Genomic DNA, 110,497 nt, shown 5'->3' on the forward strand with positions numbered 1-110,497 from the left:
AGCGGGTAAACACCGCATCGCCGCCCGTTCCCGATTGCAACTGCACACAGTGACGTCCGCCACACACCGGAGTCCAAGGGAGTTATGATGGACGGAACAATCCTGCCGCAAACCCGGCGCGAACTGCTGCGGATGATCGGCACGACCGGCGGCACCATGGCGATGTATCAGGCGATGACCGTGCTGGGCCATGCCGCCGAAACGCAGTTCACCGGCCCGCCGATGCTTTCAGGGGCGCGCAAGGGGGCGAGCGTGCTGGTGCTGGGCGCAGGCCTTGCCGGAATGCTGGCGGCCCATGAACTGACCAGGGCCGGGTACAAGGTGACCGTGCTGGAATATCAGGACCGGCTGGGCGGCCGCAACATCGCGATCCGGGGTGGAGACAAGGTGGTCGAAGCCGGCGGATCGGTGCAGGACTGCACGTTTGCGCCGGGCAATTACCTCAACCCCGGCCCATGGCGCATCCCGCACCATCACCGTACGCTTTTGCACTACTGCAAGCAGTTCGGGGTGGAACTTGAGCCGTTCATCCAGTTGAATCACAACGCCTTTGTCCATCGCACCAAGGCATTCGGCGGGAAGCCCCAGCGCTATCGCGAGCTTGCGGTGGACTTCAAGGGCCACGTTTCGGAATTGCTGGCCAAGGCGTTGAACGTCGGGTCGCTGGACGATAAACTGACCAGGGAAGACAAGGACAAGCTGCTTGTCGCCATGCGCGAATGGGGCGTGCTCGACAAGGATCTGGCCTATACCAGCAGCCTCAACGCTTCGGGCCAGCGCGGGTTCGACAAGGCTCCGGGCGGTGGCGTGGATGGCGCGCCGATGCCGTCGAAGATCAACGGCCTGTCCGATGTGCTGGATTCGCACGTCTGGGGCCAGATGGGCTTCTTCTTTGCCAATGTGATGCAGACAACGATGTTCCAGCCCAAAGGCGGCATGGACATGATCGGCAAGGCCTTTGCCCGGCAGGTCGGCAAGCTGGTGCGGCTGAACACGCGCGTCACCGCACTGGCGCAGGATGAAAAGGGCGTGACGGCAACGTGGGAGGATGCGCTGACGGGGCAGAAAGGATCGACCAGCGCCGATTATTGCGTCTGCACGATTCCCGCCTCGATCCTAAATCAGATCGACATGCAGGTCGGCGCGCCGATGAAGGCCGCGCTCAAGGCCCTGCCCTATTCCAGCGGGGTCAAGATCGGGCTGGAGATGCGCCGCCGGTTCTGGGAAGAGGACTATTCAATCTATGGCGGGCACAGCTTCACCGATCAGGCGATCGGGCTGATTTCCTATCCCAACGACAGGTTCTTCAAGGACGGTCCGGCAGTGCTGCTCGGCTCTTTCGCCAGCGGGTTGGGCGGATACCAGTTGGCCGGGATGACTCCGGCCCAGCGGATCGAAGCCGCACTGGCGCAGGGATCGGTGTTTCATCCCGCAGAATACCGCAAGGAATTCGTCTCTGGCGTGTCCTATGCGTGGAGCCGCGCACCGTGGATTCTGGGGTGCTGCGCCATGTGGACCGACGAAAGCCGCGCGGCCCATTACCAGAACCTGTGCGCGATCGACGGGCGCATCGTGATGGCGGGCGAACATGCATCCTATTACGGCTGCTGGATGGAAGGCGCGCTGCTGTCATCCCTCGACGCCGTAACCCGCCTGCACAGGCGCGCCTTGGCGGCCTGAGCCACGAAAAAGGGGCGGCGGCCCGGAAGCCCCGCCCCTTTTCCATGCGATTTCGGTTGGATCAGGCCGGAACGACCGTTGCCTTGCTGATCACGCCCGGCTTTGCCGGCGGTTCGCCCTTGGGCAGCGCATCGACATGTTCCATGCCGCTGATGACCTGGCCCCAGACCGTGTACTGCTTGTCGAGGAAGCGGGCATCGTCGAAGCAGATGAAGAACTGGCTGTTGGCCGAGTGCGGCGCGCTGGTGCGGGCCATCGAGCACACGCCGCGCACATGCGGTTCGGCGTTGAATTCAGCCTTGAGGTCGGGCTTGCTGGAACCGCCCATGCCGGTGCCTTGTGGACAGCCGCCCTGCGCCATGAAGCCGGGGATCACGCGGTGAAACTTCACGCCATCGTAAAAGCCTTCACCGACCAGTTCCTTGATCCGTTCCACGTGACCGGGGGCGAGATCGGGACGCAGCTTGATAACCACATCCCCGGAGTCGAGCGAAAGCACGAGATTTTCGTCAGCCATTTGTCGCAATTCCTTCCTGTTTGACGCCGATATAGGGTGTTGAAAAAGAAAGTCACGCCTACCTCTGCCAAGGCGGTTTGCTTTTACCGGTCAGGAGGGTAACCCCGCCGCAATGCAGCGCGACGAAGACCTGATTGAAACCCTGGCTTCCGACGAGGACGATGCAGTCCCGGCGGCCGAACCTTCGCGCCATGCCGAAAGCCTGGATGAGGAAGACAACACCCTGCGTCCCGGCTTCGTGCGCAAGGTCGTCGAAGCGCTGGAAAGCGACGATCACGAGCGCGTCTACAACCTTGTAGAGCCGCTTCACCCCGCCGACATCGCCGACCTGTTCGAACTGATCGACCGCGAAGACCGCGTTCTTCTGGCGCGCGCGATCAACGATCTGATGGGCGGCGAGGTCTTCGCGGAACTGAACGATCACGTCCGCGAATTTCTGGTCGAAGAGCTGGACTACGATGAGGTCGCCGAGCTTGCAGAACAGATGGAGACGGACGACGCCGTCGCCCTGATCGAGGACCTTGACGAGGAAGACCAGCAGGCCGTGCTGGCCGAGATGGAGCCGGAAGACCGCGCGGCCATCGAATCGGCGCTGTCATACCCTGAAGAAACCGCCGGCCGCCTGATGAGCCGCGACGTGATCGCGGTGCCGGAAGCGATGACCGTGGGCGATCTGATCGATTTCCTGCGCCGCAACGACGATCTTCCCACCGAATTCTGGGAAGTGTTCATCGTCGATCCCAAGCATCACCCGCTGGGCACCTGCCAGCTATCGTGGATATTGCGCGCACCGCGCAGCGTACTGCTGGCCGACGTTATGAAGCGCGACCAGACGCTGATTCCGGTGACGATGGATCAGGAAGAAGTCGCGCTGCGTTTCCAGAAATATGCGCTGATTTCCGCCGCCGTGGTCGATGAAAGCGGGCGGCTGGTCGGGCAGATCACCGTCGATGATATCGTCCACATCATTCAGGAAGAAGCGAGCGAGGACATCCTGCGCCTTTCGGGCGCGGGCGACGGCGACATCAATGAGCCGATCCTGCTGACGGTGCGGACGCGCCTTACCTGGCTGGTGGTGAACCTTGGCACCGCGCTGGTGGCCGCATCGGTGGTCGGCCTGTTCCAGGGCGCGATTGCGCGGTTCGCGCTGCTGGCGGTGCTGATGCCGATCGTTTCGGGCATGGGCGGCAATGCGGGCACACAGACGCTGGCCGTGGTCGTGCGCGCCATCGCCACGAATCAGCTGACCAGTTCCAACACCGTGCGGATGATCCTGCGCGAACTGCGCATCGCCACCGCCAATGGGCTGACGCTGGGGTTGCTGATCGGCAGCGGCACTGCGCTGCTTTTCGGCAACCCGTTGCTGGGCACGGTGATCGGCGCGGCCATGGTCATCAACAATCTGGTGGCTGGCCTTGCCGGGATCATGGTGCCGGTAACGCTGGATCGCCTGAAAATCGACCCGGCTGTCTCATCTGCCGTATTCGTGACGATGGCCACCGATGTCATGGGCTTCTTCTCGTTCCTCGGCCTTGCCGTGCTGAGCGGGCTTGCAAGCTGAACTGACGCCATTGATTAAAGCCACTCGTCATTGCGAGCGAAGCGAAGCAATCCAGAGCGTTTCGCGCCGTGCTCTGGATGGCTTCGCTTCGCTCGCAATGACGCAACCCACTCAAGTTAGCGTAATTTAGACCCATGCCGCTTCACATGACCAAAGTTGCCTATGGCGCGCAGTCGCTGACTGAAATCCATGAGTGGTTTTCAGCAGATGGCCGCCGGGGCGATGCCCGCGAGGCACGGTTGACGACCAAGAACCGCCCCAAGCGCGCGGCGGAAATGATCGGCAGTTCGCTGTACTGGATTCACAAGCACCAGTTGGTGGCGCGTTCGGAAATCCTTGGGTTCGAGGAGGCCGAGGGCGGGCGCACGAATATCGTCATTTCGACCAAGCTGATCGACGTCCACCCCCACCCCAAACGCGCCCACCAAGGCTGGCGCTATCTGGAAGACGCCGACGCCCCCCGCGATCTGGCCGATGGCGAAGCGGGGGAAGTGCTGCCCGCGCAGATTGCTGCGGACTTGGCGAAGTTGGGGTTGGTTTAACCCATCAATGCGGCACCACGCCGCATCAATGCGGCACCACGCCCAACTCAACCCCTGTCTTGTCATGCAAGGCGAAGCGGTCGATGATGTCGGCGCTGGCTTCGTTGTAGCCGATCACCGCAACACTACGCCCGGCACGGCGCAACTTGTCGACGATCTTGTCGAGCGCGCCGACTGCCGAAATATCCCAGAAGTGCGCGCGGGATACGTCGATGGTGACGCTTTGCGCGCTGTCTTCTCCATCGAACGCGCGGGTGAAGCGATCGACCGAGGCGAAGAAGATTTCGCCGCGCACGTTGTAAGTGGCGGCGGTGCCATCGGCAGAGGCGTTGCGTTCCACCGCGAACATGCGCTGGACTTTGCCCGCGAAGAAGATGCCCGATAGCAGCACGCCTGCCAGAACGCCGAGCGCCAGATCACGCGTGGCGACGACGACGACCACGGTGGTCAGCATCACCGCCGACGAGGTGGGCGGATGGCGGCGCAAGTTGGGAATCGAGTTCCAGCTGAATGCGCCGATGGAAACCATGATCATCACCGCGACCAGTGCGGCCATCGGCACCCCGCCAACCCATTCGCCCGCCGCCACGAGCAGGAACAGCAGGAACGTGCCTGAAACGAACGTGGACAGCCGCCCGCGCCCGCCCGACGCGATGTTCATCACCGATTGTCCGATCACGGCACAACCGCCCATTCCGCCGAACAGTGCGGCCACGATGTTGGCCACGCCCTGCCCTTTGCATTCGCGCTGCTTCACGCTTTCGGTGTGAGTCATGTCGTCGATGATCTGAGCCGTCATCAGCGATTCCAGCAGACCGACGGCGGCCATCGTGAGCGAATAGGGTGCGATGATGCGCAGTGTTTCGAACGTGAGCGGCACATTTGGCAGGGCAAAAACAGGCAATCCATCGGGCAACTTGCCGGAATCGCCCACCGTGTTGACCGGCAAATCCAGCCAGATGGTGATGGCGGTAAGCACGAGGATGGCGACCAGCGGCGATGGCACGGCGCGGGTGATGCGCGGCAGCAGGTAGATCAGCACCAGCCCGGCGGCGACCAGCGCGTAAGTTTCCCAGCCGACGTTGGTGAGTTGCGGCAACTGGGCCATGAAAACGAGGATGGCCAGCGCGTTGACGAAGCCGGTGATGACCGAGCGTGAAACGAACTGCATCAGCAGATCGAGCCGGAGGAACCCGGCGATGGCCTGAAACACACCCATCAGGATGGTGGCGGCAAACAGGTATTCCACGCCATGATCGCGCACCAGCGGCGTGACCAGCACGGCCACGGCGGCGGTCGCGGCAGAGATCATGCCGGGTCGGCCACCGATAAAGGCGATGACCATGGCAATAGTGACCGAGGCATAAAGGCCGACACGCGGATCGACGCCCGCGATGATCGAAAAACCGATGGCTTCGGGAATCAATGCGAGTGAGACGACGATCCCGGCAAGGACATCACGGCGAACGGATTCAGGCCCGGCGAACCATTCGCGGACGTAACTGGCGATTTTTGCAGGCATTGGGGTTCCACATCAGGGCGCGTGGCGCGGCTTGGCCGGGCTGGAATGCAATTTCACGCGTGATGTTGTCCGGCGGATCGGCGGCCGGAAGAGCCACCCGGAATTTCACCGGGTCCTTGCGAATGGATGGTCCTTAGGCAATGGCGCGCACCTTTGGCAAGCCCGGTACAAGTTACCGCGCCAGCCACCATTTGAGCAAATGGTGCGCCACGGCAAACGGCGGAGGCGCGATGAATGCGCCGTCCTCCGCCCCGGTCATGGCATAGCGCACTTCTTCGCGGGTGAACCAGCGCGCGTCGTCGAGTTCGGTTTCATCGATGACGATAGTCTTGTCGTCGGCATAAGCGTGGCAGCCGATCATCAGGGATGACGGGAACGGCCATGGCTGGCTGGCGACATATTCGACCGAGCGGGCCTTTACCCCTGCTTCTTCCAGGACTTCGCGCATGACCGCACCTTCGAGGCTTTCGCCGGGTTCGACAAAGCCAGCCAGCGCGGAAAAGCGACGGGGGGGAAAACGGGGCTGGCGGCCCAGCAGGAGTTCACCTTCGCATTCTACGGTCATGATGGTGACCGGATCGACGCGGGGGAAGTGTTCGGCCTTGCAATTTTCGCTGGTGCACCCGCGCTGCCAGCCCCCCTTGGCCAGCACGGTAACGCTGCCACAACGGGCGCAGAAGCGGTGGCGGGCATGCCAATCGACAAGGCTGCGCGCGCCGCCGTAGATCGCAAGATCGGCGGGTGAGAGCATGCCCATCGCGGTCCACAGGCGCGGGTTCGGCGGGGCAACGCTGCCCATCATCGCGGGCGTGACTTGCGCGAAACAAGCGCGCCCATCTTCCATCAGGCCCAGGAAAACGAGTTCGGCGGCGGGATCGGCATCGGCCAGCGTACCCCAATCGAGGCTGCCATCGGGCGCTATCACCGGATCGATCCCATCGAGTTTGAGCAAGCGCGCGCGCCAGTCCATCAGGCTGCCGAGCTTTTCGGCATCGGCGCGGATGTGGTCGGCGCGGTCGAGGCCAGTGCTTGCAAATGCGATCGTGGATTCCATCAGGCTGCGGCCTTCTTTGCTGTGACATCGGCCAGCACGGCCTGTGCGAATTCGCGGTGAACCGGATAGGCTTCGGACGGCATATACTGCGTGTACAGCCCTGCCCTGATCCCGGCGCGATAATTGACAAAAGCGACAGTTCCGGCAGCCCCGCCCCAGCCATAGGTTCCGGCATCATCCCCCAGACCGACCGAACCACCTGCGCCGAAGCCGTTTCCTTTGATCAACGATTGCGAAACGTCTGCGGTTTCGGGCAGGAGATTGCTGGTGCCAAGCCGCACGGCGGCCTCGCTCATCACCTGCCGCCCATCGATACGGCCGAAGCCGAGCAACATGCGCAGGAAGCGGTCGTAATCGCGCGGGGACGAAACCAGCCCGGCGCCGCCGAACGGGCAGGGCGCCGGATCGAGATAGATCGAGGACTTGCCCGGATCAATCGGCAGCAACATTCCGGCAGCGACGGCATAATTGGTTGTAAGCCGCGCGACTTGCGCTTCGGGCACACGGAACCACGTTGAATCCATGCCAGCCGGTGCAAACAGGCGTTCGTGCAGGAAGTGATCGAACGGCCGGCCCGATACGATTTCGATCAGACGCCCCATCAGGTCCAGACCGACCGCATAGCTCCATATGGTGCCCGGTTCATAAACCAGCGGCATCGTGGCCAGTACATCGGCAAATTGTGCCAGGCTGGACACCGGCGTGAAGCCTTCAAGCCCCGCCAAGGGCAAGCGGCTGGCCCGTCCCGGAACAAGACCTGCCTTGATGTAAGCGTCCTTTATCGGCCCGCTCTGGATGATCGAATAGCCAAGGCCCGACGTATGCGTAAGCAGGTGACGCACGGTTATCTGGGTTTTTGCGGGGCGCAGATCGGTGATCGAGCCATCGGGCGTGACCTGCACCTGCATCTTGCCGAACGCCGGGATGAAATCGGCAATCGGCTGATCAAGCCGCAGCTTGCCTTCATCGATCAGCATCATCGCGGCCATGCCGGTGACGGGCTTGGTCATCGAATAGATACGGAACAGGCTGTCCATATCGACAGGGATCTGGCTGATTTTGGCAAGTGTGCCGCGCGCGATGTTTACCGGAGCGGCGCTGCTGCCCTGCCCCAATGCAGCGATCATGCCCGGAAGCCTGCCCGAACCGACATAGCCTTCGACCATCTGCGTGACGGCGGGAAAGCGCGCTTCGGCGGCAGCACTGGCCCAAGCCGCGTTTGGCAAAAGTGCGGTCCCGGCCCATGCACCAAGCGAGCCGATCAGGCCGCGACGCGATAGCGTGATGGCGTTCATGCGTTCAGGTCTTCCTTTCAGCAACTGCCAGCCGCGCCGCTTTGGCGAACACGGTGGGCAGTCCGGCAGCTTCGATTCCATCGACCGGCCACCATTCTCCCGGCGGCAGACTATCCAGTTCGGGCGAGGTGCAAAGCATCAATTGCAATTCCAGATCGAAATGGGTGAAGCTGTGGCGGACGACACCGCCCGGTAGCCATTGGCCGCCAAGCGCCTTCGCCCCATCACCGCGCGCCGACCAGCCATCATCGGGCAAGGCGCGCATCCCGCCAAGCATCCCCCGCCCCGGCCGCTGGACGAGCAGGACTTTGCCGTCGCGTTCGATCCAGTAGGCACGGCCCTGGCGGGTGGGTTTGGGCTTTTTGGCGGCCTTGACCGGCAAGCGTTCGGGTGATCCTTCGGCTTGAGCGCGGCAGCCTTCACGCAGCGGGCACAGCATGCAGCGCGGCGCGCGCGAAGTGCAGATCGTGGCGCCAAGATCCATCATCGCCTGCGCAAAATCGCCCGCGCGCGCATCTGGCGTGATCATTGCGGCGGCAGTGCGGATTGCAGGCCGCCCGGCAGGCAATGGTTCATCGATGGCGAACAGGCGCGCGACGACGCGTTCGACATTGGCATCGACCACCACGGCGCGGCGGCCAAAGGCAATCGCGGCGACAGCGGCGGCGGTATATTCGCCAAGACCGGGCAGCGCGCGCAGGGCCGCTTCCGTATCCGGGAAGGTGCCGCCCATGGCCGCAACCGCACGGGCGCAGGCCAGCAGATTGCGGGCGCGGGCATAATAGCCAAGGCCAGCCCACGCTGCCATGACATCGGCATCATCGGCGGCGGCAAGATCGCTGACCGTGGGCCAGCGCGCCGTAAATTTCTCAAAATACGGGCCTACCGCCGCAACGGTGGTCTGCTGAAGCATGACTTCGGACAACCAGACCTTGTAGGGATCAGCACCGCTTTTGCCCGGAGCGATGCGCCATGGCAGGCGGCGGGCGTTCACATCGTACCACGCCAGCAATTTTCCCGCGGTTTTCGAGGTTTGCGAATTAAGGGGGAGTTGCGCTCTGGCCTGCATCGCGCCGCTATGGCATGGCGGCAGGCAAGATGGAAAGCACCCCTTCGGACGCCGCGAAACGCAAAGCCCGCGCTCCTGCCAAGGCGGTTGCCAAACCTGCTGCCGGAAAGCCGTATGCCGGAAAACCTTATGAGCGCCCGCGTGGCGGTGAGGCGCGGCAGATTGCCGATCTGATGCCCGCCATCGGGCGCACCGCGTTCCGCCGCTTCGGCTTTGTGCAATCGAGCGTGGTTACGCGCTGGCCAGAGATTGTGGGCGAGCGCCATGCCCGGCACTGCATGCCCGAATCGATCCGTTTCCCGCCCGGAGAGAAGGCAGACGGCATCCTGCAACTGGTGGTGACGCCAGCCCACGCCACCATCATCCAGCATGTGATCCCGGAGATCATCGAGCGGGTAAATCGCTTCTTCGGCTATCGCGCTGTGGCCAGGGTCAAGATCCGGCAAGGCGTGGTTCAGGCGCCCAAGGCGAAGGAAGCCCCGCGCACCGCGCCGCCATCGCTCAGACCCATACCGATCGAACTGGGGGATTCGCTGCGCGACATCGGCGATCCCGAATTGCGCACCGTGCTGGAAAGCCTGGCGCGCAGTCTGGACGAAGCAAGCAGGGGCAGAAGCTGACGTGAAGAAAGCAATCGCAACCGCAGCACTCGCACTGGGTGCCATTGCAACCCTGACCGGCGCGGGCAAGCCTGCCAAGCCGCTCTCCCGCGCCAACTGGGTGGCGGCGGGATCGCTGACGCCCGATGGGCATCACCTGCTCGGCAATCCCGCGGCTCCGCTGCGACTGGTCGAGTACGTCAGCTACACCTGTTCGCACTGCGCCACTTTCGAGGTGCAATCCGAGGCGCAACTCAAGATCGGCATGGTGGCGCCGGGCAAGGGCGCCATCGAAGTGCGCAATTTCGTGCGCGATCCTATCGACATGACTGTAGCACTGCTGACCAACTGCGTGCCCGCCAACCGCTTTTTCCCGCTTCACAGCGCCTTCATGCGTAACCAGTCGACATGGATGGTGCCCGCGACAAATTCGACCGAGGCGCAACGCCAGCGCTGGACAACCGGGCCATTCGCGGCCCGTACCCGCGCCATCGCCAGCGATTTCAAATTCTATGAATTCATGGCGGCGCGCGGGATGGACCGCACTGCGGTCGACCGCTGCCTGGCCGACGAATCTCTGGCAAAGAAGCTCGCTGCGCAAACCGATGAGGCCGTAGACAAGTACTTCGTCACCGGCACACCAAGCTTCATGGTGGATGGCGTGCTTCTGGCCGGGACGCATGACTGGGCTTTGCTGAAGGCGCAACTGGAAGCGCGCCTGAAATAACCCACCTCTTCAAACACGGTCGACAATGGTCTAGCGTCACGCAAAATCCAGCCTTGGGAATATCCAGACAATGACATTCGCCCGCGCCCTGCTCGTTGCCGCCCTTCCGCTGACGCTCGGCCTTGCCGCCTGCGACAAGAAGACCGACGCCGCCACTGGTGAGGTTTCCAGTTCCGAACCGATCGCAAAGATCGCCGCTCCTGCTGGCAATGCGTGGACCGAGACGTTTTCGGTATCGCCCGAAGGCGGCTACGTGATGGGCAATCCCGATGCGCCGATCAAGGTCATCGAATATGGCGCGCTTTCCTGCTCGCACTGTGCCGAATTCTCCGAAAAAGGGTTCCCCAAGCTGCGTGACGATTACGTGGCATCGGGCCGGGTAAGCTATGAATTGCGCCTGTTCCTGCTCAACGCCCTCGATATGCCGGCGGTGCTGCTGGCGACGTGCGGCGCGCCCGAAGCGACGATCCCGCTTTCGGAACAATTCTGGGGTTGGCAACGCAACATGTTTGCCAACCTGCAAAAGGACGAGGCGGCGTTCCAGCAGGTTTCGAACCTGCCCGTGGAACAGCGCTTTGCCGGAATCGCACAGCTTTCGGGCATGAGCGAATTCTTCGCATCGCGCGGGATCGCTGCGGCGCAAGGGGCTTCGTGCCTTGCCGATACCGCTCGCGCGACCAAGCTGGCCACCGTCAATGATCAGTGGAGCAAGGAATACGATATCACCGGTACGCCCACGTTCTTCCTGAACGGAAGCAAGACCGGTGTCGGCACATGGGCAGAACTTGAGCCACTGCTGCAGAAGGCTGGCGCTCGCTAAAGGCGGCAGCGCGGCCGGGGGGCGCACATGCAGATCAGGCGATTGAAGCTTTCCGGCTTCAAAAGCTTTGTCGAACCTGCCGAACTGCGCATCGAACCGGGACTGACGGGGGTTGTCGGTCCCAACGGCTGCGGCAAGTCCAACCTGCTGGAAGCGATTCGCTGGGTCATGGGCGAAAGCTCGGCCAAATCCATGCGCGGCGGCGGCATGGAAGACGTGATCTTTGCGGGGACGGCCACGCGCCCCTCGCGCGGATTTGCGGAAGTTTTGCTGACGGCTGAAACCGATCCGTCCGGGCCATATGGCGGCGAACTGGAAGTCGTGCGCCGGATCGAACGTGGGGCGGGCAGCGCCTATCGCGTGAACGGGCGCGATGTGCGCGCCAAGGACGTGGCGCTGGTCTTTGCCGATGCCGCCACGGGTGCGCACAGCCCCGCGCTGGTCAGCCAGGGGCGGATCGCGGCGGTGATTGCGGCCAAGCCTGCCGAACGCCGGATGATGCTGGAAGAAGCGGCGGGAATCGCCGGACTGCACGTGCGCCGCCGCGATGCCGAACAGAAGTTGCGCGCGACCGAGGTCAACCTTGCCCGGCTGGAGGACCTGCTTTCGGGCCTTGAAAGCCAGATCGCCACGCTGCGAAGGCAGGCGCGCGCGGCAGAGCGTTACAAATCGGTCAGCGAGAAGATCAAGGTGGCCGAAGCGCGGCTGGTATTCGCGCGGTGGCGCGATGCGGCAGCGGCGGCAGATGCTGCGCGCAAGGAAGCGCACGCCGCGGACGAGCGGGTGACAGCGGCGCAAGCTCTCGCCAAGGCGGCGCAGGAGGCGCAGCACAAGGCAGCCACGGCCGTTGCGGAGGCGCGTGACGACCTGTTCGACCGGAGGCAGGATTCCGCGGCTCACGGCCAGCGCATGGCATCGCTGACCGCGCAGCTTGAGGCCGCAGAGCAGCGCGTGACGGACATCGACCGACAGCTTGCGCGGATCGACGAGGATCGGCGCAGCGCCGACCGCCTTACCGAGGATGCCGCAGCAGCGATGACGCGGCTGGAAAGCGAACTGGCCATCGCGGAGGCGGCGCTTGCAGCAGACGAAGCACGACGTCCCTCGACAAGCGCCGCGGCCGACGATGCGGATCGTGCCGCCCGCAGCGCCGAACTCGCGCTGGCCCAGCGCGTGGCAGAGCAGGCCGGCATCGACGCCGAATGGCGCGTGGCCGAAGCCGCAGTTGCGGCGGCGAAAGCGCGCATGGCCCGGCTGGATAGCGAAGCGGCGCGGCTTTCCGCGCAGGCCGCGGATCTAGCGCGCGAATCCGATCCGACCGCGCAGATCGTCCAAGCCGAAGCGCGCAAACGCCAAGCAGCTGCAACACTTGCCGAGGCCGAGGCCGAGCGGGCGCAATTGAGCACCCAGCGCGAGGCTCTTGGCGCGCAGCGCGATACAGCCAGCAACGGCCTGGCGCAGCTACGCGCGGAATTGTCCGGCGTCGAACGTGAAGCCGAGGCCCTTGCACGCGACAAGGCTGCGCGGGCCAGGGCTGCGGCGGCCAAGGGGCGTGGCCCGTCAGCTATTTCGGGCACGACTGTCGCGCCGGGCTATGAGCGTGCGCTTGCCGCCGTGCTGGGGCGCGATGCGTCGGCTCCGGTTGGCCCTGCGCCCACAGAGGCTGAAGGCAGGTTCTGGACCGGGGCGCAAGCGCCAACTCCCCTGCCCGATGCGCTGGTCCATCGCGTATCGCAATGTCCGCCGGAACTCGCAGCGCGGCTGGCGCTGGTCCGCGTGGTCGAGAACGACGAGGGCGAGGCGCTCGCTCCGGGCGAGTGGCTGGTCACCCGCGCAGGACGCTTGCGGCGGTGGGACGGGTTTGTGGCGCGCGGTGAAGGGGCTGCCGAAGCCGCCGCGCTTGAGGCCGACAACCGGCTTGCGGAACTGGAAGCCCTGCTGCCTGCCCGGCGGGAAGCCATCGTTTCGGCAGAGGTTGCATTTTCTGCGGCCCGCGACGCGCTTGTCGAGGTACAGGGTCGGCTCGGTTTGATTGACAAGACCATCTCCGCTGCGGCCGATGCGGAACGCGCCGCTCTGCGTGCGCTGGACGCCGCCGAGGCCGCCCGCGCGCGACTGGATCAGCGCAAGGCGGAAATTGCGCGATCGCAGGCTGGGCTGGCCGAACAACGCCAATCCGCCGAAGCCGAACTGCATGCCGCGCTCGACAATCTTGCGAGCCTTCCCGATGCCGCCGCAGGGCGCGCGGCTCTCGACGCGGCGCGAGCGCGCAACGATGCGGCGCGGGCGGGCCTTCAGACAACGGCAGCTGCCATGGCCACGCTCGAACAGTCCATCGCTGTCGGGCGCGAACGGCTGGCCGGGCTGAAGGGCGATGCGCGGGCCTGGACTGCGCGCGCGGGCGATGCGGCCAAGCGGCTTGCGGAAATGACCGGGCGGCGCGAGGAACTGGAGGCCGAACGCGCGATCTCCGCGGCGAAGCCCGCCGGATTGATTGCCGAAATCGAACAGGGCGAAACGATCCGCAATCGCCTGATGGCCGACCTTGCCACGGCAGAGACCGCCCTGTTCGCCGCCGATGCCGCCGCCAAGGCGGCCGACCTGGCGCTGGGCGAAGCCAACGAAACACTGGCCACCGCGCGCGAAGGCCGCGCCGGTGCCACGGCGCGCGCCGAAAACGAAGACGCGCGGCGGCAGGAGATGGCCGGGATTTCTGGCGAGCGGTTCCAGTGCCCGCCGCCGTTGCTGCCAAAGCATTTCGAATTCGATTCGGCCGGAGTCGCGTCCGCCAGCGATGAGTCTGCCGCGATGGATCGGCTGGTGGCCGAGCGCGAGCGGATCGGCCCGGTCAATCTGGTGGCCGCTGATGAACTGGCCGAGGCCGAATCACGCCATGGCACCAGCGTTGCCGAACAGGCCGAACTGACCGAAGCGGTGCACCGGCTGCGCGGGTCCATCGGCAACCTTAACCGCGAAGGGCGCGAGCGGTTGCGGGCGGCTTTCGCGGCGGTGGACGGCCATTTCCGCCGCCTGTTCAGCCGCCTGTTCGGTGGCGGCGAGGCGCATCTGGCGTTGATCGACAGCGAAGATCCGCTTGAGGCTGGCCTAGAAATCTTCGCACAACCGCCCGGCAAGCGGCTGCAATCGTTGACGCTTCTATCGGGCGGCGAACAGGCGCTGACCGCCGTCGCGCTGATCTTCGCACTGTTCCTGACCAACCCGGCGCCGATCTGCGTACTCGACGAAGTGGACGCCCCGCTGGATGACGCCAACATCGAACGCTTCTGCGACCTGCTCGACGCGATGGTGGCGGAAACCAGCACCCGTTACCTCATCGTCACCCACAACGCCGTAACCATGAGCCGCATGCACCGCCTGTTCGGTGTAACGATGGTGGAAAAAGGCGTTTCGCGGCTGGTCAGCGTGGATCTGGGCGGGGCGGTTGAGTTGCTGGAAGCGGCGGGTTGACAGATTATGTTTTTGTAGTTACATAAACATACGTCGAGATTGCCCAGCTCGGCAAATTTGAACGGGCATAAGATAGGACAGTCATCATGTAACTTTGAGGATGGGAGGCTGGCTTGAGCGGAATCGAAATTGAATACGATGAAGCTAAACGGCTGAAAATTCTTGAAGAAAGAGGCATTGACCTTGCTCACGCTAGTCTCGTTTTTGAAGCCGAATACTCAGAACTCCTCGATGATCGGCAGTCTTACGGTGAGACCCGATTTAGAGTTTGGGGGTATCTTAACGGACGACGTGTGAATTTGGTTTGGACGCCCCGTGGTGAACGTCGTCGTATCATTACGATGAGATACGCCCATGAGTATGAACACAAAGCCCGATACCGCACCATGGATTGACCCAGACGACGACGATGTCGAATGGACGGAAGATCATTTTCGACGTGCGGCAGTTTACGTCGGTGGCAAACTTGTCCGGCCTGCCGATGGCACGTGGACACGTCCCGGCCGCCCTACCCTCGAAAACCCCAAGAAGCAGGTTACCCTGCGCCTTGATCCCGATGTGATCGAGAAATTTCGGGCGACCGGCAAGGGCTGGCAATCGCGGATCAATGCCGAACTGCGCAAAGTGCTTGGAATTTAGATGCTGCCCACCACATAACAGGCCGCTGCCATAAGCAGTCCGGCGAAACGGTTGGAGCGGAACTTGGTGAGCGGATCGAGACCGTCTTCTTTTAGCGTCAGGACTTGCCAGCCAAGGTGAGCCGCCACCGGCGCGAGCGCCAGCAGTGCCAGCGGATCGGGCCGCAACAGCCAGACCGCGCCCGCCCAACATGCCACTGACAGCGTGTAGAGCGCAGCAACGCCAGCATTCACATGCCGACCAAAAGATAGTGCGGACGAACCGATACCGACGAGCGCGTCGTCCTCGCGGTCCTGCAGGGCATAAATCGTGTCATAGCCCATGCACCAGGCCCAGCAGCCCGCGTAAAGCAGGCCGAGCGGGCCGAGGCGGTCAAGCCCGGTAGCCTCGATCCAGCCGACCGGCGCGCCCCATGTAAACACCAGTCCGAGCCATGCCTGCGGCCAGCCGGTAATGCGCTTCATGAACGGATAGGCTGCGACGAGGCCAAGACTGCCCAGCGCGACGACTTGCGCCTCCCAGTGCAGTTGCAGCAGCACGACGAGACCGATGGCGCAAAGGCCAAACAGCCAGATCCACGCCGCGCCCCTTGAAACAGCACCGCTTGCCACCGGGCGCGCGGCGGTGCGCGCCACGCGGGCATCGAGATCGGCATCGACAATATCATTATAGACGCAGCCTGCGCCGCGCATGGCGATTGCGCCGAGCAGCAACCACGCCAGAATGCCCCAACGTGTGGTGCCGCCGGCCAGAAACAGGCCCCATGCGCAGGGCCAGAACAGCAGCCACCAGCCAATCGGGCGATCGAACCGGGCGAGCAGCGCATAATTGCGCAAGGGCTGCGGCATGCGGGCGACGAGGCCTCGATGTTCACTATCGGGGACGATCTGTGCGGAATGGGCCGGGTCCATGGCACGAAGCCTTACCGTCTGCAGCGAAATCCGCTAGGCGCTTGTTGATGTCCGCTACCCCCGCCTGGCCACCGAAGAGCGCACCGCGCCTGTTTGTCGAAACCCGGCTGGAGGCCGGGTTGCACTTGCCCGTTGAGGGGCAGCAGGCGCATTATCTGGGCAAGGTCATGCGGATTGCGCCCGGCGATGCGGTGATGCTGTGCGACGACCTGACTGGCGAATGGGTGGCGCGTGTGGCCGAGGTGGGCAAACGCGCGGTCATACTGGAGGTTGAGCGCCGGACCCGCCCGCGCGAGGACGTGCCCGATTTCTGGCTGTGCGCTGCGCTGCTCAAGAAGCCGAACTTCGATCTGGTTCTGGAAAAGGCGACCGAACTGGGCACGGGTCGTGTGGTGCCGGTGGTGACGCGGCGCTGCGTGGCGGACAAACTGAACCCGGAACGCGCGCGAACGATCATGATCGAGGCGGCAGAACAATGCGCGCGCACCGCCCTGCCCGGCCTTGGCGAAGCAACCAGGCTGGATCACCTGCTGCGCAACTGGCCCAGGGAGCGGGTGCTGTTTTTTGCCGACGAGAATGGCGGCATGCCGGTGGCCGAGGCATTTGCCGCACACAAGGGCGCCGCAGCCGTGCTGGTGGGACCGGAGGGGGGTTTCGACGAAGCGGAACGCGCCGCAATCCGCGCGCATCCCGCCGCCGTGGCGATTGCGCTGGGACCGCGCATCCTGCGTGGTGAAACCGCGGCGATTGCAGGCATTGCGCTGTGGATGGGGCTGAATGGCGACTGGAAGCCATGATCTGCGCGCGCTGTCATTTACCTCGCGATTGCAACAAAGGTTCTCACGAATAGCACTAGTATAAAGCTGTCTGGCACATTAACTCGGCGCGCATGAGCACGCGGCAAGTTTCAGATCGCAACGATCCTATCATCGAAAGCCGCGACATGCTCGTGGCCCCCATGCAAAAGGGTGAAAAGCCCAAGGCCGCATGGCGCATCGGCACCGAACACGAGAAATTCGTCTATCGCACCGAAGATCGCCGCGCACCTTCCTATGCAGAGCCGGGCGGGATTCGCGATCTGCTGATGGAACTGACCCAGTTTGGCTGGGAGCCGATTCTTGAAGGCGGCAATGTCATCGCCATGAGCGGGCCGGACGGCGCGGTCAGCCTTGAACCTGCGGGCCAGCTTGAGCTTTCGGGCGCGCCGCTGGAGAACCTGCACGAGACCTGCGCGGAAACCGGGCGGCATCTGGCGCAGGTCAAGACCATTGGCGACAAGTTGGGCCTTGCCTATCTCGGCATGGGCCTGTGGCCCGACAAGACCCGCGACGAATTGCCGATCATGCCCAAGGGCCGCTATGACATCATGCTGCGGCACATGCCGCGCGTCGGGTCGATGGGTCTCGACATGATGTTGCGGACCTGCACCATTCAGGTCAACCTCGACTATTCCAGCGAGGCGGACATGGTGAAAAAGTTCAGGACCAGCCTTGCGTTGCAACCGCTGGCAACCGCGCTGTTCGCCAATTCCCCGTTCCTTGAAGGCAGGCCCAACGGTTTCCAGTCCTATCGCAGCCACATCTGGACCGATACCGATCCGGCGCGCACGGGCATGCTGTCGTTCGTGTTCGAAGAAGGCTTCGGCTATGAGCGTTACGTTGACTACATGCTCGACGTGCCGATGTATTTCGTCTTCCGCGATGGCAAGTACATCGACGCTTCCGGCCTGTCGTTTCGCGATTTTCTCGACGGCAAACTGTCCGTCCTGCCCGGCGAGAAACCGACGCAATCGGACTGGGTCGATCACCTTTCCACCGCCTTTCCCGAAGTGCGGTTGAAGTCTTTCCTTGAAATGCGGGGTGCCGACGGTGGCCCGTGGAACCGGATTTGCGCTCTACCGGCATTGTGGGTGGGTCTGCTCTACGATCAGACTGCGCTTGATGCGGCGTGGGATCTGGTCAAGGACTGGGACATGGACGGGCGCGAAAAACTGCGCGCCGAAGTGCCCAAGCTGGGCCTTCATGCGTCGCTGCCGGGCGGTGGCACCTTGCGCGACATTGCCGCCGAAGTGCTGGCCATTTCGCGCAGCGGTCTTTCGGCACGGGCGCGTCTGAACGAAGCGGGCGACAACGAAACCGGCTACCTCCAGCCGCTGGACGAAATCGTGGCGACTGGAAAATCGCCGGCCGAGCGCCTGCTCGACCTCTATCATGGTGGATGGAATGGCGACCTTTCGCACATTTATGGCGAAAAGAGCTTCTGATGATCGTGGTGATGGGAAGCTTCCGGCTTCCGATCGAAAATTTCGCCTCGGCGCAGCCCATGATGGCAAAGGTTATCGCAGCAACGCGCGCTGAAGACGGTTGCCTGCTCTATGCCTATGCACACGATATCGTCGATCCGGGGCTGGTGCGCGTTTTGGAAAAGTGGCGCAATCGGGCAGCGCTCGATGCGCATTTTCAGGCACCGCATATGAAAGTCTGGGCACAGGAACGCGCCAGTCTCGGACTGTTCGAGCGGGACATCAAGGTGTTCGAAAGCGACGAGGGTGTCGCGGTCTGACCGCTATTCGGCGGGCTGAACCGCCATGGGCCGCCTGGGGGTGATCGCGGACGTCAGGCGGCGCAAGCTGCGCGTAATCGGGCCATGCTGCGCCATCCACGCGTGATATTCGCGATACTTTGCGTCTTCGGCGAGCAAGTGCCGCTCCTCGGTTCGCGCGCGCCAGTAATATACCGCGCTGACCAGCGCGAGGATCACCGTATTGCGGATCGCATCGACCATTGAACCGCTGGTGACGAGGAACGGTAGCGATGCCAGCCACCAGTAGGCATTCTTCGACAGATAGGCCGGGTGCCGCGTGAAGGCATAAGGCCCGTTGGTCAGGACACCGCGATAGGTGAGGTTCGAGAAACGCAGACCGAACGCGACGGTCGCCCAGGCATAGACCGCCGTCAGGAAGATCAGCGCGCCCGCCCACAGCCACAGCAATTCGGTGTGCCCCTGAAGCCAATAAGCCCACTCTGCACCGTTCTGGCGATAATCGAGGACATCGCCATCGCCCATCAGGATGAACGGCGGGTAGCACATCAGCGCGGCCACCCATGCGCCAAGGTGCGGGTTGGCGGTGCGGATCTGCGCGTCCAGCGGCTTCATCGTGACGAGATAGCCGACCATGGCGATCTGCACGTCGATCATGAACATCGTTTCGATCAGCAGCGTGGCCAGTTCCACCGGATCGTGGAACGCGTGCGACCAATCGAAGCGCACAACCGCGCCAAAGCCGCCGGGCACGATCGAGATCATGAAGGCGCAGAAAAAGCCTTTGACGATCCACGCCAGCCAGTGCCGCCTGACTTCCTCAGGCTCCCACGGTTCGCGCCCGATCAGCATCGCGCCAAAATGCCATGCCCCATCACGCGGGTTTACCAGAACCCGGTCGAGCCACAGCACATAAGGGATCGCGCCCAAGAACAGGAACGGGACCGCCGTTTCAAGCACCTCCATCGCGAACACATACTGCCCGCGCCAATACCAGCGCGCGATGCAATAGGCGAAGCCGATCAGCGCCCATGTCGCCCACAGCCCGGCGATCTTGGTGATCGAGATATCGAGGATATCGCGCAAAGGGCGCGGGGTCGACCAGTCGATTCCGGTGGAAGCGCGGCGGTGAACCTTGTCCACGATCAGCGACCAGCCGACCATACCAGCGCCGGAGAACAGCAGCGCGCAAAGCGCCGCCATCGGCCCGTCCATAACTGCATGAGGGCCGGGAAATGCGAATGCATCGGCAATCGCAGGCCAGAAGCGGCAGACCAGCACCCAGAAGGCAAGGCCTGCAAGACCGGCAAGGCCAACGCCTGCAGAGACGTCTGACGGCGGAAGGGATGGGCGCGTAGTCATTGCGCCCAAGTCCTTAAGCCGTAACGGTTAGCAATCCGTTGTGATTACCGGAAAGCGGTGATCTTGCCGCCATCGTCCAGAATGTAGAGCGTCTGGTTGGCGACGATCGGCGCGAGGCTGACCGCAGAACCGACTTCGGTGAACTTGCTGGCCGTGCCATCGGTAACCGATACGCTCATCACCTCGCCGCGCGAATTGGCAACCCACAGACGATTGCCTGCAAGCACCGGGCCGGTCCAGAAGATCGGATTCTTCTTTTTCTTTTCATTCCTGAAGCGCCGCAGCTCGGTCATCCACCGGACCTTCCCGTTGGCCTTGGCGATGCACAGCAGCTTCGATTCGTCGGTGAGCGTGAAAATCCAGTCGCCCGCAATGGCAGGAGTGGAAATGCCTGCCAGATTGAGTTCCCAGATGCGCTGGCCGGTGACGAGTTCATAAGCGGCCATGCGTCCGCCCTGCCCCAGAGCATAGACGCGGCCGCGTTCGATGATCGGATCGGCGTCGATGTCGGTCAGCGTGGAAACGCTGGTGGCGATGCTGGTGCGCGCCAGCGCGTCGGCCCAGAGCTGGCGGCCGTTTTCGTAACGATAGGCGACCAGTTCACCGGACGAATAGCCCGCAACGATGGTGCCCTGCCCGGCAGCCGGAGCCGCCACGCCAAACACGTTGGTCTGGCCGACCGAGGCGTTTTCGTTCCAGAGAACCGCGCCATCTTCGGCATTGAGTGCAAGGATCTGATTGTCCTGCGTCATCACCATGACCTGCCCGAACGCGACTGTGGGCGAACCGCGCATTGGACCGGCTGGCTTTACCCGCCACTTGATTGCACCATCTGCGGCATTGAGCGCGGCCACTTCGCCCACGCCATTGGTGACATAGACCACGCCTTCATCGAAGGCTGCGCCGCCGCCGAAAGTGGAGCTGGAATTCTGCTTTTCGGCTTCGACCTTGGTGGCCCATGCGCGCGCGCCGGTCGCAGCATCGAAAGCGTGAACCATACCTTCGGTGTCCATGACGAACAGCTTGCCGCCACCGACGACCGGCGAGGCCGCGAGACGTCGTGAAGAGGAGGACCCCTTGATTCCGACGCTCCACGCCTTGCGCGGCGAATCGCCGAGCGCGACATGACCGTAGGACTTGGCAGCATTGCCGCCGCCCTGCGCGAAATCGGCGTTCACTTCCGGTGCGGGGAGGACAACCTGCGTCAGCGCAATCGATTCATCGATCTTGGTGCCCGCTTCGATCTTTGAAAGGATCGGGGTACGCTGGCCCACGGTCGGCGTGGTCTTGGCCTTGTCCTTGCCGCCAATGATGCCGCAGCCGCCCAGCCCCAGCGCGAGAACCAGCACACTGGCAACAGCAGCGCGGCGAAGGGTGGGGGCAGACTTCATGGTCAGGCGTCCTTGCGTGTTCATTGTGCCGCTGGCGCTGCCAGCGTGGTTTCGCTCACATCCTCGACAGCGTCGACGCCAAGCAGCCCGGCCATCTGGCGGGCGCGGCGGCGCAGCGAATCCGGGGCGGTCTTTTCCTTGGCGATCTGGCCGAACAGCGCGCCGGCAAGATCGTTCTTGCCCTGCTTGAGGTAGGCCGTGCCCACCACCTCGCCCGCGCTGGCGAACCAGGCATTGCCCGGCACGGCCAGCGGCTTGAGCCGTTCGATCACCTTTTCAGGGCCAATCTTGTCAAAGGTGAGCGCCACTTCGCGGATCGTTGCCAGATCGCGAAAAACTTGCGGCGCATCGGGATCGGCGGCTACCGCTGCAAATGCCTTGGCGGCTTCGTCGGTCTTGCCCTGCTCTGCCAGAATGCCCGCGTCGAGCAGCTTGGCAGTGGCGCGGTAGCCATCGCCGCTATCCTTGGCGAGCGGCGCCAGTTCGCCCGACGCGCCCTTGAGATTGCGCGCTTCCAACTGGTCGAGCGCCTTGGTCAGCACTTCGCCCTGTTCGCCCGCCACGGTATTGCTGTGGTTCTGATACCAGAGCCAGCCAGCAAGACCGAGCAGGCCAGCGACGATCAAGGCCCCCACCGGCTTGCCATAGCGCTGCAGCGCAGTGAACACCTGATCTTCGCGCAGCGCGTCGTCCACCTCGCGCAGGAAGGCATCGCCCTGTGGCGAGCCTTGCCCATCGCCGCGAGCGGCAAGCTGATCGGAACGGGTCTGCGGACGGTCGGGACGGAGAGCCAAGTCAGCGCTTTCAGGATTTATGGTTGACGGTTGCTAGCGTTTGTCTGGCGCGGTGTTTAGCGGATGGGACCACCTTTTCAACGGAATTGATTCTCTAGGAATCGCGCGTGAACGCTGGCTGAAGCACCGTCAGAGAAACGATGCCCGCCCAAGCGCCGCAGCATAGATGCTGGCATAGCGGGTCGCCATCACGCTTTCATCATATTCGGCCCGCGCACGGATGCGGTTGGCATCGCCGATCCGACGGCGCAGGACATCGTCTGCCGCAAGGGCCAGAACGGCTTCGGCGAGAGCGGCATCGTCTCCCGGCGGGGTGATGAACGCGCGGTTGGCGTCACTCACCATCTCGGCAATGTCACCCACGGCAGGGCTGGCGACGGCAAGGCCGGCAGCCATTGCTTCGATCACCGAAAGCGGGGCCTGTTCGCTATCGGAAGACAGCGCGAACAGATCGAACAGGCCCACCGCCGCTGCCGGATCGGCAACATGGCCCGGCAGATGGACGCGGTGACCGATTTCAAGGCGGGTGGCTTCAGCGGCGATCGCATCGCGCTCAGGCCCTTCGCCCAGGATCACCAGATGCCATTCGGGCGGCAGACCCGGCACCGCGCGAACAAGGCGCGGCAGGTTCTTGACCGCCCGCAGCCCCGCCAGTGTACCGATCCACCGCTCACCCGCGCGCTTGACCACGCGGGGAAGCACGTCGGGCTTGGGCTTGCGGCCATAGGCTGCGGTATCGATAGCGTTGGGAATGCGCTGCACCCGCCCGCGCGGCTGCCGCCACACCGTCAGCGCGATGTCTTCCAACTGGCACGAAGGCACCACCAGCGCCGAGGCGCGTGACAGCGCGACCATGCGATACCAGTTGCGACTACGCTTCAGGCCGCCCGATTCATCGGCGTTGAAACCGTCTTCGTGATGAACCAGCGGTGCCAGCCCCATCATCGGGCCGAACACGGCATGGGCCAGCACCGCGTCCATCGCACCCCAGTTATAGGTCAGGATAAGGTCGAAGCTCTGCATGGCGCGGGCGAGTTTCTGTATCCGGGCGATACGCAATTTGCCCGCGAGCGCCGGGAAGCCGAACGGAAAGAATGCCGCAACGCGTTTGTCGATCAGCCCCTTGGCACCCATCGCGCCGGGCTGAGCCGACACGATGTGATGTTCCACCCCATTGCGGAAGCGGTTCATCAGCGCGACCGCGCGACGTTCCTTGCCGCCTGCGTCGAATGTGGAATGGAGGTGCAGCACCTTGAGCGGTGCGGCCTTTCCAGAAGTCTTCATGCCGCGCGCTGGAGCAGCCGTTCGATGGCCGCGATCGATTCCGGCTCGTCCAGAGTCGGCGCATGGCCAATGCGCGGGAGGGTGACGAGGTCCACGCCGCTTCGCGTCGCCATCTTCGCGGCGACGTCGGCCGCCAGAATATCCGAGGTTTCACCCCGCAGAACCAGCAAGGGCCTCGTGGCCAGCGCATCGAACATCGGCCACATATCGACTTGCGGCGCGGCCCCTGCCGGCGTCTCGAACGGTTCGGCGATCTTCATGTCGTAATCGAAGGCAATGCGTCCGCCGGTGCCAAGGGCCATGAGGCGCTTGGCATAACGCAACCAGTCTGTGATTTCCCAATCGGGGTAGATATCGCCGTTGCTTTCCTGAAGCGCGCGGGCCGCATGCATCCACGTTTCGAAATTGCGCCCCTGCCCGACATAGCCGCGAATGCGTTCGAGACCGGCCGCGGAAAGTTCGGGGCCGATATCGTTCAGAACCGCTGCCGCGATCCGCGCCGGATTGCTGACCGCCAGCAACATCGTCAGCAATCCGCCGAGCGACGTGCCGATGGATACGAAGCGATCGATCCCTTCCTGCGCTAGCAATAGCTCCACGTCCTGGAGATATTGCAGTGGATTGTAGGTCATCGGGTCCTTGGCATAATCGCTATCGCCGCGCCCGCGCATTTCAGGGCACAGCACCCGCCATTTGCCTGCAAGCAGGGCAGCAAGGCCTTCGAAATCGCGCGCATTGCGTGTCAGGCCAGGCAGGCAGATCACCGGGGGACGGCCGGTATCGCCATCATAATTGCGGAAATGCAGACGCAACCCGTCGGCGCTGGTCCAGTGACGATCTTCAAAATCGGCCATGATCGTGGTGAAACCGCCCTTTGCCTGCCCCGGTTCGGAGCCTAAATCAGACGCGCCTGCTTGCAGGTGAGCCGCGCCGTGCCCACTATTGCCGGATGCAGCCGCTCCCGCAAGACGCGATCTATCGCGCATCGCCCCGTATCCTTGCCCTGGCGGACTGGATCGGCGATCCGGTGCGGGCTGCTGATTTCCCGGAAACCCGTCTGCGCTGGCGCAACGACCGCGCGGCAGCCGACGTCGGCCTTGCCTCGCTGACCGACGACGAATGGGTGCGCCACTTCGGACGGTTTGCCGCCCTGCCGGGGAACATGCCGCAGCCGCTGGCGCTGCGCTATCACGGGCACCAGTTCCGCGTTTACAATCCTGAACTGGGCGACGGCCGCGGGTTTACATTCGCACAGATGCTGGATGGCGATGGGTGCCTGATGGACCTTGGCACAAAGGGATCGGGCGAGACGCCGTGGAGCCGGCAAGGCGACGGACGCCTGACACTGAAAGGCGCCGTGCGAGAGATTCTCGCTACGGAAATGCTCGGCGCGCTCGGCGTAAACACCAGCCGCACGTTCAGCGTGATCGAAACGGGCGAATCGCTCTATCGCGGTGACGAACCTTCGCCGACGCGTTCCGCGGTGATGGTCCGCCTGTCCCACGGGCACATCCGCATCGGTACGTTCCAACGGCTGGGCGCGCTCCAGCTTGAAGACGAGATGGCGCAACTGGTGGCCTATTGCCTCGAAAACTTCCCCGGCGCGGCCTTTCCCGATGCGCAGCATCCGGCGGTGCGATTCTTCAACCAGGTGATCGAACGCATGGCCGACCTGGCAGCCAGCTACATGGTGGCGGGCTTCGTCCACGGCGTACTCAATTCCGACAACATGAACGTGACCGGCGAAAGCTTTGATTACGGTCCATGGCGCTGGCTGCCCAAATGGGATGCCAGCTTCACCGCCGCCTATTTCGATCATCAGGGCCTGTACGCCTATGGCCGTCAGCCTGAAGCGATTCACTGGAATTGCGGGCAACTGGCGGTGGCGCTGCGTTCGCTGGTCGAGGCGGCGCCACTGATCGAGGCGCTAAACCGCTTTCCTGAACTGTATCAGCGGGCAATGGCGCGGCGCTGGTGCTGGCGGCTGGGCGTGGAACAGCGCGGGCTGGACGAGGATACCGCCCTGATCGGTGCCTGCGAGCAGGCAATGGGGAACAGCGGCGCGGGACCGGACGCGTTCTTCTTTGCCCATCGTGGCGGGCGCGGGCCATTTCCCGATACGGCAGAAGCGGGCGCGCTCAAGGCTGCGCTGGAACCCTATGTCGCGACGCAGCGGGATCACCCCTACTGGACGGACAGTACGCCCCAATCCATGCTGATCGACGAGGTCGAGGCGATCTGGCGCCCCATCGCCGAGGATGACGACTGGTCGGCTCTTCATGCCAAGGTGGCTGCGATCCGGCGCATGGGTGCAGCCATGAGCGCACCGCCGGAACCGGCGGGCCATGTGCCTGCCTGAAATCGCATGCTGCCTGAAATAGCGCGGGGGCACTGGTCGGGCAGATGAATATTGTTTAATCGGTAACCGGAGCGGCGCTATTACTCCGCTTGGCGACCGGTCCACCGTTCGTAAGAACACGAGATATAGACAGGCTGATCCGTGGCAGTTGCCGAAATCGTATCCTATGAACCCGCGACCGGCGCAGAACTGTGGCGCGGCAAGGTTGGAGATGTGGACGAAGTGGTGTCGCGGGCGCGGCGGGCATGGCCTGCCTGGGCTGCGCAACCACTGGCCACGCGCATCGAACTGGTCCGCCGCTTCGCCAATGAAGTGCGCAAGGAATCCGACAAGCTGGCCACGCTGATCGCGCGCGAAACGGGCAAGCCGCTGTGGGAAGCGCGCACCGAAGTTGAAAGCGTGATCAACAAGGTCGAAATTTCGGTCCGCGCCTATGCCGACCGCACATCGCAGCGCAAACTCGATTCCGCGCTTCAGGGCACGGCCGCGCTGCGCCACAAGCCGCATGGTGTTCTGGCGGTTCTGGGACCGTACAATTTCCCTGCGCATCTGCCCAACGGCCACATCGTGCCCGCGCTGATCGCGGGCAACGTGGTGGTGTTCAAGCCTTCGGAAAAAACGCCCGCGACGGGCGAACTGCTGGCGCTGTGCTTCAACCGCGCGGGCATTTCCGCCGCTGTGGTGCAGGTCCTGATCGGCGGACCGGAAACAGGACAGGCGCTGGTAGCACACGATGGCATCGACGGTGTGCTGTTCACAGGGTCTGCCCATGCCGGCATTGCGATCAACCGCAAACTTGCATCGAATCCGGGCAAGATGGTTGCGCTCGAAATGGGCGGCAATAATCCCATCGTGATGTGGGACACGCCCAAGATGCAGGACGCGGCATCGCTGATCGTGCAATCGGCGTTCACCAGCGCCGGACAGCGCTGCACGGCTGCGCGGCGTCTGATCGTCAGGGCATCGCTGTTCGATGAAGTGGTGGACGGGGTGAAGCGCCTGGCCGATCGCATCATCGTCGGTGCACCGTTCGATGATCCGCCGCCGTTCATGGGTCCGGTGATCGACAACCGCACTGCCGATGGCCTGACAGAAAGCTTCGTCTACCTGCTGTCATCCGGCGGGCGTCCGATCAAGCACATGGTGCGGCTGCGCGATGACCTGCCGTTCCTTTCACCTGCCATCATCGATGTGACCGGCGTGGCCGAACGGCCCGACGTGGAACTGTTCGGGCCGCTGCTGCAAGTCATCAAGGTCGATGATTTCGACGAGGCGATTGCCGAGGCGAACAACACCCGCTTCGGCCTTTCCGCATCGCTGATCGGCGGCACACCGCAGGACTACAACCGCTTCTGGGCCAATATTCGCGCAGGCGTGGTCAACTGGAACCGCCCGACCAACGGGGCAAGCTCTGCCGCACCGTTCGGCGGCGTCGGCCTTTCGGGCAATCACCGGCCCAGCGCCTATTACGCAGCGGACTATTGTGCCTATCCGGTTGCCTCGACCGAGATGGACCAGCCGCGCGCCAGCATCGGCGTGGGCCTGCGCAGCGATTGAGGGGCCTCAGTCAGCCCGATCAGGCAACGGCGGATCGGGCAAAGGCAGAGCAGGATCGATCGGCCCGCCGGGAATGATCGCCAGATTGCGCAAGTTCTGTTGCGACAGGTCGGGATCGACCATCAACTGGCCTTCCAGCGCTTCGGCCATGACCGGATCGAGTGGCTCACCATCCTGTTCGAGCGCAGCAGGCCCGCAGGCGGCGAGCGCAAACGTCAGCGTCGGCAACAGGAAACGCGGGAAGTGCATCCGGCGGCATTACGCCAGGTGTGGTTAACAAAAAGGGAGCGCCCCACCGCAGTGAAGCGCTCCCCTGCCGACCTTTCGATGCGACCCGAAGGACGGTCAGTAACCTTTTGTATTTAGCGGCAGCGTGATCCGCCGTTGTCAATTTCACGACCCAGCAGCGCGCCACCGGCGGCACCCAGGATGGCGCCAAGCGTCCGGTCACCGTAATCGCCAGCAACCTCGCGGCCCAGCAGCGCACCCGCTGCGCCACCGATCAGCAGGCCGGTAGTGCCGTTCGACCGGCGGCAGTACGTGCGGCCATCGTTGCCGCGCCAGACGCGGGTGTTGCGATAGACCGGATCGCCATAGTAACGGCGGTCGTTTCCGCGATAATTGTTGCGGTCGTAACCCCGACCATAGTCGCGGTCACCGCGCCACTCTCGACGATCGCGATTGTGCTCCCAACGCTCGCCATTCCAGCCCTGGTTCCATTCCGTGGCAACCACGGCGGAAGGACCGTGAACCGGCGTTGCAGCCATGGCCGGGACTGCGGTCGCCACGGTCGAGGCCGCAACGAGCGCGAGGGCTGCGTTCTTGAGATTGATCATGGGCCTTCTCCTTAATTCAAAGGACGGTCCGGGCATTCCGGGATCGTCCTGAAGTCTGCGTTGGTTCATGTTTACGCATCCAAACCTGAACGGATCGCAACCGCAGTGTCAGAATTGAAAAATGCGACAAAGCGATGGCAAGTGCCGATGAATTGCAGCCCGGCAGGGGCTTGGCGAGACGCCGCGATGCTGCCAAGGCGCTTGGCATGAACCATTCGCCCGCGATGCGGCGCGGCATTACCGCTGCGGTTGCCGCTTATGCCATCTGGGGCCTGCTCCCGCTGTATTTCCGTGCGCTGCATGCCGTGCCACCACTGGAACTGGTCGGCTGGCGGGTGGTGTTCACCTTGCCGGTCTGCCTGTTGTTCATTGCCGTTCGCCAAAGGCAAGTTGCGGAACTGCGCGCCGCCTTCCAAAATCGGCGCGTCCTTGGCCTGCTTTGCCTGAGCGCCGCGCTGATCGGTGCGAACTGGCTGATCTTCGTGACGGCGATCAACAACGGCCACGTTCTTGCCACCAGCCTGGGATACTACATCAACCCGCTGATCAATGTCCTGCTTGGCACGATGTTTCTGGGCGAACGGTTGAGCCGTGTACAGTGGAGCGCGGTGGCCCTGGCGGGCGCGGGAATCGCGATCCTGCTGGCGGGTGCGGTCGATACGCTCGCGGTGGCTCTATCGCTGGCATTCACATTTGCGTTCTATGGCTTCGTCCGCAAGCAGACGCCGGTGGGTTCGGTGCCGGGCCTGACGGTGGAAACGATCCTGCTGATCCTGCCGGCTCTGGCCATCGTGGCAGTGCCTGCGGTCAGTGGGCAGGGTTCCAGCCTTTCAATCGGCGGCACTATCACGCCATTGCTGGTCGCATCCGGTGTTGCAACGGCCATTCCGCTGACCTTGTTTGCCGTGGCCACACGCGCACTGCCGTTGACGACGCTGGGCTTCGTGCAATTCATCGCACCCACGCTCAGCTTCGTATTGGGCCTGACGGTTTTCGGAGAAACGCTCGACCCCACGCGACTGGCGTGTTTTGCCGTGATCTGGGTGGCTATCGCACTTTACACCTGGGACATGCTGCGGCGTTCACGCCAAAGCGTCGGCAATACGCCAGCCTAGCGTCTCGCCCGCATGGAACGGCACGATGGTTGTGCCGTTGGCATCAACCATGTCGGGCACGGTTACCTGCCCCTTTTCCAGCGTGATCGTGCCGCTGTTTACCGGCAGGCCATAGAACGCCGGGCCATTGAGCGATGCGAATGCCTCGAACCTTTCAAGCGCGCCTTCGTCGTCAAACACGGTGACATAGCTTTCCAGCGCAAAGGGTGCGTTGAAGATCCCTGCGCAACCGCAGGCCGCTTCCTTCAGGTGCTTGGCATGGGGCGCCGTGTCGGTGCCAAGGAACACGCGCGAGCAGCCCGATGTTGCCAGCTTGCGCAGTGCCAGCCGGTGTTTCTCGCGCTTGGCCACCGGAAGACAGAAGGCATGCGGGCGAATGCCGCCGACGAGCATCGCGTTGCGATTGATATGAAGGTGCTGCGGCGTGATCGTGGCGGCAATGGTCTCCCCTGCACTTTCAACGAACTGGGCTGCCTCCTCGGTCGTGATATGTTCGAACACGATCTTGAGCGCGGGCATGTCTGCCACAAGGGCCAGCAAGGTGCGTTCGATGAACACGGCTTCGCGGTCGAAAATGTCGACGTGCGAATCGGTGACCTCGCCATGGATCAGCAGCGGCATGCCGATGGCCTGCATCTTTTCCAGCACGGGGTAGATGTTGCGGATGTCGGTCACGCCATGCGCGGACCCCGTGGTGGCGTGCGCTGGGTAAAGCTTGGCCGCCACGAACGTACCAGATGCAAAGCCGCGCTCGACTTCGGCAGGATCGGTGCCGTCGGTCAGATACAGCGTCATCAGCGGCACGAAATCGCTGCCGCCGGGCAGGGCATCGAGAATGCGATCGCGGTAGGCAGCAACGCCTGCCACATCGGTCATTGGCGGATTGAGGTTGGGCATGACGATCGCACGGGCGAACTGGCGGGCGGTGTAAGGAACCACGCCCTTGAGCACGTCGGCATCGCGCAAGTGCACATGCCAGTCATCGGGGCGGCGGATCGTCAATTTGTCGGTCATCGCTTCCCCTTAGCCCCGGCGCTTCCTATGTTCCAGCCATGACACGTCTTTTCGACCGCGCGCTGATCCGCCTATCGCCACAAGCTCCCGATGAGGACGTGCCCTCGTTCCTTCAGGGGCTTGTCACCAACGACGTGAAGGGCGTGTTGCCGGTGTGGACGGCGTTGCTCTCGCCTCAGGGCAAAGTGCTGTTCGATTTCCTTGTCTGGCCTGATTCGGATGGGCTGTTGCTCGATTGCGAGGCCAGCGCGGTCGATGCACTGGTCAAGCGGCTCACCCTTTATCGGTTGCGCCGCAAGATCGGCATCGCGCGGGCAGATGACCTTGCTGTCCATTGGGAAAATCACCCCGGCGATGGCGGCGCGCGCGACCCTCGCCTTGCCGCACTGGGCCAGCGCTGGATTGCCCCTGCCAGCGATTCGGATGTGCCAGCCGACGATGCGTGGCGCGCGCACAGGCTCCGGCTTGGCGTAACCGAAGGTCAGGCCGAACTGGGCGACCTGCTGTGGCTGGAATGCAATGCGGCAGACCTCAACGGCGTCAGCTTCACCAAGGGCTGCTATGTCGGGCAGGAAAATACGGCGCGGATGAACTGGCGACATAAAGTGAATCGGCGCCTGCTGGTGGTGCCGCTGGACCAGTCGGTCGAGGCGCGGCGACGTGTGGCTTATCCCGAACTGGGGCTGGCCGTCGATCATCGCCGGGTCGAGGACATTCCCGCCGACCTCGCCCCTGCGTGGATGGACCTTAGCCCTCCTGTGTGACCGGCGCAGCCTGAAGTCCTTCGACCAGCATCTTTTCGGCGCGGTCGCGCGCGGAATCGCGCGGCAATTCCAGCGCTATGGCCAGCGGCCCGCCCATCAACGCATCGCCCAGCGCCATGAGGATGAGTGCGAGCGTATTGTTGCGCTGCATGCCCGAACCATGCTCGTCCAGATCCACCACCAGATCGTGGATCGTATCGACAATCGGGTCGAGCGCGTCCTCATTGCCTGACAGCAGCATCCACGATGCCAGCGCGCCAGCGCCCTCCTTGCCAAAGGCATCAAAGGTAAGATCCACCACATCGCGGGGAGAACCGATGCCTGATCGACTGGCGATCACTGCATCGCGGATCGTGGCGCAGATGGTTTCGGCAAGATGCTTCGCCAGCGCTTTTTGCAGGCCCGATGCCGAGCCAAAGTGATGCAGCAGGTTTGCATGCGTCCGACCGATTCGGCCTGCAACAGCTTTCAGCGTAACAGCTTGCGGCCCTGTTTCCACCAACAGGCCACGCGCTGCTTCGAGTGCTGCCATCCGGCTTTCCTCCGGCGACAGGCGTTTCCTTATTGACATCGATGTAAGTACGCCTAAATTCCGGCCCATGAACGCCATGCCCCTTCCCTCTGCCCTAGAACGCACGACGACTGCCGACAAGCAGGTGCCTACACCCCCGGACCTGACGATCACTATCCGCGATCAACGCTTCGGACGCAATGCACCGCCAGGCCGCTGGTGGCTGAACAACGATCCGGTGGCAACCGCATGGCACAACGCGCTTTCTGCCACGTTTCCCCGCGGCGAAGCCTTCTTCATCGAATCGATCAAGGCTCACCGCGAAGGCGCCCCGCCCAAGCTTGAGGCCGAAATCCGCGTTTTCATAAAGCAGGAGATCAATCACACGCGCGAACACGTCGCGTTCAACCGCGCGGCCGAGGCCGCAGGCTATGACATCGCCAAAATCGACAGGCGTGTGGAAGAAATGCTCGCGTTGACGAAGGACCGTCCGGTGATCGTCAATCTGGCAGCCACTATGGCGCTGGAACACTACACCGCGATGATGGCGCACGAATTCCTTGCCAACCCGGCGCACTTTGCCGGGGCCGAAACGGAACCCGCCGATATGTGGCGCTGGCATGCAATCGAGGAAATCGAGCACAAGGGCGTGGCCTACGATACATGGCTGCATGCGACGAAGGGATGGAGCCGGTGGAAACGCTGGAAGGTCAAATCGCTGATGATGCTGATCGTGACCAAGAACTTTTTCACTCACCGGGTGGAAGACACTCTGGACCTGCTGGCGCAGGACGGATTGACCGGCGCGAAGTGGAAGTGGCGGCTGGCCGCTTACCTGCTGTGGAAGCCCGGTGTGATCCGCCGCGTATTTCCGGCATGGCTCAGCTATTTCATGCCGGGCTTCCATCCGTGGCAACACGATAACCGCGCGCTGATTGCCAGGGCCGACAGTGCATTTGCGGACGCCGTGCTGGCGCGCTGAATCAGGCCGCGCGCAAGGTTCGCATCGGATTGAAGCCACCATCTTCCGGGCCATCGCACCCGGCAGGTTCGCGCAGCTCTATCGTGTGCATGATTGTTGGCGCAGCGACGCGGCGCGCGGCGCTACGCGCAAGGCGCATTTCTCCGGTTGGCCGGAACCCGGTCTTTGCCAGAACCCGCGCCGAAGCGGCGTTGTCGGCAAAGTGCCATGCCACGATACGGCGATGGCCCAGCGTTGCCGCAAGCGCCAGCAAGGCGCGCACAGCCTCGGTGGCATAGCCCTTGTTCCAGTGCTGGCGGGCGATCCAGTATCCGATCGCAGTTTCGCCGTCGTCGTCGACAAGTCCTGCGCTGCCGACCAGACGAGCGCCGGTGGCACCCGGAATGGTCACAAAGAAATGCGGGTGACGCGTACCCTGCGCACTTGCGGCAAAGCTGCGCGCCTCATCGGGACCATAAGGCCAAGGTACACGGGTCAGGTTGCAGACGATGGCTTCATCGTCGATCAGGGCGTGAAGCTCGGCCCAATCCTCCGGCCAGCCGGGCCGCAGGAACAGCCGTTCGCTGCGAATGAACATCTCAGTCTCCTAAACTCGGCCCTTGCCCCAACGCGCAGTTAAGCGCGCGAAGTGACAGCCATGTTGCGCCTTGCGCCCGGACGATTGCTTATCGCGACGGACGGAATCTGCGCGGTGGACGGCTGAGGGAGACATGAAAAGAGGGAGACGGGCGTGGCCCTCTCCCTCTATCGGCCAGCCTGCATAGACTGGCGGGGCCACCCCATCGGGATGGCCCTTTGAACGACCATCCGGTTATTCTGCTGCTTCGGCCATCACGTCGACCGACACGTACTTGCGGCCGAGCTTGCCACCATGGAAGCGTACGCGACCTTCACCCAGTGCGAACAGGGTGTGGTCCTTGCCCATGCCGACATTGACGCCGGGATATACGCGGGTTCCGCGCTGGCGGATGATGATGTTGCCGCCGATCACTTCCTGACCGCCGAACTTCTTAACGCCAAGGCGGCGGCCTGCCGAGTCGCGACCGTTGCGCGAAGAGCCGCCTGCTTTCTTATGTGCCATATCGAATTACTCCGAACTGTTCGCTTAGGCGACGGACAGGATGCGCAGCAGGGTCATCTGCTGGCGATGACCGTTCTTGCGACGGTAGTTGTGGCGGCGACGTTTCTTGAAAACGATCACCTTTTCCGACTTCGCCTGCGCGATGATCTCGGCCGAAACCGTGACCGCAGCAGCGTCAGCGAGCGAATCGCCTTCACCGGCGAGAAGAATATCACCGAGCGTGATCGTATCGCCGGCTTCACCCGCCAGCTTTTCGACCGCGATCTTGTCTCCGGCGGCAACCCGATACTGCTTGCCGCCCGTGCGCACGATTGCGAACATGGTTTCTGCTATCCGTTCCAAATGCCCAGGTTACCCAAGGCGATCCACTTGAGGCGCCCTACGCCTGCGAATCGCTGACAACGGGCAACGCACCGTTTCCCCACACGAATGAGGGGTCCCGGAAAGAAGGGGGCGGATAATCCAAGCCCCGCCTTGTGTCAATGCCGCCTGACGCCAGAAACCCGCTGAAATTGCAGTGTCCGCGCGCAATTCACGCATGGGGCCATGCATCCGGCGCTGGCGGGACGGGCCAGCCATGCTATGGCGCGGCCATGGCAATGTGCAATCCCCGCCGCGCGCTTCTTCCTCTGACCGGCGCCGCTCTCCTGATGGGTGGCTGCGCGCCACGGTCTGATTTCCCCTCTCTAGCCCGGCGTCCTGCCGAGGATGTCTATGCCTCTGCCCGCGCCGCACAAAGTACGCCAGCGCCGCAGCCCCCGGTTTCCGCAGCGCTCGTCAGCCGACTGGCGGGACTGCGCGGTGCGGCGCGCGAAGCGCATGACCGTTTCACCGCGCGTCAGCCAGCGGCCATCCGCGCGGTCAGCGCCGCTGCACGATCGCCCAAGGGCACCGAGGCATGGTCGGTGGCATCGGTGGCCGTGGCCCAGCTCGAATCGGCACGGTCGATTCTAGGCCTGCCGCTGGCCGATCTGGACAGGCTGGAGGTTGAAGCCAGCAATCGGGTGGCAGACGGGGCCGATGCGGATTTCAAGGCCGTGCTGGAAGCACGTGCCGAAGTGGAAGCGCTGGCTGCCAGTGAAACCGCCGTGATCGATTCGCTGCTGGCGCGTTTGGCGGGCTGATCCCGCCACCATTGGAAATCTAACGCCAGCGGGCGAGATCGTCGTGATCCTGCGCGCGCGGTTCGATCCAGCGCCAGCCATCGGCGGTCTTCTCGCGCTTCCAGAACCAGCTTTCGCTCTTGAGATGGTCCATCGCGAAATCGGCGGCAGCAAAGGCATCGCGACGGTGGCGCGCGGCGGCGGCGACCAGCACGATCGGATCACCGGGATGCATCACCCCGCTGCGATGAACGATCAGCAGGCCTTCAAGCGGCCAGCGCGATTCGGTAACGCGGGCCAGTTCCGTCATGCCCGGCAGCGTCATCGGCCCATAATGCTTGAGTTCGAGCGCTTCGACGCCACCGCCTTCACGCACCTGGCCAAGAAACGTGACAATACCGCCCGATGTTGCATGCCGCGCGTTGAACGCGGCGATCTCTGCCACCGGGTCGAGCGCCATTTCGGCCAACCTGACGTCAGCCATGCTCAGCCACCGCTTACAGGCGGCAGGAATGCCAATTCGTCGCCCTCACCCAGCGAAATCCCGCCCATATCCGTAATCAGGCGACCATTGAGCGCCATGCGCACCTTCTCGCCAAGCAACTGGACCGCCAGCGCCGGATCAAGCGCGGCGAGAATCCGTTCGAGCGGTCCTGCCGACACCACAAGTTCGCCCGTGCCCGCAATGTCTTCGAGCCTTCCCATGAATACCAGCCGTGGCATATCAGCCGCCAGTGGTAGACATATGGCGCGAAACGGCAGGTGCGCCGCCCGGACGGTCGATCACGAAAGAGTGACGCTCCTGCTTCTCGCCCATCGCGCGGGCAAATGCGGTTGCCAGCTGCTCGTCCGGGTTGTCCGAACGCAGTGCCGCGCGCAGATCGACCCGGCCCTCGCCGCCAAGGCACATATAGAGCTGCCCGGTGGCGGTCACCCGCACACGGTTGCAGCCTTCGCAGAAATTGCCGGTCAGGGGCGTGATGAAGCCCAGCCGCCCGCCGGTTTCGGCAATATCGACGTAGCGCGCAGGCCCGCCGGAGCGGGCATCGCTGGGGGTAAGCGTCCAGCGCCGTTCGAGATCACGGCGTACGGCATCGAGCGGGAGGTAATGATCGAAGCGGTCGCCTTCGACTTCGCCCAGAGGCATGACCTCGATCAGGGTAACGTCATGGCCCCGTCCGTGCGCCCATGCGATCAGATCGGGCAGGCTTGCTTCGTTGATGTCTTTCAGCGCGACCGCGTTGATCTTGACCTTGAGACCCGCCGCCTTGGCCGCAGCGATGCCTTCGAGCACTTGCGGCAGCATGTCGCGACGCGCGAGTTTGGCGAACGCGGCGCGGTCGAGCGTGTCGAGCGAGACATTGACGCGCTTCACGCCAGCCGCCGCGAGACCATCGGCAAATTCCGCCAGCCGCGTCCCGTTGGTCGTCAGGGTCAGTTCGTCAAGACCGTCACCCAACTTGCGGCCAAGAGCCTGGACCAGCTGGATCATGTCACGCCGGACAAGCGGTTCGCCCCCCGTAAGGCGAATCTTGCGCACCCCGCGTTCGATGAAGGCGAGGGCAAGGCGGTGCATTTCTTCAAGCGTCAGCACTTCGGCGCGGGGCAAAAACTCCATCCGTTCCGGCATGCAATACGCGCAACGCAAGTCGCAGCGATCGGTGACCGACAAGCGCAAATACGTGATTCGCCGCGCAAAACGGTCAATCAGGGGCACATTGGCGTTGGGGGAAGCGCTGTTCACTTCTCCATGTATACGAAGTCGCGGGGGTAAGATTCAAGGTTTGCGCCCGCATCAACGAAAATAGTCTGGCCGGTGACCGATCCGGCGGTGCTGAGGTAATGCACCGCATCGGCAATTTCGTCCGCACCGGGCAGGCGTTTCAGCGGCATGATCTCTTCGAGACGCTGCCACTGTGCAGCATCGTAGTCCGACGTCGGCAGGATCAGGCCCGGTGCAACGCCGTTGATCCGCACACGCGGCGCCATGGCGCGCGCCAGCGTCCGCACAGAGGCATGCAGGGCCTGCTTCGACAGGGTGTAGCTCATCTGGTCGGGCACCGGGTTCATCACGCGCTGGTCAAGGATATTGACCACGCTGCCCGGACGCCCGCCGAGTGCTTCGGCAAAGGCGCGCGTCAGCAGCAGCGGTGCGAACAGGTTGACGCGGAAGTGCTGCTCCAGTTCCGCACTGGTGATCGTATCGGCGCGATCATCGTGAAACAGCGATGCACAATTGACCAGCAGGTCCGGCGAACGCCCCGCGGCCTTGGCAACCGCCGCCATCAGCATGGGCGGAAACGCCGGGTCTTCAAGATCGCCTGCCACAGGGTGGACCGCCGCCCCCAGCCATTCCAGCTGTGCCTTGAACTCGGCGTCGAAAGTCCGGGCGTGATGAGCATGCAGCGCAAGGTCCCACCCCTCCGCCGCCAGCTTCCGTGCGATGGCGCCGCCAATTCGCCGCCATCCGCCGGTAATCAGCGCCAACGGGCGCGTATCGGCCATCAGGCGCGCCGCTGCCGGTGCAGCGTGATGCCGATTTCTTCTCCGTTTTCGCTGATTGCCAGCTTCACGATCTTCACCTCAGCCCACATTATCCGATTATCCTGAAAGAACAGCGTTTCGCAGATGTGGTCTGCCACGGCTTCGATCAGCTTGAAATGCACCCCCTGGGGCAAGCCCTGACTGGCCGCGAATTTAAGGTCCATGTAGTTCTTGCTGGCAGTCAGCGGACAATCGGGGGTGTAGCGATCCTTCACTTCCAGGCCGACCCGCAATGAAATGCGCAAGGGCTGCGGCCGCCCGGTCTCTTCCGAGTAAATCCCGGTGAGGACATCGGTTTCAAAATTGGCGACTTCGAGGATCAGGGAGTCGGTCACGGCGTCAGCCTTCGCATTGCGGCGCACGCAAGTCCATCGCACACCACCTGAGGTTTCGTTTATCGGGGCGTTTCAGTTTTTCCAGCGCGCAAAGATCGCGGTGGGCAGCAGTCGGCCATCGCAGCCTTCCTCGCGGATCGACAAGTCGCCGTGTTCGATCGTGCCGGGCAGGCCTTTCAGCGCCTCTGCCAGCAGTCCGGCAATGGCCAGCGACGACATTCGCACGGCATAGACCGTCAGGAACAGGAAGCGGCTTTCGGCATCGAGCAGTTGCGCGCAATCAGCGATCAGATTGGGCAAGTGCTCCTCAAGCCGCCAAACTTCGCCATCGGGGCCACGCCCGAATTTTGGCGGATCGAGGATAATGCCGTCATAGCGCCTGGTGCGGCGCACTTCGCGCGCGGCAAACTTGGCGGCGTCATCCACGATCCAGCGCACCGGGCGGGCCGTCATCCCCGAAAGTTCGGCATTGACGCGGGCCTGCGCGACCGACTTCTTGGAAGCATCGACGTGTGTCACCGGACCGTAGTCGCTGAGCGAGAGCGTTCCGACGCCGGTATAGCCGAACAGGTTGAGGGTCTGCGCGTCGGCTTTCCCTTCGAGCCGCGCAGCCATCCAGTCCCACACCGGCGCCATGTCGGGGAAGAAGCCAAGATGACGGAACGGTGTGCACGAAGCCTGAAACCGAACATCGCCGCGGCCAAGCTCCCAGCCATCGCGCGGAACCGGACCATTGTATTGCCAGCGTCCGCCGCCGTCCTCGTCCGATCCGGGCACGAATTCGGCATCGGCCTGCCAATCAGGCAACATCGGACTCCACATCGCCTGCGGTTCGGGCCGGATGAAACGATATTTCCCGTAACGCTCCAGCTTCCGGCCATTGCCCGAATCGAGCAGGGCGAAGTCTGCCCAGCCCTCGCCGACCATAAGCTTTGGCTGGATGTCCAGTTCAGCCATTGCGCATGGTCGCACGGTCGGCAACGTAGGCCGCGATTTCATCGTAGCTGCCCGACAGGTGGTCGCAGCGCTCTTCACGCTCGAACAGGTCGCCCACGCGCGCGGGCAGGCCGGGGCGCAGGCCGGTGGCGCGCTCTACCGCATCGACGAACTTGGCCGGGTGTGCGGTTGCCAGAGTGACGATGGGCACGCCCGCCGGAATACCGTCGGCCACGCGCGCGGCATGGAGCGCGATGGCAGTGTGCGGATCGAGCACTTCGCCGCAAGCCTCGTAAGCCCAGCGCATGGCGTTGGCCATGTCACCTGCGTCGGCGCGCTCGGAGGTAACCAGGGCGGCTGCCGATTCGCGCTGCGCGTTGGTCAGCTGGATCGCCCTGGTCGCTTCAAACGTCCGCATCTGCCCGGCCAGCGCCGCACCATCGCGGCCGCAGCAATCGAACAGCAGGCGCTCGAAGTTGGATGACACCTGAATGTCCATCGAAGGCGCAGCGGTCGGCGTCACCGTGCTCGCCGAATAGTCGCCCGTCGAAAGCGCGCGGTGGAGGATGTCGTTGACGTTGGTGGCCACGATCAGGCGTTCGATGGGCAGTCCCATCTTCGCCGCGACATATCCTGCGAACACATCGCCAAAGTTGCCCGTCGGCACCGAGAACGCGACCTTGCGGTCCGGCGCGCCGAGTTGCAGCGCGGCATAGAAGTAATAGACCACTTGCGCCATCAGCCGCGCCCAGTTGATCGAATTCACCGCAGCAATGCCGAAGCGCCCGGTCATCGCGGGATCGTTGAACATGCGCTTCACGGTCGCTTGCGCATCGTCAAAACTGCCGTCGATGGCGATATTGTGGACGTTGGGCGCGATCACCGTGGTCATCTGGCGGCGCTGCACATCGGACACGCGGCCATGCGGGTGGAGCATGAAGATATCGACCTTGGCCCGGCCCGCCACGGCATCGATTGCAGCCGAGCCGGTATCGCCCGATGTGGCGCCAACGATGGTCAGGTGGTCCTCGCCCTTGGCGAGGAACTCCTCGAACAGCAGGCCGAGCAATTGCAGCGCCACGTCCTTGAACGCCAGCGTGGGACCGTGGAAAAGTTCGAGCACCCATTGCGTCTCGTCGAGCTGCTTGAGCGGGACGACTGCGGCATGCGCGAAGCGGCCATAAGCCTGTTCGCACAATTCCAGCAGGCGCTCCGGCGTCAGGCAGTCGCCAACGAACGGCTGCATGATCGTCTGCGCCAGTTGCGCATAGGGCAACCCGGCCATTGCGGCGATTTCGTCTGCGCTGAACTGCGGCCAGGTTTCGGGCACGTAAAGCCCGCCATCGGAGGCAAGACCTGCGAGCGTGACGCCCTGGAAATCGAGCGAGGGTGCCTGCCCTCTGGTGCTGACGTACTTCATGGGATTGGCCGGTTAGCGGGCACGGGGCTGCGTGGCAAGGATTCTGGCATTGCCTGCGCCGCCCCATGACAGGGCGGTGACAGGGCGGTGCCTGTCAGCGCTCCTGCCAACGCTTCCGCAAAGCGATCGCATAGATCACCAATGCCACGCCCGCGAAGAAGAACCACTGCACCGCATAAGCCAGATGATTGTTCGGAATGTCCTTGGGATCAGGTCGCGCGCTGGCGGCAAGGCCCGCAAGCGGCGGATCGGCGATCAGCTTCGGACCGGGCGCGATCCAGCCACTGACGCGGCCACCACTCCACGGTACGATGGCGGGAGACTGTGCCAGACCGAGCACGACCTCGACACTGGCACCACCGGCGGTGCGGCAAGTCACGATCTGGGCAATCCCCGCATCGCCGTTCGCATTGCGGCCCGAACGCGAAGTGGGATTCGCGCTCGACAGGCAATCGACTGTCGAGCGACGAAAGAGCGCGGCATCGACATCGTCTGGCGCAGCAGGAAAAGGCATTTCCGCCGATGACGCCTGTGCCGCGTTATAGCGCGCCAGCATCGCCTCCTTCTCGTGCAGGCGATCAAGCTGCCACAAGCCAAGGCGAATCATCACGCCCACCGCGATAAGCACGACGATCGTGGGCAGGATCGGCAGGCGGCGCATTACAACAATCCCTCATTTTCGAGTCGTGCGCGTAACACTACCGCCTTGGCGAAGCGCAGCGCACCAATCACGGCAAGCGGTACAACCAAGGCCCACAGCGGGACCAGAACCCACACCGGCAGCTTCACCGCCTCGTCAAGCTTGAGCGCAGCGAGGACGAGCAGAATCGTGACGGGCAGGACGACGAGGTAGAGGCCCCTGCCCCCAGGTTCAAAGCGCGAAAGATCAAGTCCGCAGGCGTCGCACCTCGCCGCCAGATTCGCCGGGCTGTCCCACAGGCCCTTGGAACCGCAGCGCGGGCACAAACCGAAAAGGGCAGCCTGGGTAATCCCCGGCTGCCCCTTCGTGTTCTGGCCGTTGCCAGACGACATCAGTGAGTCGGATAGCCCCAGCTGCCCCACACATAGATGGCGACAAACAGGAACAGCCAGACCACGTCAACGAAGTGCCAGTACCACGCCGCCGCTTCGAAGCCGAAGTGCTGGCGCGGAGTGAAGTGGCCCTTGTAGGCGCGGATCAGGCAGACGATCAGGAAGATCGTGCCGACGATCACGTGGAAACCATGGAACCCGGTTGCCATGTAGAACGACGAGCCGAAGGTGTTGGTGCCGAACGCGAACGGTGCGGCCGAATATTCATAGGCCTGGATAGCCGAGAAGATCAGGCCGAGGATGATCGTTGCCCACAGCCCTTTCTTGAGGCCATCGCGATCACCATGGATCAGCGCGTGGTGCGCCCAGGTGAGCGTAGTGCCAGAGCACAGCAGGATCAGCGTATTGAGCAGCGGCAGATCGAACGGGTCCATGACCGCTTCGATCGCCTTTGGCGGCCATTGACCGGCAACGGCTTCGGCCATTTCCGAAGGGAACAGCGAGAAATCGAAGAAAGCCCAGAACCAGCCGACGAAGAACATCACTTCCGAAGCGATGAACAGGATCATGCCGTAGCGCTGGTGAAGCTGCACGACTGGCGTGTGATCGCCGGCATGCGCTTCCTTGATGACCTTGCCCCACCACGAGAAGAACGTGACGATGACGCCCAGCAGGCCGAGCATGAAGGTGGCGGTGCCGCCAGCCATCTCGTGCATCCAGAAGACGCCGCCAGTGGCCATGATCAGCGCCGACATCGCACCGATGAACGGCCAGATGTCAGGCGGCAGAATGTGATAATCGTGGTTCTTAGCGCCGGCCATGATCGTCGAAATCCCCCAGTCAAATCTGGTCATATACGCGTGGTCCGGGCGTGGCGCCCGAAACGCAATTCAAAATGGCCTTTATCGCCGCGTTTGCGCGCGGTCCAGAGGCTTTTCCATCGGTTGTGCAATGGGCTTCTGCGTGGCCGCAGCAGCGCTCTCGGCAGTTTCGGTGAAGGTGTAGCTCAGCGTGATCTCTTCGATGTTGCGCGCGGCAGGATCATCGAGAATCGCCGGGTCCACATAATAGATCACCGGCATGCGCACATCCTGCCCCGCCTTGAGCGTCTGTTCGGTAAAGCAGAAGCACTGGATCTTGTTGAAATACTTGCCAGCCTGTTCAGGCGAGACGTTGAACATGGCCGTCCCGGTGATCGGGCGGCCGGAAAGATTGCGCGCGCGATAGGTCGCGATCTTGCGCTCCCCCAACCTCAGGTCCTGCTTGATCTGTTCAGGCTTGAATTCCCATGGCAGCATCTTTGCAACATTGGCATCGAAACGCACGGTGATGATCTTGCCCGCAACCTTCACGCCTGCGGCGGTGGCTGAATCTGCGCGCTGGGTCGTGCCACCATACCCCGTCACCTGGCAAAACAGGCGATAAAGCGGCACCGAGGCATAACCCAGACCCAGCATGGCCACCGCGCCCGCTGCCGCCAGCAGGCCGACTCTGCGATTTTTGCGAGGATCAGCGATGACGCGTGAGGCCATGTCAGTTGGCTCCGCCTGCTTGCCCGGCGATCTTCACGATCGAGATGGCAAAGAACAGCACAGCAAGCGACAACAGCACGATGCCCAGCACCTTGTTGCGGCTACGCTGGCGCTTGCGATAGAGTTCGGTCTGCTCGCGGTCCATGGGCACCAACTTTTGCGGTTCGGTCATCACAGCCAGCCTTGCACCATGGCAAGCCGATCAGCGACCAGCATGCCGAAGAGAACGAAGAGATAAAGTATCGAGTAACCGAACAGCCGCTTTTCCGGCAGCATTCCGTCACCCGGCACCGAGCGCCGTACCCCGACCTTGATCGAGAGCGCGACGAACACCAGCCCCAATACCAGCGCCGACCAACCGTAGATCGCGCCTGCCCCGCCGATCCACCACGGCACCAGCGTCAGCGGCAACAGCAGCAGCGCATAGGCCATGATCTGGCGACGTGTCGAACGCTCTCCAGCGACCACCGGCATCATCGGAATGCCGACTTTGGCGTAATCGGTCTGGACGAACAGCGCGAGTGCCCAGAAGTGCGGCGGCGTCCACATGAAGATGATCGCGAACAGCAACACAGGCATCAGCGTAATGTCGCCGGTTACCGCAACCCAGCCGATCAGCGGCGGAAATGCGCCTGCCCCGCCACCGATCACGATGTTCTGCGGGGTGCGTGGCTTGAGCCAGACGGTATATATCCACGCATAATAAAAGATCGAGATCGCGAGGATGGTCGCAGCCAGCCAGCCGACGCCGAGACCCATCGTGAACACCGAGCCGCCAGCAAGCGCAAAACCGAAGTCGCGCGCCGATGTGCGGTCCATGCGGCCCGCAGGCAGCGGACGCCCGGCCGTGCGCTTCATACCGGCGTCGATATCGGCTTCCCACCACTGGTTGAGCGCAGCAGCGCCACCAGCGCCCACGGCGATGCACAGGATCGCGGTGAAAGCGATGACCGGATGGATCGTTCCCGGCGCGGCAAGCAGCCCGCACAGCCCGGTGAAGATCACCAGCGACATGACGCGCGGCTTGGTCAGCGCGAAGAAATCGCGCCAGTCGGCAGGGAGCGGAAGGGTTTGGCCTGAGTCCATGATTGGCCGGGCCTATACGCGCGCTTGATGCACTAGGGAAGCGAAACGGGACGAGTGGTGGGCACTGACGAGAAACCTGTGCCTGCGGACGGGGTTCTGCGCTGCTGACCAATGAAAAAGGCCTCCGGGTTTCCCCGGAGGCCTTTTTCTGTCCGTCGGTCAGGCTCAGTGTGCGTGAGCGGTGTCGTCGATGACGGGAAGCGTTTCGAACTGGTGGAACGGCGGCGGCGAGGACAGCGTCCACTCCAGCGTCGTCGCGCCTTCGCCCCAGTAATTGCCGGGCACCTTCTTGCCGGCAAGGAATGCGTAGGCGATGTTCACGAAGAAGATGCCGACCGATGCAGCCATGATGACATAGCCGAACGAAGCGATCTCGTTCCAGTAGGCATAGGCCTGAGCATAGTCGGGATAGCGACGCGGCATGCCCTGAACGCCGAGGAAGTGCATCGGGAAGAAGATCAGGTTCACGCCGACGAAGAACACCCAGAACTGCAGGTGGCTGAGGAACTCGCTGTGCATGCGGCCGCTCATCTTCGGGAACCAGTAGAAGAATCCGGCGAAGAGCGAGGTGACCGCACCCAGCGACAGCACATAATGGAAGTGGGCAACCACGTAGTAGGTGTCATGCAAGTTGTCGTCCACGCCGCCATTGGCGAGCACGACGCCGGTCACCCCACCGACCGTGAACAGGAAGATGAAGCCCATCGCCCAGACCATCGGTGATTTGAATTCGAGGCTCCCGCCCCACATCGTCGCGATCCACGAGAAGATCTTGATGCCGGTCGGCACCGCGATCACCATGGTTGCAGCGGTGAAGTACATCTTCGTGTTAACATCGAGACCGGTGGTGTACATGTGGTGTGCCCACACGATGAACCCGACCACGCCGATGGCAACCATCGCGTAGGCCATGCCGAGGTAGCCGAACACCGGCTTCTTCGAGAAGGTCGAGATGATCTGGCTGATGATGCCGAAGCCCGGCAGGATCATGATGTACACTTCGGGGTGGCCGAAGAACCAGAACAGGTGCTGGTACAGGACGGGATCGCCGCCACCGGCGGGATCGAAGAAGGTCGTGCCGAAGTTGCGATCGGTCAGCAGCATGGTGATGGCAGCGGCCAGAACCGGCAGTGCCAGCAGCAGCAGGAACGCGGTGACCAGCACCGACCACACGAACAGCGGCATCTTGTGCAGGGTCATCCCCGGCGCGCGCATGTTGAGGATCGTGGTGATAAAGTTGACCGCGCCCAGGATCGACCCAGCGCCCGAAAGGTGCAGCGAGAAGATCGCGAAATCGACCGCAGGACCGACCGAGCCCGAAGTGGAGAGCGGTGCATATACGGTCCAGCCCGTGCCAGCGCCCTGCCCGGTGCCGCCCGGCATGAAGGCCGAGAACATCAGCGAACAGAAGCCGACAAAGGTCAGCCAGAACGAGACGTTGTTCATGCGCGGGAAGGCCATGTCCGGCGCGCCGATCATGATCGGAACGAACCAGTTGCCAAAGCCGCCGATGATCGCGGGCATGACCATGAAGAACACCATGATCAGGCCGTGCGCGGTGATCAGCACGTTCCAGAGGTGGAGTTGCTGGTCGAAACTGGGATTGGCCGTGCCGAGCAGTTCGGCGAAGTAGCCGAGAAACTGGATACCGGGCTGCGCCAGTTCTGCGCGCATCATGCCGGATACCGCACCACCGATGACCCCTGCGAAAATCGCAAAGATCAGGTACAGTGTGCCGATGTCCTTGTGGTTGGTGGACATGAACCAGCGGGCAAAGAAACCCGGCTTGTGATCATGATCGTGGTCGTGCGCGTGATCGTGCGCATCGAAACCTTCGTTTGCGGGGATACTGGCCATGTCGGTCAAACCTTGTCCATGAACTTCGCGTCAGGCGGCCGGCGCCGAAGCGCTGGCAGCAGGGGCCTCTGCCGCAGCAGGAACCACGGCGGGGGCGGCAGCCGGAGCAGGCTCTGCCGCCGGACCGACGGTGCCGCCGGGCTGGGTCTTCACCCAGGCTTCAAACTTGTCGCGCGGCAGGGCTTCGACCGCGATCGGCATATAGCCGTGGCGAACGCCGCACAGTTCCGAGCACTGTCCGTAGTAGAGACCCGGTTCCTTGACCATCAGCACCTTTTCATTGATGCGACCGGGCACGGCGTCGAGCTTGAACCACAGCGACGGAACAGCAAACGAGTGAATCACGTCTGCGCCGATGGTCTGGATGCGAACAGGCTCACCAGCCGGAATGACCATGCGATTGTCGACAGCCAACTGTGCAGGTTCGCCGATCTTGATCGCTTCTTCATCGGGAAGCATGTTCGATACGACTTCGAAGCCGCCGTTGTCGGGATAGGTATAACCCCAGTACCACTGATAGCCGGTCACCTTGACGGTCACCGCACCCTTGGGCGCCGGATCATACTGATGCGCGAGCAGGCGGATCGATGGCACAGCGATGACCACGAGGATCAGTACCGGAACCAGCGTCCAGACCACTTCGATCAGGGTGTTGTGGCTGGTCTTCGAAGCAACCGGGTTGGCGCGCTTGTTGAACTTGGCCATCACGACCAGCAGGAGCAGCAGGACGAGGACCGAGATCGCGACGATCACCGGCATGAGCAGGTAGTCATGCATCCACAGGGCTTCTTCGCCGGTTGCGGAATACTGGTCCTGGAAAGTCCAGCCCTTGTCTACCGGCTGGCCTTTGCCAGGTGTCGGCTTCATGGGAACGTAGGACCCTGCATCGGCCGGTGCGACAGCCGCAGCAACGGCAGGTGCCGCCGAGTCGGATGCAGCAGCCACAGGCGCAGCAGCGTCTGGCGCGACGGGTGCAGCGGCCAAGGCCTGCGTTCCGAACGTCAGTGCGGCGGCAACGCCAAGGGTCCTGATTGCTTTGCCCATGGTGCGGGCGGTATCGGCAAGACTCATCGTCTAAGTTTCCGCTTTTCCCTGTTTGCGAGCGCGATTGCGCTGCATCAAGGAGGCGCTCGCGCACCTCCTCTAAGTCCCTCGATTGGACCGGCCTATACGCGCGGTTCTGCCAAGCCTCAAGCGGCTGGTCGCATATTTTTCGCAGGCGCGGCACACCCATTCGGGCAGTGCCGGAGACGTCGGCCTTCATATCGTTCGAAAACAGTTGCCGCGCGGGCGCGCAAGCGCCATTTGCGCAAGTCCCATCCGACCGTCAGGTGACCGATGCTCGAAGACGAGATCCTTTCCGAATTCCGCGCCAGCCAGGCTCTTCTCGAAGGCCATTTCCTGCTTTCATCCGGGCGGCACAGCGCGCACTACCTTCAGTGCGCGCGCGTTCTGATGGACCCGATGCGCGCCTCGCGCCTTGCCGTGGCCATCGCCCAGAAGCTCCCGCGCGACATCCGCTCGCAGATCCAGAAGGTTGTCGCCCCGGCCATGGGCGGAGTGATCATCGGCCATGAAGTCGGCCGCGCACTCGGCGTAGAAGCGATGTTCGTCGAACGCCCCACCGGCACTTTCGAACTGCGCCGCGGCTTCGCCCTCAACCCCGGCGACAAGGTGCTGATGGTCGAGGACGTGGTGACGACCGGCCTTTCCAGCCGCGAGGCGATCAAGGCCATCGAGGAAGCGGGGGGCGAAGTGATCGCTGCGGCTTCGCTGATCGATCGATCGGCGGGCAGCGTGGATATTGGTGTGCCCTTCTTCCCGCTGGTCGCGCTGAACTTCCCGACATACGCGGCGGACGAATTGCCGCCCGAACTGGCCGCAACCCCTGCGGTGAAACCGGGCAGCCGGGCGACCGCCTGATGGCCATGCTGCTGCCTGCGCGCCTGCGGCCCAACAGTCTCAGGCTGGGCGTCAACATCGATCACGTCGCCACCATCCGCAACGCGCGCGGCGGCGATCATCCCGATCCGGTGCGCGCCGCTGAAATCGTCGCCAGCGTGGGCGGCGATGGCATCACCGCGCACTTGCGCGAAGACCGCCGCCATATCCGCGACGAGGACCTGGCGCGCATTCAGGCGGCGACCAACCTGCCGCTCAACCTGGAAATGGCCGCGACCGACGAAATGGTCGAAATCGCGCTTCGCCACCGCCCCCACGCCGCCTGCATCGTGCCCGAACGGCGTGAGGAGCGCACGACCGAGGGCGGTCTGGACGCGGCGGGTCAGCACAACCGCCTTGCCCCCATCGTCTCGCGCCTGACCGATGCGGGCATCCGCGTCAGCCTGTTCATCGCGCCCGAAGCCCGCCAGATCGAGGCAGCGATGAAGCTGGGCGCGCCGGTGGTGGAACTGCACACCGGCGAATATGCCCATGCCGAAGGCGAGGCTGTTGCGGTCGAACTGAAGCGCATTGCCGATATGGCGGCGCTGGCTGCCGTTAATGGCATCGAGCCACATGCAGGCCACGGCCTGACGTATGAGAACGTCCAGCCGATTGCCGCCATCCCGCAACTCGCAGAACTCAACATCGGGCACTACCTGATCGGTGAAGCGATCTTCGTCGGGCTTGAGACAGCCGTGCGGCGTATGCGCGATCTGATGGACGAGGCGCGGTGAGAGCCTATGCTCCCTATCCTCCCCGGCACGGGGAGGGGGACCGCGCGCAGCGTGGTGGAGGGGGCTATCCAGATGGCACGGCACCTGCCGAGAGTCCCCTCCACCACGCCGCCTGCGGCGACGCGGTCCCCCTCCCCGTGCCGGGGAGGATTGCATGATCATCGCCATCGGTTCGGACCTCTGCAACATCGAGCGCATCCGGTCTTCGCTCGACCGCTTTGGCGAACGGTTCCTCAACCGCGTGTTCACCGATGTTGAGAAGGCCAAGGCCGAGCGCCGCCCGTTCACCAAGGCAGGCACACTGGCCAAGCGTTTCGCCGCGAAGGAGGCTTTCTCCAAGGCGGTCGGAACCGGGTTCAAGGCCGGTGTGTTCATGAAGGACATCGGCGTGGTCAACGCAAGGTCGGGCGCGCCGACGCTGGCGCTCACCGGCGGCGCGGCGGCGCGGCTGGCCGCGATCACGCCCGATGGCCACGAAGCATTCGTTCACCTTACGCTGACTGACGATCATCCATGGGCGCAGGCCTTTGTGGTGATCGAGGCCCGCCCTCTAGCCGGAAACCCCGTCGCTTGACCCAACCCGATCCACAGGACGAAAATCTGTCCCCTCCCCCGCCACCGCCCGGAACCGGGGTCGACTGGTGGGGCGAGATTCGCGGCCTTGCGGCGATGCTGCTGGCGGTCGTGCTGTTCCACAGCTTCATAGCCAAGCCGTTCTATATCCCGTCGATCTCGATGATGCCCAACTTGCTGGTGGGCGATCGGCTGGTGGTGTCCAAGTACCCCTACGGATGGTCGTGGGTGTCGGCGTCGTTCCACGTCCTGCCACGCGGCGACGGGCGGGTGCTGCCTGCCACTCCGAACTATGGCGATATCGTGATCGCCGTTCCACCAGACCGCGATGAGGATTACATCAAGCGCGTGATCGCCCTGCCGGGAGACCGGATCGCCGTCATCCATGGGCAGGTCATCCTAAACGGGAAACTGGTGCCACAGCAGGTGGAACCACCGGTGCAGATCCCGGTTGATCCCGAACTCTCGTGCGACGGCGCGCCGTGCTATGACATGTTCGAGCGCTACCGGACGCGACTGTCCGATGGGCGCGAGGTCTATGAACTGCCCGCCTTCCGCGAGACCCTGCCGAATGGGGCAAGCTATGTGATCATCGATCATACCGACCAGATGCTTGACAACTATCCCGAAACACTGGTGCCCGCAGGCCATGTCTTCCTGATGGGCGACAATCGCGATCACTCCGCCGACAGCCGCGCATCCATAGAAGAAAAGGGTCTGGGCGGTCCGGTGCCGCTGGCCAACGTGGGCGGGCGCGCGGAATTCATCACGTTCTCGCTGGATGGCAGCGAATCGTTCAATCCGCTCACATGGTGGACAGCCTTGCGCGATGGGCGCGCGTGGAGCAAATTGCGGCCTGAAATCCGCCGTCAGACGGAAATCGGCACAGCCCGGACGGAGCGCTGACCTGCATGGATGATTCGGTTCCAACACGGGCCGCCGGGCCGACCGACATCTCGGACGGTCTGGTAAAGCGCGAGGCGAAGAAGGCCGCGGTGTGGCTGGGCGTGGCGGGGTTGTTCGCGCTGGCGGTCATTCTGGCGCAGCCGATCATGGTGATCATCGGCGGCATCGTGTTCGCCGCGATGATCGACGGCGGGCAGCGCCTGATCGCCCGCGTGGCGCCGTTCCTGCCGCGCGGCCTGCGGATCACGCTTGTCCTCCTTGGGGCGGTGAGCTTTCTTGTCTGGCTTGTCACTTTTGCCGGTGGCCAGATTGCAGCGCAGGCCGCTGAATTTCCGGCGGTCGTGCAAGCCCAGCTCGCACGGCTGACGCTGTGGGCGCAAAGCCATGGCATCACGATGCGCGATCTCAACCTGCAACAGATCGCCAGCCAGGTGCTCGGCAGCGTGGGGCAGGTCACGCGGGCACTTGGCGGCATTTTCGGCGGCTTCACTACCGCGTTTCTGATCTTCATCCTGGCGATCTACTTCGTGATCGAACCGGATATCTACCGGCGCGGCTTTGCATGGATGATGCCCGCCGAAAGTCGTGATCATTTCGAAGGCACGGCGCTGCGCATGGGCAAGGCGCTGCGAATGCTGCTGTTCGGGCGTCTGATCGGCATGACCGTGGAAGGCGTGGCCACGTGGGCGCTGCTGGCGTGGTGGGGCGTACCGATGGCGGCGCTGCTGGGCCTGCTGACCGGCCTTCTGGCCTTCCTGCCCAATATCGGTGCGCCCATTTCCGGGCTGCTGATGGTACTGGTCGGATTTTCCGGTGGCACGGAAATGGGCCTGTTCTGCATTGCGGTCTATGTCGTGGTCCAGACCGTCGATGGCAACATCATCGTCCCGATGGTGGCCAAGCGAACCGCCGATCTTGCCCCTGCGCTTGTGCTCGGCGCGCAGTTGGTGTTCGGCCTGCTATTCGGCATACTGGGGCTGATGCTGGCTGATCCCATTGTGGCCATGATCAAGATCGCACTCGAACGGCAGGCCGCCCGCAACGACGCCAATCGCACGACGGATTAGCCAAGGGACCTTAACTGTGGCGCGCAAGTTCCTCTATTTTATCGCCGTTCTGGTCGTGCTGGTGATCGCGGCATTGATCGTTCTGCGAATCTGGTCGACCGAATTGACCCGCTATGCCTTTGTGCCGAAAGTCGCGTTCGAACAGGTCCGCCCTCTTCCGGCCGGGGCCTATGCCAATCGCGCGATGTGGATTTCCCGGCCCGACATCGGCGCCGATGATCCCGCACAGTGGGCGCCCGATGGCATTGCCCGGCAGCAGGGAAAGGCCGCGGTGTTCTTCATCCACCCCACATCCTACCTTGCGCGCAAGCACTGGAATGCGCCTGTCGACGAACAGGACAGCGCGCGCCGCGCCATCTATTTCGTCCGCGCCATGGCCTCTGCATTCAATGGACAGGCGCAAGTATGGGCGCCACGGTACAGGCAGGCCGCGTTCGGTGCATTTCTTACAAATCAGCCCCAGGCCAGACAGGCGCTCGACGCCGCCTACATGGACGTGCGCCAGGCGTTCGACACCTTCGTGGCGGCAACGCCCAGGGAAACGCCGATCGTGCTTGCAGGGCATAGCCAGGGCGCGTTTCACCTGATGCGGCTGCTCAAGGATCGCGTCGCAGGAACGCCTCTCGCCGCCCGCGTCGTCGCGGCCTACCCGATCGGCTGGCCGATCTCGATCGCGCATGATCTGCCCGCAATGGGCCTGTCTCCTTGCGCAACGCCCGACCAGACCCGCTGCGTGATGACGTGGAGCAGCTTTGCCGAACCAGCCGATCCGGCGCTTGTGCTCGAAGCCTATCGCGCGCGGCCCGCGCTGGATGGCAAGGCCAAGGGCACCGAAGCCACGCTCTGCACCAATCCGCTGACGGGGCGGGTTGGCGGCAGCGCCCCGGCATCGGCCAACCTTGGCACGCTCCGCATTTCCGAGGAACTGTCTGACGGAGAATTGATAAAAGAGGCCATCCCCGCCCGCTGCGATCCGGCAACCGGGATGCTCCTGATCGGTGAATCGCCGGAAATCGGGCCGTTCGTCCTGCCCGGCAACAATTACCACGTCTATGACATTCCGCTGTTCTGGTCGAACCTGCGCGCCGATGTGGCGCGGCGAACCGACGCATGGGAAGCGGCGCGGGAGACCGACGCACGGGAAGCGGCGCGTCGCCCGTGATCTGCGAATCCATCATCGATATGCGCGCGGCGCTGCCCGAAGGCGGTGTGTTGCTGGGCCTCGATACCGGCACCAAGACCATCGGCCTTGCCCTGTGCGATCCGCAATGGCGCTTTGCCACGGCGGGCAAGACCATTCGTCGTACCAAATTCATGGCCGACAAGGCGCAATTGCAGGCGCTGATCATCCAGCGTGATGTCAGGGGACTGGTCATCGGACTGCCTTTGAACATGGATGGGACCGGCAGCCCACGATCGCAGGGCGCGCGGGCGATGGCACGCAATCTGGAAGACATCGGCCTGCCCATCCTGATGTGGGATGAACGCTGGAGCACGCAGGCAGCAAACCGCGCGATGATCGAACAGGACTTCAGCCGCGCCAAGCGCGCTGAACGTATCGATTCGCATGCGGCCGCACTGATCCTGCAAGGCGCGATAGATGCGCTTGCCGGAAGCGCCTTCTAACCGCGCAATTAAATCTGCTTGAAATTGCGCCTGTCGAACGGCACTGCAAGGAAATGAACGATACGCCCGACAACAACGGCCCTGATCCCGCAATGGAAAACGGTTTCAAAAACAATAGCGCGGCCTTCGATCCGGCGGAATTTGGCACGTTCATGGCGAACTACGGCCACGCGGGGTTCGTCGGCATGCGATATGTCGGGCATGGTGAAAACTGGGTGGAAGTTGCCTTTCCATGGCACGAGGATCTGGTGGGCGATCCCGATACCGGTGTGCTGGCATCGGGTCCGATCATCAGCCTTCTCGATAATGCCACATCTATGGCCGTCTGGACGAAGCGCGGCACTTTCAGTCCGCAAGTGACACTGGACCTGCGGATCGATTATGTCCGCGCGGCAACACCGGGAAAGACTGTCGTGGCGTGGGCTGAATGCTATCGCCTGAAAAAGTCCATGGCGTTCGTGCGCGGCATCGCTCACGACGGCGATATTGCCGATCCGGTCGCCCACGCGGTTGGCATCTTCATCCAGATTGAAGCCGAAGACCGGCCGAACACTGCGGAGATTTCGGCATGAGCGACGAAACGATCGAACGCCTTGCCGCGCAGATGCCGCCATTTGCGCGTTCCATGGGTATTCAGGTGGACCATATCGCCCAAGGTGTGCCGGTACTGACGATGAATTTTTCAGAGCGCGTACTGGGCCGTCCCGGATTTCTCCATGGCGGCGCGATTGCCGGACTGCTGGAAATTGCCGCGATCACCGCCCTGCGCTGCGATCTCGATCACGAAGGCGAAAGCCTGCGGTTCAAACCGGTCAACATCTCGGTCGAATTTCTGCGCGGCGGCACGATGATCCAGACGTTCGCGCAGGGGCAGGTCATTCGCGCCGGGCGCCGCATCGCCAATGTTCGTGCGGACGCATGGCAGGCCTCTCGCGACAAGCCGCTGGCCAGTTGCTGGATGAACTTCCTGCTCAAGCCGAAGCAGGTCTAATCCTCGACCACTTTCATCAGCCGCCGTTCCAGCGGTGACAGGACGCCGGCGAGATCGTGTCCGCGCTTCAGCACTTGCCCGGCTTCGCCGAACAGTGCCCACATGCCCTGCTTGCCTCGCAAGGAAGGGCGCTTTTCAATGCGCGCGGTGGGGCGTTCGGCAGTGCGCCTGAATGCGGCGAAGCTCGCTGCGTCCTTGCCGAAATCCATGGCGTAATCGCGCCAGAATCCCGCAGCGACCATGCGACCGTAAAGATCGAGGATACGCAACAGTTCGGGGCGGTCGAACGCCACCTGCAAAGGCGGCTGCGCATGGGGAAAGGGCAGTATCGTGCCCGGACTGCCCGGTTCGGACCCGCTTGCGCTCAGTTGCGCGTCCTCCGCGATGCCGAGCTTGGCGGTGGTGCCGGGGTCAACCCACCATCGCCGGTCTGCGCCGCGATCAGCGCCGCAACCTGCGTCTTGAGCATGGCGACTTCAGCCTCCAGATCATCGACGCGGCTGCCGCCATTGGGTTCGCACGGTTCCTTGCACGGGGTGCCGTAAGGGATGAATTCCTTGAGCCAGGTTTCCGCCGGAACCAGCGTGGACCGCGCCTTGAGGCCGACCATCGTCGCACCTTCGGGCACGTCATCGGTCACCACCGCATTTGCGCCAACGCGCGCGCGCGGCCCGACGGTGATCGGCCCAAGAATCTGCGCGCCAGAACCGATGATCGCATTGTCGCACAGTGTCGGGTGACGCTTGCCCGGAACGCCGTTGGCGGGATTGGTGCCGCCAAGGGTTACGCACTGGTAGATCGTCACATTGTCGCCGATCTCGCACGTTTCGCCGATCACGGTGAAACCATGGTCGATAAACAGGTGCTTGCCGATCTTCGCGCCGGGATGAATGTCGATCGCGGTCAGGAAACGCGAGAAGTGGTTCACCGCGCGCGCAAGGAAAAACAGATCGGCTTCGAACAACCAATGCGCCAGCCGATGGAAACCGACCGCCCACAAACCGGGATAAAGCAGGATTTCCCAACGCGAGCGCGGCGCGGGATCGCGCGAGCGGATCGAGTCCAGATAATCGATCAGGCCGTTCAACATGCCCCAATTCTCTCTCTTTCAACCGGCTAAAGCAAGCGCGGCTGGAATTCCCCTGATCGCTCGGCAAGCGCATCGCGAACAAGGGATATGGTGACGGGTGCTTTACGCTCAAGGGACAGGCGGTCAAGAGTTTCAATCAGCAACTCTATTTCAGCATGGCTGCGTTCGATTCGCGGCAGAAGATACGCCAGCACGGCATCGCCCAGGACAAGGCCGCGGCGCCCGGCATGTTCGCCGATCAGGCCTGCCAGCAATTCATCATCGGGCGGGCCGATCTCGATCAGCAGGGCCGATCCCAGGCGCGAGGCAAGATCGGGCAAGGCGATTGACCACGATCCGGGCGCGCGATTGCTGACCAGCAGCAACGGACGGCCATCGGCCTGCGCGCGGTTCCAGAGATGAAACAGGTCGTTTTCGGGCAGGGTGTCGGCATCGTCGATCACTTCGCCACCGCCGCTTTCGGCAAACCAGCGCGCCAGCAGGCTCTTTCCCGAACGTGGTGGCCCCGCCAGAATTGCGGTGCGGAACGGCCAGCGTTCCGCCGCCTGAAGCGCTTCGATCACCGGCGTCAGCGAGGCGCCGAGCACGATGGTCTCTGCGCCGCGCGCGGTCAGAAGCGGTAGAGCGATCTGCGACATGGTGGCAGTTATACGTTGAAAACCGGCAAAGGGTTACTTGCGGATCGAAAGCGCGCCCGCGCCCGCCGTTACCCGCCAGCCCTGTGCCCGCAACGCGGCCGCCAGCGCATCGATCTCGCCCGCATACGTCACACGCATGACCGACGTTCCGCCAATGGCGATCGATGTCGAAACCGCGCTGCGCACACCGGGAATACCCCGCAACGCAGCCATACCTGCATCGACTGCCGCAGCATCGGCGGTTGCAAACTGGACGGTGACGTTCGACGTGACCGCCGCCGCCGCTGACGCGGTCGATGTCGGCTGCGCCTGCGGATCCCCATTGGTGCCGGGTGCTGTACGCGCCGGACCTTCCGCCGCAAGAATCCGGTCGATCAGTTCTGGATCGATTTCCGGCGCGATGTTCAGTGTAGGATCGGGGCGCAGCAGTCCGCTTGCCAGAGAATCGCTGAAGATGCGGTCAAGCCGGCCGATGGCATCCTCAAGCATCCGGGGCAATTCCGCCTCATTGCGCGCCGTCAGCGTGAAACTGCCGAGGAAACGGTTGTCCGGGCCATAGCGCGCAGTGAAGGTGCCATGCACGGGCCCGCCGGGATATTCGCGCGTCAGCCGTGCAATCGGCATGATCACGTCCGCCGCGCCGAACTCGTCGAGAATCACACGCCACCAGTTGCGGCTGCGGCGTTCAAGCTGGCCTGCGGTAAGCAGCAGCGAATCGGAGCCGGCGCCGGCCGGACGCACATAATCGATAGCGCTGTTGCCGGTGCGGTATTCGGCCCATGCCTTCTGCCACGGGCTGCGCGTTTCGAACACGGTCGCCACGCCGCCCTGATAAAGCACCGGGATCACCAGCATCGGCGCCGAGCGCGCCCGTGCTCCGGTCATCCCCAATCGTTCGCTGGTGCGCGTACGGTCGAAGATCACGCCCAGCCGTGCAATATAGCGGCGCGGGCCGATCTGTTCGTGTTCGACCACGATGGCCGAAATCATCGATTCGATGGTCGAATCGTCCAGTCCGGGCGCCGCCCCACCGCTGCCGTTGGAGGCCCACAGCTTTTCCCAGCCCTTGCGCGCGGCTTCGCGCCAGCCATTGCTGCGCGCATCTTCGGCATTGTCTCCGCTGACGTTGACCGCGATTCCGCGCACCTCGAAATCGCCGTTGCTGGCAATCGGCGGAATCCCGCGATCCCCTTCGATCTGGGCGAGCAGCGCAGCCCCGCCCAGCCCGGCAAGCAGGGCCAGCCCGATGATCAGGGCTTTGCGGTTCCGGGCACTTTCGAAAGGCAGGCGCAGCGCGACCAAGGGAACTCCAGAACCATTTTGGCCGCGATCTTGGGGACAAGGCGGCTTGCCGGAGCGCTTTTGCCCAAAGGCAAGTGGAAATCCAAGCAGGAAAGCGCTAGGCGCGCGTTCCATGAGCGATCACGATCAAAAGCCGCAGAGCTACAGCTACGCCCAGGCCGGCGTGAACATTGCCGCAGGCAACGCGCTGGTGAAGGCCATCGGCCCCTTGGCCAAGTCCACGGCCCGCCCCGGCGCGGATGCGGAACTTGGCGGTTTCGGCGGGTTTTTCGATCTCAAGGCAGCAGGCTACAAGGACCCCTTGCTCGTCGCGGGCAACGATGGTGTCGGCACCAAGGTAAAGCTGGCGATCGACCACGACCGCCACGACCAGATCGGGATCGATCTCGTCGCCATGTGCGTCAACGACCTGATCGTTCAGGGCGCAGAACCTTTGTTCTTCCTTGATTATTTCGCCACCGGGCGCCTCGACAATGGCGTGGCCGAGCGCGTGGTTGCGGGCATCGCCGAAGGCTGCCGGATGGCCGGGTGCGCGCTGATCGGCGGCGAAACCGCCGAAATGCCGGGCATGTATGCCGATGGCGATTATGACCTTGCGGGCTTTTGCGTGGGCGCTGTGGAACGCGGCGAACAGTTGACCGGGGACCGCGTGGCCGCAGGCGACGTGCTGCTTGGCCTGGCTTCGTCGGGCGTTCATTCCAACGGCTATTCGCTGGTTCGCCGCCTCGCTGCCGACAGGGGCTGGAAGCTGGATCGCCCTGCCCTGTTCGACAATGAGCGCCTGCTGATCGACTATCTGATCGAGCCGACTCGCATCTATGTGAAGACGCTGCTGCCGTTCATCCGTTCGGGAAGGATCAACGCGCTGGCGCACATCACCGGCGGCGGCTTGCTGGAAAACGTGCCGCGCGTACTGCCCAAGGGACTTCATGCGCGGATCGATGCCGATAGCTGGGAACAGAGCCGGTTGATGGCGTTCCTGCAGGCGCAGGGCAACATCGAACCTGCCGAAATGGCGCGCACGTTCAACTGCGGCGTAGGCATGGTTCTTGCCGTAGCACCGGGCGAAGCCGAAGCGCTCGGCGCCGACCTTGCCGCCGCCGGGGAAGAGGTATTCCGCATCGGCAAGATCGTCGCAGGCGAAAAGGGCTGCACCGTGACCGGCAGTGCCGAAGCATGGTCGGCGCGCAAAGCATGGGAAGCCGTGCATGTCGGCTAGAGCCGCATTCCTCCCCCGTACAGGGAGGGGGACCACCGGGACGGCGGTGGAGGGGAATCGCCTTTGGGCACCTCCCTTCATGGTTAGCGCGGCCCGGACAGCCCCCTCCACCATCCTGCGAACGGTCCCCCTCCCCGTACCGGGGAGGATGTGATGCCTCGTGCGCGCGTCGCCGTTTTCATATCGGGCAGCGGCACGAACATGGCCGCGCTGCTTTATGCAAGCCGTGCGGCGGATTGCCCTTACGAGATCGTGCTCGTTCTCTCCAACAACCCCGACGCCTCTGGCCTGAAGCTGGCCGAGGCCGAAGGCGTGGCCACGTTCTGCCTGCCGCACAAGGGCATCGCCCGCGCAGACCATGACGCGATGATGGAAGCGCAAGTGCTGAAATCAGGAGCGCGGTACATCGCGCTGGCGGGCTACATGCGGATTCTCACGCCCGAATTCGTCGGGCGCTGGAAAAACCGGATGCTCAACATCCACCCCTCGCTTCTGCCCAAATACAAGGGGCTGCACACGCACGACCGCGCGATCGAAGCAGGCGATTCGCATGGCGGCTGCACGGTGCACCTCGTCACCGCCGAACTCGACGATGGCCCGGTTCTGGGCCAGACGCCGGTTGCGATCATCCCCGGCGATACAGGCGACACCCTGGCCGCGCGTGTGCTGTTTGCCGAACACCAGCTCTATTCACGTACACTGGCCGCCTATGTTGCGCGGGAATTTGACGCCGGATGGCTGCTCGAAAAGGTCCGCGCGCTGGCCGATGCCCTGCCGCAGGTGGAGGAACGCGAAAGCCATGGCGCGCCGGGCTGGCGGGTGGGTGGCAAGTATTTCGCCTATTTCAACGATCAGCACCATGGGACCCCGCAAATCGCGCTTCTGGTAAAGACCAGCGGGCAGGACGAATTGGCCGCGCTGATCGAACAGGACCCCGATGTGTGGTTCCGCCCGGCCTATTACGGCGCGAGCGGCTGGGCTGGGCTGACCCTGAACAGACCCGACGTGGATTGGGATCACGCCGCAGACTGGTTGCGCCGCAGCTGGGCCGCGGTGGCACCCCGCCGCCTTGCCGCAATGCTGGAATTCTGAAAGCCGGCCTTCAGATCTGGTCCGCGCTCACCTGCGGGCGGCTTTCGCGCGTTCCGCGATAGCGCACTGACGGATCGCTGGCATCGGCCGCGATGATGACGAAATCATCATGCACTTCCAGCAGTTCGCCCGCGAAGGGCATATCTTCGAACATCGGACTGCCCGTCACCCGGTAGCTTACCGTGTCACCGACCTTGAACGTCTTTTCGTCGAAGTTGAAAGCAAAGGGACAATCGTCCCCACCCATACCTTGCATCGCACTCTCCTCGTGACACTCTTTTAGCGCAAACCCTGCGCAAGAAAAAAGGGCCAAGTTTCCCTGGCCCCCGTTTCTGGTCGATCTGACTTCGCGCCGATCAGCCGACGATTTCTTCGGGCTTGAAGAAGTAGGCGATTTCGATCGCCGCGTTCTCGTCCGAATCCGAACCGTGTACCGTGTTGGCTTCGATCGATTCGGCCAGTTCCTTGCGGATCGTGCCGGGTTCGGCGTTGGCGGGGTTGGTGGCGCCCATGATGTCGCGGTTGCGCTGCATGGCGTTCTCGCCTTCGAGAACCTGCACGACGACCGGGCCGGAGATCATGAATTCGACCAGTTCTCCGAAAAACGGACGCTCGCGGTGAACGGCGTAGAAGCCCTCGGCCTGTTCGCGGCTCATATGGATGCGCTTGGAAGCGACGACGCGCAGGCCGGCTTCTTCAAGCATCTTGGTGACCGCACCAGTCAGGTTGCGACGCGTGGCATCGGGCTTGATGATCGAGAAAGTGCGGGTAACCGCCATGGGACTTGTCCTTGCAGGTATGGGAAATCAGTTGGGCGCGCCCCTAGCGGGGATTGGGCCAGGGTGCAAGGCGGGTGGGAGAGGTAGAAGCCTCAGCCCGGATCAAGTCCGGGCCGACGGGTAAAACGCCGGGGAGCAGATCAAGTCGGGGCGACGAACGAACCGTTGTCGCATCAGTTCCCGTCGCCCCGGACTTGATCCGGGGTGAGGCTTGCTGTTCCGTCGCAGGATGAATCAGGAACAACGCGGTGGCTGGGTTTACATCATGGCCGACCACTATCGTGGCTCAATGTATGTCGGTGTCACGGCACATCTGGCACGGCGCATTCACCAGCACCGCGAAGGCAGCGGCTCGGATTATTGCGCTAAGCACAAATTGGTTCGGCTGGTTTGGGCTGAACGCGGCGACACCATCGATGACTGCATTACCCACGAAAAACGCCTGAAGCGCTGGCGGCGTGAATGGAAGTTCGAACTGATCGAGCGGGGCAATCCAGAGTGGGCGGATCTGTTTGAGCTTCTGTTGTGAAAGAAATAAGCCTCAGCACGGATCAAGTCCGGGCCGACGTTAGGTTGAGCAGTGTAGTATCCTGATTTCTTCGCCCCGGACTTGATCCGGGGTGAGTCTGAACCTCCTCAAGGCCCCTCTTTCCACTTGCCCTGTTCCTGCCGCCAATATCGCCGCTCTAAGCCTTCGCGCGTACCCAGCATGCGCCAGCAGCCGCGCGCGTCGTCGATGCGGGCGGGCGGGAACAGCAGGAATACCCGCTCGAAACTCCCCTCGCGCCACACGCCATCAGCCAGCGCCATGAACTTCGCCCCGTTGAGCGGGTCCGGTTCCGCCGAAAGCAGGATCGGCTGGCGGTCGGCGTGAGGATCGGTGGCGAGGCCGTTGGCGAGGAAGGTTTCGGGGAGGCGCGCCCACAGCGCTTCGCTGGCGCGCTTCAACTGCGCGGAATCGTCCGACACGACCAGCAGCCTTTCGCCCGCCGCCAGCGTGTTGCGCGCAATCAGCGGCAGCACCTGTTCGGCAGGATCATTGGTCAACTGATAGAAATCGACGCGCATTACCCGGCTTTCCCCTTGCCGCTGCGACAGCGATCGGAACAGAACTTCACGTTGTCCCAGTCGCGCTCCCACTTCTTGCGCCATGTGAACGGCAGGCCGCAAGCGGCGCAAGTCTTGGTCGGCAGATCAGACTTGCGCCGCATTTTAGGCATGGGAGGTCAGGCCTCCAGCACGTCACGGACGTAGCGGTCGAGCAGGCGCACACCATAGCCGGTTGCGCCCTTGTCCCAGGTCGCGCCGGGCTTGTCCGCCCAGACCATGCCGGCGATGTCGAGGTGCGCCCAGACCACGCCCTTGTCGATATAGCGGTGGAGGAACTGCGCGGCGGTGATCGACCCGCCATAGCGTGGCCCCACGTTCTTCATGTCGGCAATCGGGCTGTCGATCAGCTTGTCATAGGCCGCGCCGATGGGGAAACGCCACAGCTTGTCGCCACTGCCCTTGCCCGCCGCATCGAGGCTGGCGGCCAGCGCATCGTCATTGCTGAACATGCCGCCGTATTCATGGCCGAGCGAAATGATGATCGCGCCGGTCAGCGTGGCCAGGTCGATCACGGTCTTCGGCGCATATTCCTTCTGCACCCAGGTCAGCGCATCGCACAGCACCAGACGGCCCTCGGCGTCGGTATTGATGACTTCGACCGTCTGGCCGGACATCGACGTGACCACGTCACCGGGACGCTGCGCATTGCCATCGGGCATGTTCTCGACAAGGCCGCACACGCCGATCACGTCGGCCTTCGCCTTGCGTCGGGCGAGCGTGAGCATCGTGCCCGCGACGGCTGCTGCACCGCCCATGTCCCACTTCATGTCTTCCATGCCCGCAGCGGGCTTGATCGAGATGCCGCCAGTATCGAATGTCACGCCCTTGCCGACGAAGGCGGTCGGCTGATCGGCTTCCGCGCCCTTCCAGCGCATTGCCAGCAACTGCGGTTCACGCACCGAACCTTGCGATACGCCGAGCAGTGCGCCCATGCCCAAGGCGGTCATTTCGGAAAGGCCGAGCACGACGATTTCAACGCCAGTGCCCTCAAGCCGGGCCTTCGCGCGCTCCACGAAGCTGGCAGGGTAGATTACGTTGGCCGGTTCCGCCACGAGTTCGCGGGTGAACTCCACGCCTTCGGCCACGGCGCTTTCCACATCCCATGCCGCAGACGTGCCTTCGGGCGCGCCCACCGCCACGACTTCGGCCAGCGAGCGCCTCTGCTCCTCGGCAAGCTTGGTGCGATAGACATCGTGCCGCCAGCCGCGCAGGCGCGCGCCCAGCAAAACCGCAGCGGCCTCAACCCCTGTCAGGCCCGATCCGGCAAAATCGATCGCCAGCGAGGTTTCGCCAGATGTCAGGTACCTGGCAGTCAAAGCCGCGCCAGCCTTTTCCAGCGCGGCAAGCCTGTCAGCGCCTTCTGCCTTGCCGATTCCGGCCAGCGCCAGCCGCTTCACGCCAGCTTCACCCGCCACGAAGGCTTCGAAGACCTGTCCGGTCTTCCCGCTGAACCGCGCCGCGCCCGCGCCATCGCGCACCACCGCGTCCAGATCGGCGGGAAGCGCATCCTGCGCCACCAGTCGCGCCACAAGGCGGGGAAGCGGGGCATCGCTGGTGCGGAAAACGACGTTCATTCGGCACTCCTGTCGGAAAAGAGATCACGCTTCGGCGCAAGGATTGCGCCAGCGGAAAATGTGGAATTGCAGTTAGGGTGCACTGGTGCGATAGGCAAGCGCATGCAACCCGCCCGGCGGCCGCAGCCGCAAGCCCTTGATCGACGCTTGCGCCTTGCGCGCGCGGCCCTTTCCGCCTCATCCTTCGCGCTTGCCGCTTTCGCGGGCCTCCCGGCTTTCGCGCAGGATGCCCCTGCCCCGCAAGCAACGCCCGCCGAATCGGCGCCGGACGATGTCGTGCGCTTTGAAGCGGACAAGGTCCGTTATGACAGCAACGCCGAACTCGTCACCGCAGACGGCAGCGTCGTGCTCCGGCATGAGGATCAGACGGTGCGCGCCGACAATGTGGTGTGGAACCGCAACACCGGGCAGATCATGGCCAGCGGGAACATCCGCTTCGTCGATGTCGATGGCAACGTGGTCTATACGGACAAGGTCGAACTGACCGACGAATTCAAGGCGGGCGCGATCGAGGACCTGCTGATCGTCCTGCGCACCGGAGGGCGGCTGGCCGCCGAACGCGGCGCGCGTGACGAAAACGGCAACATGATGCTGGAACAGGCGGCCTATTCGGGCTGCTCGGTCGAGGACGATAAAGGCTGCGCCAAAAAGCCAAGCTGGGAAGTGACCGCCGCGCGGGTCTATTTCGACGCGAAGGAAAAGCGCGTCAAATATTATGGCGCCACCCTGCGCATGTTCGGCATCCCGATCCTGCCGCTGCCGGGCCTTGGCCATACATCGGATTTCCGTGCCGAAACCGGATTGCTGATCCCCGATTTCCGCCTGAGCGCGTCGAACGGCGCTGAAATCAGCGATACGTGGTACTGGCGCATTGCCGACAACCGCGATCTTGCGCTGACCGGCACGTTCTACACCGGCTCCTTGCCGATGCTCACCGCCAAGTACCGGCACCTGACCAACCTCGGTGCATTCCAGATCACCGGATATGCCACGCGCAGTTCGCGCATCGCAGTGGGCGGGGCCACATCCACCGGCGGGACTGCGGCCGAACAGCAGCAGTCGTGGCGCGGCTACATCGAGGCGAACGGCAAGTTGCAGTTCTCGCCGGAATGGAGCCTGACCGGCAACGGCCGCCTCGCATCGGACCGCACGTTCCTGCGCCGTTATGACATCAGCCGCGATGACCGGCTGCGCTCCTCGCTCAACATCGAGCGCGTCGATGATGACAGCTACCTCAGCATCGCCGGGTGGATGACGCAGACAGTACGGGTGGACGATCCGCAGGGCATGGTCCCGCTGGCCCTGCCCGCGATCGACTATCGCCGCCGCATGGTCTTCGACGGCATTCCGGGCCGGTTCGAATTGCAGGCCAACAGCCTCGCCATCCTGCGCACCGCCGGGCAGGACAGCCAGCGCGCCTTTGCCCGCGCACAGTGGGACCTGCGCACGATCACCGGCCTTGGGCAGGAAGTGACGCTGACCGGCCTGGTCCGGGGCGATGTCTATCATAGCGCCGAAAACGAACTGACCGAGACCGCGATCTATCGCGGGCTTCCCGGCTGGCAGACGCGTGGAATTGCCACCGCTGCGCTGGATATGAAGTGGCCGTTCCTGGGAAGCCTGCTGGGTGGTGCGCAAGTGCTGACCCCCCGTGTGCAGGTGGTGGCAACGCCGGGTGTGCGCAATTTCGAGATTCCCAACGAGGATTCGCGTTCGGTCGATCTGGAAGACACCAACCTGTTCGCGCTCAATCGCTTTCCCGGCCATGACCGGATCGAGGACGGTGTGCGCTTCACCTATGGCTTTGACTGGAACTACCAGCGCCCCGGCCTGCGCGTTACCACCACGATCGGGCAAAGCTACCGCCTGTCGAGCCAGAAATCGATCCTGCCCGATGGCACCGGGCTTACCACCCGCGCCTCGGACTATGTCGGCCGCACCACCGTCCGGTTTGGCGATATCGTCAAGTTCACGCACCGCTTCCGCATCGACAAAGACAGCTTCGCGTTGCGCCGCAACGAATTCGACGCGACGCTGGGCGATCACCGCCGCTACATCGAAGCCGGCTACCTCAAGCTCAATCGCAACATCACCAGCTCGTTCGAGGATCTTCAGGACCGCGAGGAACTGCGCTTTGCCGCGCGCACCCCGATTACGCGGGCGTTCTCGGTCTTCGGATCGGCCATCGTCAACCTGACAGACCGTGACGAAGACCCCACGCTGACATCGGATGGCTATCAGATGCTCCGCCACCGGCTCGGCGTTGCCTATACCGACGATTGTCTGGACCTGTCCTTCACCTGGCGGCGCGATTACGTGACAACGGGCGACGCCGCGCGCGGCAACTCGTTCCAGATATCGCTCTCGCTCAAGAACCTTGGGGTGAAATAGCGCGGCATCTTGCCCTTTCGCGCCCGATACGCCACTCAGCTTGGGTTAAGCCGCCTGCGGCCAATGCCCGAAGATACAAGAAGGCCGCCGCCAGACGACAATCTGAGTGGGCCAGTTCGACAGGACCAATACGCTGACCATGATGTCCAAGCTGAAGATCACCCGCACGATTGGCACGGCTGCGCTTGCGCTCGGCATGTGCGCAACTGCTGCCGCCCCGGTGCTGGCGCAAGGCGCGAACTCTCCGCTCAACATTCCCGCAAACCCGGTGATGTTCGGCAAGAACGATCCCAACGTCCGCCGCGCCACGGCTATCGTCAATGGCGAGATCGTGACCGGGACCGATGTTGAACAACGCCTTGCGCTGATCATTTCGGCCAACGGCAACAAGATCACGGGTGAGGAACTGGAGCGGCTGCGCATGCAGGTGCTGCGCAACCTGATTGACGAAACCTTGCAGATACAGGAAGCCAAGGCCGCTGATGTGCCGGCCGACGATGGCCAGGTTGACGCGACCTATGATCGCGTGGCCACGCAGAACTTCGGTCAGTCGCCGGAAGCGATGGAAAAGTATCTGGCGCGCATCGGCTCCTCCTCTGCCTCGCTCAAGCGCCAGATCCGGGGCGAACTGGCATGGCAGAACCTGTTGCGCCGCAACGTCCAGCCGTTCGTCAACGTCTCGGAAGGCGAAGTGACTGAAATGATGCAGCGCCTGCAGGCATCGAAGGGCACCGAGGAATACCGGATCGGTGAAATATTCCTTGCCGCAACCGACGTGAACAAGACGCAGGTCTTCGCCAATGCCGAGAAGATCGTCGAACAATTGAAGGGCGGCGGCAGCTTCGTCGCTTATGCCCGCCAGTATTCCGAAGCCTCGACCGCTGCTGTCGGCGGCGATCTGGGCTGGATTCGCCTCGCCCAGCTTCCGGCCGAACTCGGCGCGGCCGCAACCGGCATGGCGCCGGGCCAGCTTGCTGGGCCGATCGAAATTCGCGGTGGCTTCTCGATCCTCTATCTGATCGACAAGCGCCAGGTACTGACCGCCGATCCGCGTGATGCGCTGCTCAGCCTCAAGCAGATTTCCATCGAATTTCCCAAGGGCCTGAACAACGACACCGCCGGCAGGAAGGCCGCCGAATTTGCCGCCATGGTCAAGACGATCAAGGGCTGCGGCGATGCCGAGACGCAGGCGGCGAAGATCGGCGCAACCGTGGTTGCCAACGATCAGATCAAGGCGCGCGATCTGCCGGGCGCGCTTCAGGAAACCCTGCTCGCCCTGCCTGTCGGCCAGACCACACCGCCGTTCGGCTCGATCGAGGAGGGCGTACGCGTCCTGATGCTGTGCGGACGTGACGATCCGCAAGTCACCAGCGGCCCCAGCTTCGATCAGCTTATGGCGCAGATCGAGGATGACCGCGTCAACAAGCGCGCGCAGACCTATCTGCGCGATCTTCGCCGTGATGCGGTGATCGAATACAACTGACCCTCGCAAACCCTGCGTTCAGGGTCTAGGGGAAGCGCATGACGCCTCCCCTTGCCCTTTCCATCGGTGATCCCGCAGGCGTTGGCCCGGAACTGGCCGCCGCAGCGTGGGCCGTCCGCAAGACCGAGCGTTTGCCCTTGTTCTTCGTGGTCGGCTCTTCCCGGCTGGTCGAACAGGCCGTCCGTGCGCGCGGGCTGAACGTACCGGTCTGCGCGGTCAAGGCCCCGGACGAAGTTGCGGATTGCTTTGACGGGGCATTGCCCGTGCTCGACATCGGCGATCTTGCCTATACCCCCGGCGAACCGTGCGACGCTGGCGCAACGCTGGCTCTCAACGCCCTGTCCGCCGCCACCGGCCTTGTCCGCTCAGGCGCAGCTTCGGCGCTCGTCACCGGCCCTGTCGCCAAGAGCCGCCTTGCGCGGATCGGCTTTACTTATCCCGGCCAGACCGAATATGTGGCGCAAGCCTGCGGGATATCGCCCGAAAACGCGGTGATGATGCTGGCCGGGCCAAGCTTGCGCGTGGTGCCGATCACGGTCCACGTCTCCTTGCGCGATGTGCCCGATTTGCTCACGGTCGAGCTGATCCGCAACCGCGCCGCGATCACCGCTGCGGCGCTGTCACGCGATTACGGGATAGTCCGCCCACGCCTTGCCGTGGCCGGGCTTAACCCCCACGCGGGCGAAGACGGGCGTATGGGGCATGAGGATGCAGACATCGTCGCGCCCGCTGTCGCCTTGCTGCGTGAAGCCGGGATCGATGCGGTAGGCCCCCTGCCGCCCGACACGATGTTCCATGCAGAAGCCCGCGCCGGCTATGACGTGGCGATCTGCATGTACCACGATCAGGCGCTGATCCCGTTGAAAGCGCTCGATTTCGACGCTGGAGTGAATGTCACGCTCGGCCTGCCGATCATCCGCACGTCCCCCGATCACGGGACCGCCTTCGGCATTGCCGGAACCGGCACGGCGCGGGTCGGGCCAACCATCGCGGCGCTGCGCATGGCGGGCGAATGCGCCACGCGAAGGATGAATTCGTGACCGAGCTTCCCCCGCTGCGCGATGTCGTCAACCGCCACGGACTGATCGCCACCAAGGCGCTTGGCCAGAACTTCCTGTTCGACGAACAATTGCTCAGCCGCATCGCCACGGTGCCGGGCAAGCTGCGGGGCGAAAACGTCCTCGAAGTCGGCCCCGGCCCCGGCGGCCTGACCCGCGCCCTACTGCGCGCGGGCGCCAATGTCACCGCCATCGAAATGGATAAGCGCTGCCTGCCGGCCCTTGCCGAACTGTCCGATGCCTTCCCCGGCCAGCTTACCGTAATTCAGGGCGATGCCACGAAGATCGCGCCCGAAACCCTGTTCGACGGGCCGTGGCATGTCGCAGCGAACCTGCCCTACAATGTCGGCACCGCGCTGTTCACCGGGTGGCTTTCAGGCCAGCCGTGGCCGCCGCAGTGGAAATCGCTGACGCTGATGTTCCAGCAGGAAGTGGCAGAGCGCATCATCGCCACCTCCGGTTCAGGCGCCTATGGCCGCCTTGCCGTGCTGGCGCAGTGGCGCAGCACCCCGCGCATCGCGATGAAAGTCCACCGCAGCGCCTTCACTCCGCCGCCCAAGGTGATGTCGGCCATCGTCCATGTCGAACCTGCCGCCATGCCCGAAGGCGTATCGGCGCGCATGCTCGAACGCGTGACCGAAGCCGCCTTCGGCCAGCGCCGCAAGATGCTCCGCCAATCCCTCAAGGGCCTGCCCGGCGCGCTGGAGGCGCTCGAAGGACTGGGAATCGACAGCCAGCGCCGCGCGGAAACTCTGGATGTGGCGGAGTTCGTGGCGATTGCGCGTGTACTGACGAAGTAGGATTTTTTCGCGCAAAGAGCGCAAAGAGGGTGTGCTGACGGCGAAGCCGCCCGTCTCCCGGACGCTTCTTCGCAGCGGAACCGATGCATTGGGACGGTGGCCTTCGGCCAAGCACTACATCATTGCGCTCTTTGCGATCTCTGCGCGAAACAAAAGGGCGAGCCGCGAAAGGCCCGCCCTCGATCAAATCAAGCCACCTCGGCCACCTTGGCCAAAGCCGCCTTCTTCTTCAGTCGCCATGCATGCAACAGCGGTTCGGTGTAGCCGTTTGGCTGCTCCACGCCCTTGAACACCAGATCGCAGGCGGCACGGAAGGCAAAGCTTTCATCCCAGCGCCCTGCCATGGGTTCATACAGCGGATCTCCCGCGTTCTGCGCGTCGACCTTGGCCGCCATGCGCTTCAGGCTGTCCATCACCTGATCGCGCGAACAGACCCCATGGAGCAGCCAGTTGGCGATGTGCTGGCTGGAAATGCGCAAGGTCGCGCGGTCTTCCATCAGGCCCACGTCGTCGATGTCGGGCACCTTGGAGCAGCCCACACCCTGATCGATCCAGCGCACGACATAGCCGAGCAAGCCCTGGGCATTGTTGTCCAGTTCCTCGCGCACTTCGGCCTCGGACCAGTTTGCCCCATCGGCCAGGGGAACAGCCAGCAGCGCCTCAACGCCCAGCATCCGCTCCTGCGCCACAGCTTCCTGCACTTCGAATACGGAAACCTGATGATAGTGCATCGCATGCAGCGTGGCGGCCGTGGGCGACGGCACCCATGCCGTGTTCGCGCCGGTGCGGGGATGCGCGATCTTCTGTTGCATCATGTCGTGCATCATGTCGGGCGCGGCCCACATGCCCTTGCCGATCTGCGCCTTGCCTGAAAGTCCGTGCGCCAGTCCGATACAGACGTTGCGCTTCTCATAGGCAGCAATCCAGCCCGATCCCTTGATCGCGCCCTTGCGGATCATCGCGCCTGCCTGCATCGAGGTATGGATTTCATCACCCGTGCGGTCGAGGAACCCGGTGTTGATGAACACGATGCGGTTGCGCACGGCATGGATGCATGCCGCAAGGTTTGCCGAGGTGCGCCGCTCCTCGTCCATCACGCCCACTTTCACGGTATGGCGCTCAAGCCCCAGCAGGTCTTCCACGGCATCGAACAGATCGTTGGTGAAGGCCACTTCCTCTGGCCCGTGCATCTTGGGCTTGACGATATAGATGCTGCCCTTGCGGCTGTTGCGCAGGCGTCCCAGCCCCATCAGGTCGTGCATGCCGATAGCCGATGTGATCACGGCGTCCATGATGCCTTCGGGAATTTCCGAACCGTCGGGCAGCAGGATTGCAGGACTGGTCATCAGATGGCCGACATTTCGCACGAACAGTACGCTGCGGCCCGGCAGGATCAGTGGTTCACCCGTGGGCGATGTCCATTCCCGGTCCGGTTCAAGCGCGCGGGTCATCATCTGCCCGCCTTTGTGGAAGCGCGCTTCCAGATCGCCGCGCATCAGGCCCAACCAGTTGCCATAGGCCAGCAGCTTGTCCTCGGCGTCCACGGCGGCGACCGAATCTTCCAGATCGACGATCGTGGTCAGTGCCGCTTCCATCACGATGTCGGCGATGCCCGCCTTGTCGCCCTTGCCCACCGGATGCTTACGATCCTGCACGATTTCCACGTGCAGGCCATTGTTGCAAAGCAGCAGGCTGCCCGGCTTGTGTCCGGCAAACTGACCGGGATGGCGCAGCGGCGGCTGGCTTTCGCCATCCCATTGCGCCCAGCCCATGCCATCCAGCGGGAATGTCAGGTCCAGAAACGCGCGGCCGGCGCGCACCACCGCCGCGCCACGCGCTGCGTCATAGCCGCCCGGCTGCGCAAGCGGCGCATCAAGCGCATCGGTGCCATACCATGCGTCGTACAAGCTGCCCCAGCGCGCATTGGCGGCATTGAGCACGAAACGATCGTTGAGCGATGGCACGACAAGTTGCGGCCCGGCCATGCAGGCGATCTCGGCGTCCACATTCTGCGGACCGATCTCGAACGGTGCCGGTTCGGGCACCAGATAGCCGATTTCCGTAAGGAACGCCCGGTATTCGCCCATATCGATGGGTTTGCCCTTGCGGTGCAGATGCCATGAATCGATCAGCGCCTGCAATGCATCGCGCTTGTCCAGCAACATGGCGTTTACCGGCGCGAAATGCGCGACCAGTGCCGCAAAGCCCTGCCAGAACACGTCGGGGTCAAGCCCGACAGGCTTCAGGACGCTATTGTCGATAAAGGTGGAGAGGGCCGCATCAACCTGAAGCCCGCTGCGCTCGATACGTTCGTTCATTTCACCCATGTCCATTCGCTCACATAAACCGGACGCACGGCAATGCCGCGCGTACCGAATCCGATGAACCTGGGGAGGAACGCCCGATGCCATGCCCCAAGACGGCATAGAGCGCAACCGTTGCAAGTGGAACAAGGGGTTCACCCCGGCCGCGCGAACCGCTACGCTGGTTGCAGATGCAACAGATTTCCGCCACTGAACAGGCGCTGACAAGCCGGATTGACGCCGCCGCCATGCTTGCGCAGGTACAGGCATGGTGCGCGATCAACACTGGCACTGGCAATCTCCACGGCCTTGCGCAGCAATGCGACGTGCTGGCGGAATGCTTCGCCGCGCTGCCCGGCACCGTGCGCAGGGTAGATCCATCGCCGGTTACCGCAATTGCCGCCGATGGGCACGAGGCTGAAACCGCCAACGGGGCGCATCTGGTCCTGTCCGTCCGCCCCGAAGCGCCCCGCCGCTATCTGCTGACGGGCCATATGGACACCGTGTTCGCGCCCGCCCACCCGTTCCAGGCACTGACATGGCTTGATCCCGAAACGCTGAATGGGCCGGGCGTCGCTGACATGAAGGGCGGCATTGCGGTGATCCTTGCCGCACTCACCGCGTTTGAGACCAGCCCTGTCGCCCCATCGGTCGGCTATGACGTTATGCTCAATTCGGATGAGGAAACTGGCAGCCTTGCGTCATCGACGCTGATCGCCGAACTGGCGCGCGGCAAGGTGGCGGCACTAACTTATGAGCCGTCTGCCCTGCCCGATGGCACTCTGGCGGGGGACCGCCCAGGCAGCGGCAATTACAGCGCGATCATTGCCGGACGCTCGGCCCATGCCGGGCGCAATCCGCAGGACGGCCGCAACGCAATCCTCGCCGCAGCCGATCTCGCCTTGCGCCTGAAGGCACTGGAAGAACCGGGCCTTTCGGTGAACCCTGCCCGGATCGACGGTGGCAGCGCCAACAATGTCGTGCCCGATCACGCGGTGTTGCGCTTCAACGTGCGCCCGCGCCTGCCCGATCAGGCACAACGCTTCATCGCCGCCCTGCACGAAGCGATGCGCGTGATCGAAAAGCTGCACGACGTTGCGATCCACCTCCACGGCGGCGTTTCCCGGCCGCCCAAGCCCCTGACGCCCGAAGCCACCGCCCTGTTCGGGCTTGTGCGCCAGTGTGGTGATGCGCTTGGCCAGCAGATCCGGTGGCAGGCATCCGGCGGGGTGTGCGATGGCAACAACATCGCCGCATGCGGGGTGCCTGTGGTTGACACGATGGGTGTGCGTGGCGGCGCGATCCATTCGGATCAGGAGTTCCTGATCGTGCCGTCTCTGGCAGAACGGGCGGCGCTGTCCGCGCTGGTCCTGCACCGACTTTCCGGGGGGAATTGATGACGTTCCGCATCCGCGCCGCACGCGCGACCGACCTGCAACCGCTCTATGAAATGGCAAAGCTGACCGGCGGCGGCTTCACCAACCTGCCACCTGATCGCAAATCGCTCACCACCAAGCTGGAACGCGCAGCAGCAGCCTATGCCAACGAAGATGATGGCGATCCCGACAACCTCAAGGACGAATTGTTCGTCCTGGTGCTGGAAGACACCACCACGGGCGAAGTGCGCGGCACCGCCCAGATCTTCACCTGCGTCGGGCGGCAGTGGCCATTCTATTCCTATCGCAAGGCCACGCTCACCCAGCATTCGAAGGAACTCAACCGCACCTTCCGCGCCGAAATGCTCGGCCTCGTCACCGACCTTGAAGGCTCCAGCGAAGTCGGCGGGCTGTTCCTTCACCCGTCGGAACGCGCAGGCGGCCTTGGCATGTTGCTGGCGCGCAGCCGTTATCTGTTCATCGCGATGCACCGCCAGCGCTTCGGCCACAAGATCCTGGCGGAGCTGCGCGGCGTGATCGACGAGCGCGGCGGATCACCGTTCTGGGATGGCGTGGCGGGCCGGTTCTTCGGAATGAGTTTTCAGGAAGCGGACTATTTCAACGCGATCAACGGCAACCAGTTCATTGCCGACCTGATGCCCAAGCATCCGGTCTATATCGCCATGCTGCCGGAAACCGCGCGCTCGGCCATCGGCCTGCCGCACCCTTCGGGCCGCGCGGCTATGCGCATGCTGGAGGAAGAAGGCTTTGCCTACGAAGGCTATGTCGACATTTTCGACGGCGGTCCCACCATGACCGCCCGGACGGACCGGGTGCGCTCGGTCTGCGAGGCGCAGGCGTCAATCGTGGCACACGTGCGCGCACCGGAAGGCAACGGCAGCGCGATCAAGGCGCTGGTGGCAACCGGCAGACTGGCGGATTACCGTTGCACCTTTGCGGAAGTGGCGGCCGGGCCAGACGGACTTGTGCTTGATCCGGTGGCGGCTGCGGCACTGGGCGTGACTGCTGGAGACACGGTCTGGCACGTCAGCCGCTAAAACCCTTTTCTGTGGGCGATTATGCCGTTTGCAAACACGGGCCGTAGAGCACCCTCCCCGCTGCGACTAACGCTTCTTTCAGAAGCGCAAGTGTCGCTCCCCTCCCTAAAAGGAGGGGCTGGGGGTGGGTTTGCGGCGACTGTGTTTGCAAATGATACTATCCTCTTTCTGTTGCAGGATATGACCCATGCCTCTCGTTGAAATCAACTTCGATGGCCTTGTCGGCCCAAGCCACAATTATGCAGGGTTGAGCCTCGGCAACCTCGCGTCATCTGCCCACGCCGGCGAAGTGTCCTATCCCCGCGCCGCCGCGCTTCAGGGCCTGGCCAAGATGCGGCACAACCTCGACCTTGGTCTTGTACAGGGCCTGTTCTCGCCGCTCCCTCGCCCCAACCCACGCTTCCTCGGTGCCCTTGGCCTCAACGCTTCTGATGACGCTGACCCGGTTCAGCGCCGGTTGCGGGCAGCCGCATGGTCGGCATCGTCGATGTGGACCGCCAATGCCGCCACGGTCAGCCCCGCGCCCGATACGCCGGACAGGCGCTGCCACCTCACCGCCGCCAATCTCGTCACCATGCCGCACCGTTCGCAGGAATGGCCCGATACCGTGCGGCAATTGCGGCTTGCCTTTGCCGATGCTGCACACTTCGCCGTGCATGATGCCGTGCCGCCCTGCTTCGGCGATGAAGGCGCGGCCAATCACATGCGGATGTGCGTCCGCCACGACGCGCCGGGCGTCGAACTTTTCGTCTATGGCAAGACCGGCGGCGCATTCCCCGCGCGCCAGCACGAACAGGCCAGCCGCGCCGTCGCCCGCCTGCATGGCCTTGATCCGGCCCGCTGCCTGTTCATCGAACAATCGTCCGAAGCGATAGCGGCAGGTGCGTTCCACAACGATGTCGTCGCGGTCGCCAATGAACGCGTCCTGTTCACCCACGAACAGGCCTTCGCCGATCCGCACGGCACATACGCGGCGATCCGCGAACGCTTGCCCGAAGCCGAAATCGTGGTCGTGTCCGCCAGCGCCGTCAGTCTTGCCGATGCGATCAGCAGTTACCTGTTCAACGCCCAACTGCTCACGCTGCCAACCGGAGAAATGGGCCTCGTAATCCCGCTGGAAGCGTGGGAGACGCCTGCCGTGCGTGTCTGGCTGGAAGGCCACATCGCCTCTAACGGACCGATCCGGCGGGTGCTGCCCGTCGATGTGCGGCAGTCGATGGCCAATGGCGGCGGCCCGGCCTGCCTGCGCCTGCGCGTTGTCGCCGATCCTGCCACCGTCGATCCGCGTTTCCTGCTGGATCATGACAAGGCCACGCTGGTTGAACAGGTCGTCGCCGCGCACTGGCCCGAACAGATCGATCCTGCTGATCTTGGTCGGGATTCCCTTGCGCAAACGGTCACATCAGCGCGCGCCGCCTTGCTCGATGCCTTGGACCTTGGGGAACTCGCCTGATTGGCGGTGCGTTTTGCATGGACTGATGCTGTCGCTGCGATTTACAGTGAACAGCCGTTTAACCAGACATTGGCCAGCAAAACGGGAACTGGCACGATGGTTGCTTTTGTTATTCGCAAACGAGGATAAATACCCCGCATGCTGAAAAAGATCGGTCGCCTGTTTGTCATCAAGACCCGCTTCGAGGCGTTCGCGATCATTTATGCGCTGTCATTGGGCGCGGTGGAGCGCGGCAAAGCCTACATGACCGAATATCCAGGCTTTGGCGGCAAGCTGCTGTTCCTGGCCGCCACCGGCGCAGTATTCGTGGCCGGCGCCAAGATCCTCGATGCCGTGCGGATGGAACGCGAAGCTGCGCAAGCCGCAATCGTGCCGACCGAAATCTGAGCATCGCAAATGGATAGGGGGCAAAAAGGGTAATAGGGCGATTCTGTTGCTAGGCTCGCCCCCAGCCCCCGGTTTCCGATTCTGTTACCCGGTTCGGTCCGAACCGTGCTCACGCTTTATAACTTCAGGGCGTTAGCCCCTAGAATTATGCTGCGAGAGCAAGTGCTTCGTTGTCGTTGGCACTTGTGAGTTTTGAGCCTTGAACGGGTTACTCAGCCCGGGCAAAAACAGCGCTTTTCAACACACGTCGATCCTAGTTCGGCCCCATCAACACCCTTGCGACAACAAGGCCCGCATCCCGAAAGACACGGTAGTGATGGTGGAGCCGCCGGGTACCGCCCCCGGGTCCGCTGTGCCTATTGCACGCCGCAATTTATCACCATAGCCGGCCTGAACCGGCAGGGACCCATATAGGGATGCAGCGGCAAATGAAAAGGGGCAGGATTGCTCCTGCCCCCGGCACACGTTTCGAAGTGAACGATCAGCCTTTTGCCTTCAGAGCGTCCCTGATCTCGGCCAGCAATTCCACTTCTGTCGGCCCGGCAGGCGCCGCAGGCGCATCCTCGACCGGCTTTTCGGTCATCCGGTTCACCGCTTTCACGATCAGGAAGATGATGAACGCCACGATCACGAAGTTCACGCCCTGCGTGATGAAATCGCCATAGCCGATCATCGGCACACCCGCTGCCTTGAGGTCTGCGTAAGCCAGTGGATCGCCCTTGAAGTCCGCCGGAACCGGTCCCAGCCGCACGAAGAAGCGCGTAAAGTCCACGCCACCCGTGATCCAGCCGACCACCGGCATGATCACGCTTTCGGTCAGCGACGTGACGATCTTGCCGAACGCCCCGCCGATGATCACGCCCACAGCCAAGTCCAGCACGTTGCCGCGCGCGATGAATGTCTTGAATTCGCCCAGAATGCTCACAGCTTCCCCCTTGATGTCGTTAACCATGATCCCTTGTCCGACCGTTGCCACCGGCTGACGAACGTCACAAGTCACAATTGGTTGCATATCGGTCACACTCTTGAAGTGCGGCCCTCTTACGCTATCTCTTGCACCATTCGGGCCGCGCCTGCGGTCCATCAAAGGGGTACGAAGTCGATGGCCGCTATCCGTTTTTCCCAGATTGCCTTCGCAACTGTCGCCGCCGCCAGCCTTTCGGCCTGCGGGATCAACTCGGTCCCCGCCGCCGAGGAAGAGGCCAAGGCGCGCTGGGCCGACGTTGAAAGCTCCTACCAGCGCCGCGCGGATCTGATCCCGAACCTCGTCGCCACGGCCAAGGGCGCCGCCGCATCGGAAACCACGATCCTGACGAACGTGACCAATGCCCGCGCCGCCGCAACTTCGATCAACATCACCACCGACGATCTTTCAAACCCTGCCGAGTTCGAGAAATTCCAGAACGCGCAGAACCAGTTGACCCAGGCCCTGGGTCAGTTGCGCACCGTGGTGGAAAACTACCCACAGCTGCAAAGCCAGGCGCGCTTTGCCGATCTGATGGTGCAGCTTGAAGGCACCGAAAACCGCATCAACGTATCGCGCACACGCTATAACGAGGCGGTTCAGGCCTACAACACCACGATCCGCACCTTCCCCGATGCGATCGGCGCCAAGCTGATTCACGGTGCCAAGCCGATGGTTCCGTTCAAGGCCGCTGTCGGGTCCGAGGTCGCGCCGACGGTCAATTTCGACATGAACGCGCCTGCCGCCCCTGCTCCGGCAGCATCGGGCCAGTAACATGACCCGCCCCCTGCGGGCCTTGCTTCAGGCATTCGTGGCGCTGTTTCTGCTTGTCGCAGGAACGGCGTACGCGGCCATGCCGCCCAAGCCTGCTGGCCCGGTACTGGATCAGGCGAACATCATTCCTGACGATCAGGAAGCCGCGCTTGCGCAGCGCCTGTCGGCGTACAATGCGCAGACCGGGCGCGCGGTGATCGTGGCGACCATCGCTTCGCTCGATGGCGACGATGTGGCGAGTTATACCAACAATCTCTTTCGCGCGTGGGGCGTCGGCGGGCAGAAGACCGATCAGGGGTTGTTGTTCCTGATCGCCCCCAACGATCGCAGGGTGCGGATCGAAGTCGGCTACGGGCTTGAGGAATACATGCCCGACGTGCTGGCCGGGCGGATCATCGCATCGGCGGTTACCCCGCGTTTCAAGGCGGGCGATTACCCCGGCGGCATCACTGCCGGGGTCGATCAGATTCTCACGCAATTGAACCGCAATCCGGCTGACGCCAAAGCCGTGGCCGAAGCTGCTGCCGCCGCGCAAAGCGAAAGCACTTCGGGCGCGGGCGGAACGATTGCCAGCGCGATCTTCTGGGTCGTGCTGATCGTGATCGCCATCGCCGTGTTCGGAAGCCGCAAGCGTCGCTATGGGCAGCGCCGCAGCGGTATCGATCCCGGCATCGTGCTGTGGGGGTTGAGCGAACTCGCCCGCGCCGCATCGGACAGCAATCGCGGCTCAGGCTGGAGTGGCGGAGGCGGCGGTTCCGATTGGGGCGGCGGCGGAGGCTTCGGCGGCTTTGGTGGCGGCGATTCCGGTGGCGGCGGCGCCTCCGGTGACTGGTAAGCGGGACTGGTGATGGCACAACCGACAATGACCCCCGCCGATCACAAGCTCGTCTCGGACGCGGTGGCTGCCGCCGAGGCCCATAGCGCGGGCGAGATCGTTACTATCGTCACGCCCCGGTCCGACAGCTACCGCGACGTCACGCTGGCCTGGTCGGCGCTGGTCGCGTTCGTTGCGCTTTGCGCGCTGGAAATCGGTGCGGGCTTTTACCTGCCGCTGATCGAGCGCCTGCTCGGCCTGTGGGCCTTCGAATGGACCCCGCGCGCCGTGCTCGGTCTTGCGCTGGTCACAGCCACGCTCAAGTTCCTCAGCATGTACCTGCTGATGCGGTTCACGCCGCTGGGCCTGTGGCTCACCCCGCGCCGCGTCCGCAACGCCCGCGTTCGCGAACGGGCGCTGACCTGTTTTCGCGTCGGCGCGGAAAGCCGCACGACCGGCCATACCGGCGTGCTGATCTACCTGAGCCTTGCCGAACACCGCGCGGAAATTATCGCCGATGCCGCCATCGCCTCAAAGGTTTCGCCCGAAACATGGGGTCATGCGATGAAGGCCATGCTCGATCCGCTGCGGCAGGGCCAGATGGCGCAAGGCATGGCCGCCGCCGTGGCCGAAGTGGGCAAGGTCCTTGCCGAGCATTTCCCGCGCAGCGATACCGACACCAACGAACTGCCCGACAGGTTGATCGAAGTATGAGTCTGGAAGAAGAGTACCGCGATCACCCCGAACAGGTCCGCTGGGAGGGCCGGTTCATCGCGGCAAAAACACGCGGTCGCTGGGAATATGTCAGCCGGGCGCGCAACATCAAGGCGGCTGTGATCCTTGCCATCGATGACGGCCATGTGATCCTTGTCGAACAATTCCGCGTGCCGCTGGGCCGCCCGTGCATCGAACTGCCCGCCGGACTGATCGGCGACGAGGCGGGCGCCGAACATGAAGACGCCGCCACTGCCGCCGCGCGCGAACTGGAAGAGGAAACCGGCTACCGTCCGGGCCGCATTGAATCACTGGGCGAATTCCACTCCTCCCCCGGCATGGTCACCGAAGCCTTCACCCTGTTCCGCGCGCACGATCTGGCCAAGGTTTCGCAAGGCGGCGGCGTGGAAGGCGAAGGGATTACCGTCCATCGCGTCGCGCTCGCCGGGATCGAGGCGTTCCTCGCCGCAAAGCGCGCAGATGGCTATGCCATCGACGTGCGGATGCTGCTCCTGCTGTCACCCGGCATCATGGGTTAGAACGAATAGCGCAGCGATACCCGCACCTGCCGCCGTTCTACCGGATGGATATGGCGGTCTTCCACGCCGTCGGCGCTTTCGCCGGGGAGGCGCGAGGCGTAGAAATAGGAAATGTCCGGGTCGTTCGCGTCAAACAGGTTGAGCACGTCCACCGCCAGCCGCACCGGCCCGCGCTGGCCATAAAGGCCGAAATTCACCAGCGTCGTCGCTTCTGATTTCTGCGAATTGTCCTCGATCAGCGGGGCCGAGGCGAAGTGGCGCAGGCGCAGCGTTGCGGAAACGCCGCTGCCGAAATCGGCGCTGACGCCCCCGCCTGCCACAAACGGCGCGGCGCCCGGAATGTGCGCCGCCCCCGCTGCCACGCCCCGGAAACGCGCGCGCGTCCATGCAGCGCTGCCATCCAGCGTCAGCCAATCGACAGGTTTCCAGAACAGCGTCGCCTCGCTGCCCCAGCGGCGTGAGGCATCGTTGGGTTCGGTCGTGCCCGCATCGCCCACGAACACCAGTTCCGATGCCAGATCGAGCCAGAAGCCGACGAGCGAGGCAGTCAGCCGCCCCTGCTCCACACGCAGGCCCAGTTCCGCGCCGCGCGACCGGGCAAAGACCGGCACCTTGTCCGCCGGATCGCCGCTGGCCGGATCGACCGTGATTGCAGCGCCGCGCACGTCATTGGAATGATACCCCTCGCCGTAATTGGCATAGAATTCCACGCCTCTGGCCGCCTGCCACGCCAGCGCGGCCTTGGGCGTGACGATGGCGTCAGATCCCTTGCCCGAATTGGCGGAGAGCACCGATTGCACGTTGTACCCGATTGCATCGGCGCGAAGGCCCAGCACCAGCCGCAGCCCCGGCGCAGCCTCGATCTGCGCCTCGCCGAACAGCCCGCCGCCATATTCATCCACCCGGTCCTGTCGGACGGTTTCACGGATCGTGCCAGCGGTGGTGCGATATAGGCCCAGCTTGCCGATCCGGTCGAACCGCGCATCGGCCCCGACATTCCAGGTCAGCGCACCTTCGCCAAAGCGGTGCGTGATCGCACCGCCAAACACGCCGCGCCGGTCCTCCTGGCGGAATTGGTCGCCATTCACCGGATCGTCGAGAAAATAGGTGAAGTTGGATGTCAGTTCCAGCCGTGAGGCAATGGCATAGACCGACCATTGCGTCTGTTCGCCCGTCCCGTTCACCGTCAGTCCCAGGCGCCCGGAACGCCCGCCAAGATCAGGGTCGATGAAGCCGTTGCGCGGGATGAGGCCGGAAGCGATTGCGCGTTCGGGCACCTGATCGGTCGATGTCCACCGGCTGGTATAGCCGGAAAGTGCAACAGACAGATCGGACGTGGAAAACTTGACCAGCCCGTTCAGCTTTTCGAGATCTTCGTCCAGCACCCACGGCCCGTTCGACACGGTGCCATCGACCGCGGCCAGCAATGTACCGCCACCCAGATCGCCGCTGCCTGCGGCCAGCGCGCGCCAATAGCCCCACGATCCGCCAGTCACTTCGGCAAAGGGCCGGGCGAGCTTCGATTTCGTGGTGAACCGCATCGCACCCGCCGAAGAAAAGTCTCCGTTCTCTGCGTGATATGGCCCTTTGGTAAAGTCGATCCGTTCCACCAGTTCGGGGATCAGGAAATTGAGATCGAGATAGCCCTGCCCGTGCCCGTGGCTGCGCATGTTGACCGGCGCGCCATCGACAGACGCAGCAAGATCGGTGCCGTGATCCAGATTGAAACCGCGCAGGAAATACTGGTTGGCCTTGCCCGCACCCGAATGCTGCGTTGCGATAAGGCCAGGCACATTTTCGGCCAGTTCGCCCACGCGCGAAATCGGCCGGTCCTCGAAATCGGCATAACCGACCGCGCCTTCAGAACCGCTGGTGGCAATCCCCACCTGTTCGATTGCACGGCCATGCACCACAATCTGCGCGCGCTCCTCAGGAGGCGGAGTTTCATCGGTCAGCGCAGGGGATGACGGCAGCAGGACGGCGGCGGCAAAGGTCATGCGGCGCAAAGCGATTCTCCCTGTATTTTCGCGCCTTGGCTTAATGTGACTGGCCGGTCAGACCAGTGACGCAAACCACTTGGCCACCCGTTTTTGACCGTCGCCGTAAACCCGCCCCCAGCCCCTCCCTGAAGGGAGCGACTATCTGACAGGTCAAGTGTCACTGACCAATTTCAGCTCTTGTTTCGCGTGCTTTTGCGTTGAGTCGGACGAGCAGTTTTCGGGCGAGGGCGATGCGGACGACCATTTTGGGTTTACCTTGGTCGAGCAGGCGTTGGCGGAACTCTGCCATGGCCGGATCGAATTTTCGCACGATGTCGGCGACGAGGAAGAGGATCGAGCGGACAGAGCTTCTTCCACCACGGATAGATCGGGCACCGGATCGTTTGCCGCTGTCGTTCGCGATGGGCGCAAGGCCTGCAAGTTTGGCGATGGCCTTGTTCGACAGGGTTCCGATTTCGGGCAGTTCGGCCAGCAGGGTGGCAACGGTGCGATCTGCCACGCCCTTGACCGAGCGCAGTGTGCGATCAAGCGCGGTCCAGACGGGATCGTGTTCGATCAGGCCTGCGATTTCACGGGCCAGCGCTTTGGCTTGGGTATTGAAGAAGGCGATGGCCTCTTTCAGGCTGGCAAGGGCAAGCGGATCGCGGGTGGAATGCAGGCGCTGCTTTTGCACCGTGATATCGCCTGTCACTTGCCGCAACCGGGCAGAAAGCGCGCTAAGCCTTTGTTGTTCGTCGCAAGGTGGCGGCGTTGGCCGTAGCCGCCGTGCCGCAGCAAAGCAGGCGATGACCTCTGCATCGATACGGTCGGTCTTCTCCAGCCGCCCCATCGCCTCGGCAAAATGCCGTACCGCTCTGGGATTGGTCAGGGCACAGGGCATGCCTGCGCGCCACAGCGCCAGGAATGCGTCCTGTTCGAGCCCGCCACTGGATTCCATCACCACCAGCCCTGCGCCATGGCGACCGGCCCAGTCCACCAACGCAGCAATCCCCGCCTCATCATTGGCGAACCGGCGATAGCCGCCGGCCTCGATCCAGCCATCAAGCCAGGCCTTGCTAACATCCACTCCACAAATCGTTTCGATCACGGTAACCTGCCTTGTCCGTACGGTTGAGACACCTGCCGACTATTCGGTCGTGCGTGACAAGCGGTGCTGGTCCCAGGCTCCCTTACGGTTACTGCCTGAGGGGTGACGGGCGACAGCACCGCAGCGCCGGGGTGGGTGGCCACCCACCCCGGCGATCAGCCGATTACATCGCAATCAACCAACAACGTCCAGATACAAGGGGAGCGAGACTTGCGCTTCTGCAAGAAGCGTTAGTCGCAGCGGGGAGGGTGCTCTACACCCCGTGTTTGCAACGACATAATCGCTTCCTTTTTACGCAAAAGGCCGGTCGGACTGACTTGTCCGACCGGCCCGATTTCATTCGCACAATGTAGACTGTGCAAACCCGTTCAGGTTCAGAACACCACGACCGATCGGATAGACTTGCCCGCGTGCATCAGATCGAACGCGGTGTTGATCTCTTCAAGGCCCATGACGTGGGTGATCATCGGGTCGATCTCGATCTTGCCGGTCATGTACATGTCGACGATCTTGGGCACGTCGGTGCGGCCCTTGGCGCCGCCGAACGCGGTGCCGCGCCAGTTGCGGCCCGTTACGAGTTGGAACGGACGCGTGCTGATTTCCTTGCCCGCTTCGGCCACGCCGATGATGATGCTGGTGCCCCAGCCGCGATGGCAGGCTTCCAATGCGGTACGCATCACTTCGGTGTTGCCGGTGGCATCGAAGGTGTAATCCGCGCCGCCGTCGGTCATCGCAACGATCTTCGCCACGGTGTCCTCGCGGCTCAGGCCCCTGGAATTGAGAAAGTCGGTCATGCCGAACTTGCGGCCCCATTCCTCGCGGGTCTCGTTGATGTCGACACCGATGATCTTGCCTGCACCCGCCAGGCGCGCACCCTGGATCACGTTCAGCCCGATCCCGCCGAGGCCGAAGACCACCACATTGTCACCCACTTGCACCTTGGCGGTGTTTACCACCGCGCCAACGCCCGTGGTCACACCGCAACCGATATAACATGCGGACTGGAACGGTGCGTCCTCGCGGATTTTCGCCACCGCGATTTCCGGCAGGACCGTAAAGTTGGAGAAGGTGCTGCAGCCCATGTAGTGGAAGATGGTCTGACCCTTGTAGGAAAGGCGGCTGGTGCCATCGGGCATGAGGCCCTGCCCTTGCGTCGCGCGGATCGCGGTGCACAAGTTGGTCTTGCCCGAAAGGCACGATTTGCACTGGCGGCATTCCGGCGTGTAGAGCGGGATGACGTGATCGCCCGGCTTTACCGAGGTTACGCCCGGCCCCACTTCGCGCACCACGCCCGCACCTTCATGGCCCAGCACACTGGGAAAGATGCCCTCGCTGTCAAACCCGTCGAGCGTATAGGCATCGGTATGGCACACGCCGGTCGCCATGATCTCGACCAGCACTTCGCCGGCCTTGGGACCTTCAAGGTCCAGTTCGACGATCTCCAGCGGCTGCTTGGGGGCAAATGCAACTGCGGCGCGGGTCTTCATTTCCAGCTCTCCATTTCAATTGCGGGCGCGATAGCATAATTGCGGCAAAACTGATAAATCGCACAATGCGATAAACACTGTTGCAAGATGAGAATAATGACCAATCGCTGGGATGGTTTCGATGAAGTGGTTGCAGTGGCCGATGCGGGCACTTTCGTGGCTGCGGCAAAGCGGCTTGGCACATCGACATCGCACGTCAGCCGCGCGGTCGCCCGGCTTGAGCAGAGCCTTGGCGCGCAGTTCTTTCACCGTACCACCCGTGCGGTCAGCCTGACCGATACCGGACGCACGCTGGTCGACCAGTTCCGCCGCCTGATCGCCGAGCGCGATGAGGCCATCGCCATGCTCGACCTGCAGGGCGAACCGCAGGGTCAGTTGCGCATCACCTGCCCGACCGCGCTTGGCGAGCGCTTCATCGCCCCGATCGTGCGCAGCTATGTGCAGGAATATCCGAAACTTTCGGTGGATCTCGATCTGACCAATCGCGTGGTCGAACTCGTTTCGGAAGGCTTCGATCTGGCCATCCGCACCGGCACCCTGCCCGACAGTCGCCTGATCCGAACCCAGATTGCCCTGCGCGGGATCGTGACCTGCGCGGCGCCGGCCTATCTCGCCGAAAACGGAACACCGCAAAGCGTGGATGACATAACCCAGCACGAATGCATCATTGCCACGTCTGATGTCTGGCGATTTCGGAATGGAAACGAACCGGAATCGCTGCGGCCACGCGGGCGCTTGCGCTGCAACAGCGGTGCCGCGGTTTTCGAAGCAGCGCTGGCGGGCATGGGCCTGTGCCAGTTGCCCGAATTCTACGTCAACCGGGCCGTTGCCGAGGGGCAGCTTGTGGAAGTGCTCCAGCAGCACCGCCCGGACGATGACCCGATCTGGGCGGTCTATCCACAACGCCGTCACCTTCTGCCAAAGGTTCAGCGCCTTATCGATACATTGCGCCGCGAATTGCCCGCTGCCCTGGTGCAGGGCTGCGTCAGCTGACGCCCGCCTCGACCTTCCCCGCCCTGCCCGCAAATCCCTGCAATCCAAGCCACCATTGCAGTGCGATCACGCCGCCCTTGGCGGGTTGCAGGAAGGTGCCGAGCAACGCAACCGCCATGACCGCGACGATCAGCATCATCGCCCAGCCGGGCAGCGCGGTGTGCAAGCCCAGTTCGATGATGACCGGGGCCATGATGTGGCCCGTGAGCAGGATCGCGATGTAGGGCGGGAAATCATCCGCCGCGTGGAGCGTCCAGTTCTGGCTGCACAGGCGGCAGCGCTCGACCGGCTTCAGAAACTTTGCGAACAGGTGTGTCTCGCCACAACGGGGGCACTTGCCCCGGATGCCGCGCCACAGCGCCGCACCCAATCCTTGCGGGAGCATGGCGCGGTCGAGAGGCAGGGCTGCGTCGGGCATGTTACTTCGCGAACGGGTTCTTCGGGCTGCGCAGCGTCAGCCGGATCGGCACGGCATCGAAGCCGAGTTCACGGCGCATGCCGTTGATCAGGTAGCGCCGGTAGCTTTCGGGCAACTGGTCGAGCCGGGTGCCGAACAGGACAAAGCCGGGCGGGCGGGTCTTGGCCTGCGTGATGTAGCGCAGCTTGATGCGGCGGCCGCCGGGCGCGGGCGGCGGATTGGCGGCAAGCGCATCATCGAACCAGCGGTTGAGCGCAGCGGTGGGCACACGCTTCGACCATGCGGCGCGGATTTCGAACGCGGCGGTGAGCATTTCGTCCAGCCCCTTTCCGGTGCGGCCCGAAATCGCCAGCAGCGGCACACCGCGCACTTGCGCGAGGCCATCTTCCAGCGCAGCGCGAATGCCCTGAAACAGGCCCGAAGGGTCCTCGGCAATATCCCACTTGTTGATCGCGATCATCAGCGCGCGACCTTCCTCAAGCACCATGGAGGCGATCTTGAGGTCCTGATGTTCCAGCCCGCGCGTGGCATCGAGCATAAGCACGACGACTTCGGCAAAGTCGATAGCGTGGCGCGCATCGGCGACCGACATCTTTTCCAGCTTGTCGACCACGTTGGCCTTCTTGCGCATGCCAGCCGTGTCGATCAGGCGCACCGGGCGATAGCCTTCGCGCTTGGGATCGAACCACTGCCAGTCGATCGCAATCGAATCACGCGTGATGCCCGCTTCCGGCCCGGTCAGCAGGCGATCTTCGCCCAGCAACCGGTTGATCAGCGTGGACTTGCCCGCGTTCGGGCGCCCGACGATGGCGAGCTTTAGGACGGATTCAGGATCGAACTCCTCCTCGTCGTCCACCGAGGGAATGTCATCCTCGTCCGCTTCGGCCTGCTTCGCCTCGATATGCGGACGCAGCGCTTCGAACAGATCGGCAAGGCCCTGCCCATGTTCGGCAGAGAACGCGATGGGTTCGCCAAAGCCCAGGGAGAACGCATCGAAAATGCCGGGATCGCCCTGACGGCCCTCGGCCTTGTTGGCCATCAGCACGATGGGCACACGGTTTTGGCGCAGATAGCGGGCGATTTCCTCGTCCAGCGGGGTCACGCCAGCGCGCGCATCGATCACGAACAGCGCAACGTCGGCCCCGATCAGCGAAGCCTCGGTCTGCTTGCGCATCCGGCCCGGCAGCGTGGAGAGGTCTTCATCCTCCCAGCCCGCCGTATCGACGATGGTGAAATCGAGGCCGAGCAGCGTGGCATCGCCAAAGCGGCGGTCACGCGTGACGCCCGGCTGATCGTCGACCAGCGCGAGCTTCTTGCCGACGAGCCGGTTGAAAATGGTGGACTTGCCCACATTGGGGCGTCCGATAATGATAACCTGTGGGCGCATGGCTCTCCCGTGGCTGTTCCGGCGCGTGAACGCAAGGGCCGCTTTAAGTCCGGGAGTTTGATTAGTCCGCCATTAACCATTGGTATAAGGCTGGCCCTAACCCAAGCGGCAGATAATTGCCGGAATGAGGGTCAAGATCATTTCAGCCGCCTTTGCATGTGGCCTCAGCCTGTCTGGCAGCGGAGCACTTGCCGCAGAAATCCGCGATTCCGGGCGTTACCGCGCGGTTTTGGACGCGGGCGGCGAATCCTTGCCGTATCTGCAATGTGTGCCTTACGCGCGCCAGATCAGCGGCATCCGCATTTATGGTGATGCGTTAACCTGGTGGGACCAGGCCGAAGGTCAATATGCCCGCGGAAAGCGGCCCAAAGTGGGCGCGGTGATGAGCTTCCGCCCGCACGGCCGCATGGAACTGGGCCACGTTGCCGCCGTCAGCCGCGTGGTCGATTCGCGCACCGTGCTGCTGCGTCACGCCAACTGGTCCGCCATCGACGGGCGGCGCGGCCAGATCGAGAACGATGTGCGCGCAGTAGATGTATCTCCCGGCAACGACTGGAGCCAGGTTCGCGTGTGGTATGCGCCCATCGGCAATCTGGGCACGACGGCATGGCCGGTGAACGGGTTCATCTATCCCGACAAGCCCGGCCGGTCCGAACGGCTTGGCGTACTTGCCTCCTCCGGCGCGGAACCAAAGACCAAGGCTGCGGAAACACAATCATCGCGGATCGGTGCGGATTTCCTTCGGGGCATCCGGCCGGAAGTGGACGTGAAGCGCGCACCGGTACGCAGGCAACTGTCGTACAGCGCACCGAAGCCCGTCCAGCCCCGGCCCGCGCGGCTGAACCCATCGCTGACCGATGATCCGATCGGTCGGATCATCGCCAGCCGCACACGCTGACTCATCCACAAATCCCCGCGCAGGCGGACAGGTCCGGCATTTGCATCCGACGTCCGAAATGACGGCCTGAGGCCCCCGCCTGCGCGGGGGCGCGGGATTGGCCGGATTACAGCGTCTTGATGATGGCCGAGAAATCGATGCCGGCATTGCCCGCTTCGGCGAAGGCTGCATAAAGTTCTGCGGCACGTTCACCCATCGGCACTTGCGCGCCGACATCCTTGGCCGCAGCCATGGCCAGCTTCATGTCCTTGAGCATCAGCCCGGTTGCAAACCCGCCCTGATAGCCGTTGTCTGCCGGGCTTTGCGGACCAACGCCGGGAACCGGGCAATAGGACGTCATCGACCAGCACTGGCCGGAGGCCTTGGACGAGATGTCATAAAAGGTCTGCAAGTCCAGCCCCAGCTTTTCGGCCATGGCGAAAGTCTCGCAAGTGGCGACCATCGATGCGCCGAGCAGCATGTTGTTGCAGATTTTCGCAGCCTGCCCCGCGCCACTCGCTCCGGCGTGAATCACCGCCTTGCCCATCGCGGCAAGAATTGGTTCTGCACGTGCGAATGCTTCATCGCCGCCGCCGACCATGAACGTCAGCGTACCGCCGTTGGCCGCCGCGATCCCGCCCGAAACCGGCGCATCGACCATGGCATAGCCCGCGGCTTCGGCTGCGGAGGCAACATCGCGCGCGGTAGCGACGTCGATCGTCGAGCAATCTAGCAATACGGCCGAAGCAGGCGCCTGACCGATCACGTCCGCCGCATAGACAGACTTGACGATGGCCCCGTTGGGCAACATCGAAACGACCGCGTCTGCGCCCTGCACTGCATCCTTTACCGAAGTGTAAGTGGTGCAGCCGTTTTCCTTCGCCCGTTCGAGCGCCGCTTCGGCAAGGTCGAATGCGTGGACATCGTGACCTGCCTTGGCAAGGTTTGCAGCCATGCCGCCGCCCATGTTGCCCAGGCCGATAAATGCGATCTTCATGAGAATCTCCCTCCCGCTTGCGGGATGGGCCGGGGAAGGCCCTCATCCCGCCTGGGTAAATGCCTTGGCGAGGGCAACACGCCCTCCCCTGCCCCCTCCCGCCAGACGGGAGGGGAACGTGTTACTTGCCCGTCCAGACGCCGGGGCGCTTTTCGATGAAGGCCTTCATGCCTTCTGCCTTGTCTTCGGTCGCGGTCAGGATCTGGAAGGCGCGGCGTTCGAACAGCAGGCCCTGATCGAGCGTGGTCTCGAAGGCGGCATTGACCATTTCCTTGTTCACCTTCGCTGCCATCGGCGGCATCGCGGCAATGGCTTCGGCCGTCTTCAGTGCCTCGGCCACCAGATCCGCCAGCGGCACCACGCGGCTTACAAGACCTGAACGCTCAGCCTCGGCGGCGTCCATCATGCGCCCGGTCAGGCACATGTCCATGGCCTTGGCCTTGCCCACCGCGCGGGTCAGACGCTGCGATCCGCCCATGCCGGGGGCGACGCCCAGCTTGATTTCCGGCTGACCGAATTTTGCATTTTCCGAAGCGATGATGAAATCCGCCATCATCGCCAATTCGCACCCGCCGCCAAGGGCAAAGCCATTGACCGCCGCGATCCACGGCTTGCGCGTGGCCTTCACAAGGTGGCTGGTCCACTTGGAGAAGAAGTCTTCGTTGAAGAAATCCGACGCGGGCTTGTCCGCCATTTCCTTGATGTCGGCACCTGCGGCAAAGGCTTTCTCGCCAGCCCCCGTCAGCACGGCGCAGCGCTGCGATGCGTCGGCCTCGAATGCGGCGAAGGCATCGATCAGGTCGGCCAGCACTTGCGAATTGAGGGCATTCAAGGACTGCGGGCGGTTAAGCGTGACGAGGGTGACAGCCCCCTTCTGCTCCACGAGAAGCGTTTCGTAGCTCATAGCGGTTTCCATTCGTCAGTTGCGCCCAGCGGCGCGAAGATGGCATCGAGAAGTTCGTCGGTCACGCCTTCGGGCGTTGCAGGCGACCATTTGGGCGCGTTGTCCTTGTCAACGATCACCGCGCGGACGCCTTCGGCGAAATCGGGAAGCGTCAGTACGCGGGCGCTGATCCGGTATTCCATTGCCATGTTGGCGGCGAAATCGGGCAAGGCAAGGCTGGTGGCAAGCTGGCGCAGCGCGACCTTGCAGGTCTGCGGGCTTTTGGTGTGGAGCGTGGCGAGCGTAGCCTTGGCGAAATCCGACCCGTCCGCTTCAAGCGCGGCGAGGATGTCTTCATAACGGTTCGAGGCGAACAGGCGCTCGATATCCTCTGCGTGGGCAGCAATCTTCGCTTCGGGCGGAACTGCGGAAAGCTCGCGCAGGATTGCCGCAACAGCGTCGGGATCGGCGGCAATGCGCGCTTTTGCCTGGGGCAGATTTTCTGCCGGAAGATAGTGCGTTGCAAGCCCGGCCCAGACGCATTCGGCGCCGTCCAGCCGCGCACCCGTCAGCGCCAGGTACTGCCCCATCCGTCCCTTCAGGCGCGAAAGGAACCAGCCGCCACCGACATCGGGAAACAGGCCGATGCCGGTTTCAGGCATGGCAAAGCGTGTTGCCTCGGTAGCCACGCGGAACGTGGAGGGGCCTGACAGGCCGACGCCGCCGCCCATGGTGATACCGTCCATGAAAGCGACAACCGGCTTGCCGTAAGTCATCAGCAGATGATTGAGCTGGTATTCGTCATGGAAGAACTTGCGGCCGCTCTCGCCGCCGTCGTTCAGTGCCGAATTGCGCAAATAGGCAATATCGCCGCCCGCGCAAAATCCCCGGCCTTCGGCGTGGTCGATCATTATCGCGCCGATTGCCGGATCGCTGCGCCATTCCTGCAATGCTGCGACCATCGTATGGACCATGCCAATCGTCAGCGCGTGAATGGCCTTGGGGCGATTGAGCGAAAGAATGCCCGCCGCACCGTCCCGCTTTACCAGAAGTTCGTCACTCACTTCAGCAGGTCCCTTCCCACGATCATCCGCATGACTTCGTTGGTTCCTTCAAGGATGCGATGAACGCGAAGATCGCGCCAGAAGCGTTCAATCGGGTAATCGCGCAGATAGCCGTAGCCCCCGAACATCTGCAACGCGCGATCGACGATCGACGAGCCATTGTCGGTCGCCAGTTTCTTTGCCATCGCCGAAAAGCGCGTCTTGTCAGGCGCGCCTGACGTCACCTTTGCTGCGGCAAGATAGAGCAGCGCACGCGACGCTTCGAGATCGGTCGCCATATCTGCCAGCTGGAACTGGGTATTCTGGAATTCGGCGATGGACTTGCCGAACTGGCGGCGATCCTTGACGTATTGCACCGCTTCATCAAGGCACCGTTGCGCACCGCCCAGCGAACAGGCGCCAATGTTCAGGCGGCCGCCATCAAGCCCCGCCATCGCAATCTTGAATCCGTCGCCCTCTTCACCAACGCGATTGGCCACCGGCACACGCGCATTGTCGAAGATCACCTGCGCGGTGGGGGAGGCGTTCCAGCCGAGCTTCTTTTCAGGCGCACCAAAGCTAACTCCGGGCGTGTCCCTGTCCACCACGAGACAGGATATGCCCTTGGCTCCATCATCGCCGGTGCGGACCATCACGACATAGACATCGTTCACGCCGCCACCGGAGATGAACTGCTTCGTGCCGTTCAGCACATAATCATCGCCATCGCGACGCGCCGACGTTCGAAGCGCGGCAGCATCGGAGCCTGATCCGGGTTCGGTCAGACAATAGCTTCCCATCAGGTCCATCGTGACGAGACCGGGCAAATAGCGCGCCTTGACCTCCGCCCCGCCAAACGCGTCGATCATCCAAGCAGCCATGTTATGGATCGAGATGAAGGCGCTCGTCGTAGGGCAGCCATAGGCCATGGCTTCCATGATCAGCGCCGATTCCAGGCGCCCCAGTCCGATTCCGCCAGATTCCTCGCTGACGTAGATCGCCGCAAAGCCGAGTTCGGCCGCCGCCTTCACCGTCTCGCGGGGAAAGGCATGTTCCTCATCCCACTGCGCAGCAAATGGCGTGATCGCATCGGCGGTAAATCGGCGCGCCATATCCTGGATGGCAATCTGGTCTTCAGTCAACGCGAACTGGTCGTTCATGCTCTCATCCCGTCGCACGAATCAATCGTGCAGTTAAATTTGCAGGCGGCATTTTCCACGCCACCTGCCCCCTGTACAATGTCATCCGCAGGAAATGCGAACGATTGTGTAATCGTCATCATAGCCGACGGTCAGCCGGTCGGCGCGAAAATCCATGGTGACCGCGCTGCGCGGCGGCACCCAGCGAAGTTTGCGGGCGCCGGTACGGCGCAAAAGCTCCACCCCCAGATCGGCCGTCGCCTTTTGCCCGACGCGGTCTTGCGCCGGTTCTGCCGCGCACGTGCCCTGAGGCGCGGCGGGCAAGCTTTCAGGCGGGGAACCCCGGTCTGCACAACCGGCCAATGTCATGACGGCGGCAAAGGCGATCAACAATCTGCTCACCATTCCTCCCTCACTTGCAACGGCTGTACCGGCGCGGGCCTTGCGGGGCATCGTCGCCATATTCGGTAAGGATCAGCACCTTTCCGCCCTCGGCCAGTTCGAACCGGGCATCGCGTTGCCATGCCATGCCCTCACCTTCGTAATCGAACGTCGCGCGCAAGGCATCGTCAGTGCTTTCACGAACAGTACCCAGTTCCGCGATGGATTCGTAGAATTTCACCTCATCGTCGCGCACCGTCATCATGCCCTTGTTGTCACCCCGCGAAGGATCGCAATCGGCAGCATTCATGCCCCATGTGCCGCGCATCGCGGCAGGAAACACGTTCATGCCGGCACGCGATGCAGCTTCGCTTGCGCCGGGGGCTACGGGAGGAGCGAAAGCTTCGGATTCACTCACCATTGGTGCAAGCGACGGCGTCGCCGCGCCGGTCGGCTCCGGCGAAGGGTCCGAACAGGCAGCAAGCGCAAAAGGCGCGGCAAAAACGAACAGGTTGAAACGCGTCATCGGGAAACTCCGGTGCGATTGGTAGATTTCCTGCCAACGCACGCCACGTCATTCCTTTCCTGTCAGCGCCTGATGCAGGCTCATGCGCCCATGGCGGATTGCAGGCAACATGCGAATGTGCGACTTACACCTGCAATAATGCAGGACCTTGGATGAAAATCGGTGACTGGAATGACTTTCAGGCTTTCCTCGCCGTAGCGCGGGCCGGCCAACTGGCGCGCGCATCTTCGGCCATGGGCGTGGATGCCACCACTGTTGGCCGTCGCCTGCGCCGCCTGGAGGCCAGAATCGGCGCCACACTGTTCGAACAGACCCGCGAGGGGCAAATCCTGACCGAGGCGGGCGAGACCATGCTCGCCGAAGTCGAAGCAATGGAGCAGGCTGCCAGCCGCATCGATGAACAGGCTGCCGGCATCGCGGGGCCAACGGGCCTGTTGCGCGTCAGCCTCTCGGAAGGTCTGGCCAGCTGGATCGTTGCGCCGGTGCTGGGAAGCTTTATCGAAACCAACCCGCGTCTCGTGGTCGATCTGGTCGCTTCGTCAGGCTTTCTCAGTCCTTCGAAGCGCGAGGCCGATCTGGCAGTCACGCTGTCACGCCCCCGCGCAGGACCTGTGATCGCGGGGAAACTGTCGGACTACAGTCTGCGTCTTTACGCCACGCCCGGCTATCTTTCGCAGAACGGCCTGCCGGACAAGCCGGGCGAACTCGCCACCGGGCACCGGCTGGTCGGCTATATCCCCGACCTGCTCTACGCGCCCGAACTGCGCTATCTGGCAGAGATCTGGCCGGACCTTTCGGCAACCGTGCGCTCTTCGTCGATCAATGCCCAGCATCGCCTGATCGCTGCGGGTGCAGGCATCGGCGTGCTGCCCTGCTTCGTCGGCGATTCCGACCCTGCGCTGGTGCCCGTCCTGCCCGACCGCCGCATCACCCGCTCGTTCTGGCTGGTGACTCACAAGGACACGCACAATCTTTCGCGGGTGCGCGCGTTCAAGGACTGGCTGACACAGCTTGTGGCGAACGAGCGCGAGCGGCTGTTACCGGCCTGACCCGCGCTTTCCAGTTCAGGCCTTTGCGACCGGCGCGTCCTCGCCAAGGTCTTCGTACCACGCCTCGACCGGACCATTCAGCTTGATCGTCAACGGGTTGCCCTTGCGATCCATTGCCTTGCCCGCCTGTACGCGCACCCAGCCTTCGGAAATCGAATATTCCTCGACATTGTGGCGGACCACGTCCTTGAAGCGGATACCGATCCCGCGACGCAGCTTTTCCTCATCAAAGAACGGGCTGCGCGGATTGATCGCAAGACGGTCTGGCGGCACGTCCGGTCCGGCAGCGGCAGGCGCCGGGGTTGCAGGGACGGTTTCGGGCTGTGGGGTTTCATCATTCATGGAGCGCGCAATTATCTTGATCGTCCCACTTGTCAATCGAAGCGCGTCGTCGTAATGGCCCGCCCCTGTCCAGCAGCCGGCCAGTTTGCCGCCAGGACGGGCGCGTAGCTCAGTGGTAGAGCACACCCTTCACACGGGTGGGGTCGCAGGTTCAATCCCTGCCGCGCCCACCAGCGCTTGATCGCTTGGAAGCCTATCGGCCATCCGCTCAATCCAACTTTGGCGCAGCGCTTGCGGTCCGCGCGGCGAGGCGCTGTTCGGTCAGGATTTGCCATGCCGTGATGAACAGCGCGCCCACGACCGGGCCGATGACGATGCCGCTCAGCCCCAGCAGTTCGATCCCGCCGAGGGTGGTTACCAGCACCAGCCAGTCCGGTATGCCGGTATCGCGACCGACAAGCATGGGCCGCAGGATATTGTCCGCCATGCCGATGACGACCACGCCGGATGCGGTTACCACCACGCCCTGCCACAAGGCCCCGGTGGCGAAGAGATAAATCGCTACCGGACCCCATATGATCGCAGGGCCGATCGCGGGAAGCAGCGCAGCGATGGCCATCAGCGCGCCCCACAGCAAGGCTGCCGGAAGGCCCACGATGGCAAATGTTATTGCCCCAAGCATGCCCTGAACCAACGCCACGACAACCGATCCCTTCAGCGTTGCGCGCACTGCGGCGACAAAGCGGTCGGCGATTCGCTGGGCTACCGAATGTTCCAACGGCAGCGCCCGGATGATCGTGGGGCCGAGCGCATGACCATCGCGCAGAAGGAAAAACGTGACGTAAAGCCCGACGCCAAACGCCAGCACGAAGGCGGCCGCGTTCGCCCCGATGGCCAGTGCGCGCTGCGTGAGCATCGTGGCGCTGCTGCTGATGGCATCGGCCAGTCGGCTCTGGACGAGTTCGAACGTCCCCAGCCCGGCATTGCCGAGCATGGCCTGAACACGGCCGGGCAAGGCATTGTGCACCTGCTGGAAGTACATTGCGAAATTGATCTCGCCCGAACGCATCTGGCCAAACACACCAGCGGCCTGTTGCACCACCATGGTGCCGATCAGCATCGCCGGAATGATCACTGCAAAGGTTATTATCAGCAGCGTCATCGCTGCTGCCAGGCTGCGCCGTCCCGGCCAGCGTTCGAGCAGGCGTTCGTTCAGCGCACTGAACATGAGCGCCGCCAGCGCCGCCCATAGCAGCGCGCTGGCAAAGCCTGATACGACGAACAGCAAGCTTGCGGTAACAACCGCCAGCAGGACGATCAGGCCGCCGCGTTCGATCCTGCTTGTATCGATCATTGTTTCCTCAACGCTGCTGACGGGCAAGGGATGGACGCTGTTGCAGCGCCTTGCAAGCGTGTGACGGTCATCGCTAATAGGGGCTGGAGACTAGGACATGCTGTAGTGCCTTTATTCGATCGGGGCATCGCTCTGTCTTGCCGGAACCGCATCGATGAACGCTGGCAATTTCATGCATTCAGCCTCGATGGACGGGATACGACCAAAATCGAACCTTGCGCCAAACCGGCGCGCATTGCCCAGTTGCGGGACCAGCATGATATCGGCCAGCGTCACTTGCGATCCGAAGCAGTAAGGGCCTTCGGCGCCCGCGACGAGTTCTGCAAATGCGGCAAGACCGCTCTCAATCACTTCGATCGCCCATGCGTTGATCGCGTCCTGATCCAGTCCTCGCTTGCGAAGCATCCTGAGGACCTTGAGGTTCTGGACCGGATGGACATCGCAGGCGATGATCTGCGCCACAGCCCTCACCCTTGCGCGTGAAAGCGCGTCCTGCGGCAGCAGCGCGGGTTCGGGATGAACCTCGTCCAGATATTCGCAGATTGCAAGGCTCTGGGTCAGGACATGATCGCCGACGACCAGTGCAGGCACCAGACCTTGCGGGTTGATGGCAAGATATTCCGCCGAATGCTGCCCGCCCCGCAGCAGATCATGCGCCACACCCTGCCACTTCAGCCCTTTCAGCCCCAGCGCGATGCGCAAGCGCCACGAAGCGGTGGAGCGCCAATAGCCGTGAAGGACCATGGCTTCAGACATCGAACATCACGGACACGGCAAAGCTCCCGGCAAGGACGGCGCTTCGGTTGTGAAGCGCTGTTGGCAATATCGGGAAGGTAGGGTTTTGCCGCGCAATTGAAAGCCGCGCCGGAAGCCCCCTGCGATTTGACACGGGACAATGACTGTAAATCGCACTCTGCAACAGTCACGGTCATAACAGGAAAGGTCCCATCATGTTCAAATCCAATGTCGGCGGTATCGACCGCGTGTTGCGCATTGTCGTTGGTCTGGCGCTGATTGCCCTTGTGTTTGTCGGGCCGCAAACCCCGTGGGGCTGGCTTGGGCTGGTGCCGCTGTTGACCGGCTTCATGCGTACCTGCCCGCTCTATTCGCTGATCGGTCTCAGCACTTGTCCGCGCAGATAGGGGAGGCCCCCGCAGGTAACGCAGACAAGTGACGATGGGCTGATGCCCTGACTTGCCACTCGCGGATCAAGGCGGCATAGCCCGCGCATGCATGACATACGCCTGATCCGCGAAAACGCCGAAGCCTTCGATGCCGCCCTCGCCCGTCGCGGGGTCGATCCGGTTGCCCGATCCATCCTTGCGATCGATGCGCAGCGCCGCGACATCGCCACCCGGATGCAGGAGGCGCAGGCCCGCCGTAATGAGGCGTCGAAAGCCATCGGCGCAGCCATGGGCAAAGGCGACAAGGACACGGCCGAAGCGCTGAAGGCCGAAGTCGCCGCGCTCAAAACCGAATTGCCCGCGCTGGAAGAGGAAGAGCGCCGCCTGACCGCGGAGCAGAACGCAGCGCTTGCGGCATGGCCGAACCTGCCCGCGGCCGATGTGCCTGAAGGTGCGGACGAGGCGGACAATGTCGAAGTCAGCCGCTGGGGCACCCCGCGCGACTTTGCGTTCAGCCCGAAGGAACACGCCGACCTCGGTCCCGTTCTCGGCCTCGATTTCGAGACCGGCGCGCTGATCTCTGGCGCGCGGTTCACGTTCCTCAAGGGTGGCATGGCGCGGCTGCACCGTGCGCTGGCGCAGTTCATGCTCGACCGGCAGACCGGCGAGAACGGCTATCTGGAGTGCATCCCGCCGCTGCTGGTGAAGGATGAGGCGGTGTTCGGCACCGGCCAGTTGCCCAAGTTTTCCGAGGACCTCTTCAAGACCACCGATGGGCGCTGGATGATCCCGACCGCCGAAGTCAGCCTGACCAACGCCGTGCAGGGCCAGATCCTGAGCGACACGCAACTCCCCCTGCGCATGACCGCGCTGACGCCGTGCTTCCGGTCCGAAGCAGGTGCGGCGGGGCGCGATACGCGCGGGTTCATCCGCCAGCACCAGTTCGAGAAGGTCGAACTTGTCTCGATCGTGCGGCCGGAAGATTCCGAGGCCGAGCATGAGCGCATGACCGGGTGTGCAGAGGGGGTATTGCAAGCGCTTTGCCTGCCCTATCGCAAGGTGCTGCTGTGCACCGGCGACATGGGCTTTACCGCGCGCAAGACCTACGATCTCGAAGTCTGGCTGCCCGGCCAGGGCGCCTATCGCGAGATTTCGTCGTGCTCCAACTGCGGTGATTTCCAGGCACGGCGGATGAATGCGCGCTATCGGCCCGCCAAGGACGATGGAAGCGCAAAAGGCACCGAATTCGTGCATACGCTCAACGGTTCGGGGCTTGCCGTGGGGCGTACACTGGTGGCAGTTCTCGAAAACTACCAGCAGGAGGACGGATCGGTGGAAGTGCCCGAAGTGCTGCTTCCCTACATGGGCGGACTGGCCCGTCTGGTGCCCCCCGCCTGATGCGGCGGGTTGGCGCTGCCCTGCTGTTTGTGCTGGCCGCACCGCTGGCAGCGCAGCAAGACGCGCGCGAGGCCGATCCGCGTGGACCGATCGTTGCCTGGAGCTACACCGTCCAGCCGGGCGATACCTTTGCCGCCATCGCACGACGCTGGGGCGTGGACATGGCCGCGCTCGGCACGGCAAACGCCATTCCCAGTCCCTATATGATCCGCGTGGGCCAGGTGCTGCGGCGGCCGGATACAAGCGCCGCGCCCGTTGCAAGGCCCGCGCCGGTCGCCCCCGTCCGTCCTGCCCCCCCGCCAAGCTCCGCCCCCCTCCCACGCTCCACATCATTGCCGCGCCCGCCGCTTGCCCAGCGGGAATCCGATGCACCGCGCATGCAGTGGCCGACCGAAGGCGCGATCATCTCCCGCTTTGGCGATTCGATTGCAGGCATCCCGTCCAACGGCATAGACCTTGCCGCGCTCTACGGGACCAAGGTTCGCGCTGCGGCGGCAGGCATCGTCATCTATGCAGGCAAGGAGCCTGAGCGGTTCGGGCAACTGATCCTGATCGATCATGGCAAGGGATTCGTCACCGCTTACGCCTATCTCGGCTCGATGACGGTGAAGGAAGGCCAGAGCGTTACTGCACGTGAACGCATAGCGCTGGTGGGAAAGAGCGGCGAAGCCAGGCGCCCGACGGTCCACTTCGAACTGCGGCGCAACAACGTGCCCCGCAATCCCGAACTCTACCTTCCGCCCCGCCTCTAAAGCGGCCTGACCAGGAGGCAGTTGCCGGCCGGATCGAAGTTCACGGCATTTGCCCCTGCGGCCAGTCCGCAGTCACCCGGCTCAAGCACGATATCGCCAAGCCCGATGTTTTTCCGCAACGGAATGACCAGGCATGGCCCTTGGTATTCCGCGCGAAGAGCAGCGGACGGTATGCCTGCCACTGCATCGGCCACAAAATATTCGCCCTGTGCCAAGCGCTGCGTCGTTCCCAGGCAGCCGTTGCGGCGCAATGCCGGATCGTGTGGCTGCCCCTTTGCGACCTGTAGACCTTTGTCCAGATGCAGTTCGCGGGGGCGTCCGTAATCGTAAAGTCGATATGTGATATCGCTGTTCTGCTGCACTTCGATCAGGCTCACACCCGCGCCGATGGCGTGTACCGTGCCTGCCGGAATGTAGAAAAAATCCCCTGCCTGGACGGGGTGCCATGCCAGCATATCCTCGATGCTTCCATCGAGCGCGGCGGCCCGCATCGTCACGGAATCCAAAGATTTCCTGAAGCCGACCCCCAGTTTAGCGCCCGGCTCGGCGTCGATCACCAGCCAGCACTCTTCCTTGCCGCGATCGGCCTCACCAAGTTCCCGCGCCTGCGCATCGCTGGGATGCACCTGAACCGAAAGCTTCTCGCTGGTGAAGATGTATTTGACCAGGATATCGGGCATTTCGACCGGAGGCTCGAACCACACTTCGCCTATCCGCATGCCCTCCGGCGCCACGAATGGCGATGGCAGGACATCCTTGCCCCACGGTTTTTCGACCAGACGCTTGGTCAATGCTTTCACTGATTGGCTGCTCCGGTCAATTTTCCAACGGCCTGCGCACCTTCCGGCGAACAGACCAGAACTTCATCCCCATCGACGACGACGATCAGGTTCGAAACACCGACCACGGAAACGCGCGGGCCGTCGCTCATCACCAGAACGTTTCGGGAATCAAGCAGTTCCACCCTGCCGAACGTGGCGTTGCCTGCCTCATCGATTTCTTGCGCTTCGTGCAGGGCCTGCCAGTTGCCGATATCAGACCATGCCATCGTAGCTGGCACCATAGCGGCGTGTTCCGTCAGTTCCATGACCGCATAGTCGACCGACTGACTGGGAACCTGCGTAAAAAGATCTGCATCAGGATGAAAACGCAGGCCATCGGTCCGCCCCTTGTTAACCGATGCACGGACGGCTTCAAGGATATCTGGTCGATGCTTTGCCAGTTCATCAAGGAACGTGCCAACCTTGAACGCGAAAATTCCGCCATTCCAGGCATATTCACCGCTTGCGAGGAATTCCATGGCACGGGCCAGATCGGGCTTTTCGACGAAGCGTTCAACTTTTCGACCCGAAGAGCCGGGAATGGGATCACCCTGCTTGAGATAGCCGAATCCCGTTTCAGGAGCGGTGGGTGCGATACCGAACGATACCAGCCAACCTTTATCGGCCAATCCGGCCGCTTCACGCGCGGCGCTGCGGAATGCGTCGCAATCACCGATATGGTGATCGCTGGGGCAGACCAGCATGATCGCATCGCGCGGCAACAGCAGCGCCGCAAGGGCAATGGCTGCCGCCGTATTGCGCCCGACCGGTTCCACCAATATCCGCGTGTTGGCGCGATCGGGCAGTTGCGCCTCGACATGATCAAGGTGCGCGGTGCCCGTGACGATCACGGGATGGCCGAATCCATCTTTGGGAGCACACCGCAGAACAGTGGCGGCGAACATGGTTGTATCGCCAACAAGGGGAAGAAATGGCTTGGGCTTATGCTTTCTGGACCGCGGCCAAAGTCGGGTGCCACTTCCCCCGCAAAGAACAACTGGAATAATATCAGTCATTGGCCGCCTTGATCGAAGTTGAACCGCTTATCTTCCGGCCTAGTCTAGGAGATATTCCCCATCATGGCCAGAAGGTCCGTAACTGAAGTGGACGCAAAACCTACGGCGCTGTCAGAAATTCCATAAGGAATAAGCAGTTGCTCTCCCACAAGGAGGGCGCCGCAAGTGTAGACCACGTTCGGCACGTATCCGAACCGGTCAGCGTCAATGGCGGTCAGGATGGGCTTGGCCGATCGTGCAATGACCTTCGAAGGATCGTCACGGTCCAGCAAGGCGCAGCCCAGGGCATATTTGCGCATCGCGCCGACGCCGTGCGTGAACAACAACCAGCCATGCTCTGTCAGGATCGGGCTGCCGCAATTGCCGATCTGCACAAATTCCCACGGAAATTCAGGCTCCATAAGAAGAACGCCATCGTCATCCCAACAATCCAGCCGGTCAGACCGCAGCAGGAACAGGTTCTTGCCGTCCTGCCGCCCGACCATGCAATATTGCCCGCCGATCTTCTGCGGAAACAGGGCCATGCCCTTGTTGCGCCCGGCGCGGCCCTCGATAGGTTCCAGCACGAACTGGCGAAAATCGCGGGTCAACAGCAGTTCGGACCGGATCGACGTGCCGGAATAGGCGGTATAAGTGCCCATCCATTCGAAATCGCCACCGCCATGATCGAAGCGCACGAGACGCAGATCTTCAAGGCCGCCGCGCTGCTGTTCGGTGATCGGAAAGATCACGCTGTTCGACAGGCTGCTTTCGGAATGACGGTGGACCCCCACCGCCCCATCGTCACGCAGCGCGGAAAGGCTGTCGTCGGCCTGCATCGCGGTGGCAAAGTGGCTTTGCGGCCACAGTTCGAACGTGCCGTCAGGCATGGCTATGCCTTCGCGGAACACGATCGAGCTGATGTGCCCCTCGCCCACCGCGCGCAGGCTCATCACGAAACGCACCGCGCCGCCGGTCATCCCCGACTGGTCGGGATGCGGCACGATGCTGGGGTTCATCAATGCTGCTGCGGCGTAGGTATATTCGTGGCAGAAATAGGCGCCGATCAGACTTTTGCGCAGGGCTGAAAAGGAAGACCCATCCAGCCCTAGCATGGCTTCTATTTCGGCGTACCGCTCAAGGAACAGTTGCTCCGTTTGCCAGTGCCGCTCCTCGAAATCATGGAGAACCCGCCGATATTCGTCCGCCGCCTCATCCTCGGCCAGCGATGCGACATCGGCCACGAGCTTTTCAGCGCGCGCACTGGTTCCGCCTGGCCCTTGCCAGCCGAGATGAAATGGACGAAGCACGACCCGTGATGGATCGGCATGAAGCCGTTGTTCAAGCACCCGCAAGCTGTTGCGTACCCTTGTAGTTGATCCGTTCGGGCCGGGCATCCACCGGCGAGGTGCCGGACACCGGCTGACCGGTCCCGGTACGATTGGCTAGCCTGCACATCGCATAGTGCGCAAGCTGGAATGCAAGAATTGATTCCGCTCCGCAATTCAGGTTCACACCTTGCGGCGTCACCCCATCCCGGCACCGTCCGCTCGCCATGTCGACCATCACCTCTCCGCGATCGTTCCCGCCAAGGAACCAGCGGTAGGCAGTCTCGGCATGGCGCAGCCAGCCGATGTCACCCGTAGCCGCATAGGCAGCCGCGGCAGCGTCTATCGCTGCCCAGGCCTCCACGGGTTGCTGATCGAACGGCAGGTTTTCGTAGAACTGACCGAAGGTTTCCGATCCTACCGGACGGAAATGGCCCTGAGCCGATACCTGCTGCCGCGCGATGAAGCGCAGGCTCGCCAGCCCGCTTTCCAGCCAATCCTGACGGCCCAGCATTGCGCCGGCCTCGATCAGCGCCTGCGGAAGGCGGGGGTTGTCGTAGCCCAGCACTGCCTCAAACCACGCCCAGTCCGGCCTGCGCGAAACGGCAAGCAATCTGTCCAGCAAGGCTGCTCCGCATGCCAGCGCCGCGCGCGCCGCGCCGTGACCGGGGTTGACGCGCAACGCTTCCACGCAGCCAAGCATCATGAACGCGACCGTGCGCGGCGATTCCATATTGGCCACAGGTTCCAGCGCAATGTCGAACCATTGCGCCGCCCACGCGCGCAAACCTTCGTCAGGGGCATTCCCCATCGCATGGCCCAGCGCCCACAGGGTGCGGCCATTGCTGTCATCGGACCCCACATCTTCGCACCACGTGCGGTCGAAGTTCATGAAATTGCGGAACGCCTGGCGATCGGGATTCCAGCCGTGCTGGATAAAAGAGGCGTAAACCGTGGCCCAGCGCTGCCTTTCTGCCAGAGGAACGCCATCGGCTTCTCCCATCAGCATCAGCGCGCGCACGTTATCGTCAATGCAATAGCCATGGCGACGATCGGGCACGGTCAGGATCGAATGCTGGAACATGCCGGTGCTGTCGCTCATCGCAACAACGCCTGAAAATCCGGGCGTTGCCAGCAACGGGATCGCGCGCGGCGGCTGGGTGACGACACTTTCGACCAAAGCCCGCGACGCGGCGGCAAAGCACGGCCAGATCGTTTCCCGGCCCTTTTCCCATGCACGGCGCTGAACCGCGCGAAGCTCGGTCGGATCATCCAGCAGGCGATTGACCGCTGCCGCGATCACATCAGCCTGACGCGGCTCCACAAGCACGCCTACGCCATCGGCCAGAAGTTCGCGCGCATGGACATAGGGCGTGGAAACCACTGCCTTGCCCAGCGCCACGGCATAACTCAACGTACCGGACGTCGATTGCTGCATGTTGGGATAGGGCGTCAGGTAAATGTCGCAGGCCTCAAGCTGATCAAGCAGTTCCTCGTTATCGAGAAAGCGGTTGTCCCATTGTATGTTGCCCCCAACGCCCAGCTGGTCGGCCAGTTCCACCAGTCCCTCGCGATAGCTCTCGCCCTCGCTCGCCACCAGATTGGGATGTGTTGCGCCTACGATGCGGTAGACCACGTCGGGATGGTTCTCGACAACTGCGGGTAGCGCCTCGATGACCGTTTCCAGGCCCTTGCCGGGACCAAGCAACCCGAAGGTCATCATCACGCGCCGCCCGGAAAGGCCCAGCTTCGCCTTGTATTCTTCAACGCGTCCGAACGGCCTGTCGGGCGCGCCATGCGGGATCACGGCGATCCGTCCGGCGTCTACGCGATAAAGGTCGCGCAACAACTGCATCGAATGGGCCGACATGACCATTACGCGCGAAGCTCGGCGCAGCAGGTGCTCCAGTATCCGGCGCTGCCTGGCCGATGGCTCGGCCAGAACGGTGTGCAGCGTGACAATCAGGGGGGCCGCGACCCGATCGACGAGATCGAGCACCATCTCACCCGCCTCGCCACCGAATATCCCGTATTCGTGCTGAAGCCATACGGCATCGACGGCGTCTTCATTGATGCGGCGGGCAGCCGCGCGGTAATCCTCGCGGTTATCGGCACAGATCGTGCCGCGCACCCCTTCGTATTCAAGCGGGGAGCGAGGATCATCGATAACATGAAGATCAATCTTCACGTCCTGATGATGCACCCCAAGCTGTTCGTATATGTCTGTGGTGAAAGTGGCGATTCCGCATTTGCGCGGGCGAAACCCTCCGATCAGCGCGATCCGGTGGCGCGCAGATGAATCGGATCGGCGCAGGAACGACAGGACGGAACCAGGGGTTGCTTTGTCTCCAGATCCATTTCGAGCATTGGTGAAGGTCATGGCGGGCGATCTTCCGAATGGTGCGGGCGAGGCGCGCAGGTATGCAGCACCTTGACTGTTGATGAACAAACGCACTTCCGGCGATACGGTTGCACCGCGATGCAGCAATATTGTGGCAATTTTTGCGCCACTCGTCGCAAAGTGCCTACGCTTCACCGGCTTAGGCTTAAGTAAGCCCTAAATAGCATTTGTGCAATGCAGCATTCACGGTGCGAACCAGCGCTGCTCCCAGCCATAGGTCGATTCGACGGGGTTCCCCTCGCCATCAGTCGCAGGTCGGAAACGAAAGCGCTCGCGGGCCAGCTTGCAGGTCACGGTATCGGCTTCGGGCACACCGCTCGCCCGCCATACCTTGCAGTCCGATACTTTACCGTCTGTACCCACCGTCAGCAGGATCACCACCCGCTTGCCGATGCGCTCCTGCTGGCTCCCCCTGGGATAATCGCGGGTGGAACGGATATCTCCCGCAATCTTTTCCGCCTTTCGCACCAGCCCGCCGCCTGCCCCGTTGCCACTGGCCCCGCTGCCCGTTCCCATCCCGTCACCGCCGCCACCTGTACCTTGGCCCTGCGTCGCAGCGCCTGACAGCACATCGTCGCCGGTCGAGGCTACCGGAGGCGCCGGGACTTTCCTTGCCGGGACGCGCGCCTGCGCGACTGTCGCCTTGGCCTCCGCCTTTCGGCCTTCCTTGCCCGAAGCACCCGCCGGATCCGGTGCCCTGGGCGTCGGTTCGGGCTTTGGCGGATCAAGCGCAACATCGAAAGTCCGGGTCGTGAACGCCGTCTCTACCGGACCATCCAACGCCGGAATGCCACCGAACCCGTGGATCACGCCCCATAACACGGCAAGATGGAATGCAATGGCAAGGCCAACTGCCACGGCGCGGTCCCGTCCGCTTGTTGCGGCGCCATCGGCATAACGAAACTCCCGGCGCGAATCATCTGTCGGCATTGCGTCCACCATCCCCAGACATCGCGCGTTCAGGCGATTGGTCCCAACAAACGCGGCAGAATGACCTCTGGCTGCGACTTGTCTATATTGTTGCTGTCACAATTGCTGTAAAGTTCCCGGCGTGGCAATTCCGCTCCCGCCGGACCGTACAATGCCGCAGGCTTATGGCCCTGGAAGGATGTACCATGCGTGTCCTGTTACTGGAGGACGAACCGCTTCTCGCGATGCTCCTGGAAGAAACCATCGCCGATCTTGGCCATCAGCCAATCGGCGCGGCGGCCACGGTTGCACAGGCGCTTGCATTGCTGGAAAGCGAGGTAGTGGATTGCGCGCTCCTCGATTATTCGCTGGGCGATACCGCCACATCGGTGCCCGTTGCGCAACGACTGCAACGCGACGGCATTCCCTTCTGCTATCTCAGCGGCCACAACTCGCTGGAACCTGAGGAAAACGCGCCCGAAGGCCCGCTGCTGACCAAGCCCGCCTCGATTGACACGCTGGCCCGCGCGCTTGACAGCATGGCCGTGCTCAGGATTCGAGCAGACTATCCGTCCGCGCCAGGCTCACCAGCCTAAGGTCATGCGCCCGCGCCTGTTCGACCGCGAGTGTCGAAGCGGCCGAGATGGTCACCAGCAACGGCACTCCTGCAATCACCGCCTTCTGCACCAGTTCGAAGCTGCACCGCGCTGTCAGAAGGATGAAATGATCGGCAACCGCCAGTCCGGCGCGCGCGGCTGCCCCCAGCAGCTTGTCGAACGCATTGTGGCGGCCCACGTCCTCGCGCACCAGACGGATCGTGCCATCGGGCGCGCATAGTGCTGCGGCGTGCGCTGCGCGCGTAGCCTTGCCCATAACCTGCAAATCGCCCATCGCATTCACGGCGCGAAACATCGCCGCAGGCTCTACCGTCAGCCGCGCCACAACCGGCGTCAGCGGTCGCATGACCTGTTCAAGGCTCTCGATCCCGCACAGCCCGCAACTGCCCTCGGACAGCCGCAGGCGCGCGCGTTCCAGAAGCGGCGCCGCTCCCGATGGCGCCAGTTGCACGCGCAACATCCAGCCACCCGCATCGACGGGCGCGGCATCGGCCGATACAAACTCGGTAGCCGATGCGATCAGTTGTTCGGACAGGCAGAAGCCCAGCGCATAGTCGTCCAGATCGGCGGGTGTTGCCATCATCACCGCATAGCCCACGCCATTGATTTCGATGGCGACAGGCGCTTCTTCGATCAGCAGGCGTTCGACATCGCGCGCCTCAGTGCCATCGGCAAAGTGTTCGCGCAGATCGAAAGAGCGTGTGCCCTCAACCGGCATCGGAGCCTTGGACCTGCGGATCTGTCGCGCGCGTCTGGGGGGCAGGAATACGCCCTTCGACTATCCGGTTGACAGCATCTGCTGCAATCGGATCAAGGCCGCTGCGCCCTTCGTCGATCAACATCTCGATCATCACCGGTGTCCAGAACGCCACGATGTGATCGGCCACTGCCGCCACCGGCTTTTCATCCAGCGCCATGTTGCGCGCGATCTGGTTGGCCATGTAGACAAGCTTTTCCACAGTCTGCCCGCTCATTCGGCTGGCTCCATCGCAGAACCTTGAATGCGGCGCGATCGGACGGCCTGCGCCTCGTAATCTTCCTGCCAGTCCGACGGGCCGTTCGATGGCGTGATCTGCACAGCTGTTACCTTGTATTCCGGGCAATTGGTGGCCCAGTCGGAATAGTCTGTGGTGACGACGTTGGCCTGCGTGGCGGGATGGTGGAACGTCGTATAGACCACGCCCGGCGCAACCCTGTCGGTCACCAGCGTCCGCAGCGTCGTTTCGCCCGAACGGCTGGCAAGACGCACCCAGTCTCCCGATTTCACGCCACGGTTCTCGGCGTCGGTCGGATGCATTTCCAGCACATCTTCGGGGTGCCACACCGTATTGGCGGTGCGCCGCGTCTGCGCGCCGACGTTGTATTGGCTCAATATCCGCCCCGTGGTTAGTAGCAGCGGGAAGCGCGGGCCGGTGCGCTCGTCGGTCGGCACATAATCGGTGACGACAAACTTGCCTCTCCCGCGCACGAACCCATCCATGTGCATGATCGGGCTTCCATCGGGCGCGGCCTCGTTGACCGGCCATTGCAGCGATCCTTCGGCATCGAGCCGCGCATAGTTCACGCCCGCAAACGTCGGCGTCAGCCGCGCGATTTCGTCCATGATCTCGCCGGGATGCGTGTAGTTCCAGTCCAGCCCGATTGCGCGCGCCAGTTCCTGCGTGACCTGCCAGTCTTCGTATCCCTGCCCCTTTGGGCCGTTCAGCGGCTCCATCACCTTGCGCACCGGCTGGATGCGGCGTTCGGCATTGGTGAAAGTGCCGTTCTTTTCAAGGAACGTCGATCCCGGCAGGAAGACATGCGCATAATTGGCCGTCTCGTTCAGAAACAGGTCGTGGACGATCACACATTCCATCGCGGCAAGGCCAGCTGCGACATGCTTGGTATCGGGATCGGACTGGAGAATGTCCTCGCCCTGAATGTAGATCGCCTTGAACGTGCCGTCGGTTGCCGCATCCAGCATGTTGGGAATGCGCAGGCCCGGTTCGGGATCGATCGGCACGCCCCACTCCGCCTCGAACAGCGCGCGCGTGGCGGCGTCTGACACGTGGCGATAGCCGGATAGTTCGTGCGGGAAGCTGCCCATATCGCAGGCGCCCTGCACATTGTTCTGCCCGCGCAAGGGGTTCACGCCCACACCGCGCCGCCCGATGTTCCCGGTCGCCATCGCCAGATTGGCAATCGCCATGACTGTTGACGAGCCTTGGCTGTGTTCGGTAACACCCAAGCCATAATAGATCGCGCCGTTTGGCTTGCCTCTCTGGGCTGACGCCCAACCGGGACCGCCCGTCGCATAAAGCCGCGCCGCGCCGCGGACCGTCTCGGCATCCACGCCGGTGACGGGTGCGAGGAATTCAGGGCTGTTGCGCTCTGCCGAAACAAACTCAGCCCAGTGCTGGTATTCATCCCAATCGCAGCGTTCGCGGATAAACGCCTCATCGGCCAGTCCCTCGGTCACGATCACATGGGCCAGTGCGGTCAGCACCGCCACATTGGTGCCGGGCCGCAGCGGCAGGTGGTAATCCGCCTCGATATGCGCCGAACGCACCAGATCGGTGCGCCGCGGATCGATCACGATCAGTTTCGCGCCTTGACGCAACCGGCGCTTCATGCGGCTGGCGAACACCGGGTGCCCATCGGTGGGGTTCGCGCCGATCACCAGCATCACATCGCTGTCCTCGACGCTGTCGAAGTCTTGCGTACCCGCAGAGGTGCCAAACGTGGTCTTCAGGCCATAGCCGGTGGGGGAATGGCACACCCGCGCGCAGGTATCGACGTTGTTCGTGCCAAACCCTGCCCGGATCAGCTTCTGGACAAGGAACGTCTCTTCATTGGTACAGCGGCTCGACGTAATCCCGCCCAGCGCATTCCGTCCATAGGTATCGCGGATGCGGTTGATCTCGCTGGCGGTAAAGGCAAGCGCCTCCTCCCAGTTGACCTCACGCCATGGCTGATCGATGCTCTCGCGGATCATCGGTGAAAGGATGCGCTCCTGATGTTGGGCATAGCCCCAGGCAAAGCGCCCTTTGACGCATGAGTGCCCGCGATTGGCCTTGCCATCCTTCCACGGCACCATCCGCACCACCTGCTCGCCGCGCATCTCGGCGCGGAACGTGCAGCCAACGCCGCAATAGGCGCATGTCGTGATGACCGAGCGTTCGGGCTTGCCGATCTCCTTGACCGCCTTTTCCTGCAAGGTCGCGGTCGGGCAGGCCTGTACGCAGGCGCCGCACGAAACGCATTCGGACGACAGGAAGCTGTCGGTGGCAAGCCCTGCCGAGACTTTCGAGCCAAAGCCGCGCCCGTCGATGGTCAGTGCAAACGTGCCTTGCACTTCATCGCAAGCGCGGACGCAGCGCGAACACACGATGCACTTCGAAGGATCGAAATCGAAATAGGGATTGGAGGTATCAGTCGCCTGATCGAGATGATTCTCCCCTTCATAGCCGAACCGCACATCGCGCAGGCCCACGGCGGCGGCCTGATCCTGCAACTCGCAATCGTTGTTGGCGCTGCACGTCAAGCAATCGAGCGGGTGATCGGAAATGTACAGTTCCATCACGCCTTTGCGCAGCTTCTGCAAGCGCGGCGTCTGGGTGTGGACTTTCATCCCCGGCATGACCGGCGTGGTGCAGGACGCAGGCGTCCCGCGCATCCCGTCAATCTCGACCAGACACAGACGACATGACCCGAACTGCTTGAGGTTGTCGGTCGCGCAGAGCTTGGGGATCGAACCGCCGGTCAGCGCAGCGGCGCGCATAACCGTGGTGCCCGCCGGGACAGTGACTTCGCGCCCATCGACGAAGCAGGTGACCTGCCTGTCCGAATGGACCTCTGGAGTGCCGAAATCTGCCTGACGTTCATAGCCCATGGGATCGCCTCTCCGCAGACTCAAGGTCTGCCGGTGTATTGATATTAGCAGGTTTTTGATCGAACTGCACTGGCCGCGCACCCAGCGCTTCGGCAAAGGCGCGCATGGAATGCCGGCCATCGCCTTGCAATATCGCATCGACCGTGGCCGAAGCAGCGGCTGGCCACAGCCCGATCACCGGCTGGTCCGCGCAATAGCCCGGAGCCGGTTGCAGTTGGGCCAGCAGATCGTCACCCAGCCCCACGCTGTCGACCGAACAGGTCAGCACCAGATCATAGCCCGCATCGCGCGCATGATGCAGCGCCGCCGCGATGCCGCCCAGCGGCCCCATCCCGGCGCGCGGCCAATCGGGCAATGTCGGTGCGGGCGCAATGTCTCGCCCGATCACCACCACCGCGTCACACAAGGCTTCCAGTGCCTCGACCGCCCGCTCCAGCAGGGTACGCCCGCCAAGCTCGGCCAGCGCCTTGTCGCTGCCAAAGCGGGTGGACCGGCCACCAGCAAGAACGGCTCCGAGGATCACTCGGCTGCATCCCGATCAGCGGGAGCCACCCCAAAATCCTCAGGCCAATGGCGCAGCGCCGACAGCACCGGATAAGGCGTGAATCCGCCCAACGCGCAAAGCGAGCCGAACTTCATCGTTTCGCACAAGTCCTCCAGAAGCGTGATGTCGTCACCCAGTGTGCGCGGCGTCTTGTTCGCATTATGCATCTGCGGCAGTGCCTCGACCTTGTCTGCCGCCCTGCCAGACCGGGCGCGAATACGGTCGATCAGTTCCACCCCGCGCGTTGATCCGATCCGGCACGGCGTACATTTCCCGCACGATTCCACCGCGCAGAAATTCATCGCGAACCGCGCCTGCGCGCTCATGTCGGCGCTATCATCGAACACGGTCAGCCCGGCATGGCCGATCAGCCCGTCGTTGGCGGCAAAAGCCTCGTAATCGAAGGGCAAGTGAAATTCGGCAGGCGGGTGATAAGCCCCCAGCGGGCCACCCACCTGCACCGCGCGCACCGGACGTCCCGATGCGGTTCCGCCGCCAACGGTCATCACCAGTTCGCCCAGCGTCACCCCGAAGCCGACCTCATACAGGCCGCCATATTTGATATTGCCGGCAAGCTGGATCGGCATCGTGCCCTTTGACCGCCCGAACCCGACTTGCGCATAAGCCGCCGCGCCATTGGCCATGATCCACGGCACCGCCGCCAGCGTCAGCACATTGTTGACGACCGTCGGCTTGCCAAACAGCCCCTCCAGCGCGGGCAGCGGCGGCTTGGCGCGCACTTCGCCGCGCTTGCCCTCAATGCTGTTCAGCAGCGATGTTTCCTCGCCGCACACATAGGCGCCCGCGCCCACGCGCACTTCGGCCACGAAAGGCGCAACGATATGCGCCGAGGCCCTGACCGCTGCTTCCATCTTCGCAATCGCGTGCGGATATTCGCTGCGAATATAAACGTAGCCCTTTGTCGCCCCCACCGCGAGACCCGCAATCGCCATGCCCTCGATCAGCATGAAGGGATCGCCCTCCATCACCATGCGGTCGGCAAAGGTCGCGCTATCGCCCTCGTCGGCATTGCAGACGATGTATTTCCGGTCTGCCTCGGCATTGGCGACAGTGGTCCACTTGATTCCCGCCGGAAACCCCGCGCCGCCGCGCCCGCGAAGACCTGATTCGGTCACTTGAGCAATCGTCGCCACAGGGCCGATCTCGCGCGCCTTGGCCAGCCCATGCCAGCCGCCATGCGCCGCATAGTCGTCAAGGCTCAACGGCCGTGTCTT

Annotated in this window: 119 protein-coding genes, 1 tRNA gene, 1 other RNA gene and 1 other annotated feature (2 of these 122 only partly in view); of the genes, 52 read left to right on the forward strand and 69 right to left on the reverse strand. The window is 63.2% G+C overall.

Going from position 1 to position 110,497, the window contains the following annotated elements; all coding sequences use genetic code 11:
- Both LUA85_RS12335 and LUA85_RS12340 read left to right on the forward strand, forming a co-directional pair.
- On the forward strand, window positions 1–53 hold the 3' end of the coding sequence (locus LUA85_RS12335) for a cytochrome c (RefSeq protein ID WP_231470247.1). The gene continues 388 nt to the left of window position 1, outside the view; only the last 53 of its 441 coding nucleotides appear in the window; the start codon falls outside the window, past its left edge; it ends in the stop codon at window positions 51–53.
- Window positions 54–87: 34 nt separating this feature from the next.
- Window positions 88–1,680 (forward strand): flavin monoamine oxidase family protein, encoded by a 1,593-nt coding sequence (locus LUA85_RS12340; protein ID WP_231470248.1) that lies wholly within the window; start codon window positions 88–90, stop codon window positions 1,678–1,680.
- A 61-nt stretch (window positions 1,681–1,741) separates the two neighbouring features.
- Here LUA85_RS12340 and LUA85_RS12345 read toward each other — a convergent pair whose 3' ends face one another.
- Window positions 1,742–2,197: a peptidylprolyl isomerase gene (locus LUA85_RS12345; RefSeq protein ID WP_231470250.1), complete on the reverse strand. Its 456-nt coding sequence runs from the start codon at window positions 2,195–2,197 to the stop codon at window positions 1,742–1,744.
- Between the two features lie 112 nt (window positions 2,198–2,309).
- Here LUA85_RS12345 and mgtE point away from each other — a divergent pair, with 112 nt between their 5' ends.
- Together mgtE and LUA85_RS12355 are read left to right on the forward strand one after the other, a co-directional pair.
- Window positions 2,310–3,758, forward strand: coding sequence for a magnesium transporter (gene mgtE / locus LUA85_RS12350; protein WP_231470259.1), 1,449 nt, complete (start codon window positions 2,310–2,312; stop codon window positions 3,756–3,758).
- A 134-nt stretch (window positions 3,759–3,892) separates the two neighbouring features.
- Window positions 3,893–4,300, forward strand: coding sequence for a DUF1489 domain-containing protein (locus tag LUA85_RS12355; protein ID WP_231470261.1), 408 nt, complete (start codon window positions 3,893–3,895; stop codon window positions 4,298–4,300).
- A 25-nt stretch (window positions 4,301–4,325) separates the two neighbouring features.
- Here the strand turns inward: LUA85_RS12355 and LUA85_RS12360 are convergent, their stop codons facing one another.
- From LUA85_RS12360 to LUA85_RS12375, 4 genes are all read right to left on the reverse strand, one after another.
- Window positions 4,326–5,822: a SulP family inorganic anion transporter gene (locus LUA85_RS12360; protein WP_231470263.1), complete on the reverse strand. Its 1,497-nt coding sequence runs from the start codon at window positions 5,820–5,822 to the stop codon at window positions 4,326–4,328.
- 63 nt (window positions 5,823–5,885) lie between these two features.
- Window positions 5,886–5,941 (reverse strand) — a sequence feature (sul1 is cis-regulatory element that is thought to sense ions involved in sulfur or methionine metabolism; They are found in Alphaproteobacteria).
- Window positions 5,942–5,994: 53 nt separating this feature from the next.
- Entirely contained in the window at window positions 5,995–6,876 is an 882-nt protein-coding gene (nudC, locus tag LUA85_RS12365) for an NAD(+) diphosphatase (protein WP_231470266.1), read from the reverse strand.
- Window positions 6,876–8,171, reverse strand: a complete 1,296-nt coding sequence (locus LUA85_RS12370; RefSeq protein ID WP_231470268.1) for a serine hydrolase — start codon at window positions 8,169–8,171, stop codon at window positions 6,876–6,878. Before LUA85_RS12370 ends, nudC begins: the two co-directional genes overlap by 1 nt.
- Window positions 8,172–8,175: 4 nt before the next feature.
- The gene (locus LUA85_RS12375; RefSeq protein ID WP_231470269.1) at window positions 8,176–9,240 is read right to left on the reverse strand and encodes an A/G-specific adenine glycosylase; all 1,065 of its coding nucleotides are present in this window, start codon (window positions 9,238–9,240) and stop codon (window positions 8,176–8,178) included.
- 29 nt (window positions 9,241–9,269) lie between these two features.
- On the opposite strand from LUA85_RS12375, the gene LUA85_RS12380 reads away from it, so the two are divergent.
- The 6 genes from LUA85_RS12380 to LUA85_RS12405 all read left to right on the forward strand — a co-directional run bounded on the left by LUA85_RS12380 (window position 9,270) and on the right by LUA85_RS12405 (window position 15,493).
- Window positions 9,270–9,860 (forward strand): DUF721 domain-containing protein, encoded by a 591-nt coding sequence (locus LUA85_RS12380; RefSeq protein WP_371823724.1) that lies wholly within the window; start codon window positions 9,270–9,272, stop codon window positions 9,858–9,860.
- 1 nt (window position 9,861) lies between these two features.
- Window positions 9,862–10,566, forward strand: a complete 705-nt coding sequence (locus LUA85_RS12385) for a thioredoxin domain-containing protein (RefSeq protein ID WP_231470275.1) — start codon at window positions 9,862–9,864, stop codon at window positions 10,564–10,566.
- 70 nt (window positions 10,567–10,636) lie between these two features.
- Window positions 10,637–11,386: a thioredoxin domain-containing protein gene (locus LUA85_RS12390; RefSeq protein WP_231470277.1), complete on the forward strand. Its 750-nt coding sequence runs from the start codon at window positions 10,637–10,639 to the stop codon at window positions 11,384–11,386.
- 27 nt (window positions 11,387–11,413) lie between these two features.
- The gene (gene smc, locus LUA85_RS12395) at window positions 11,414–14,854 is read left to right on the forward strand and encodes a chromosome segregation protein SMC (RefSeq protein ID WP_231470287.1); all 3,441 of its coding nucleotides are present in this window, start codon (window positions 11,414–11,416) and stop codon (window positions 14,852–14,854) included.
- Window positions 14,855–14,967: 113 nt separating this feature from the next.
- Complete coding sequence (locus LUA85_RS12400; RefSeq protein ID WP_231470289.1) at window positions 14,968–15,249, forward strand: BrnT family toxin; 282 nt, start codon at window positions 14,968–14,970, stop codon at window positions 15,247–15,249.
- The gene (locus LUA85_RS12405; RefSeq protein ID WP_231470291.1) at window positions 15,209–15,493 is read left to right on the forward strand and encodes a BrnA antitoxin family protein; all 285 of its coding nucleotides are present in this window, start codon (window positions 15,209–15,211) and stop codon (window positions 15,491–15,493) included. The genes LUA85_RS12400 and LUA85_RS12405 overlap by 41 nt, the downstream gene beginning before the upstream one ends.
- Here the strand turns inward: LUA85_RS12405 and ubiA are convergent.
- The gene (gene ubiA, locus LUA85_RS12410) at window positions 15,490–16,404 is read right to left on the reverse strand and encodes a 4-hydroxybenzoate octaprenyltransferase (protein WP_231470294.1); all 915 of its coding nucleotides are present in this window, start codon (window positions 16,402–16,404) and stop codon (window positions 15,490–15,492) included. The genes LUA85_RS12405 and ubiA overlap by 4 nt on opposite strands.
- Window positions 16,405–16,451: 47 nt before the next feature.
- Here ubiA and LUA85_RS12415 point away from each other — a divergent pair, with 47 nt between their 5' ends.
- The 3 genes from LUA85_RS12415 (at window position 16,452) to LUA85_RS12425 (ending at window position 18,966) form a co-directional block, all read left to right on the forward strand.
- On the forward strand, window positions 16,452–17,201 hold the full coding sequence (locus tag LUA85_RS12415) for a 16S rRNA (uracil(1498)-N(3))-methyltransferase (protein WP_231470295.1): 750 nt from the start codon (window positions 16,452–16,454) through the stop codon (window positions 17,199–17,201).
- 92 nt (window positions 17,202–17,293) lie between these two features.
- A complete protein-coding gene (locus LUA85_RS12420; RefSeq protein ID WP_231470297.1) occupies window positions 17,294–18,667 on the forward strand; it encodes a glutamate--cysteine ligase in 1,374 nt (457 codons plus the stop codon).
- Window positions 18,667–18,966, forward strand: a complete 300-nt coding sequence (locus LUA85_RS12425) for a putative quinol monooxygenase (RefSeq protein WP_231470299.1) — start codon at window positions 18,667–18,669, stop codon at window positions 18,964–18,966. The genes LUA85_RS12420 and LUA85_RS12425 overlap by 1 nt, the downstream gene beginning before the upstream one ends.
- A gap of 3 nt (window positions 18,967–18,969) precedes the next feature.
- On the opposite strand, the gene LUA85_RS12430 is transcribed toward LUA85_RS12425, so the two are convergent.
- The 5 genes from LUA85_RS12430 to LUA85_RS12450 all read right to left on the reverse strand — a co-directional run bounded on the left by LUA85_RS12430 (window position 18,970) and on the right by LUA85_RS12450 (window position 24,630).
- Window positions 18,970–20,307 (reverse strand): isoprenylcysteine carboxylmethyltransferase family protein, encoded by a 1,338-nt coding sequence (locus LUA85_RS12430; protein WP_231470300.1) that lies wholly within the window; start codon window positions 20,305–20,307, stop codon window positions 18,970–18,972.
- A 44-nt stretch (window positions 20,308–20,351) separates the two neighbouring features.
- Window positions 20,352–21,698 (reverse strand): PQQ-like beta-propeller repeat protein, encoded by a 1,347-nt coding sequence (locus LUA85_RS12435; RefSeq protein WP_231470302.1) that lies wholly within the window; start codon window positions 21,696–21,698, stop codon window positions 20,352–20,354.
- Window positions 21,699–21,718: 20 nt separating this feature from the next.
- Window positions 21,719–22,492 (reverse strand): tetratricopeptide repeat protein, encoded by a 774-nt coding sequence (locus tag LUA85_RS12440; protein WP_231470305.1) that lies wholly within the window; start codon window positions 22,490–22,492, stop codon window positions 21,719–21,721.
- A 129-nt stretch (window positions 22,493–22,621) separates the two neighbouring features.
- Window positions 22,622–23,776, reverse strand: a complete 1,155-nt coding sequence (locus tag LUA85_RS12445) for a glycosyltransferase (RefSeq protein WP_231470315.1) — start codon at window positions 23,774–23,776, stop codon at window positions 22,622–22,624.
- The gene (locus tag LUA85_RS12450; protein ID WP_231471862.1) at window positions 23,773–24,630 is read right to left on the reverse strand and encodes an alpha/beta fold hydrolase; all 858 of its coding nucleotides are present in this window, start codon (window positions 24,628–24,630) and stop codon (window positions 23,773–23,775) included. The genes LUA85_RS12445 and LUA85_RS12450 overlap by 4 nt, the downstream gene beginning before the upstream one ends.
- Window positions 24,631–24,725: 95 nt before the next feature.
- Between LUA85_RS12450 and LUA85_RS12455 the strand changes: the two genes are divergently transcribed.
- A complete protein-coding gene (locus tag LUA85_RS12455; protein WP_231470316.1) occupies window positions 24,726–26,135 on the forward strand; it encodes a protein adenylyltransferase SelO in 1,410 nt (469 codons plus the stop codon).
- A 141-nt stretch (window positions 26,136–26,276) separates the two neighbouring features.
- The gene (astD, locus tag LUA85_RS12460; RefSeq protein WP_231470318.1) at window positions 26,277–27,692 is read left to right on the forward strand and encodes a succinylglutamate-semialdehyde dehydrogenase; all 1,416 of its coding nucleotides are present in this window, start codon (window positions 26,277–26,279) and stop codon (window positions 27,690–27,692) included.
- A 6-nt stretch (window positions 27,693–27,698) separates the two neighbouring features.
- On the opposite strand, the gene LUA85_RS12465 is transcribed toward astD, so the two are convergent.
- Both LUA85_RS12465 and LUA85_RS12470 read right to left on the reverse strand, forming a co-directional pair.
- Window positions 27,699–27,941 carry a hypothetical protein gene (locus LUA85_RS12465; RefSeq protein WP_231470320.1) on the reverse strand — a complete coding sequence of 81 codons (243 nt, stop codon included), beginning with the start codon at window positions 27,939–27,941 and terminating at the stop codon, window positions 27,699–27,701.
- Window positions 27,942–28,054: 113 nt separating this feature from the next.
- Window positions 28,055–28,528 (reverse strand): glycine zipper 2TM domain-containing protein, encoded by a 474-nt coding sequence (locus LUA85_RS12470; RefSeq protein ID WP_231470330.1) that lies wholly within the window; start codon window positions 28,526–28,528, stop codon window positions 28,055–28,057.
- Between the two features lie 134 nt (window positions 28,529–28,662).
- On the opposite strand from LUA85_RS12470, the gene rarD reads away from it, so the two are divergent.
- Window positions 28,663–29,643 carry an EamA family transporter RarD gene (gene rarD, locus LUA85_RS12475; protein ID WP_371823681.1) on the forward strand — a complete coding sequence of 327 codons (981 nt, stop codon included), beginning with the start codon at window positions 28,663–28,665 and terminating at the stop codon, window positions 29,641–29,643.
- Here rarD and pyrC read toward each other — a convergent pair.
- Window positions 29,611–30,657: a dihydroorotase gene (pyrC, locus tag LUA85_RS12480; protein ID WP_231470332.1), complete on the reverse strand. Its 1,047-nt coding sequence runs from the start codon at window positions 30,655–30,657 to the stop codon at window positions 29,611–29,613. The two genes, rarD and pyrC, sit on opposite strands and share 33 nt — an antisense overlap.
- A gap of 38 nt (window positions 30,658–30,695) precedes the next feature.
- Between pyrC and LUA85_RS12485 the strand changes: the two genes are divergently transcribed.
- Entirely contained in the window at window positions 30,696–31,421 is a 726-nt protein-coding gene (locus LUA85_RS12485; RefSeq protein WP_231470334.1) for a folate-binding protein YgfZ, read from the forward strand.
- Here LUA85_RS12485 and LUA85_RS12490 read toward each other — a convergent pair.
- Entirely contained in the window at window positions 31,405–31,992 is a 588-nt protein-coding gene (locus tag LUA85_RS12490) for a TetR/AcrR family transcriptional regulator (protein ID WP_231470336.1), read from the reverse strand. The genes LUA85_RS12485 and LUA85_RS12490 overlap by 17 nt on opposite strands.
- Window positions 31,993–32,029: 37 nt before the next feature.
- Between LUA85_RS12490 and LUA85_RS12495 the strand changes: the two genes are divergently transcribed.
- Window positions 32,030–32,914 (forward strand): metal-dependent hydrolase, encoded by an 885-nt coding sequence (locus tag LUA85_RS12495; RefSeq protein ID WP_231471864.1) that lies wholly within the window; start codon window positions 32,030–32,032, stop codon window positions 32,912–32,914.
- A 1-nt stretch (window position 32,915) separates the two neighbouring features.
- Here the strand turns inward: LUA85_RS12495 and LUA85_RS12500 are convergent, their stop codons facing one another.
- The 3 genes from LUA85_RS12500 to rplU form a co-directional block, all read right to left on the reverse strand.
- The gene (locus LUA85_RS12500) at window positions 32,916–33,491 is read right to left on the reverse strand and encodes a GNAT family N-acetyltransferase (protein ID WP_231470338.1); all 576 of its coding nucleotides are present in this window, start codon (window positions 33,489–33,491) and stop codon (window positions 32,916–32,918) included.
- 234 nt (window positions 33,492–33,725) lie between these two features.
- Window positions 33,726–33,995: a 50S ribosomal protein L27 gene (gene rpmA / locus LUA85_RS12505; protein WP_231470340.1), complete on the reverse strand. Its 270-nt coding sequence runs from the start codon at window positions 33,993–33,995 to the stop codon at window positions 33,726–33,728.
- Window positions 33,996–34,019: 24 nt separating this feature from the next.
- A complete protein-coding gene (gene rplU, locus LUA85_RS12510) occupies window positions 34,020–34,316 on the reverse strand; it encodes a 50S ribosomal protein L21 (protein ID WP_231470342.1) in 297 nt (98 codons plus the stop codon).
- A gap of 191 nt (window positions 34,317–34,507) precedes the next feature.
- Between rplU and LUA85_RS12515 the strand changes: the two genes are divergently transcribed.
- On the forward strand, window positions 34,508–35,119 hold the full coding sequence (locus tag LUA85_RS12515; RefSeq protein WP_231470343.1) for a hypothetical protein: 612 nt from the start codon (window positions 34,508–34,510) through the stop codon (window positions 35,117–35,119).
- Window positions 35,120–35,138: 19 nt separating this feature from the next.
- Here LUA85_RS12515 and LUA85_RS12520 read toward each other — a convergent pair whose 3' ends face one another.
- The 15 genes from LUA85_RS12520 to coxB form a co-directional block, all read right to left on the reverse strand.
- Window positions 35,139–35,582, reverse strand: a complete 444-nt coding sequence (locus tag LUA85_RS12520; RefSeq protein WP_231470345.1) for a molybdenum cofactor biosynthesis protein MoaE — start codon at window positions 35,580–35,582, stop codon at window positions 35,139–35,141.
- Window positions 35,583–35,584: 2 nt separating this feature from the next.
- Window positions 35,585–35,821 carry a MoaD/ThiS family protein gene (locus tag LUA85_RS12525; protein WP_231470347.1) on the reverse strand — a complete coding sequence of 79 codons (237 nt, stop codon included), beginning with the start codon at window positions 35,819–35,821 and terminating at the stop codon, window positions 35,585–35,587.
- Window position 35,822: 1 nt separating this feature from the next.
- Entirely contained in the window at window positions 35,823–36,842 is a 1,020-nt protein-coding gene (gene moaA, locus LUA85_RS12530) for a GTP 3',8-cyclase MoaA (protein WP_231470349.1), read from the reverse strand.
- Entirely contained in the window at window positions 36,839–37,603 is a 765-nt protein-coding gene (locus tag LUA85_RS12535; RefSeq protein WP_231470350.1) for an SDR family oxidoreductase, read from the reverse strand. The genes moaA and LUA85_RS12535 overlap by 4 nt, the downstream gene beginning before the upstream one ends.
- On the reverse strand, window positions 37,603–37,977 hold the full coding sequence (locus LUA85_RS12540) for a dihydroneopterin aldolase (protein WP_231471865.1): 375 nt from the start codon (window positions 37,975–37,977) through the stop codon (window positions 37,603–37,605). Before LUA85_RS12540 ends, LUA85_RS12535 begins: the two co-directional genes overlap by 1 nt.
- Before the next feature lie 72 nt (window positions 37,978–38,049).
- Window positions 38,050–38,934: a class I SAM-dependent methyltransferase gene (locus tag LUA85_RS12545; RefSeq protein ID WP_231470352.1), complete on the reverse strand. Its 885-nt coding sequence runs from the start codon at window positions 38,932–38,934 to the stop codon at window positions 38,050–38,052.
- Window positions 38,927–40,333 (reverse strand): threonine synthase, encoded by a 1,407-nt coding sequence (gene thrC, locus LUA85_RS12550; RefSeq protein ID WP_231470354.1) that lies wholly within the window; start codon window positions 40,331–40,333, stop codon window positions 38,927–38,929. The genes LUA85_RS12545 and thrC overlap by 8 nt, the downstream gene beginning before the upstream one ends.
- A gap of 94 nt (window positions 40,334–40,427) precedes the next feature.
- Window positions 40,428–40,994 (reverse strand): SURF1 family protein, encoded by a 567-nt coding sequence (locus LUA85_RS12555; RefSeq protein ID WP_231470356.1) that lies wholly within the window; start codon window positions 40,992–40,994, stop codon window positions 40,428–40,430.
- Entirely contained in the window at window positions 40,994–41,365 is a 372-nt protein-coding gene (locus LUA85_RS12560; protein WP_231470358.1) for a DUF983 domain-containing protein, read from the reverse strand. The genes LUA85_RS12555 and LUA85_RS12560 overlap by 1 nt, the downstream gene beginning before the upstream one ends.
- Window positions 41,365–42,186: a cytochrome c oxidase subunit 3 gene (locus tag LUA85_RS12565; protein WP_231471866.1), complete on the reverse strand. Its 822-nt coding sequence runs from the start codon at window positions 42,184–42,186 to the stop codon at window positions 41,365–41,367. Before LUA85_RS12565 ends, LUA85_RS12560 begins: the two co-directional genes overlap by 1 nt.
- An 81-nt stretch (window positions 42,187–42,267) precedes the next feature.
- The gene (locus LUA85_RS12570; protein WP_231470360.1) at window positions 42,268–42,897 is read right to left on the reverse strand and encodes a cytochrome c oxidase assembly protein; all 630 of its coding nucleotides are present in this window, start codon (window positions 42,895–42,897) and stop codon (window positions 42,268–42,270) included.
- Window position 42,898: 1 nt separating this feature from the next.
- The gene (locus tag LUA85_RS12575) at window positions 42,899–43,069 is read right to left on the reverse strand and encodes a hypothetical protein (RefSeq protein ID WP_231470368.1); all 171 of its coding nucleotides are present in this window, start codon (window positions 43,067–43,069) and stop codon (window positions 42,899–42,901) included.
- Window positions 43,069–43,983: a heme o synthase gene (locus LUA85_RS12580; RefSeq protein ID WP_231470370.1), complete on the reverse strand. Its 915-nt coding sequence runs from the start codon at window positions 43,981–43,983 to the stop codon at window positions 43,069–43,071. Before LUA85_RS12580 ends, LUA85_RS12575 begins: the two co-directional genes overlap by 1 nt.
- 165 nt (window positions 43,984–44,148) lie before the next feature.
- Window positions 44,149–45,840: a cytochrome c oxidase subunit I gene (gene ctaD / locus LUA85_RS12585; protein ID WP_231470378.1), complete on the reverse strand. Its 1,692-nt coding sequence runs from the start codon at window positions 45,838–45,840 to the stop codon at window positions 44,149–44,151.
- Between the two features lie 30 nt (window positions 45,841–45,870).
- Window positions 45,871–46,911, reverse strand: coding sequence for a cytochrome c oxidase subunit II (gene coxB / locus LUA85_RS12590; protein WP_231470380.1), 1,041 nt, complete (start codon window positions 46,909–46,911; stop codon window positions 45,871–45,873).
- 267 nt (window positions 46,912–47,178) lie between these two features.
- Here coxB and pyrE point away from each other — a divergent pair, with 267 nt between their 5' ends.
- The 9 genes from pyrE (at window position 47,179) to LUA85_RS12635 (ending at window position 53,681) form a co-directional block, all read left to right on the forward strand.
- Window positions 47,179–47,763, forward strand: coding sequence for an orotate phosphoribosyltransferase (gene pyrE / locus LUA85_RS12595; RefSeq protein WP_231470382.1), 585 nt, complete (start codon window positions 47,179–47,181; stop codon window positions 47,761–47,763).
- A 5-nt stretch (window positions 47,764–47,768) separates the two neighbouring features.
- Window positions 47,769–48,518, forward strand: a complete 750-nt coding sequence (locus LUA85_RS12600) for a pyridoxine 5'-phosphate synthase (RefSeq protein ID WP_371823725.1) — start codon at window positions 47,769–47,771, stop codon at window positions 48,516–48,518.
- 154 nt (window positions 48,519–48,672) lie between these two features.
- Window positions 48,673–49,092: a holo-ACP synthase gene (gene acpS / locus LUA85_RS12605; RefSeq protein ID WP_231470386.1), complete on the forward strand. Its 420-nt coding sequence runs from the start codon at window positions 48,673–48,675 to the stop codon at window positions 49,090–49,092.
- Complete coding sequence (lepB, locus tag LUA85_RS12610) at window positions 49,089–49,997, forward strand: signal peptidase I (protein ID WP_231470388.1); 909 nt, start codon at window positions 49,089–49,091, stop codon at window positions 49,995–49,997. The genes acpS and lepB overlap by 4 nt, the downstream gene beginning before the upstream one ends.
- 5 nt (window positions 49,998–50,002) lie before the next feature.
- The gene (locus LUA85_RS12615) at window positions 50,003–51,064 is read left to right on the forward strand and encodes an AI-2E family transporter (RefSeq protein WP_231470390.1); all 1,062 of its coding nucleotides are present in this window, start codon (window positions 50,003–50,005) and stop codon (window positions 51,062–51,064) included.
- A gap of 16 nt (window positions 51,065–51,080) precedes the next feature.
- Entirely contained in the window at window positions 51,081–52,226 is a 1,146-nt protein-coding gene (locus LUA85_RS12620; protein WP_231470392.1) for a DUF3089 domain-containing protein, read from the forward strand.
- A 20-nt stretch (window positions 52,227–52,246) separates the two neighbouring features.
- The gene (gene ruvX, locus LUA85_RS12625; protein WP_371823726.1) at window positions 52,247–52,690 is read left to right on the forward strand and encodes a Holliday junction resolvase RuvX; all 444 of its coding nucleotides are present in this window, start codon (window positions 52,247–52,249) and stop codon (window positions 52,688–52,690) included.
- Window positions 52,691–52,743: 53 nt separating this feature from the next.
- The gene (locus LUA85_RS12630) at window positions 52,744–53,262 is read left to right on the forward strand and encodes a PaaI family thioesterase (protein WP_231470404.1); all 519 of its coding nucleotides are present in this window, start codon (window positions 52,744–52,746) and stop codon (window positions 53,260–53,262) included.
- Entirely contained in the window at window positions 53,259–53,681 is a 423-nt protein-coding gene (locus tag LUA85_RS12635; RefSeq protein WP_231470406.1) for a PaaI family thioesterase, read from the forward strand. Before LUA85_RS12630 ends, LUA85_RS12635 begins: the two co-directional genes overlap by 4 nt.
- On the opposite strand, the gene LUA85_RS12640 is transcribed toward LUA85_RS12635, so the two are convergent.
- Genes LUA85_RS12640 through LUA85_RS12655 form a run of 4 tightly spaced genes read right to left on the reverse strand, consistent with a single transcriptional unit; the run spans window position 53,678 to window position 56,711 of the window.
- Window positions 53,678–54,007, reverse strand: a complete 330-nt coding sequence (locus LUA85_RS12640) for a DUF2794 domain-containing protein (protein WP_371823727.1) — start codon at window positions 54,005–54,007, stop codon at window positions 53,678–53,680. The two genes, LUA85_RS12635 and LUA85_RS12640, sit on opposite strands and share 4 nt — an antisense overlap.
- 38 nt (window positions 54,008–54,045) lie before the next feature.
- A complete protein-coding gene (epsC, locus tag LUA85_RS12645) occupies window positions 54,046–54,771 on the reverse strand; it encodes a serine O-acetyltransferase EpsC (RefSeq protein ID WP_231470409.1) in 726 nt (241 codons plus the stop codon).
- A 26-nt stretch (window positions 54,772–54,797) separates the two neighbouring features.
- A complete protein-coding gene (locus LUA85_RS12650; protein WP_231470410.1) occupies window positions 54,798–55,409 on the reverse strand; it encodes a DnaA ATPase domain-containing protein in 612 nt (203 codons plus the stop codon).
- Window positions 55,410–55,442: 33 nt separating this feature from the next.
- On the reverse strand, window positions 55,443–56,711 hold the full coding sequence (locus LUA85_RS12655; protein WP_231470412.1) for a heavy-metal-associated domain-containing protein: 1,269 nt from the start codon (window positions 56,709–56,711) through the stop codon (window positions 55,443–55,445).
- Between the two features lie 112 nt (window positions 56,712–56,823).
- Between LUA85_RS12655 and purM the strand changes: the two genes are divergently transcribed.
- Window positions 56,824–57,930, forward strand: a complete 1,107-nt coding sequence (purM, locus tag LUA85_RS12660) for a phosphoribosylformylglycinamidine cyclo-ligase (RefSeq protein WP_231470414.1) — start codon at window positions 56,824–56,826, stop codon at window positions 57,928–57,930.
- 153 nt (window positions 57,931–58,083) lie between these two features.
- Window positions 58,084–59,022 (forward strand): phosphoribosylglycinamide formyltransferase, encoded by a 939-nt coding sequence (purN, locus tag LUA85_RS12665; protein WP_231470416.1) that lies wholly within the window; start codon window positions 58,084–58,086, stop codon window positions 59,020–59,022.
- 10 nt (window positions 59,023–59,032) lie between these two features.
- Here purN and LUA85_RS12670 read toward each other — a convergent pair whose 3' ends face one another.
- Window positions 59,033–59,278, reverse strand: a complete 246-nt coding sequence (locus LUA85_RS12670) for a hypothetical protein (RefSeq protein ID WP_231470418.1) — start codon at window positions 59,276–59,278, stop codon at window positions 59,033–59,035.
- Between the two features lie 100 nt (window positions 59,279–59,378).
- Complete coding sequence (gene ndk, locus LUA85_RS12675; RefSeq protein ID WP_231470420.1) at window positions 59,379–59,801, reverse strand: nucleoside-diphosphate kinase; 423 nt, start codon at window positions 59,799–59,801, stop codon at window positions 59,379–59,381.
- 229 nt (window positions 59,802–60,030) lie between these two features.
- Here ndk and LUA85_RS12680 point away from each other — a divergent pair, with 229 nt between their 5' ends.
- Window positions 60,031–60,330, forward strand: a complete 300-nt coding sequence (locus LUA85_RS12680; RefSeq protein ID WP_231470422.1) for a GIY-YIG nuclease family protein — start codon at window positions 60,031–60,033, stop codon at window positions 60,328–60,330.
- A gap of 107 nt (window positions 60,331–60,437) precedes the next feature.
- On the opposite strand, the gene LUA85_RS12685 is transcribed toward LUA85_RS12680, so the two are convergent.
- From LUA85_RS12685 to LUA85_RS12695, 3 genes are read right to left on the reverse strand one after another with little or no spacing between them, the layout of a single operon-like run.
- Window positions 60,438–60,869 (reverse strand): DNA polymerase III subunit chi, encoded by a 432-nt coding sequence (locus LUA85_RS12685; RefSeq protein WP_231470424.1) that lies wholly within the window; start codon window positions 60,867–60,869, stop codon window positions 60,438–60,440.
- Window positions 60,869–61,021: a DUF2256 domain-containing protein gene (locus LUA85_RS12690; protein WP_231470425.1), complete on the reverse strand. Its 153-nt coding sequence runs from the start codon at window positions 61,019–61,021 to the stop codon at window positions 60,869–60,871. Before LUA85_RS12690 ends, LUA85_RS12685 begins: the two co-directional genes overlap by 1 nt.
- A 6-nt stretch (window positions 61,022–61,027) precedes the next feature.
- Window positions 61,028–62,485, reverse strand: a complete 1,458-nt coding sequence (locus tag LUA85_RS12695; RefSeq protein ID WP_231470427.1) for a leucyl aminopeptidase — start codon at window positions 62,483–62,485, stop codon at window positions 61,028–61,030.
- A gap of 102 nt (window positions 62,486–62,587) precedes the next feature.
- Here LUA85_RS12695 and LUA85_RS12700 point away from each other — a divergent pair, with 102 nt between their 5' ends.
- The 4 genes from LUA85_RS12700 (at window position 62,588) to rsmA (ending at window position 68,217) form a co-directional block, all read left to right on the forward strand.
- A complete protein-coding gene (locus LUA85_RS12700; RefSeq protein WP_231470437.1) occupies window positions 62,588–64,876 on the forward strand; it encodes an LPS-assembly protein LptD in 2,289 nt (762 codons plus the stop codon).
- A gap of 139 nt (window positions 64,877–65,015) precedes the next feature.
- Entirely contained in the window at window positions 65,016–66,359 is a 1,344-nt protein-coding gene (locus LUA85_RS12705; RefSeq protein ID WP_371823682.1) for a peptidylprolyl isomerase, read from the forward strand.
- Window positions 66,360–66,397: 38 nt separating this feature from the next.
- Entirely contained in the window at window positions 66,398–67,399 is a 1,002-nt protein-coding gene (gene pdxA / locus LUA85_RS12710) for a 4-hydroxythreonine-4-phosphate dehydrogenase PdxA (protein ID WP_231470439.1), read from the forward strand.
- Complete coding sequence (rsmA, locus tag LUA85_RS12715) at window positions 67,396–68,217, forward strand: 16S rRNA (adenine(1518)-N(6)/adenine(1519)-N(6))-dimethyltransferase RsmA (protein WP_231470441.1); 822 nt, start codon at window positions 67,396–67,398, stop codon at window positions 68,215–68,217. Before pdxA ends, rsmA begins: the two co-directional genes overlap by 4 nt.
- A 188-nt stretch (window positions 68,218–68,405) precedes the next feature.
- Here the strand turns inward: rsmA and LUA85_RS12720 are convergent, their stop codons facing one another.
- Window positions 68,406–70,535, reverse strand: a complete 2,130-nt coding sequence (locus tag LUA85_RS12720; protein ID WP_231470443.1) for a malate synthase G — start codon at window positions 70,533–70,535, stop codon at window positions 68,406–68,408.
- A 176-nt stretch (window positions 70,536–70,711) separates the two neighbouring features.
- On the opposite strand from LUA85_RS12720, the gene LUA85_RS12725 reads away from it, so the two are divergent.
- From LUA85_RS12725 to LUA85_RS12740, 4 genes are all read left to right on the forward strand, one after another.
- Complete coding sequence (locus LUA85_RS12725; protein WP_231470445.1) at window positions 70,712–71,917, forward strand: hydrolase; 1,206 nt, start codon at window positions 70,712–70,714, stop codon at window positions 71,915–71,917.
- Window positions 71,917–72,954, forward strand: coding sequence for an arginine N-succinyltransferase (locus LUA85_RS12730; protein ID WP_231470447.1), 1,038 nt, complete (start codon window positions 71,917–71,919; stop codon window positions 72,952–72,954). Before LUA85_RS12725 ends, LUA85_RS12730 begins: the two co-directional genes overlap by 1 nt.
- Before the next feature lie 187 nt (window positions 72,955–73,141).
- A complete protein-coding gene (locus tag LUA85_RS12735; protein WP_231470449.1) occupies window positions 73,142–74,407 on the forward strand; it encodes an N-succinylarginine dihydrolase in 1,266 nt (421 codons plus the stop codon).
- Window positions 74,408–74,545: 138 nt separating this feature from the next.
- Window positions 74,546–74,794 (forward strand): hypothetical protein, encoded by a 249-nt coding sequence (locus tag LUA85_RS12740; RefSeq protein WP_231470451.1) that lies wholly within the window; start codon window positions 74,546–74,548, stop codon window positions 74,792–74,794.
- A 70-nt stretch (window positions 74,795–74,864) separates the two neighbouring features.
- Here LUA85_RS12740 and ssrA read toward each other — a convergent pair.
- Window positions 74,865–75,233: a transfer-messenger RNA gene (ssrA, locus tag LUA85_RS12745) on the reverse strand.
- Window positions 75,234–75,275: 42 nt separating this feature from the next.
- Complete coding sequence (mscL, locus tag LUA85_RS12750) at window positions 75,276–75,746, reverse strand: large conductance mechanosensitive channel protein MscL (RefSeq protein WP_305799990.1); 471 nt, start codon at window positions 75,744–75,746, stop codon at window positions 75,276–75,278.
- Between the two features lie 150 nt (window positions 75,747–75,896).
- On the opposite strand from mscL, the gene LUA85_RS12755 reads away from it, so the two are divergent.
- Genes LUA85_RS12755 through LUA85_RS12770 form a run of 4 tightly spaced genes read left to right on the forward strand, consistent with a single transcriptional unit; the run spans window position 75,897 to window position 78,599 of the window.
- Window positions 75,897–76,532: a LemA family protein gene (locus LUA85_RS12755; RefSeq protein ID WP_231470453.1), complete on the forward strand. Its 636-nt coding sequence runs from the start codon at window positions 75,897–75,899 to the stop codon at window positions 76,530–76,532.
- Window position 76,533: 1 nt separating this feature from the next.
- On the forward strand, window positions 76,534–77,367 hold the full coding sequence (locus LUA85_RS12760) for a YgcG family protein (RefSeq protein WP_231470455.1): 834 nt from the start codon (window positions 76,534–76,536) through the stop codon (window positions 77,365–77,367).
- A 12-nt stretch (window positions 77,368–77,379) separates the two neighbouring features.
- Complete coding sequence (locus LUA85_RS12765) at window positions 77,380–78,060, forward strand: TPM domain-containing protein (protein WP_231470457.1); 681 nt, start codon at window positions 77,380–77,382, stop codon at window positions 78,058–78,060.
- Window positions 78,057–78,599, forward strand: a complete 543-nt coding sequence (locus LUA85_RS12770; protein WP_231470459.1) for an NUDIX hydrolase — start codon at window positions 78,057–78,059, stop codon at window positions 78,597–78,599. Before LUA85_RS12765 ends, LUA85_RS12770 begins: the two co-directional genes overlap by 4 nt.
- Here the strand turns inward: LUA85_RS12770 and LUA85_RS12775 are convergent.
- From LUA85_RS12775 to LUA85_RS12785, 3 genes are all read right to left on the reverse strand, one after another.
- Entirely contained in the window at window positions 78,596–80,596 is a 2,001-nt protein-coding gene (locus tag LUA85_RS12775) for a TonB-dependent receptor (protein ID WP_231471869.1), read from the reverse strand. The genes LUA85_RS12770 and LUA85_RS12775 overlap by 4 nt on opposite strands.
- Window positions 80,597–80,756: 160 nt before the next feature.
- Complete coding sequence (locus LUA85_RS12780; protein ID WP_231466349.1) at window positions 80,757–81,686, reverse strand: IS110 family transposase; 930 nt, start codon at window positions 81,684–81,686, stop codon at window positions 80,757–80,759.
- A gap of 374 nt (window positions 81,687–82,060) precedes the next feature.
- The gene (locus LUA85_RS12785) at window positions 82,061–83,173 is read right to left on the reverse strand and encodes an S-(hydroxymethyl)glutathione dehydrogenase/class III alcohol dehydrogenase (protein WP_231470461.1); all 1,113 of its coding nucleotides are present in this window, start codon (window positions 83,171–83,173) and stop codon (window positions 82,061–82,063) included.
- 96 nt (window positions 83,174–83,269) lie between these two features.
- Between LUA85_RS12785 and LUA85_RS12790 the strand changes: the two genes are divergently transcribed.
- Window positions 83,270–84,166, forward strand: a complete 897-nt coding sequence (locus tag LUA85_RS12790; protein ID WP_231470463.1) for a LysR family transcriptional regulator — start codon at window positions 83,270–83,272, stop codon at window positions 84,164–84,166.
- Here LUA85_RS12790 and LUA85_RS12795 read toward each other — a convergent pair.
- Window positions 84,159–84,584 (reverse strand): DUF983 domain-containing protein, encoded by a 426-nt coding sequence (locus LUA85_RS12795; RefSeq protein WP_231470465.1) that lies wholly within the window; start codon window positions 84,582–84,584, stop codon window positions 84,159–84,161. The two genes, LUA85_RS12790 and LUA85_RS12795, sit on opposite strands and share 8 nt — an antisense overlap.
- Window position 84,585: 1 nt before the next feature.
- Window positions 84,586–85,971: a ribosome biogenesis GTPase Der gene (gene der, locus LUA85_RS12800; RefSeq protein WP_231470473.1), complete on the reverse strand. Its 1,386-nt coding sequence runs from the start codon at window positions 85,969–85,971 to the stop codon at window positions 84,586–84,588.
- 124 nt (window positions 85,972–86,095) lie between these two features.
- On the opposite strand from der, the gene LUA85_RS12805 reads away from it, so the two are divergent.
- Window positions 86,096–86,869: a CHAP domain-containing protein gene (locus LUA85_RS12805; RefSeq protein WP_231470482.1), complete on the forward strand. Its 774-nt coding sequence runs from the start codon at window positions 86,096–86,098 to the stop codon at window positions 86,867–86,869.
- 106 nt (window positions 86,870–86,975) lie between these two features.
- On the opposite strand, the gene mmsB is transcribed toward LUA85_RS12805, so the two are convergent.
- From mmsB to LUA85_RS12835, 6 genes are all read right to left on the reverse strand, one after another.
- Entirely contained in the window at window positions 86,976–87,845 is an 870-nt protein-coding gene (gene mmsB, locus LUA85_RS12810) for a 3-hydroxyisobutyrate dehydrogenase (protein WP_231470493.1), read from the reverse strand.
- Between the two features lie 121 nt (window positions 87,846–87,966).
- A complete protein-coding gene (locus tag LUA85_RS12815; RefSeq protein WP_231470495.1) occupies window positions 87,967–88,749 on the reverse strand; it encodes an enoyl-CoA hydratase-related protein in 783 nt (260 codons plus the stop codon).
- Complete coding sequence (locus tag LUA85_RS12820; protein WP_231470503.1) at window positions 88,746–89,792, reverse strand: enoyl-CoA hydratase/isomerase family protein; 1,047 nt, start codon at window positions 89,790–89,792, stop codon at window positions 88,746–88,748. Before LUA85_RS12820 ends, LUA85_RS12815 begins: the two co-directional genes overlap by 4 nt.
- Entirely contained in the window at window positions 89,789–90,931 is a 1,143-nt protein-coding gene (locus tag LUA85_RS12825; RefSeq protein WP_231470505.1) for an acyl-CoA dehydrogenase family protein, read from the reverse strand. The genes LUA85_RS12820 and LUA85_RS12825 overlap by 4 nt, the downstream gene beginning before the upstream one ends.
- A gap of 81 nt (window positions 90,932–91,012) precedes the next feature.
- Window positions 91,013–91,315: an I78 family peptidase inhibitor gene (locus LUA85_RS12830; RefSeq protein ID WP_371823683.1), complete on the reverse strand. Its 303-nt coding sequence runs from the start codon at window positions 91,313–91,315 to the stop codon at window positions 91,013–91,015.
- Between the two features lie 7 nt (window positions 91,316–91,322).
- The gene (locus LUA85_RS12835; RefSeq protein ID WP_231470509.1) at window positions 91,323–91,817 is read right to left on the reverse strand and encodes a hypothetical protein; all 495 of its coding nucleotides are present in this window, start codon (window positions 91,815–91,817) and stop codon (window positions 91,323–91,325) included.
- A gap of 152 nt (window positions 91,818–91,969) precedes the next feature.
- On the opposite strand from LUA85_RS12835, the gene LUA85_RS12840 reads away from it, so the two are divergent.
- Window positions 91,970–92,866, forward strand: a complete 897-nt coding sequence (locus LUA85_RS12840) for a LysR family transcriptional regulator (protein ID WP_231470510.1) — start codon at window positions 91,970–91,972, stop codon at window positions 92,864–92,866.
- Window positions 92,867–92,881: 15 nt separating this feature from the next.
- Here the strand turns inward: LUA85_RS12840 and LUA85_RS12845 are convergent, their stop codons facing one another.
- The gene (locus LUA85_RS12845) at window positions 92,882–93,208 is read right to left on the reverse strand and encodes a DUF3297 family protein (protein WP_231470512.1); all 327 of its coding nucleotides are present in this window, start codon (window positions 93,206–93,208) and stop codon (window positions 92,882–92,884) included.
- A 98-nt stretch (window positions 93,209–93,306) separates the two neighbouring features.
- On the opposite strand from LUA85_RS12845, the gene LUA85_RS12850 reads away from it, so the two are divergent.
- Window positions 93,307–93,381, forward strand: a tRNA-Val gene (locus tag LUA85_RS12850).
- Window positions 93,382–93,416: 35 nt separating this feature from the next.
- Here the strand turns inward: LUA85_RS12850 and LUA85_RS12855 are convergent.
- Entirely contained in the window at window positions 93,417–94,502 is a 1,086-nt protein-coding gene (locus LUA85_RS12855; protein ID WP_231470514.1) for an AI-2E family transporter, read from the reverse strand.
- Window positions 94,503–94,613: 111 nt separating this feature from the next.
- Window positions 94,614–95,258, reverse strand: a complete 645-nt coding sequence (maiA, locus tag LUA85_RS12860; RefSeq protein WP_231470516.1) for a maleylacetoacetate isomerase — start codon at window positions 95,256–95,258, stop codon at window positions 94,614–94,616.
- Between the two features lie 194 nt (window positions 95,259–95,452).
- On the opposite strand from maiA, the gene LUA85_RS12865 reads away from it, so the two are divergent.
- The 3 genes from LUA85_RS12865 (at window position 95,453) to LUA85_RS12875 (ending at window position 97,776) form a co-directional block, all read left to right on the forward strand.
- Window positions 95,453–95,644 (forward strand): DUF2892 domain-containing protein, encoded by a 192-nt coding sequence (locus LUA85_RS12865; protein WP_231470518.1) that lies wholly within the window; start codon window positions 95,453–95,455, stop codon window positions 95,642–95,644.
- 87 nt (window positions 95,645–95,731) lie between these two features.
- Window positions 95,732–97,024: a serine--tRNA ligase gene (gene serS / locus LUA85_RS12870; RefSeq protein WP_231470520.1), complete on the forward strand. Its 1,293-nt coding sequence runs from the start codon at window positions 95,732–95,734 to the stop codon at window positions 97,022–97,024.
- Window positions 97,024–97,776, forward strand: coding sequence for a M23 family metallopeptidase (locus LUA85_RS12875; RefSeq protein ID WP_231470522.1), 753 nt, complete (start codon window positions 97,024–97,026; stop codon window positions 97,774–97,776). Before serS ends, LUA85_RS12875 begins: the two co-directional genes overlap by 1 nt.
- Here the strand turns inward: LUA85_RS12875 and LUA85_RS12880 are convergent.
- Genes LUA85_RS12880 through LUA85_RS12895 form a run of 4 tightly spaced genes read right to left on the reverse strand, consistent with a single transcriptional unit; the run spans window position 97,773 to window position 103,051 of the window.
- The gene (locus tag LUA85_RS12880) at window positions 97,773–98,576 is read right to left on the reverse strand and encodes a class I mannose-6-phosphate isomerase (RefSeq protein WP_231470524.1); all 804 of its coding nucleotides are present in this window, start codon (window positions 98,574–98,576) and stop codon (window positions 97,773–97,775) included. The genes LUA85_RS12875 and LUA85_RS12880 overlap by 4 nt on opposite strands.
- Window positions 98,573–99,613, reverse strand: coding sequence for a mannose-1-phosphate guanylyltransferase (locus LUA85_RS12885; protein WP_231470526.1), 1,041 nt, complete (start codon window positions 99,611–99,613; stop codon window positions 98,573–98,575). The genes LUA85_RS12880 and LUA85_RS12885 overlap by 4 nt, the downstream gene beginning before the upstream one ends.
- A 44-nt stretch (window positions 99,614–99,657) precedes the next feature.
- Window positions 99,658–100,989 carry a glycoside hydrolase family 130 protein gene (locus LUA85_RS12890; protein WP_231470528.1) on the reverse strand — a complete coding sequence of 444 codons (1,332 nt, stop codon included), beginning with the start codon at window positions 100,987–100,989 and terminating at the stop codon, window positions 99,658–99,660.
- Window positions 100,934–103,051, reverse strand: coding sequence for a glycosyltransferase family 4 protein (locus LUA85_RS12895; protein WP_231470530.1), 2,118 nt, complete (start codon window positions 103,049–103,051; stop codon window positions 100,934–100,936). Before LUA85_RS12895 ends, LUA85_RS12890 begins: the two co-directional genes overlap by 56 nt.
- A 39-nt stretch (window positions 103,052–103,090) precedes the next feature.
- Between LUA85_RS12895 and LUA85_RS21615 the strand changes: the two genes are divergently transcribed.
- Entirely contained in the window at window positions 103,091–103,219 is a 129-nt protein-coding gene (locus LUA85_RS21615; RefSeq protein ID WP_256448249.1) for a hypothetical protein, read from the forward strand.
- 285 nt (window positions 103,220–103,504) lie between these two features.
- Here LUA85_RS21615 and LUA85_RS12900 read toward each other — a convergent pair whose 3' ends face one another.
- Window positions 103,505–104,251 (reverse strand): TonB family protein, encoded by a 747-nt coding sequence (locus LUA85_RS12900; protein WP_231470532.1) that lies wholly within the window; start codon window positions 104,249–104,251, stop codon window positions 103,505–103,507.
- Window positions 104,252–104,436: 185 nt separating this feature from the next.
- Here LUA85_RS12900 and LUA85_RS12905 point away from each other — a divergent pair, with 185 nt between their 5' ends.
- Entirely contained in the window at window positions 104,437–104,826 is a 390-nt protein-coding gene (locus LUA85_RS12905) for a response regulator (protein ID WP_231470534.1), read from the forward strand.
- Here LUA85_RS12905 and fdhD read toward each other — a convergent pair.
- The 5 genes in view from fdhD to LUA85_RS12930 are tightly spaced (each overlapping or abutting the next) and all read right to left on the reverse strand, a layout consistent with a single transcriptional unit that may run on beyond the window.
- Window positions 104,780–105,565, reverse strand: a complete 786-nt coding sequence (gene fdhD, locus LUA85_RS12910; protein ID WP_231470543.1) for a formate dehydrogenase accessory sulfurtransferase FdhD — start codon at window positions 105,563–105,565, stop codon at window positions 104,780–104,782. The genes LUA85_RS12905 and fdhD overlap by 47 nt on opposite strands.
- Window positions 105,555–105,821, reverse strand: a complete 267-nt coding sequence (locus LUA85_RS12915; protein ID WP_231470545.1) for a formate dehydrogenase subunit delta — start codon at window positions 105,819–105,821, stop codon at window positions 105,555–105,557. Before LUA85_RS12915 ends, fdhD begins: the two co-directional genes overlap by 11 nt.
- Entirely contained in the window at window positions 105,818–108,718 is a 2,901-nt protein-coding gene (fdhF, locus tag LUA85_RS12920; RefSeq protein WP_231470547.1) for a formate dehydrogenase subunit alpha, read from the reverse strand. The genes LUA85_RS12915 and fdhF overlap by 4 nt, the downstream gene beginning before the upstream one ends.
- Window positions 108,708–109,241 carry a molybdenum cofactor guanylyltransferase gene (locus tag LUA85_RS12925; RefSeq protein WP_231470550.1) on the reverse strand — a complete coding sequence of 178 codons (534 nt, stop codon included), beginning with the start codon at window positions 109,239–109,241 and terminating at the stop codon, window positions 108,708–108,710. The genes fdhF and LUA85_RS12925 overlap by 11 nt, the downstream gene beginning before the upstream one ends.
- On the reverse strand, window positions 109,238–110,497 hold the 3' portion of the coding sequence (locus tag LUA85_RS12930; RefSeq protein ID WP_231470552.1) for an NADH-ubiquinone oxidoreductase-F iron-sulfur binding region domain-containing protein. It continues 297 nt past the right edge of the window; the window shows 1,260 of its 1,557 coding nt (coding positions 298–1,557); its start codon lies off the right edge, out of view — the gene reads right to left on this strand; the stop codon is at window positions 109,238–109,240. Before LUA85_RS12930 ends, LUA85_RS12925 begins: the two co-directional genes overlap by 4 nt.

This window comes from Novosphingobium sp. CECT 9465, assembly GCF_920987055.1.
GTDB lineage: Bacteria > Pseudomonadota > Alphaproteobacteria > Sphingomonadales > Sphingomonadaceae > Novosphingobium.

Coding starts and splice junctions, on each gene's coding strand:
- LUA85_RS12575 (WP_231470368.1), bottom strand. CDS start 43,069: ATGACCGAACCGCAAAAGTTGGTGCCCATGGACCGCGAGCAGACCGAA.
- mgtE (WP_231470259.1), top strand. CDS start 2,310: ATGCAGCGCGACGAAGACCTGATTGAAACCCTGGCTTCCGACGAGGAC.
- mscL (WP_305799990.1), bottom strand. CDS start 75,746: ATGGTTAACGACATCAAGGGGGAAGCTGTGAGCATTCTGGGCGAATTC.
- LUA85_RS12425 (WP_231470299.1), top strand. CDS start 18,667: ATGATCGTGGTGATGGGAAGCTTCCGGCTTCCGATCGAAAATTTCGCC.
- serS (WP_231470520.1), top strand. CDS start 95,732: ATGCATGACATACGCCTGATCCGCGAAAACGCCGAAGCCTTCGATGCC.
- LUA85_RS12865 (WP_231470518.1), top strand. CDS start 95,453: ATGTTCAAATCCAATGTCGGCGGTATCGACCGCGTGTTGCGCATTGTC.
- LUA85_RS12770 (WP_231470459.1), top strand. CDS start 78,057: ATGAGTCTGGAAGAAGAGTACCGCGATCACCCCGAACAGGTCCGCTGG.
- fdhF (WP_231470547.1), bottom strand. CDS start 108,718: ATGGGCTATGAACGTCAGGCAGATTTCGGCACTCCAGAGGTCCATTCG.
- LUA85_RS12760 (WP_231470455.1), top strand. CDS start 76,534: ATGACCCGCCCCCTGCGGGCCTTGCTTCAGGCATTCGTGGCGCTGTTT.
- LUA85_RS12695 (WP_231470427.1), bottom strand. CDS start 62,485: ATGAACGTCGTTTTCCGCACCAGCGATGCCCCGCTTCCCCGCCTTGTG.
- LUA85_RS12840 (WP_231470510.1), top strand. CDS start 91,970: ATGAAAATCGGTGACTGGAATGACTTTCAGGCTTTCCTCGCCGTAGCG.
- LUA85_RS12600 (WP_371823725.1), top strand. CDS start 47,769: ATGCTGCTGCCTGCGCGCCTGCGGCCCAACAGTCTCAGGCTGGGCGTC.
- LUA85_RS12560 (WP_231470358.1), bottom strand. CDS start 41,365: ATGTCGTCTGGCAACGGCCAGAACACGAAGGGGCAGCCGGGGATTACC.
- LUA85_RS12525 (WP_231470347.1), bottom strand. CDS start 35,821: ATGCCACGGCTGGTATTCATGGGAAGGCTCGAAGACATTGCGGGCACG.
- ndk (WP_231470420.1), bottom strand. CDS start 59,801: ATGGCGGTTACCCGCACTTTCTCGATCATCAAGCCCGATGCCACGCGT.
- LUA85_RS12420 (WP_231470297.1), top strand. CDS start 17,294: ATGAGCACGCGGCAAGTTTCAGATCGCAACGATCCTATCATCGAAAGC.
- LUA85_RS12635 (WP_231470406.1), top strand. CDS start 53,259: ATGAGCGACGAAACGATCGAACGCCTTGCCGCGCAGATGCCGCCATTT.
- rarD (WP_371823681.1), top strand. CDS start 28,663: ATGGCAAGTGCCGATGAATTGCAGCCCGGCAGGGGCTTGGCGAGACGC.
- LUA85_RS12815 (WP_231470495.1), bottom strand. CDS start 88,749: ATGAGCTACGAAACGCTTCTCGTGGAGCAGAAGGGGGCTGTCACCCTC.
- LUA85_RS12855 (WP_231470514.1), bottom strand. CDS start 94,502: ATGATCGATACAAGCAGGATCGAACGCGGCGGCCTGATCGTCCTGCTG.
- LUA85_RS12380 (WP_371823724.1), top strand. CDS start 9,270: ATGGAAAGCACCCCTTCGGACGCCGCGAAACGCAAAGCCCGCGCTCCT.
- purN (WP_231470416.1), top strand. CDS start 58,084: ATGCCTCGTGCGCGCGTCGCCGTTTTCATATCGGGCAGCGGCACGAAC.
- LUA85_RS12450 (WP_231471862.1), bottom strand. CDS start 24,630: ATGGCCGATTTTGAAGATCGTCACTGGACCAGCGCCGACGGGTTGCGT.
- epsC (WP_231470409.1), bottom strand. CDS start 54,771: ATGTTGAACGGCCTGATCGATTATCTGGACTCGATCCGCTCGCGCGAT.
- LUA85_RS12845 (WP_231470512.1), bottom strand. CDS start 93,208: ATGAATGATGAAACCCCACAGCCCGAAACCGTCCCTGCAACCCCGGCG.
- LUA85_RS12785 (WP_231470461.1), bottom strand. CDS start 83,173: ATGAAGACCCGCGCCGCAGTTGCATTTGCCCCCAAGCAGCCGCTGGAG.
- LUA85_RS12355 (WP_231470261.1), top strand. CDS start 3,893: ATGCCGCTTCACATGACCAAAGTTGCCTATGGCGCGCAGTCGCTGACT.
- LUA85_RS12345 (WP_231470250.1), bottom strand. CDS start 2,197: ATGGCTGACGAAAATCTCGTGCTTTCGCTCGACTCCGGGGATGTGGTT.
- LUA85_RS12615 (WP_231470390.1), top strand. CDS start 50,003: ATGGATGATTCGGTTCCAACACGGGCCGCCGGGCCGACCGACATCTCG.
- LUA85_RS12570 (WP_231470360.1), bottom strand. CDS start 42,897: ATGGCCTCACGCGTCATCGCTGATCCTCGCAAAAATCGCAGAGTCGGC.
- LUA85_RS12340 (WP_231470248.1), top strand. CDS start 88: ATGGACGGAACAATCCTGCCGCAAACCCGGCGCGAACTGCTGCGGATG.
- purM (WP_231470414.1), top strand. CDS start 56,824: ATGAGCGATCACGATCAAAAGCCGCAGAGCTACAGCTACGCCCAGGCC.
- mmsB (WP_231470493.1), bottom strand. CDS start 87,845: ATGAAGATCGCATTTATCGGCCTGGGCAACATGGGCGGCGGCATGGCT.
- LUA85_RS12825 (WP_231470505.1), bottom strand. CDS start 90,931: ATGAACGACCAGTTCGCGTTGACTGAAGACCAGATTGCCATCCAGGAT.
- LUA85_RS12390 (WP_231470277.1), top strand. CDS start 10,637: ATGACATTCGCCCGCGCCCTGCTCGTTGCCGCCCTTCCGCTGACGCTC.
- LUA85_RS12900 (WP_231470532.1), bottom strand. CDS start 104,251: ATGCCGACAGATGATTCGCGCCGGGAGTTTCGTTATGCCGATGGCGCC.
- LUA85_RS12370 (WP_231470268.1), bottom strand. CDS start 8,171: ATGAACGCCATCACGCTATCGCGTCGCGGCCTGATCGGCTCGCTTGGT.
- coxB (WP_231470380.1), bottom strand. CDS start 46,911: ATGAGTCTTGCCGATACCGCCCGCACCATGGGCAAAGCAATCAGGACC.
- LUA85_RS12535 (WP_231470350.1), bottom strand. CDS start 37,603: ATGGCCGATACGCGCCCGTTGGCGCTGATTACCGGCGGATGGCGGCGA.
- LUA85_RS12375 (WP_231470269.1), bottom strand. CDS start 9,240: ATGCAGGCCAGAGCGCAACTCCCCCTTAATTCGCAAACCTCGAAAACC.
- pdxA (WP_231470439.1), top strand. CDS start 66,398: ATGACGCCTCCCCTTGCCCTTTCCATCGGTGATCCCGCAGGCGTTGGC.
- LUA85_RS12755 (WP_231470453.1), top strand. CDS start 75,897: ATGGCCGCTATCCGTTTTTCCCAGATTGCCTTCGCAACTGTCGCCGCC.
- LUA85_RS12545 (WP_231470352.1), bottom strand. CDS start 38,934: ATGGCTGAACTGGACATCCAGCCAAAGCTTATGGTCGGCGAGGGCTGG.
- LUA85_RS12415 (WP_231470295.1), top strand. CDS start 16,452: ATGTCCGCTACCCCCGCCTGGCCACCGAAGAGCGCACCGCGCCTGTTT.
- nudC (WP_231470266.1), bottom strand. CDS start 6,876: ATGGAATCCACGATCGCATTTGCAAGCACTGGCCTCGACCGCGCCGAC.
- LUA85_RS12490 (WP_231470336.1), bottom strand. CDS start 31,992: ATGTCAATAAGGAAACGCCTGTCGCCGGAGGAAAGCCGGATGGCAGCA.
- LUA85_RS12685 (WP_231470424.1), bottom strand. CDS start 60,869: ATGCGCGTCGATTTCTATCAGTTGACCAATGATCCTGCCGAACAGGTG.
- LUA85_RS12360 (WP_231470263.1), bottom strand. CDS start 5,822: ATGCCTGCAAAAATCGCCAGTTACGTCCGCGAATGGTTCGCCGGGCCT.
- LUA85_RS12890 (WP_231470528.1), bottom strand. CDS start 100,989: ATGCCCGGCCCGAACGGATCAACTACAAGGGTACGCAACAGCTTGCGG.
- LUA85_RS12445 (WP_231470315.1), bottom strand. CDS start 23,776: ATGAAGACTTCTGGAAAGGCCGCACCGCTCAAGGTGCTGCACCTCCAT.
- thrC (WP_231470354.1), bottom strand. CDS start 40,333: ATGAAGTACGTCAGCACCAGAGGGCAGGCACCCTCGCTCGATTTCCAG.
- LUA85_RS12465 (WP_231470320.1), bottom strand. CDS start 27,941: ATGCACTTCCCGCGTTTCCTGTTGCCGACGCTGACGTTTGCGCTCGCC.
- LUA85_RS12705 (WP_371823682.1), top strand. CDS start 65,016: ATGATGTCCAAGCTGAAGATCACCCGCACGATTGGCACGGCTGCGCTT.
- LUA85_RS12725 (WP_231470445.1), top strand. CDS start 70,712: ATGCAACAGATTTCCGCCACTGAACAGGCGCTGACAAGCCGGATTGAC.
- LUA85_RS12680 (WP_231470422.1), top strand. CDS start 60,031: ATGAATCAGGAACAACGCGGTGGCTGGGTTTACATCATGGCCGACCAC.
- LUA85_RS12630 (WP_231470404.1), top strand. CDS start 52,744: ATGAACGATACGCCCGACAACAACGGCCCTGATCCCGCAATGGAAAAC.
- LUA85_RS12580 (WP_231470370.1), bottom strand. CDS start 43,983: ATGGACTCAGGCCAAACCCTTCCGCTCCCTGCCGACTGGCGCGATTTC.
- LUA85_RS21615 (WP_256448249.1), top strand. CDS start 103,091: ATGAAGATCAATCTTCACGTCCTGATGATGCACCCCAAGCTGTTCGTA.
- LUA85_RS12830 (WP_371823683.1), bottom strand. CDS start 91,315: ATGGTGAGCAGATTGTTGATCGCCTTTGCCGCCGTCATGACATTGGCC.
- fdhD (WP_231470543.1), bottom strand. CDS start 105,565: ATGCCGGTTGAGGGCACACGCTCTTTCGATCTGCGCGAACACTTTGCC.
- LUA85_RS12905 (WP_231470534.1), top strand. CDS start 104,437: ATGCGTGTCCTGTTACTGGAGGACGAACCGCTTCTCGCGATGCTCCTG.
- pyrC (WP_231470332.1), bottom strand. CDS start 30,657: ATGACCGACAAATTGACGATCCGCCGCCCCGATGACTGGCATGTGCAC.
- LUA85_RS12485 (WP_231470334.1), top strand. CDS start 30,696: ATGACACGTCTTTTCGACCGCGCGCTGATCCGCCTATCGCCACAAGCT.
- LUA85_RS12565 (WP_231471866.1), bottom strand. CDS start 42,186: ATGGCCGGCGCTAAGAACCACGATTATCACATTCTGCCGCCTGACATC.
- LUA85_RS12765 (WP_231470457.1), top strand. CDS start 77,380: ATGGCACAACCGACAATGACCCCCGCCGATCACAAGCTCGTCTCGGAC.
- LUA85_RS12520 (WP_231470345.1), bottom strand. CDS start 35,582: ATGGCTGACGTCAGGTTGGCCGAAATGGCGCTCGACCCGGTGGCAGAG.
- pyrE (WP_231470382.1), top strand. CDS start 47,179: ATGCTCGAAGACGAGATCCTTTCCGAATTCCGCGCCAGCCAGGCTCTT.
- LUA85_RS12835 (WP_231470509.1), bottom strand. CDS start 91,817: ATGACGCGTTTCAACCTGTTCGTTTTTGCCGCGCCTTTTGCGCTTGCT.
- ubiA (WP_231470294.1), bottom strand. CDS start 16,404: ATGGACCCGGCCCATTCCGCACAGATCGTCCCCGATAGTGAACATCGA.
- rplU (WP_231470342.1), bottom strand. CDS start 34,316: ATGTTCGCAATCGTGCGCACGGGCGGCAAGCAGTATCGGGTTGCCGCC.
- LUA85_RS12495 (WP_231471864.1), top strand. CDS start 32,030: ATGCCCCTTCCCTCTGCCCTAGAACGCACGACGACTGCCGACAAGCAG.
- LUA85_RS12650 (WP_231470410.1), bottom strand. CDS start 55,409: ATGTCGCAGATCGCTCTACCGCTTCTGACCGCGCGCGGCGCAGAGACC.
- maiA (WP_231470516.1), bottom strand. CDS start 95,258: ATGTCTGAAGCCATGGTCCTTCACGGCTATTGGCGCTCCACCGCTTCG.
- LUA85_RS12430 (WP_231470300.1), bottom strand. CDS start 20,307: ATGACTACGCGCCCATCCCTTCCGCCGTCAGACGTCTCTGCAGGCGTT.
- LUA85_RS12885 (WP_231470526.1), bottom strand. CDS start 99,613: ATGACTGATATTATTCCAGTTGTTCTTTGCGGGGGAAGTGGCACCCGA.
- LUA85_RS12775 (WP_231471869.1), bottom strand. CDS start 80,596: ATGACCTTTGCCGCCGCCGTCCTGCTGCCGTCATCCCCTGCGCTGACC.
- LUA85_RS12435 (WP_231470302.1), bottom strand. CDS start 21,698: ATGAAGTCTGCCCCCACCCTTCGCCGCGCTGCTGTTGCCAGTGTGCTG.
- der (WP_231470473.1), bottom strand. CDS start 85,971: ATGCGCCCACAGGTTATCATTATCGGACGCCCCAATGTGGGCAAGTCC.
- LUA85_RS12915 (WP_231470545.1), bottom strand. CDS start 105,821: ATGAGCGGGCAGACTGTGGAAAAGCTTGTCTACATGGCCAACCAGATC.
- LUA85_RS12720 (WP_231470443.1), bottom strand. CDS start 70,535: ATGAACGAACGTATCGAGCGCAGCGGGCTTCAGGTTGATGCGGCCCTC.
- LUA85_RS12555 (WP_231470356.1), bottom strand. CDS start 40,994: ATGCGCCGCCTGCCGATCCTGCCCACGATCGTCGTGCTTATCGCGGTG.
- LUA85_RS12500 (WP_231470338.1), bottom strand. CDS start 33,491: ATGTTCATTCGCAGCGAACGGCTGTTCCTGCGGCCCGGCTGGCCGGAG.
- LUA85_RS12670 (WP_231470418.1), bottom strand. CDS start 59,278: ATGCAAGGTATGGGTGGGGACGATTGTCCCTTTGCTTTCAACTTCGAC.
- rpmA (WP_231470340.1), bottom strand. CDS start 33,995: ATGGCACATAAGAAAGCAGGCGGCTCTTCGCGCAACGGTCGCGACTCG.
- LUA85_RS12455 (WP_231470316.1), top strand. CDS start 24,726: ATGCAGCCGCTCCCGCAAGACGCGATCTATCGCGCATCGCCCCGTATC.
- acpS (WP_231470386.1), top strand. CDS start 48,673: ATGATCATCGCCATCGGTTCGGACCTCTGCAACATCGAGCGCATCCGG.
- LUA85_RS12805 (WP_231470482.1), top strand. CDS start 86,096: ATGAGGGTCAAGATCATTTCAGCCGCCTTTGCATGTGGCCTCAGCCTG.
- ruvX (WP_371823726.1), top strand. CDS start 52,247: ATGCGCGCGGCGCTGCCCGAAGGCGGTGTGTTGCTGGGCCTCGATACC.
- LUA85_RS12795 (WP_231470465.1), bottom strand. CDS start 84,584: ATGCCCGACGCAGCCCTGCCTCTCGACCGCGCCATGCTCCCGCAAGGA.
- LUA85_RS12735 (WP_231470449.1), top strand. CDS start 73,142: ATGCCTCTCGTTGAAATCAACTTCGATGGCCTTGTCGGCCCAAGCCAC.
- ctaD (WP_231470378.1), bottom strand. CDS start 45,840: ATGGCCAGTATCCCCGCAAACGAAGGTTTCGATGCGCACGATCACGCG.
- LUA85_RS12730 (WP_231470447.1), top strand. CDS start 71,917: ATGACGTTCCGCATCCGCGCCGCACGCGCGACCGACCTGCAACCGCTC.
- LUA85_RS12875 (WP_231470522.1), top strand. CDS start 97,024: ATGCGGCGGGTTGGCGCTGCCCTGCTGTTTGTGCTGGCCGCACCGCTG.
- smc (WP_231470287.1), top strand. CDS start 11,414: ATGCAGATCAGGCGATTGAAGCTTTCCGGCTTCAAAAGCTTTGTCGAA.
- LUA85_RS12700 (WP_231470437.1), top strand. CDS start 62,588: ATGCAACCCGCCCGGCGGCCGCAGCCGCAAGCCCTTGATCGACGCTTG.
- LUA85_RS12790 (WP_231470463.1), top strand. CDS start 83,270: ATGACCAATCGCTGGGATGGTTTCGATGAAGTGGTTGCAGTGGCCGAT.
- LUA85_RS12690 (WP_231470425.1), bottom strand. CDS start 61,021: ATGCCTAAAATGCGGCGCAAGTCTGATCTGCCGACCAAGACTTGCGCC.
- LUA85_RS12405 (WP_231470291.1), top strand. CDS start 15,209: ATGAGTATGAACACAAAGCCCGATACCGCACCATGGATTGACCCAGAC.
- LUA85_RS12740 (WP_231470451.1), top strand. CDS start 74,546: ATGCTGAAAAAGATCGGTCGCCTGTTTGTCATCAAGACCCGCTTCGAG.
- LUA85_RS12470 (WP_231470330.1), bottom strand. CDS start 28,528: ATGATCAATCTCAAGAACGCAGCCCTCGCGCTCGTTGCGGCCTCGACC.